The sequence below is a fragment of the Actinoplanes sp. HUAS TT8 genome (assembly GCF_051380535.1).
Taxonomy (GTDB): domain Bacteria; phylum Actinomycetota; class Actinomycetes; order Mycobacteriales; family Micromonosporaceae; genus Actinoplanes.
The window spans coordinates 7,294,164-7,409,506 of sequence record NZ_CP195646.1; the positions used below are offsets into that span (position 1 = coordinate 7,294,164).

General features: G+C 71.7%; 90 protein-coding genes, 2 pseudogenes and 1 riboswitch (2 of these 93 cut by a window edge). Of the genes and pseudogenes, 27 read left to right on the top strand and 65 right to left on the bottom strand.

Features of this window, described 5'->3' with window-relative positions; genetic code table 11:
* Together ACSHV8_RS32195 and gltB are read right to left on the bottom strand one after the other, a co-directional pair.
* A protein-coding gene (locus ACSHV8_RS32195; protein WP_436521871.1) for a glutamate synthase subunit beta crosses the window boundary here: on the bottom strand, window positions 1-947 show its 5' portion. Its footprint begins 523 nt before the window's first position; the window shows 947 of its 1,470 coding nt (coding positions 1-947); its start codon is at window positions 945-947; its stop codon lies beyond the left edge, outside the window.
* On the bottom strand, window positions 940-5,493 hold the full coding sequence (gene gltB, locus ACSHV8_RS32200; RefSeq protein WP_436521873.1) for a glutamate synthase large subunit: 4,554 nt from the start codon (window positions 5,491-5,493) through the stop codon (window positions 940-942). Before gltB ends, ACSHV8_RS32195 begins: the two co-directional genes overlap by 8 nt.
* Window positions 5,494-5,683: 190 nt before the next feature.
* On the opposite strand from gltB, the gene ACSHV8_RS32205 reads away from it, so the two are divergent.
* Complete coding sequence (locus tag ACSHV8_RS32205; protein ID WP_436521875.1) at window positions 5,684-6,562, top strand: GNAT family N-acetyltransferase; 879 nt, start codon at window positions 5,684-5,686, stop codon at window positions 6,560-6,562.
* A 476-nt stretch (window positions 6,563-7,038) separates the two neighbouring features.
* Here ACSHV8_RS32205 and ACSHV8_RS32210 read toward each other — a convergent pair whose 3' ends face one another.
* Genes ACSHV8_RS32210 through trpC form a run of 6 tightly spaced genes read right to left on the bottom strand, consistent with a single transcriptional unit; the run spans window position 7,039 to window position 12,954 of the window.
* On the bottom strand, window positions 7,039-8,229 hold the full coding sequence (locus ACSHV8_RS32210) for an FAD-dependent oxidoreductase (RefSeq protein WP_436521877.1): 1,191 nt from the start codon (window positions 8,227-8,229) through the stop codon (window positions 7,039-7,041).
* Between the two features lie 23 nt (window positions 8,230-8,252).
* The gene (lgt, locus tag ACSHV8_RS32215) at window positions 8,253-9,356 is read right to left on the bottom strand and encodes a prolipoprotein diacylglyceryl transferase (RefSeq protein WP_436521879.1); all 1,104 of its coding nucleotides are present in this window, start codon (window positions 9,354-9,356) and stop codon (window positions 8,253-8,255) included.
* Between the two features lie 55 nt (window positions 9,357-9,411).
* Complete coding sequence (locus ACSHV8_RS32220) at window positions 9,412-10,065, bottom strand: pyridoxine/pyridoxamine 5'-phosphate oxidase (protein ID WP_436521881.1); 654 nt, start codon at window positions 10,063-10,065, stop codon at window positions 9,412-9,414.
* The gene (gene trpA, locus ACSHV8_RS32225) at window positions 10,065-10,862 is read right to left on the bottom strand and encodes a tryptophan synthase subunit alpha (RefSeq protein ID WP_436521883.1); all 798 of its coding nucleotides are present in this window, start codon (window positions 10,860-10,862) and stop codon (window positions 10,065-10,067) included. The genes ACSHV8_RS32220 and trpA overlap by 1 nt, the downstream gene beginning before the upstream one ends.
* On the bottom strand, window positions 10,859-12,100 hold the full coding sequence (gene trpB / locus ACSHV8_RS32230) for a tryptophan synthase subunit beta (RefSeq protein WP_436521885.1): 1,242 nt from the start codon (window positions 12,098-12,100) through the stop codon (window positions 10,859-10,861). The genes trpA and trpB overlap by 4 nt, the downstream gene beginning before the upstream one ends.
* On the bottom strand, window positions 12,097-12,954 hold the full coding sequence (gene trpC / locus ACSHV8_RS32235; protein ID WP_436521887.1) for an indole-3-glycerol phosphate synthase TrpC: 858 nt from the start codon (window positions 12,952-12,954) through the stop codon (window positions 12,097-12,099). The genes trpB and trpC overlap by 4 nt, the downstream gene beginning before the upstream one ends.
* 319 nt (window positions 12,955-13,273) lie before the next feature.
* Between trpC and ACSHV8_RS32240 the strand changes: the two genes are divergently transcribed.
* Entirely contained in the window at window positions 13,274-13,561 is a 288-nt protein-coding gene (locus tag ACSHV8_RS32240; RefSeq protein ID WP_436521889.1) for a hypothetical protein, read from the top strand.
* A 216-nt stretch (window positions 13,562-13,777) separates the two neighbouring features.
* Here ACSHV8_RS32240 and ACSHV8_RS32245 read toward each other — a convergent pair whose 3' ends face one another.
* The 3 genes from ACSHV8_RS32245 to hisI are packed head-to-tail and all read right to left on the bottom strand — an operon-like array spanning window position 13,778 to window position 16,175.
* A complete protein-coding gene (locus ACSHV8_RS32245; RefSeq protein ID WP_436521891.1) occupies window positions 13,778-14,317 on the bottom strand; it encodes a Trp biosynthesis-associated membrane protein in 540 nt (179 codons plus the stop codon).
* Window positions 14,314-15,819 carry an anthranilate synthase component I gene (locus ACSHV8_RS32250; protein ID WP_436521893.1) on the bottom strand — a complete coding sequence of 502 codons (1,506 nt, stop codon included), beginning with the start codon at window positions 15,817-15,819 and terminating at the stop codon, window positions 14,314-14,316. Before ACSHV8_RS32250 ends, ACSHV8_RS32245 begins: the two co-directional genes overlap by 4 nt.
* Window positions 15,816-16,175 (bottom strand): phosphoribosyl-AMP cyclohydrolase, encoded by a 360-nt coding sequence (gene hisI / locus ACSHV8_RS32255; RefSeq protein WP_436521895.1) that lies wholly within the window; start codon window positions 16,173-16,175, stop codon window positions 15,816-15,818. Before hisI ends, ACSHV8_RS32250 begins: the two co-directional genes overlap by 4 nt.
* A 204-nt stretch (window positions 16,176-16,379) precedes the next feature.
* Between hisI and ACSHV8_RS32260 the strand changes: the two genes are divergently transcribed.
* Window positions 16,380-18,383, top strand: coding sequence for a hypothetical protein (locus ACSHV8_RS32260; RefSeq protein WP_436521897.1), 2,004 nt, complete (start codon window positions 16,380-16,382; stop codon window positions 18,381-18,383).
* 681 nt (window positions 18,384-19,064) lie between these two features.
* On the opposite strand, the gene ACSHV8_RS32265 is transcribed toward ACSHV8_RS32260, so the two are convergent.
* On the bottom strand, window positions 19,065-19,790 hold the full coding sequence (locus ACSHV8_RS32265) for a DUF2470 domain-containing protein (RefSeq protein ID WP_436521899.1): 726 nt from the start codon (window positions 19,788-19,790) through the stop codon (window positions 19,065-19,067).
* Window positions 19,791-19,860: 70 nt separating this feature from the next.
* Here ACSHV8_RS32265 and rpsD point away from each other — a divergent pair, with 70 nt between their 5' ends.
* A complete protein-coding gene (gene rpsD, locus ACSHV8_RS32270) occupies window positions 19,861-20,469 on the top strand; it encodes a 30S ribosomal protein S4 (RefSeq protein ID WP_436521901.1) in 609 nt (202 codons plus the stop codon).
* A gap of 105 nt (window positions 20,470-20,574) precedes the next feature.
* On the opposite strand, the gene ACSHV8_RS32275 is transcribed toward rpsD, so the two are convergent.
* A complete protein-coding gene (locus ACSHV8_RS32275) occupies window positions 20,575-22,335 on the bottom strand; it encodes an ABC transporter ATP-binding protein (RefSeq protein WP_436521903.1) in 1,761 nt (586 codons plus the stop codon).
* Window positions 22,336-22,408: 73 nt separating this feature from the next.
* Window positions 22,409-24,181 (bottom strand): ABC transporter ATP-binding protein, encoded by a 1,773-nt coding sequence (locus ACSHV8_RS32280; protein ID WP_436521905.1) that lies wholly within the window; start codon window positions 24,179-24,181, stop codon window positions 22,409-22,411.
* A 138-nt stretch (window positions 24,182-24,319) separates the two neighbouring features.
* On the opposite strand from ACSHV8_RS32280, the gene ACSHV8_RS32285 reads away from it, so the two are divergent.
* On the top strand, window positions 24,320-24,946 hold the full coding sequence (locus ACSHV8_RS32285; RefSeq protein ID WP_436521907.1) for a TIGR03085 family metal-binding protein: 627 nt from the start codon (window positions 24,320-24,322) through the stop codon (window positions 24,944-24,946).
* 66 nt (window positions 24,947-25,012) lie between these two features.
* Window positions 25,013-26,266, top strand: a complete 1,254-nt coding sequence (locus ACSHV8_RS32290; protein ID WP_436521909.1) for an APC family permease — start codon at window positions 25,013-25,015, stop codon at window positions 26,264-26,266.
* 913 nt (window positions 26,267-27,179) lie between these two features.
* On the opposite strand, the gene ACSHV8_RS32295 is transcribed toward ACSHV8_RS32290, so the two are convergent.
* Window positions 27,180-27,395: a hypothetical protein gene (locus tag ACSHV8_RS32295; protein WP_436521911.1), complete on the bottom strand. Its 216-nt coding sequence runs from the start codon at window positions 27,393-27,395 to the stop codon at window positions 27,180-27,182.
* Window positions 27,396-27,491: 96 nt separating this feature from the next.
* Between ACSHV8_RS32295 and ACSHV8_RS32300 the strand changes: the two genes are divergently transcribed.
* Window positions 27,492-28,892 (top strand): PLP-dependent aminotransferase family protein, encoded by a 1,401-nt coding sequence (locus ACSHV8_RS32300; RefSeq protein ID WP_436521913.1) that lies wholly within the window; start codon window positions 27,492-27,494, stop codon window positions 28,890-28,892.
* 61 nt (window positions 28,893-28,953) lie between these two features.
* On the opposite strand, the gene ACSHV8_RS32305 is transcribed toward ACSHV8_RS32300, so the two are convergent.
* Window positions 28,954-29,823, bottom strand: a complete 870-nt coding sequence (locus tag ACSHV8_RS32305; protein ID WP_436521915.1) for a carbohydrate kinase family protein — start codon at window positions 29,821-29,823, stop codon at window positions 28,954-28,956.
* 126 nt (window positions 29,824-29,949) lie between these two features.
* Here ACSHV8_RS32305 and ACSHV8_RS32310 point away from each other — a divergent pair, with 126 nt between their 5' ends.
* On the top strand, window positions 29,950-31,773 hold the full coding sequence (locus ACSHV8_RS32310; protein WP_436521917.1) for an AMP-dependent synthetase/ligase: 1,824 nt from the start codon (window positions 29,950-29,952) through the stop codon (window positions 31,771-31,773).
* Between the two features lie 306 nt (window positions 31,774-32,079).
* Window positions 32,080-32,418, top strand: a complete 339-nt coding sequence (locus tag ACSHV8_RS32315; protein ID WP_436521919.1) for a VOC family protein — start codon at window positions 32,080-32,082, stop codon at window positions 32,416-32,418.
* A 464-nt stretch (window positions 32,419-32,882) separates the two neighbouring features.
* Here the strand turns inward: ACSHV8_RS32315 and ACSHV8_RS32320 are convergent, their stop codons facing one another.
* Window positions 32,883-34,337, bottom strand: coding sequence for a PLP-dependent aminotransferase family protein (locus ACSHV8_RS32320; RefSeq protein WP_436521921.1), 1,455 nt, complete (start codon window positions 34,335-34,337; stop codon window positions 32,883-32,885).
* 58 nt (window positions 34,338-34,395) lie between these two features.
* Here ACSHV8_RS32320 and ACSHV8_RS32325 point away from each other — a divergent pair, with 58 nt between their 5' ends.
* On the top strand, window positions 34,396-35,019 hold the full coding sequence (locus tag ACSHV8_RS32325; RefSeq protein WP_436521923.1) for a YczE/YyaS/YitT family protein: 624 nt from the start codon (window positions 34,396-34,398) through the stop codon (window positions 35,017-35,019).
* 105 nt (window positions 35,020-35,124) lie between these two features.
* Entirely contained in the window at window positions 35,125-35,580 is a 456-nt protein-coding gene (locus tag ACSHV8_RS32330) for a hypothetical protein (RefSeq protein ID WP_436521925.1), read from the top strand.
* Window positions 35,581-36,081: 501 nt separating this feature from the next.
* Here ACSHV8_RS32330 and hisF read toward each other — a convergent pair.
* From hisF to hisH, 5 genes are all read right to left on the bottom strand, one after another.
* Window positions 36,082-36,843, bottom strand: coding sequence for an imidazole glycerol phosphate synthase subunit HisF (gene hisF / locus ACSHV8_RS32335; RefSeq protein WP_436521927.1), 762 nt, complete (start codon window positions 36,841-36,843; stop codon window positions 36,082-36,084).
* Window positions 36,840-37,715 carry an EamA family transporter gene (locus tag ACSHV8_RS32340; protein WP_436521929.1) on the bottom strand — a complete coding sequence of 292 codons (876 nt, stop codon included), beginning with the start codon at window positions 37,713-37,715 and terminating at the stop codon, window positions 36,840-36,842. The genes hisF and ACSHV8_RS32340 overlap by 4 nt, the downstream gene beginning before the upstream one ends.
* 68 nt (window positions 37,716-37,783) lie before the next feature.
* Entirely contained in the window at window positions 37,784-38,512 is a 729-nt protein-coding gene (priA, locus tag ACSHV8_RS32345; protein WP_436521931.1) for a bifunctional 1-(5-phosphoribosyl)-5-((5-phosphoribosylamino)methylideneamino)imidazole-4-carboxamide isomerase/phosphoribosylanthranilate isomerase PriA, read from the bottom strand.
* A gap of 10 nt (window positions 38,513-38,522) precedes the next feature.
* The gene (locus ACSHV8_RS32350) at window positions 38,523-38,843 is read right to left on the bottom strand and encodes a hypothetical protein (RefSeq protein WP_436521933.1); all 321 of its coding nucleotides are present in this window, start codon (window positions 38,841-38,843) and stop codon (window positions 38,523-38,525) included.
* Entirely contained in the window at window positions 38,840-39,457 is a 618-nt protein-coding gene (hisH, locus tag ACSHV8_RS32355; protein ID WP_436521935.1) for an imidazole glycerol phosphate synthase subunit HisH, read from the bottom strand. The genes ACSHV8_RS32350 and hisH overlap by 4 nt, the downstream gene beginning before the upstream one ends.
* Before the next feature lie 304 nt (window positions 39,458-39,761).
* Between hisH and ACSHV8_RS32360 the strand changes: the two genes are divergently transcribed.
* Together ACSHV8_RS32360 and ACSHV8_RS32365 are read left to right on the top strand one after the other, a co-directional pair.
* Window positions 39,762-40,157, top strand: coding sequence for a hypothetical protein (locus ACSHV8_RS32360; protein WP_436521937.1), 396 nt, complete (start codon window positions 39,762-39,764; stop codon window positions 40,155-40,157).
* Between the two features lie 18 nt (window positions 40,158-40,175).
* Window positions 40,176-43,133: a tetratricopeptide repeat protein gene (locus ACSHV8_RS32365; RefSeq protein ID WP_436521938.1), complete on the top strand. Its 2,958-nt coding sequence runs from the start codon at window positions 40,176-40,178 to the stop codon at window positions 43,131-43,133.
* Here ACSHV8_RS32365 and hisD (ACSHV8_RS32370) read toward each other — a convergent pair.
* From hisD (ACSHV8_RS32370) to hisD (ACSHV8_RS32385), 4 genes are all read right to left on the bottom strand, one after another.
* Window positions 43,120-44,457: a histidinol dehydrogenase gene (hisD, locus tag ACSHV8_RS32370; RefSeq protein ID WP_436521940.1), complete on the bottom strand. Its 1,338-nt coding sequence runs from the start codon at window positions 44,455-44,457 to the stop codon at window positions 43,120-43,122. The genes ACSHV8_RS32365 and hisD (ACSHV8_RS32370) overlap by 14 nt on opposite strands.
* A 10-nt stretch (window positions 44,458-44,467) precedes the next feature.
* The gene (locus ACSHV8_RS32375) at window positions 44,468-45,538 is read right to left on the bottom strand and encodes a pyridoxal phosphate-dependent aminotransferase (protein ID WP_436521942.1); all 1,071 of its coding nucleotides are present in this window, start codon (window positions 45,536-45,538) and stop codon (window positions 44,468-44,470) included.
* Window positions 45,535-47,451: an HAD-IA family hydrolase gene (locus ACSHV8_RS32380; RefSeq protein WP_436521944.1), complete on the bottom strand. Its 1,917-nt coding sequence runs from the start codon at window positions 47,449-47,451 to the stop codon at window positions 45,535-45,537. The genes ACSHV8_RS32375 and ACSHV8_RS32380 overlap by 4 nt, the downstream gene beginning before the upstream one ends.
* Window positions 47,452-47,539: 88 nt before the next feature.
* Window positions 47,540-48,868: a histidinol dehydrogenase gene (gene hisD / locus ACSHV8_RS32385; RefSeq protein WP_436521946.1), complete on the bottom strand. Its 1,329-nt coding sequence runs from the start codon at window positions 48,866-48,868 to the stop codon at window positions 47,540-47,542.
* Window positions 48,869-48,988: 120 nt separating this feature from the next.
* Between hisD (ACSHV8_RS32385) and ACSHV8_RS32390 the strand changes: the two genes are divergently transcribed.
* Window positions 48,989-49,696, top strand: coding sequence for an LON peptidase substrate-binding domain-containing protein (locus ACSHV8_RS32390; RefSeq protein WP_436521948.1), 708 nt, complete (start codon window positions 48,989-48,991; stop codon window positions 49,694-49,696).
* On the opposite strand, the gene ACSHV8_RS32395 is transcribed toward ACSHV8_RS32390, so the two are convergent.
* The 27 genes from ACSHV8_RS32395 to ACSHV8_RS32525 form a co-directional block, all read right to left on the bottom strand.
* Entirely contained in the window at window positions 49,611-50,357 is a 747-nt protein-coding gene (locus ACSHV8_RS32395; protein WP_436521950.1) for a hypothetical protein, read from the bottom strand. The genes ACSHV8_RS32390 and ACSHV8_RS32395 overlap by 86 nt on opposite strands.
* 30 nt (window positions 50,358-50,387) lie before the next feature.
* Complete coding sequence (gene dnaE, locus ACSHV8_RS32400) at window positions 50,388-53,921, bottom strand: DNA polymerase III subunit alpha (protein ID WP_436521952.1); 3,534 nt, start codon at window positions 53,919-53,921, stop codon at window positions 50,388-50,390.
* A gap of 36 nt (window positions 53,922-53,957) precedes the next feature.
* A complete protein-coding gene (locus tag ACSHV8_RS32405) occupies window positions 53,958-55,469 on the bottom strand; it encodes a MinD/ParA family ATP-binding protein (RefSeq protein WP_436521954.1) in 1,512 nt (503 codons plus the stop codon).
* Between the two features lie 185 nt (window positions 55,470-55,654).
* Entirely contained in the window at window positions 55,655-56,596 is a 942-nt protein-coding gene (locus tag ACSHV8_RS32410) for a hypothetical protein (RefSeq protein ID WP_436521956.1), read from the bottom strand.
* Window positions 56,597-56,688: 92 nt separating this feature from the next.
* The gene (locus ACSHV8_RS32415; RefSeq protein ID WP_436521958.1) at window positions 56,689-57,618 is read right to left on the bottom strand and encodes an RluA family pseudouridine synthase; all 930 of its coding nucleotides are present in this window, start codon (window positions 57,616-57,618) and stop codon (window positions 56,689-56,691) included.
* Window positions 57,615-58,220, bottom strand: a complete 606-nt coding sequence (lspA, locus tag ACSHV8_RS32420; RefSeq protein ID WP_436521960.1) for a signal peptidase II — start codon at window positions 58,218-58,220, stop codon at window positions 57,615-57,617. The genes ACSHV8_RS32415 and lspA overlap by 4 nt, the downstream gene beginning before the upstream one ends.
* Window positions 58,193-58,603: a TraR/DksA family transcriptional regulator gene (locus tag ACSHV8_RS32425; protein ID WP_436521962.1), complete on the bottom strand. Its 411-nt coding sequence runs from the start codon at window positions 58,601-58,603 to the stop codon at window positions 58,193-58,195. Before ACSHV8_RS32425 ends, lspA begins: the two co-directional genes overlap by 28 nt.
* A gap of 308 nt (window positions 58,604-58,911) precedes the next feature.
* Complete coding sequence (locus ACSHV8_RS32430; protein WP_436521964.1) at window positions 58,912-59,217, bottom strand: DUF167 domain-containing protein; 306 nt, start codon at window positions 59,215-59,217, stop codon at window positions 58,912-58,914.
* A gap of 156 nt (window positions 59,218-59,373) precedes the next feature.
* Entirely contained in the window at window positions 59,374-60,501 is a 1,128-nt protein-coding gene (locus tag ACSHV8_RS32435) for a hypothetical protein (protein WP_436521966.1), read from the bottom strand.
* Between the two features lie 33 nt (window positions 60,502-60,534).
* The gene (locus ACSHV8_RS32440; RefSeq protein ID WP_436521968.1) at window positions 60,535-61,347 is read right to left on the bottom strand and encodes a DivIVA domain-containing protein; all 813 of its coding nucleotides are present in this window, start codon (window positions 61,345-61,347) and stop codon (window positions 60,535-60,537) included.
* A gap of 50 nt (window positions 61,348-61,397) precedes the next feature.
* Window positions 61,398-61,697: a YggT family protein gene (locus tag ACSHV8_RS32445; RefSeq protein ID WP_436521970.1), complete on the bottom strand. Its 300-nt coding sequence runs from the start codon at window positions 61,695-61,697 to the stop codon at window positions 61,398-61,400.
* Window positions 61,698-61,720: 23 nt separating this feature from the next.
* Window positions 61,721-62,476, bottom strand: coding sequence for a cell division protein SepF (locus tag ACSHV8_RS32450; RefSeq protein WP_436521972.1), 756 nt, complete (start codon window positions 62,474-62,476; stop codon window positions 61,721-61,723).
* A gap of 190 nt (window positions 62,477-62,666) precedes the next feature.
* The gene (locus tag ACSHV8_RS32455; protein WP_436521974.1) at window positions 62,667-63,380 is read right to left on the bottom strand and encodes a YggS family pyridoxal phosphate-dependent enzyme; all 714 of its coding nucleotides are present in this window, start codon (window positions 63,378-63,380) and stop codon (window positions 62,667-62,669) included.
* Between the two features lie 9 nt (window positions 63,381-63,389).
* A complete protein-coding gene (gene ftsZ / locus ACSHV8_RS32460) occupies window positions 63,390-64,523 on the bottom strand; it encodes a cell division protein FtsZ (protein ID WP_436521976.1) in 1,134 nt (377 codons plus the stop codon).
* A 298-nt stretch (window positions 64,524-64,821) separates the two neighbouring features.
* Window positions 64,822-65,592 carry a cell division protein FtsQ/DivIB gene (locus tag ACSHV8_RS32465; RefSeq protein WP_436521978.1) on the bottom strand — a complete coding sequence of 257 codons (771 nt, stop codon included), beginning with the start codon at window positions 65,590-65,592 and terminating at the stop codon, window positions 64,822-64,824.
* Window positions 65,593-65,595: 3 nt separating this feature from the next.
* Window positions 65,596-67,032, bottom strand: coding sequence for a UDP-N-acetylmuramate--L-alanine ligase (gene murC, locus ACSHV8_RS32470; RefSeq protein ID WP_436521980.1), 1,437 nt, complete (start codon window positions 67,030-67,032; stop codon window positions 65,596-65,598).
* Between the two features lie 130 nt (window positions 67,033-67,162).
* Complete coding sequence (gene murG / locus ACSHV8_RS32475) at window positions 67,163-68,269, bottom strand: undecaprenyldiphospho-muramoylpentapeptide beta-N-acetylglucosaminyltransferase (protein WP_436521982.1); 1,107 nt, start codon at window positions 68,267-68,269, stop codon at window positions 67,163-67,165.
* Complete coding sequence (locus ACSHV8_RS32480) at window positions 68,269-69,645, bottom strand: FtsW/RodA/SpoVE family cell cycle protein (protein WP_436521984.1); 1,377 nt, start codon at window positions 69,643-69,645, stop codon at window positions 68,269-68,271. The genes murG and ACSHV8_RS32480 overlap by 1 nt, the downstream gene beginning before the upstream one ends.
* Before the next feature lie 101 nt (window positions 69,646-69,746).
* Complete coding sequence (locus ACSHV8_RS32485; protein WP_436521986.1) at window positions 69,747-70,448, bottom strand: collagen-like triple helix repeat-containing protein; 702 nt, start codon at window positions 70,446-70,448, stop codon at window positions 69,747-69,749.
* Between the two features lie 209 nt (window positions 70,449-70,657).
* On the bottom strand, window positions 70,658-71,773 hold the full coding sequence (gene mraY / locus ACSHV8_RS32490; protein WP_436521988.1) for a phospho-N-acetylmuramoyl-pentapeptide-transferase: 1,116 nt from the start codon (window positions 71,771-71,773) through the stop codon (window positions 70,658-70,660).
* Window positions 71,770-73,161 (bottom strand): UDP-N-acetylmuramoyl-tripeptide--D-alanyl-D-alanine ligase, encoded by a 1,392-nt coding sequence (locus tag ACSHV8_RS32495; protein ID WP_436521990.1) that lies wholly within the window; start codon window positions 73,159-73,161, stop codon window positions 71,770-71,772. The genes mraY and ACSHV8_RS32495 overlap by 4 nt, the downstream gene beginning before the upstream one ends.
* Window positions 73,158-74,663 carry a UDP-N-acetylmuramoyl-L-alanyl-D-glutamate--2,6-diaminopimelate ligase gene (locus tag ACSHV8_RS32500; protein ID WP_436521992.1) on the bottom strand — a complete coding sequence of 502 codons (1,506 nt, stop codon included), beginning with the start codon at window positions 74,661-74,663 and terminating at the stop codon, window positions 73,158-73,160. The genes ACSHV8_RS32495 and ACSHV8_RS32500 overlap by 4 nt, the downstream gene beginning before the upstream one ends.
* Before the next feature lie 57 nt (window positions 74,664-74,720).
* Window positions 74,721-76,961 carry a penicillin-binding transpeptidase domain-containing protein gene (locus ACSHV8_RS32505; protein ID WP_436536996.1) on the bottom strand — a complete coding sequence of 747 codons (2,241 nt, stop codon included), beginning with the start codon at window positions 76,959-76,961 and terminating at the stop codon, window positions 74,721-74,723.
* A 121-nt stretch (window positions 76,962-77,082) separates the two neighbouring features.
* Window positions 77,083-77,811 (bottom strand): hypothetical protein, encoded by a 729-nt coding sequence (locus tag ACSHV8_RS32510; protein WP_436521994.1) that lies wholly within the window; start codon window positions 77,809-77,811, stop codon window positions 77,083-77,085.
* 254 nt (window positions 77,812-78,065) lie between these two features.
* A complete protein-coding gene (rsmH, locus tag ACSHV8_RS32515) occupies window positions 78,066-79,148 on the bottom strand; it encodes a 16S rRNA (cytosine(1402)-N(4))-methyltransferase RsmH (RefSeq protein WP_436521996.1) in 1,083 nt (360 codons plus the stop codon).
* 238 nt (window positions 79,149-79,386) lie between these two features.
* Window positions 79,387-79,818: a division/cell wall cluster transcriptional repressor MraZ gene (mraZ, locus tag ACSHV8_RS32520; RefSeq protein WP_436521998.1), complete on the bottom strand. Its 432-nt coding sequence runs from the start codon at window positions 79,816-79,818 to the stop codon at window positions 79,387-79,389.
* 822 nt (window positions 79,819-80,640) lie between these two features.
* Complete coding sequence (locus ACSHV8_RS32525) at window positions 80,641-81,471, bottom strand: C40 family peptidase (RefSeq protein ID WP_436522000.1); 831 nt, start codon at window positions 81,469-81,471, stop codon at window positions 80,641-80,643.
* 6 nt (window positions 81,472-81,477) lie between these two features.
* Window positions 81,478-81,664: riboswitch (cyclic di-AMP (ydaO/yuaA leader) on the bottom strand.
* Between the two features lie 413 nt (window positions 81,665-82,077).
* Between ACSHV8_RS32525 and ACSHV8_RS32530 the strand changes: the two genes are divergently transcribed.
* The 3 genes from ACSHV8_RS32530 (at window position 82,078) to ACSHV8_RS32540 (ending at window position 85,037) form a co-directional block, all read left to right on the top strand.
* Complete coding sequence (locus tag ACSHV8_RS32530; RefSeq protein WP_436536998.1) at window positions 82,078-83,298, top strand: MurT ligase domain-containing protein; 1,221 nt, start codon at window positions 82,078-82,080, stop codon at window positions 83,296-83,298.
* A 33-nt stretch (window positions 83,299-83,331) separates the two neighbouring features.
* A complete protein-coding gene (locus ACSHV8_RS32535) occupies window positions 83,332-84,045 on the top strand; it encodes a type 1 glutamine amidotransferase (RefSeq protein ID WP_436522002.1) in 714 nt (237 codons plus the stop codon).
* A gap of 83 nt (window positions 84,046-84,128) precedes the next feature.
* Window positions 84,129-85,037, top strand: a complete 909-nt coding sequence (locus ACSHV8_RS32540) for a TVP38/TMEM64 family protein (RefSeq protein WP_436522004.1) — start codon at window positions 84,129-84,131, stop codon at window positions 85,035-85,037.
* Between the two features lie 213 nt (window positions 85,038-85,250).
* On the opposite strand, the gene ACSHV8_RS32545 is transcribed toward ACSHV8_RS32540, so the two are convergent.
* On the bottom strand, window positions 85,251-85,973 hold the full coding sequence (locus tag ACSHV8_RS32545) for a nucleotidyltransferase domain-containing protein (protein ID WP_436522006.1): 723 nt from the start codon (window positions 85,971-85,973) through the stop codon (window positions 85,251-85,253).
* A 78-nt stretch (window positions 85,974-86,051) separates the two neighbouring features.
* Window positions 86,052-88,844, bottom strand: coding sequence for a leucine--tRNA ligase (gene leuS, locus ACSHV8_RS32550; protein WP_436522008.1), 2,793 nt, complete (start codon window positions 88,842-88,844; stop codon window positions 86,052-86,054).
* 441 nt (window positions 88,845-89,285) lie between these two features.
* Between leuS and ACSHV8_RS32555 the strand changes: the two genes are divergently transcribed.
* From ACSHV8_RS32555 to ACSHV8_RS32565, 3 genes are read left to right on the top strand one after another with little or no spacing between them, the layout of a single operon-like run.
* The gene (locus ACSHV8_RS32555; RefSeq protein WP_436522010.1) at window positions 89,286-90,329 is read left to right on the top strand and encodes an AAA family ATPase; all 1,044 of its coding nucleotides are present in this window, start codon (window positions 89,286-89,288) and stop codon (window positions 90,327-90,329) included.
* A 2-nt stretch (window positions 90,330-90,331) separates the two neighbouring features.
* Window positions 90,332-91,630 carry a DUF58 domain-containing protein gene (locus ACSHV8_RS32560; RefSeq protein WP_436522012.1) on the top strand — a complete coding sequence of 433 codons (1,299 nt, stop codon included), beginning with the start codon at window positions 90,332-90,334 and terminating at the stop codon, window positions 91,628-91,630.
* On the top strand, window positions 91,627-94,089 hold the full coding sequence (locus tag ACSHV8_RS32565; RefSeq protein WP_436522014.1) for a transglutaminaseTgpA domain-containing protein: 2,463 nt from the start codon (window positions 91,627-91,629) through the stop codon (window positions 94,087-94,089). Before ACSHV8_RS32560 ends, ACSHV8_RS32565 begins: the two co-directional genes overlap by 4 nt.
* Before the next feature lie 761 nt (window positions 94,090-94,850).
* On the opposite strand, the gene ACSHV8_RS32570 is transcribed toward ACSHV8_RS32565, so the two are convergent.
* From ACSHV8_RS32570 to ACSHV8_RS32610, 9 genes and pseudogenes are all read right to left on the bottom strand, one after another.
* Complete coding sequence (locus tag ACSHV8_RS32570) at window positions 94,851-95,243, bottom strand: DUF3040 domain-containing protein (protein ID WP_436522016.1); 393 nt, start codon at window positions 95,241-95,243, stop codon at window positions 94,851-94,853.
* Window positions 95,244-95,470: 227 nt separating this feature from the next.
* The gene (locus ACSHV8_RS32575; protein ID WP_436522018.1) at window positions 95,471-96,670 is read right to left on the bottom strand and encodes an alkaline phosphatase family protein; all 1,200 of its coding nucleotides are present in this window, start codon (window positions 96,668-96,670) and stop codon (window positions 95,471-95,473) included.
* Window positions 96,667-97,434 carry a methyltransferase domain-containing protein gene (locus ACSHV8_RS32580; protein WP_436522020.1) on the bottom strand — a complete coding sequence of 256 codons (768 nt, stop codon included), beginning with the start codon at window positions 97,432-97,434 and terminating at the stop codon, window positions 96,667-96,669. The genes ACSHV8_RS32575 and ACSHV8_RS32580 overlap by 4 nt, the downstream gene beginning before the upstream one ends.
* 38 nt (window positions 97,435-97,472) lie before the next feature.
* The gene (locus ACSHV8_RS32585; RefSeq protein ID WP_436522022.1) at window positions 97,473-97,853 is read right to left on the bottom strand and encodes an SSI family serine proteinase inhibitor; all 381 of its coding nucleotides are present in this window, start codon (window positions 97,851-97,853) and stop codon (window positions 97,473-97,475) included.
* Window positions 97,854-97,963: 110 nt separating this feature from the next.
* A complete protein-coding gene (locus tag ACSHV8_RS32590) occupies window positions 97,964-101,326 on the bottom strand; it encodes an error-prone DNA polymerase (RefSeq protein WP_436522024.1) in 3,363 nt (1,120 codons plus the stop codon).
* A 15-nt stretch (window positions 101,327-101,341) separates the two neighbouring features.
* Window positions 101,342-103,405, bottom strand: coding sequence for a DNA polymerase Y family protein (locus ACSHV8_RS32595; RefSeq protein ID WP_436522026.1), 2,064 nt, complete (start codon window positions 103,403-103,405; stop codon window positions 101,342-101,344).
* Window positions 103,406-103,770: 365 nt separating this feature from the next.
* Window positions 103,771-104,499: pseudogene (locus ACSHV8_RS32600) on the bottom strand (hypothetical protein); the annotation flags it as partial.
* Window positions 104,500-104,870: 371 nt separating this feature from the next.
* Window positions 104,871-105,356, bottom strand: a complete 486-nt coding sequence (locus tag ACSHV8_RS32605) for an SAV_6107 family HEPN domain-containing protein (protein WP_436522028.1) — start codon at window positions 105,354-105,356, stop codon at window positions 104,871-104,873.
* Window positions 105,357-105,892: 536 nt separating this feature from the next.
* Entirely contained in the window at window positions 105,893-106,870 is a 978-nt protein-coding gene (locus ACSHV8_RS32610) for an ArsR/SmtB family transcription factor (protein WP_436522030.1), read from the bottom strand.
* Window positions 106,871-106,939: 69 nt separating this feature from the next.
* Between ACSHV8_RS32610 and ACSHV8_RS32615 the strand changes: the two genes are divergently transcribed.
* On the top strand, window positions 106,940-108,130 hold the full coding sequence (locus ACSHV8_RS32615) for an MFS transporter (protein ID WP_436522032.1): 1,191 nt from the start codon (window positions 106,940-106,942) through the stop codon (window positions 108,128-108,130).
* Between the two features lie 61 nt (window positions 108,131-108,191).
* Here ACSHV8_RS32615 and ACSHV8_RS32620 read toward each other — a convergent pair whose 3' ends face one another.
* Entirely contained in the window at window positions 108,192-110,141 is a 1,950-nt protein-coding gene (locus ACSHV8_RS32620) for an amino acid transporter (protein WP_436522034.1), read from the bottom strand.
* Between the two features lie 76 nt (window positions 110,142-110,217).
* Between ACSHV8_RS32620 and ACSHV8_RS32625 the strand changes: the two genes are divergently transcribed.
* The 6 genes and pseudogenes from ACSHV8_RS32625 to ACSHV8_RS32650 form a co-directional block, all read left to right on the top strand.
* The gene (locus tag ACSHV8_RS32625; protein WP_436522036.1) at window positions 110,218-111,024 is read left to right on the top strand and encodes an SDR family NAD(P)-dependent oxidoreductase; all 807 of its coding nucleotides are present in this window, start codon (window positions 110,218-110,220) and stop codon (window positions 111,022-111,024) included.
* Window positions 110,988-111,698, top strand: a complete 711-nt coding sequence (locus ACSHV8_RS32630) for a monooxygenase (RefSeq protein WP_436537000.1) — start codon at window positions 110,988-110,990, stop codon at window positions 111,696-111,698. Before ACSHV8_RS32625 ends, ACSHV8_RS32630 begins: the two co-directional genes overlap by 37 nt.
* Window positions 111,699-111,701: 3 nt before the next feature.
* Window positions 111,702-112,280: a GNAT family N-acetyltransferase gene (locus ACSHV8_RS32635; RefSeq protein ID WP_436522038.1), complete on the top strand. Its 579-nt coding sequence runs from the start codon at window positions 111,702-111,704 to the stop codon at window positions 112,278-112,280.
* A gap of 3 nt (window positions 112,281-112,283) precedes the next feature.
* Window positions 112,284-113,042, top strand: a complete 759-nt coding sequence (locus ACSHV8_RS32640) for a carotenoid biosynthesis protein (RefSeq protein WP_436522040.1) — start codon at window positions 112,284-112,286, stop codon at window positions 113,040-113,042.
* Window positions 113,039-114,115 (top strand): annotated as a pseudogene (locus tag ACSHV8_RS32645) (glycosyltransferase); the annotation flags it as partial. The gene ACSHV8_RS32640 and the pseudogene ACSHV8_RS32645, both read left to right, overlap by 4 nt.
* A 101-nt stretch (window positions 114,116-114,216) precedes the next feature.
* Window positions 114,217-115,343 carry the 5' portion of a phytoene desaturase family protein gene (locus ACSHV8_RS32650; protein ID WP_436522042.1) on the top strand. 370 nt of this gene lie beyond the right edge of the window, so 1,127 of the gene's 1,497 nt are visible here — the first part of the coding sequence; the start codon lies at window positions 114,217-114,219; the stop codon falls past the right edge of the window.

The window sequence follows — 115,343 nt, forward strand, 5'->3', positions numbered from 1 at the left end:
AGCGGGTACTGGTCGAGCTGGGTCACCGAGGCGGCGCCCTGGCGGTGGGCGACGCCGAGGCAGTCGGCCCCGGTGTCACCGCCGCCGATGATGATGACGTGCTTGCCCTTGGCGTCGATCGGCGTGGTGTCCTGCAGGCCGGCGACGATCCGGTTGGCCGGGACCAGGTGGTCCATGGCCAGGTGCACGCCGTTGAGCGCGCGGCCCGGGGTCTCCGCGGTGTCCCGGCCGGCCAGCGCGCCGGCCGCCAGCAGCACCGCGTCGAACCGCTCGCGCAGGTCGTCGGCGGTGATGTCGACGCCCACGTTCACCCCGGTCTGGAAGACGACGCCCTCGGCCGACATCTGCGCGAGCCGCTCGTCGATGACGTGCTTCTCGATCTTGAAGTCGGGGATGCCGTACCGGAGCAGGCCACCGATCCGGTCGTCACGCTCGTAGACCGTGACCGCGTGACCGGCCCGGGCCAGCTGCTGGGCGGCGGCCAGACCGGCCGGGCCGGAGCCGACCACCGCGACCGACTTGCCGGACGCCACCGGCGCCGGCTGCGGGACCAGGCCCCGCTCGAACGCGTGGTTGGCGATCTCCACCTCGACCTGCTTGATGGTCACCGGGTCGTCCCCGATGCCGAGCACGCAGGCCGCCTCGCAGGGGGCCGGGCACAGCCGCCCGGTGAACTCCGGGAAGTTGTTGGTGGCGTGCAGCGACTCGATGGCCGACTCCCACGCACCCGTACGGACCAGGTCGTTCCAGTCCGGGATGCGGTTGCCCAGCGGGCACCCGTCGTGACAGAACGGGATGCCGCAGTCCATGCAGCGGGTGGCCTGGTCGCGGATCAGCTCCTCGCCCGCGGGCGGGTAGACCTCACGCCAGTCCATCAGCCGCAGCGGGACCGGCCGCCGCTTGGGGAGCTGCCGCTCGTAGCGGAGGAAACCGTTCGGATCAGGCACTGGTGACCCCCATGACCGCCTCGTCGACGTTGCGACCGGCGGCTTCGGCGGTCCTGATCAGTTCCATCACACGCTTGTAGTCGCGCGGCACCACGGCGGTGAACTGCTCGACCGCGGCCGGCCAGTCCTTGAGCAGGCGCTCGGCGACGGCCGAGTCGGTCTCCGCGTGGTGCTTCTCGACGAGCGAGCGCAGCGTGTCGCGCTCCTCGTCGGTGAGCGGCGCCAGGTCGACCAGCTCGGGGTTGACCAGGTCCTGGTTCAGGTCCAGGACGAACGCCTTGCCGCCGCTCATGCCGGCCGCGAAGTTGCGCCCGGTCGGGCCGAGCACCACCACCGTGCCACCGGTCATGTACTCGCAGCCGTGGTCGCCCACACCCTCGACGACGGCCGCGCCGCCCGAGTTGCGGACCGCGAACCGCTCGCCGACCCGGCCCCGCAGGAACAGCTCGCCGGAGGTCGCCCCGTACAGGATGGTGTTGCCGGCGATCGTGTTCTCCTCGGCCGTGAACGGCGCGTCCTCGGCCGGGCGCACGATCACCCGGCCGCCGGAGAGACCCTTGGCCACGTAGTCGTTGGTGTCGCCGATCAGCCGCAGGGTGACGCCGCGGGGCAGGAACGCGCCGAACGACTGGCCACCGGTGCCCCGCAGGGTGAACTCGATGGTGTCGTCGGGCAGGCCGTTGCCGCCGTACCGCCGGCTGACCTCGCCGCCCAGCATCGCGCCGACGCTGCGCTGGTCGTTGCGGGTGACCACCTCGGCCCGCACCTTGTGACCCTTGATCAGGGCCGGCTGGGCCAGCGCGATCAGCTCGTTGTCCAGGGCCTTCTCCAGGCCGTGGTCCTGGGCCACGATGCCGCGGCGGGCCGCGCCCTCGGGCAGGTCGGGCACGTAGAGGATCGGCGCCAGGTCGAGGCCGCCGGCCTTCCAGTGCTCGATCGCGTCGGCCACGTTCAGGATCTCGGCGTGGCCGATGGCCTCCTCGATGGTCCGGAAACCGAGCTCGGCCAGGATCTCCCGGACCTCCTCGGCCAGGAACATGAAGAAGTTCTCGACGAACTCCGGCTTGCCGGTGAACCGCTCCCGCAGCACCGGGTTCTGCGTGGCGATGCCGACCGGGCAGGTGTCCAGGTGGCAGACGCGCATCATGACGCAGCCGGAGACGATCAGCGGCGCGGTCGCGAAACCGAACTCCTCGGCGCCCAGCAGGGCCGCGACGACCACGTCCCGGCCGGTCTTGAGCTGGCCGTCGACCTGCACGGTGACCCGGTCCCGCAGCTTGTTGAGCAGCAGCGTCTGCTGCGCCTCGGCCAGGCCGAGCTCCCACGGGGTGCCGGCGTGCTTGAGCGAGTTCAGCGGGGACGCGCCGGTGCCGCCGTCGTGGCCGGAGATCAGGATGACGTCGGCCTTCAGCTTGGCCACACCGGCCGCGACCGTGCCCACGCCGATCTCGGAGACCAGTTTGACGTGCACCCGGGACGCCGGGTTGACCATCTTCAGGTCGTGGACCAGCTGCGCCAGGTCCTCGATGGAGTAGATGTCGTGGTGCGGCGGCGGCGAGATCAGGCCGACACCGGGGGTGGCGTGCCGGGTCTTGCCGATCCACGGCCACACCTTGTTGCCGGGCAGCTGGCCGCCCTCGCCCGGCTTCGCGCCCTGCGCCATCTTGATCTGCAGGTCGTCGGCGTTGACCAGGTATTCGCTGGTCACGCCGAACCGGCCGGAGGCGATCTGCTTGATCGCGGACCGCCGCTCGGGGTCGTAGAGGCGCTCGACGTCCTCGCCGCCCTCACCGGTGTTCGACTTCGCGCCGAGCCGGTTCATGGCGATCGCCAGGGTCTCGTGCGACTCGGCCGAGATCGAGCCGTAGCTCATCGCGCCGGTCGAGAACCGCTTGACGATCTCGGTGGCCGGCTCGACCTCGCTGATGTCGATCGACGGGCGGTCGGCCTCGAAGCGGAACAGGCCGCGGAGGTGCCCGGCCTGCGCCGACAGCTCGTTGACCTTGTCGGTGTACTTCTGGAAGACGTCGTACTGCTTGCTGCGGGTCGCGTGCTGCAGCAGGAACACCGTCTCCGGGTTGAACAGGTGCAGCTCGCCCTCGCGGCGCCACTGGTACTCGCCGCCGACCTCCAGCCGGCGGTGCGCCCGCTCGGCCTGGTTGGCCGGGTACGCCTTCTCGTGGCGGGCCTTGACCTCGGCGTGGATGCCGGCCAGGCCGACACCGCCGATGCGGCCCGAGGTGCCCGCGAAGTACCGCTGGAGCAGCTTGTTGTCCAGGCCGACGGCCTCGAACACCTGCGCCCCGCAGTACGAGGAGACCGTCGAGATGCCCATCTTGGACATGATCTTCAGGACGCCCTTGCCGAGCGCCTTGACGTAGTTGCGGACCGCCTTGCGCGGATCGATACCGGACAGGGTGCCGGTGGCGATGAGGTCGTCGACGCTCTCGAACGCCAGGTACGGGTTCACCGCCGCCGCGCCGAAACCGATCAGCACGGCCGCGTGGTGCACCTCGCGGCAGTCACCGGACTCGACGACCAGCGCCACCTGGGTACGGGTCTGCTCGCGCACCAGGTGCTGGTGCACCGCGGCGGTGAGCAGCAGCGACGGGATCGGCGCCAGGTCCGCGTTGGAGTCGCGGTCGGAGAGCACGAGGATGCGCACGCCGTCCTCGATCGCCTCGGACACGTGCCGGCAGATCTGGGTGAGCCGCGCCTTGATGCCGGCCGCGCCGTCCCGCAGCGGGTACAGCCCGGAGACCCGGACCGCCTTGAAGCCGGGCAGGTCGCCGTCCTCGTCGATCGAGAGCAGCTTGGCCAGCTCGTCGTTGTCGATGATCGGGTACGGCATGGCGATCTGACGACAGCTCGCCGGCCCCGGGTCGAGCAGGTTGCCCTCCGGCCCGATCGTCATCGAGAGGCTGGTGACCAGCTCCTCCCGGATGGCGTCCAGCGGCGGGTTGGTGACCTGCGCGAACAGCTGGTGGAAGTAGTCGAAGAGCAGCCGCGGCCGGGTCGACAGCGGGGAGATCGGCGTGTCCGTCCCCATCGAGCCGAGCGGTTCCGCCCCGCTCCGCGCCATCGGCGCGACCAGGATCTTCAGCTCCTCCTCGGAGTAGCCGAACACCTGCTGGCGGCGCAGCACCGAGTCGTGCGTGTAGATCACGTGCTCGCGGGCCGGCAGGTCGGCCAGCTCGATCAGGCCGGCGTGCAGCCACTCCGCGTACGGCTGGGCGGCGGCCAGGTCGGCCTTGATCTCGGCGTCGTGGGCGATCCGCCCGGCCGCGGTGTCGACCAGGAACATCTTGCCGGGCTGGAGACGGCCCTTGGCCACCACCTCGGCCGGGTCCAGGTCGATCACGCCGGCCTCGGAGCCGAGCACGACCAGGCCGTCCCGGGTGTGCCACCAGCGGCCGGGGCGCAGGCCGTTGCGGTCCAGGACCGCGCCGATGACCGTGCCGTCGGTGAACGCGACCGCGGCCGGACCGTCCCACGGCTCCATCAGGCTGGCGTGGAAGCGGTAGAAGGCCCGACGCGCCGGGTCCATGCCCGGGTCGTTCTCCCACGCCTCCGGGATCATCATCAGCACCGCGTGCGGCAGGCTGCGGCCGGACAGGTGCAGCAGCTCCAGCACCTCGTCGAAGCTGGCCGAGTCGGACGCCTCGGGCGAGTTGATCGGGAACAGCCGCTTGATGTTGCCGGGCAGGTTCGGCGTGGACAGCAGCGCCTCGCGGGCGGCCATCCAGTTCTTGTTGCCGCGGATCGTGTTGATCTCGCCGTTGTGCGCGATCAACCGGTACGGGTGGGCCAGCGGCCACGACGGGAACGTGTTCGTCGAGAACCGGGAGTGCACCAGGGCGATCGCGCTGCTCACCCGCTCGTCGCTCAGCTCCGGGAAGAACTCCGGCAGCTGCTCGGGCGTGAGCATGCCCTTGTACGTGATGGTCCGCGCGGAGAGCGAGGGGAAGTAGGCCGGGACGCCGCGCTGCGACGTCTCCCGCTCCGCCTGCTTGCGGATGCAGAACGCGACCCGGTCCAGCTCGATGCCGGAGAGCGGCTCGCCGGCCTTACCGGCGGGCGAGTCGACCAGCCGGTGCGCGGCGATGAAGACCTGACGGATCGCCGGGCGCCCGTCCTCGGCGGTCGCGCCCAGGTCGGTCGGGTTCACCGGGACGTCCCGCCAGCCGAGCAGGTCGCCGCCCTCGACGAGCGCATACTTCTCGAAGACCTTGATGGCGCGGGCGGCCTCGTCGGGGTCGGTCGGCAGGAACGCCAGACCGGTCGCGTAGCGGCCCGCCTCGGGCAGGTCGAAATCGGTGACCGCGCGGTAGTACTCGTCCGGGATCTGGATCATGATCCCGGCGCCGTCGCCGGTGTTCTGCTCGGCGCCTCGCGCGCCCCGGTGGTCCAGGCGGATCAGCGCCGACAGGCCCTTGGCCACCACGTCGTGGCTTCGACGACCGTGAATGTCAGCAACAAAGGCCACGCCGCAGGCGTCACGCTCGAACGCCGGGTCGTACAACCCCTGGGGATGCGGATATGCCACCGGGCCTCCTGTCGTCTCTGGTGTTTCGGATCAAGGTCGGGACGACGTCGGCCCTGCAAAGTCTCTTGAGTCTACGTTAAGAGACACTGATCTCCGCCAGGTGCGGATTGATCACACCTAGCCCCGGATCCAGGCTTTGTGTGGACGAACTGAATAGCACAGCCGCACCGGGGACCGGTAGTCTCGCGCGATGGCGCGAGCGGATTCCGACCACTTCGACCGGCTCGAACAGTTCTACGACGCTTTGCCCCGGCCCTGGGCCCGGATCGAGGAGATCGGTTCCCTGGTGCTCTTCGTCCGCGAGGGCGAAGGGTGGCCCTACTATGCCCGGCCCCGCCGCGGTTCGCCCACCCCCTCGGCGGCCGACCTGATGACCTGCCGGGCCCGTCAGCGCGAGCTCGGTCTGCCGGAAGCGTTCGAATGGGTGCACGAGACCACCCCCGACCTGCTCGCCGTGGCCCGTTCGGCCGGCCTCGACGTGCTGCTGGCGCCGCTGCTCAGTCTCGATCCGCAGGCCCTCGTGCCGGACCTGCCGGTGCCCGGCGCGACGATCCGCGCCCTCGATCCGGACTCCCCCGGCTTCGCCGCCGACCTGGCCGCGTCCCGGGCCGTGGCCCGGCTCGCGTTCGCCGCCCCGGCCTATCGCTCGGCGCTCGAAATCGCCGAGAAAACGCTGGTCATCGAGGGTGCCGGGCCGTCCGAGCGGGATGCCGCGGCCGACGTCGCGATCACCGGCGAGGCGGTCGGCGGCATCCGCCGGATGCTGGCCGGCGGCGACTACCGGACCGTCGTCGTGGAGTCGCCCGAGGAGGGCATCCTGGCCACCGGGACCAGCCAGCGGGTCGGCGACGTGGCCGAGATCGCCGGCGTGGCCACGCTCCCGTCGGCCCGCGGGCGCGGCTTCGCCTCGCAGCTCACCGCGACCCTGGCCCGCCACCTGCTGGACAGCGGCACGCACCTGATCTTCCTGTCGGCCGGGGACGACGACGTGGCCCGGCTCTACACCAAGGTCGGATTCCGCCGGATCGGGACGGCCTGCGTCGCCGAACCGGCCGCCCTGCCGCTCTGACACGAGCCCCGCTCCGGGCCGGGCGCGATTCGCTCACACTTCCCATGATTTGGTACGGCGTAAGCACCGTGCACGTGATCACCACTTACCGTTCCGCGCGTGCGGCCGCCCCCGCCGAGCCCGCGGCCGCCCACCACGCACGAGTCACCATCGGGTGAACCCACCGTGAAGAGCCCCACCCATCCCAAGATCCGGACCTCACCCGCTCCCTGACCGCGCCCGGTCCTCCGGCTGGTGCTCAGGGCTGGAAAACGCCCGAAAGACAGCCGTGAGCACCAGCCGAGGGGCAGGGGCGCGGCTGGAGAGAAAGTGGCAGCGGCCTTGCGTGCCCCGGGAGGTGACGGCGGCGCGGTTACGGCCCGGTGCGGGCTGGGCGCTGCGCCCTGCACGGAGTGAAGTGGCTGGTGCCGGGGCGGGTTATGGCCGTACCGAAGGAATGGTTTGAGAAAGGGCGGAACGCGGAGCCGGCACCGGGGTTAATCCGGTGGGGACCAGTCCGAGACCGGGTCGAGGGTGCGGCCGAGGATGCGTGGGCGCATGTGGTTGAGCGCGGCGTCGCGGGCGCGGAGGGCGAGCCGGCCGCGGGCCTGGACGACAGCGGACATCCGGCGGTTCTGGCGGACCACGGTCGTGGTCCGGGGCTGACGCAGGCGGGTGTAGCCCTCGATGGCCCGGATCAGGTCGTCGCCCGGGGTGGCGTCGGCCAGCAGGGAACGCAGCGTCGCCGCGTCCTCGAAGGCGAGGCAGGCGCCCTGGCCGAGGTGGTGGGGCATGGCGTGGGCGGCGTCGCCGATCAGGAGGACGCCGCCGGGGCCGGAGGGGAACGCGTACGTCCGGGGCAGCGGCCGCAGTTCGCGGACGCCCTGCGGGACGAGTTCCTCCGGGCGGGTCAGGGAGAGCAGTTCGCCGACCGGCTCGTGCCAGCCGGAGAACCAGCGTTGCAGCAGCGCGAGCTGGGTGGCGGCGGGTTCCGGGCGGGGGGCGCCGACCGCGGTGGCGACCCAGTAGATGCCGCCCTTGCCGGCCGCGTGCGCGCCGAGCGGGATGGACACGAATCGATAGCCGGCGCCGAGCGTCTCGCCGCCCAGCGCCTGACCGTCGGAGAGTTTGGGGACGCGGTAGCCGGGGATCACGGCCTGCCACGCGGCGAAACCGGACCCGACGGCGACCGACTCGGGGGCCAGCGCGGCCCGGATCCGGCTGTCGATGCCGTCGGCGGCGACCAGCAGATCGGCCTCGACCATGGTGCGGCCGTCCCCGGCCGCGGGGCGTTGCCGGCGGCCGGTGCGGACGGTGGTCACCTCGAAGCCGGTCCGGATCTCGGTGTCGCCGAGGCCCGCGACGAGCGCGTCGTACAGATCTTCCAGGTGCGCGACGGCCGGGGCCGGGCCGGGAGCGCCGGCCCGGGAGCGCGGCGGGACCAGCCATTGCCCGTCCGGGCGGCGGACCCCGCCGTCCGGCAGCGGGGACGTGCTGGCCGACCAGGCGCCGTCCGGGTCGAGCGACTCCAGCGCGCGACGGCCGTTGGGCCAGAGGACGACGGCCGTGGGCGGGGCGGCGATCCGTTCGGCGCGTTCCAGGAGCGTGACCCGCCAACCGGTGCGCGACAGCGCGCCGGCCGTGGCCAGACCGGCCATTCCCGCGCCCACCACCACGGCCGTACGCATGTGTTGCCCGCCTCTCGCCGGGCTCAGCGGTCGCCGGCGGTTTTGTCGCCGGACTCGCTGGCGACCGGCTCGGCCTCGGCGTCCTCGGGCTCGGCGGCGGCGTCCTCGGTCCACGGCTCGGCCTCGGCCGGGATCCCCGGCAGCACGCCGGTCTCCTGGTAGGCCAGGAACTCGGCCTCGGTGACCAGCCGGTACGACGTCGGGGCCTTCTTGACGGCGGTCGTGTCGGCCTCGACGTCGACCGAGGAGACGTCCGAGCCCTCGGCGGGCCGGATGTCCGGTGCGTCGGCGGGCACGACGTAGCCCCGCGGGCCGCGCATCACGATGAAGTAGATCGCCGCGCCCAGGAACACCAGGATCGAGACGAACACGTTGAGCCGGATGCCGAAGAAGTGGTTGGCCTCGTCGGTGCGGAGGATCTCGATCCAGAAACGACCGGCGGTGTACGCCATCACGTACAGCGCGAACGCCCGGCCGCGGCCGAACTTGAACTTCCGGTCGAGCAGCCAGACCAGCGCGCCGACACCGAAGTCCCAGATCGCCTCGTACAGGAACGTGGGGTGGTACAGGTCGGGGCGGGTCACCGCCTGACCGTCGATCATGGTGGCGTGGCCGGGGTTGGCCGAGTCCATCTCGTGCACCTGCAGGCCCCACGGCAGGGTGGTGACCTTGCCGTACAGCTCGTTGTTGAACCAGTTGCCGAACCGGCCGATGCCCTGCGCGATCGGCAGCGCCGGGGCCAGCGAGTCGGCGAACACGCTCAGCGGGATGCCCATCTGGCGGGCCGCGATCCACGCGCCGAGCGCGCCACCGGCGACCGCGCCCCAGATGCCGAGGCCGCCCTCCCAGATGTAGAGCGCGCGGACCGGGTCACCGCCCGAGCCGAAGTAGTCCTGCGGGGAGGTGATCAAGTGATAGACCCGGGCGCCGATGATGCCGAACGGCACCGCCCAGACCACCATGTCCAGTGACGCCCAGGGCGCCACCCCACGGTGACGCAGCCGCTGCTCCATGAGCAGGGTGGCGACGACCATACCGGCGATGATGCAGAGCGCGTAGGCCCGGATCGGGAACGGGCCCAGGTGCCACACCGACGTGGTGGGACTGGGGATGAGGGCGTAGTTCACGGGTGCACACGCTACCGTCGCCGGGCCAGCACGCAATGCCCAGGGAGGTCCCGATTCAGGGCCAGAGTAGTTCTTTCACCCAGGATTCAGCCGCACGCCGGTACCGAAGCCGCGGATGCCGCCGCGAAGCCGGATCTCCCTGCCAGAACTCGACGGAGATCGGGACGACCGCGTAGACCGCGTGACTCTCCGGAACGAAGTCCGGGTCGGCCGCGAGCAGGCGCTCGGCCTCGTGCCGGGCCAGGGTGAGGTCCGACTCCCCGGGCAGCACGTCACTCTGCACACTGCTCAGCGCGGCCAGCCGGGCCGACGGCGAGCGGGACAGGAAATCGGCGGCCGAGGCCGCAAGACCCAGATCAAAGACTTTCCCGCGTACGCGTACCTGCCGGCCCTGCTCACGCCAGTAGAAGCCGAGCGCGGCGTCCGGCCGCGCGGCGAGCTGACGGCCCTTGGCGCTGCGGCGATCGCCGGCGAAGTGCCAGCCGCGCTCGTCGACCTCGCGGAGCAGCAGGACACGTACGTCCGGAAGCCCTTGATCGTCGACCGTGGCCAGGTTCATCGCGTGCGGCTCGGACACGCCGGCCCCGACCGCCTCGCCGAACCAGCGCAGGAACAGCTCGTGCGGCTCGTCCGGGGTCCGGTCCAGGTCGAACCGGGCCATCTCACCGGTCATCGCCGGGAGGGTGCGTAACAACCAGCTGATGCTCATCAGCGGCGGCGCACACCCTCCGCCAGCTCCGAGCTGAGCGAGCGCAGGTGGGTCAGGCCGGCCGCGCGGTCGGGCGCCTCCAGCACACAGCGGATCAGCGCGCTGCCGACGATCACACCGTCGGCGAACGCGGCCACCTCGGCCGCCTGGTCGCCGTTGCCGACACCGAGCCCGACGCCGATCGGCATGGCCGGGTCGGCCTTGCGGATCCGCTCGACCAGCTCGGGGGCCTGCGAGGAGACCGACTTGCGGGCGCCGGTGACGCCCATCAGCGCGGTGGCGTAGACGAAGCCCCGGCAGTTCTCCAGGGTCATCGCGATCCGTTCGTCGGTCGACGACGGCGCGACCAGGAACGTCCGGTCGATCCCGTGCTGGTCCGACGCGGCGATCCACTCGGCCGCCTCGTCCGGGATCAGGTCGGGCGTGATCAGCCCGGTGGCCCCGGCGGCGGCGAGGTCGCGGGCGAACGCGTCGACACCGTACTTCTCGACGGGGTTCCAGTAGGTCATCAGGACGACCGTGGCGCCGGCCGACGCCACCGCCTCGATGATCTTCAGGGTGTCCCTGGTCCGGACGCCGTTGGCCAGCGCGATGTCGCTGGCCTTCTGGATGACCGGGCCGTCCATCACCGGGTCCGAGTACGGCAGCTCGACCTCGATGACGTCGCAGCCGGCCTCGTGCATCGCGATCATCTGCTCGATGCTGTGGTCGACCGTGGGGAAGCCGGCCGGCATGCAGCCGACCAGCACCGCACGGTTGTCGCTCTTGGCCTTCGCGAAGGTTTCCGCGATGCTCACGTGTTCTCCCCCGGGACGACGGTCTCGACCGGGTCGAGGATGCCGAAGTAGGCGCCCGCGGTGTGCACGTCCTTGTCACCGCGGCCGGACAGGTTCACCACGATGGTCGGGGTGCGGCCCAGCTCCTCGCGCAGGCGCGGGGCGATCTTGGCGACGCCGGCCAGGGCGTGCGAGCTCTCGATCGCCGGGATGATCCCCTCGGTCCGGCACAGCAGCTGGAACGCGGCCATCGCCTCGGCGTCGGTGACCGGCTCGTAGCTCGCCCGCCCGGTGTCGTGCAGCCAGGCGTGCTCCGGGCCGACACCCGGGTAGTCCAGGCCGGCCGAGATCGAGTGCGACTCGATGGTCTGCCCGTCCTCGTCCTGCAGCAGGTACGTCCGGTTGCCGTGCAGCACACCGACCGAACCGCCGGTGATCGACGCCGCGTGCCGGCCGGTCTCGACGCCGTCGCCGCCCGCCTCGAAGCCGTACAGCCGCACGCCCTCGTCGGGGACGAACGCGTGGAAGATGCCGATCGCGTTGGAGCCGCCGCCGACACAGGCCGCGACCGCGTCCGGCAGCCGGCCGATCTGGTCCAGCGACTGCTGCCGGGCCTCGATGCCGATGCCGCCCACGAAGTCCCGGACGATCTCCGGGAACGGGTGCGGGCCGGCCGCCGTACCCAGCAGGTAGTGGGTCGAATCGACGGTGGAGACCCAGTCGCGCAGCGCCTCGTTCAGCGCGTCCTTCAGGGTGCGCGAACCGTTGGTGACCGGCACGACGGTGGCGCCGAGCATGCGCATCCGCGCCACGTTCAGTGCCTGCCGCTGGGTGTCCGTCTCGCCCATGTAGACCACGCATTCGAGGTCCAGCAGGGCGGCCGCGGTCGCGCTGGCCACACCGTGCTGGCCGGCGCCGGTCTCGGCGATCACCCGGGGCTTGCCCATCCGCTTGGCCAGCAGGGCCTGCCCGAGCACGTTGCGCACCTTGTGGGCGCCGGTGTGGTTCAGGTCCTCGCGCTTGAGCCAGATGTCGGCGCCGAGCTTGGCCGAGAGCCGGGTCGCCTTGTAGAGCAGCGACGGGGTGCCGGCGTAGTTCAGCAGCAGGTCCGTGAACTCCGCCTGGAACTCCGGATCCGTCTTCGCCGACCGGTAGGCCGCCTCCAGCTCGTCCAGCGCCTTGATGAGCGCTTCCGGGACGAACCGGCCACCGTACTTCCCGAAATGTCCGGCTAAATCGGGGAAGGTCGGGGCGGTCATCGCACCGGCCTCGGGGTCGCCGGGTGGTTACCGGCGTTGACCAGCTCGGCCACCGCGTCCCGGGGCGACTTCTGGGTCACCAGGCCCTCGCCGACCAGCACGGCGTCGGCACCGGCCGACGCGTAGCGGATCAGGTCGTGCGGGCCGCGGACACCGGACTCGGCGATCTTCACGACGTTGTTCGGCAGGCCGGGCGCGATCCGCTCGAAAACCGACCGGTCCACCTCAAGGGTGCGCAGGTCACGCGCGTTCACACCGATGACCTTGGCGTTCGCCTCCAGGGCGCGGTCCGCCTCTTCCTCGTTGTGCACCTCGACGAGGGCGGTCATGCCCAGCGACTCGATCCGCTCCAGCAGGCCGACGAGCGCGTTCTGCTCCAGCGCGGCGACGATCAGCAGCACCATGTCGGCACCGTGAGCACGCGCCTCGTGCACCTGGTAGCTGGAGATGACGAAGTCCTTGCGGAGCACCGGCACCTTCACCGCGGCCCGCACCGCCACCAGGTCGTCCAGCGAACCGCCGAACCACCGGCCCTCGGTGAGCACGCTGATGCACCGGGCGCCGCCGGCCGCATACTCCCCGGCCAGCTCGGCCGGATCCGGGATGTCGGCCAGCGCGCCCTTCGACGGCGACGACCGCTTCACCTCGGCGATCACCGCCACGCCGGGCTTGCGCAGGGCCGCGTAGGCGTCGATCGCCGGAGGAGCGGCCGCGGCGAGTTCCCGCACCTGCTCCAACGGCGTCGCCGCCTGACGGGCCGCCACGTCCTCGCGCACACCGGCGAGGATCTCCTCGAGTACGTTCTGCGGCCGTGCGGGGCCGCCACTGCCCGCTTCCGCCTGATCGGATGTCACGTAATGACTCCCCTCTCCGGGTGTCTTCGGCCCGATGCTAGGCGTCGAGGCCGGTCCCCGGGCTCCCGGGGTATGGCGCGCCTCACGAGTTGGACTGGGGCATAATGCCAGGCTGCCCGCCCCGCATGTCACTTCGCTCACATCGAGCTACAGCCTCGCGGAGCCCTGTACAGGGGGACCTCCCCCGAACGGCCGACACCACCTTGCGTTGACAGGGGCGTCACCGAGCGGAAATACGACTCCGGCATCGTGTCACTCGGGCAGACTTGTCTGCGGCGTCGACGGCGCCGCCACCCGGACGATGATGCGGAGTCGACCAATGGCCACTGATCAGACCCCTCAGACCGCCGGATTCGCCGAGGTCTCCCGGACCCTCGTCGCCATCGCGGCCGAGGTCGTGACCGGCGTGCAGCGCGCGGTGGTCGGGCCCGCCAACATGCGGACCGCGCGGGACAACGCGTGGTCGGCGATCGAGGCCGACCGGGCGCGGGCCGCGGCCCGGGCCGAGACCAGCCGGGCGGTGGCCGCGATCGTCGCCACCAGCCCGCGGCGGACGGTTGCGGCGGCTCGCCGGCGGGCGCGGGCCGTGGCGGCCACGGCTCGCTGAGCCGTCTTTCCCCGTCCCTGCTCCCGTTTGATCCCGCTGCCCTGATTCGCACATGGTGCGGGGCGGCCGTGGTGATTCGCGGATGGCGACAGGCCGTCGTCACGGTTTGCTGATCGCGCGAAAACACGCTCCGGTGATGACGGCCGGCGCTCTCCACGATCGATGCCCCGAACGGGTGACGTCTCGTGACCACCCGGCGCTCTCCAGAGCCGGCCGTCAGATCGTCGGGTCGTCGCCCCGGTCCAGGGCGTCCCAGGCCGCCCGGTTGTCCGCCGGCTCCAGCTCCGAGCTCTCCCGCCGGATGACCGCGGGCGCGGGCGTCCGCTCGTACCTCGAAGACATCGCCGACCACAGGTGACCGTGCCGCGCGGCCAGGAATCCGCCGACCGCGATCCCCACGCCGCCGAGCACGGCCGCCACCGGCCACAACGCCGCCCCGGCCCCGGCCTCCCCCGCGTCCAGCCCGGCCCGCGCCAGCACCGACCCGGCCGCGATGCCCACGCCCGCCAGCAGCAGCACGCCGCCCAGCACCCGCCGGGCGAGGCCCTTGGTCGCGAGCAGCGCCCCGGCCCCGGCCAGCGCGACCACGGCCAGCCCGACCAGCCAGGGCTGCCGGTCGGCGCCGGTCTGGGTGGTGGTCAGGTCGGAGAGCCCGGTCCGGTGTTCCACTGTCGACGACCACGTCCGGGTGACGGCGTACAGGGTCAGCCCGGCCCCGGCGAGGCATCCGGCCACGGCCGCGAAGTGCGATCTCATCGGGCGGCCCGCAGCGTCTCGGCGGCGGCGATCGCGGCCAGCACGGCCGCCGCCTTGTTCCGCGTCTCCTGTTCCTCGGCCGCCGGGTCGGAGTCGGCGACGATGCCGGCGCCCGCGCCCACGTAGGCCACCCCGTCCTTGAGCAGCGCCGTCCGGATCGCGATGGCCATGTCCATGTCGCCGGCGAACCCGAAGTAGCCGACCGTGCCGCCGTACAGCCCGCGCCGGGTCGGCTCCAGCTCCTCGATGATCTCCATGGCCCGGACCTTGGGCGCCCCGGAGAGCGTGCCGGCCGGGAACGTCGCGGCCAGCGCGTCGAACGCGGTCCGGTCCTCCCGGAGGCGGCCGACCACCGTGGACACGATGTGCATGACGTGGCTGTACCGCTCGATCCGGGCGAACTCCGGCACCTCGACGCTGCCCGGCGCGCACACCCGGCCCAGGTCGTTGCGGCCCAGGTCGACGAGCATGACGTGCTCGGAGCGTTCCTTCGGGTCGGCCAGCAGTTCGGCCGCGAGCGCCGCGTCCTGTTCCGGGGTGGCGCCACGCCAGCGGGTGCCGGCGATCGGGTGCAGCAGCGCCGTCCTGTTCGCGCTGACCTTGAGGTGTGCTTCCGGCGACGAGCCGACGATGTCGAAGTCGTCGAAGCGGAGCAGGTACATGTACGGGCTCGGGTTGGTCGCCCGCAGCACCCGGTAGATGTCGAGCGCGTTGGCGTCGGTCGGCCGTTCGAACCGCTGCGCGACCACGATCTGGAAGCACTCGCCGGCCCGGATCGCCTCCTTGGCCTGCTCCACGGCTTTCTGATAGTCCCCGGGGGCGGTCCGGCTGACCGGCTCGCCGGCCTTCGGCCGTTCCACCGTGGAGACCATCGGCGGGGTGGGCCGGGACAGCGCCGTGGTCATCGCGTCGAGCCGCCCGACCGCGTGGTGGTAGGCCGCCCGCCGCGCCGCCTCGTCGGCGTCCTCGGCCAGCACCGCGTTGGCCACCAGCAGCGCCGAGCCGTCGTGGTGGTCGAGCACGACCAGGTCGGTGGCGAGCATCATGCCCAGCTCGGGCAGCGGGACGTCGTCGGTCGTGGTGGACGGGAGCCGCTCGAAGCGCCGGACCAGGTCGTAGCTCAGATACCCGACCATGCCACCGGTCAGCGGGGGCAGGTCACCCTCGGTGGGGCCGTCGGCCAGCGCGGCCACGGTCTGCCGCAGTGCCTCGACCGGGTCGCCGCCCAGGGGCACGCCGGCCGGTGGGGTGCCCAGCCAGGTGGCCTCGCCGTCGCGCTCGATCAGGGTCGCCGCGCTGCGCACGCCGATGAACGAGTAGCGCGACCACGCGATGCCCTGCTCGGCCGACTCCAGCAGGAACGTGCCCGGGCCGCCGGCGAGTTTCGTGTAGACGCCGACCGGGGTCTCACCGTCGGCCAGGAGCTTCCGGGTGACCGGGATGACCCGACGATTCGTACGCACAAATCGGTTTTCATCGGGAAAAGTCGCTCCGCTGGTCACTGCCCCTCCAGGGAAAGTTCGTCGGTGAAGCAGGTGTGCGTCCCGGTGTGGCAGGCCGCCCCGGTCTGCTCGACGGTCAGCAGCAGAGCGTCCCCGTCGCAGTCCAGCGCCACCCGCTTGACGTGCTGGTGGTGGCCCGAGGTGGCACCCTTCACCCAGTACTCGTTCCGGGAGCGCGACCAGTACGTGGCCCGCCCGGTGGTCAGCGTCCGATGCAGCGCCTCCTCGTCCATCCAGGCCAGCATCAGCACGTCGCCGGTGCCGTGCTCCTGCACGATCGCGGCGACCAGGCCGTCGGGGGTGCGCTTGAGGCGGGCGGCGATCGCCCCGTCCAGGGAAGTCTCGGCATCTGACACGTCGACGATTCTCCCGCATCTCCGCGGGAACTCTGCACGGGCCGAGGGGGGCCCACGATCCGGTCACAGGGGATGTGCCCGGCCGATCGGGACGGTACCGTCGGCGGGGCGCCGTACCGCCTACGATGCCCCGGCGCTCGCCGCCGGTGTGTCTGCGCAGCTCCAAGCCCCGGTGGGCGCGCCTTACAAGGGAGTGGTTTACCGATGGAGCCGACGTCCAGCCCCGACAATCCCCGGCCCGCGCCCGGACTTGCCCGTTTTTGGCAGGTTCGCCCGGATGCCGATTCCGAGTCGACCTACCTGCCCTCCGCCTACCTGCCCCCGGCGGAGGAACCGGCCCGGGACGCGGAGTCGCGGCCGGAGCCGGAAATGGTGTCGCTCGGGTCCCGCCGGCTCGTCGACGCGGCCGACCTCACGCTCCCACCGCTCCCCACCGACCTGCTGACCGGCTCCTCCATGCCGTTCGGCCCGCCCCCGAGGTCCCCGTTCACCGCGGTCGCGTCGGTGCGCGGACCGCACGGCCCGGGCGACGCCAACGGTTTCTCCGGCAATCCGGGCGATCTGCCGGGAAGCGATCCGTTCGGCCTGAACCGCGCGGCCCGGAACGAGCGGGACACCCGCCCTCCGGCCCGTTCCCGGCACGGCGATTCTGATCACTCGGTCCCTTCGGACCGCGAGCCCGAGCCTGGCCAGGACGTAGAGTCCCAGGGGCCCGAGGCCGAGACACCGGGACGGGAGACCTCTTTCGGGGGATTCCGGCTCGGCGGCACCGGGCGCTTCCTCTTCGGTGACCGGGACCCGGACGCACATCCGGGCGTCAACGGGCACGGTCACGAGGTGGAGACTTCGGCCGCGGAGGAGCCCGGGGTCGCCGGGGACGGCGACGACCGGGTCACCGAGCCCGGCGACGCTCAAGTCGCCGAGCCACCGGCCGACGAGGAGTCCGCCGGCGTCACACCGGTGGACGAGCCGGCGGACGAGACGTCGCCGGAGGCCGGCCAGGACCCCGCCGAGGAGGCGGGGCCACGCGACGAGAACGGACGTGAGGACATGAACGGACGGGCAGGAGCCCCCGGGTACGCACAACCCGGAGACATGCCGGGCCCGGACGAGGTGCCCGTGGCCGCCGGTCCGGCCGACGAGGCGGCCGAGCCGCACCCGGCCACCGGCTGGGCCTCGGTCCCGGTGCCGCCGCCGACGTCGGGTGGTCCGGCCGGTTCGTCCGGTCCGGTCTCGGGCGCCCCGGTGTCGCCCGGTTACGCCCCGGCGCCGTACCTGGCGACCGACTTCACCCCGGATCATCCGGCCGTCACGCTGGACCTTCCGGGCCAGGTCTCGGGCCACGCCCCGGAGCACCCGGCCGCCGCCGCTCCGCCGGACCCGGCCGCCTCGGCCGCGCCGACGTCCCCGGCTCCGGCCCCGGTGAGCGGTTCGGCCTCCGTGCCGATGCCGCCCGCGCCCTCCCCGGAGCTGCAGTTCCCGATGATGCCGCCGGCCGCCCCGCAGATCCCGGCCACCCGGGCGCCGTCCGACCTGCCGGTCGCCCCGGAGACCGGGTTCGCGTTCGGTTCGCCGGCCACCACCGGTTACAGCCTGGGCCGCTCCGGCGGCGAGGCGTTCGGCGTCGCCTCGGTCACCCCGGCCGGCCCGACCGCGTCGCAGCTCAACTCGGTCACGCCCCCGCCGCTGGAGTTCCAGCCGTACCCGGAGTCCGGCCTGGCCGGCGTCTCGGTCAGCGGCCTGCGGCGCGACCAACTGGCCGAGGAGCCGCGGCCGTCCGCCCGCCGTTCGGCCAGCCTGGAGGACGCCGAGCCGGTCCGCCGCCCGACCGGCCTGGAGGACGCCGACCCGGTCCGCCGCTCGCAGGGCCGCCGTGCCGTGCCGGACGACGACGACCTCTCGTCCGACCCGACCGGCGCCGGCGACGAGGGCCCGATCATTCGTCCCACGGTCTGGGACGAGGACGCCGCCCGCCATTTCCGCGCCGCCTGGCACGAGGTCAAGGCCGAGTTCGTCGACGACCCGGTCAACGCCCTCACCCGCGCTCACGACCTGCTCACCGACGCGGTCAACGAGCTCACCGAGGTCCTCCTGGCCGAACGCGACGACCTCGACCCGCTGCGCGGCACCGGCACCCCGGACACCGAGAGCATGCGCATGGCCATGCGCGGATACCGGGAGTTCCTGGACCGCATCCTCTCCCTGTAACGACCGCACGCGAAACGGCGGGCAGCCCCCGGCACGGGGCTGCCCGCCGTTCTTGCTACCCCGCTCTCCGCGGCACCTTCGAGCGGGGTGAACGGGATCCCACCACCCGACGGCGGCAGAAGGTGGGCGACAGGATCCCGAGCTCTTCAAAAGATCAAATTCTTCATGTCCCAGGTCCGCCGTGGTCCGGACCGTCGCTCCCGCGGGGACCCTTCCGACCCTCGCAGGGCGCTGGCGCGCCCAGAACGCGAGGCCCGCAAGGGCGACATGGTCAGGTGGTCACGGTCAGAGCAACAAACCCGTCCACCCGGCTCACCATCCACCCAGGTCCCGACCGCAGGCCCACGCGAGGCCCCGGCCACGCCACCCCCAGCCGCGCCCCGGGTCTCAGCTGGTGCTGAGGGTTGTTTTCGGTACCGAAAACAACCCTCAGCACCAGCCGGGAGCCCGACCCGCGCCACCACACGGACCACCCGCGGACCTCGCGGCCCGGCCGGACCTCGCGGCCCGGCCGGACCTCGCGGCGCGGCCGGACCTCGCGGCGCGGCCGGCGGCGTGCCTTGGGGGCCGACGCGACGCCGCGGCCCGAAAGGCCCAGCCGCGGGTCCCGGCCCCGGCTGGTGCTGACGGCTGTATCCGACCACCCAAAACAGCCCTGAGCACCAGCCGCTGCGGGCGGGGTCAGGCGCTGCAGCGGCTGCAGAGGATCGGGTGGAGCAGGTGGGCCAGGTCGTGACGGTCGGTGACCGGGCGGGGGAAAGCGAGCCGCGCGCTGCGGGAGCCCATGCGCACCAGGAAGCCGTAGCGGTCGAGCCGGACGACCCGGGGCTCGTCGCCCGGGCGGGCGGCCTTGCCCAGCTGCCGGCGCACGTAGTCGCTCATCTCGGTCACGTGGTGATCGGCCAGGTCGGCGATCAGGTCGAACTCGACGGCCCGCAACGGGTCGGGCGACGCCTCGGCGTAGTCGTCCGGGTCGATCTCGACAAGTTTCTCGTGGCGTTCGAAGCGCACCTCGGCGACGTCCATCCGGTACAGCGCCTGCGATTCGCCGATGTCGAGCAGGTCCCCGCAGGCATCGGTGTCGGCGTAGTCGAGGGCGGCGGCCCGGGCCTCGTCCCCGCTGAGACGGACGGCCCAGCCGGAGACCCAGACCCGGCCGAGCGCCGGCGACGTGGACATCGGCGGCACGTCCCGGATGTCGAGGACGAGCGCGGTGTCGTCGTTGCCGGGTTGCGGGCGCAGCGCCGTGGTCAGCGTTCCGTCGGAGGGCACGAGCAGCAGCGGGCGGCCCTGGGCGTCGGTCACGTGCCGGACCGGGAGGGGTCCCGGGTGGCAGGCGATGTGGGCGACGGCGGGCAGGTGACCGGCGGCGAGAGTACGCGCGATCTCCGCGGGACTGGGTTGCATGAAGAGCACCTCCGGGCACCGGTTAGGCTTACCTAAGTTAGGCAAGGCTAACCGTAACAGGAGATCCGGAGTGAACAACTCGCGACCCAAAGCCAAGCTCTCCCGGGCGCTCGGCATCCCACTCACCCGCAAGTGCGTGAAGTACTTCGAGCGGCGGCCGTTCCCGCCGGGCGTGCACGGCCGTGGCCGGCGCAAGAGCTCGGACTACCAGGTCCGTCTGCTGGAGAAGCAGCGTCTGCGGCACCAGTACAACATCAGCGAGGTCCAGATGCGGGCCGCGTACGACGCCGCCCACCAGGCCGAGGGCAAGACCGGCGAGAACATGGTCACCCTGCTCGAACGCCGCCTCGACGCGACCGTGTTCCGGGCCGGGCTGGCCCGCACCATCTACCAGGCTCGCCAGCTGGTGGTGCACGGTCACTTCACGGTGGACGGCAAGAAGGTGGACCGGCCGGGCTACAAGCTCAAGCCGGGCCAGGTCATCGAGGTCCGGGAGACGAGCCGGCAGAAGCCGCCGTTCCAGATCGCGGCGACCGGCGCGCACATCGACGGGCCGACCGCGCCGTACCTGTCCACCGCGTTGGAGGAGCTGCGCGTCACCGTCATCCGGGTGCCGCTGCGTTCCGAGATCCAGGTGCTCTGCGACGAGCAGCTCGTCGTCGAGTACTACGCCCGATAAGCACCGAGCTCGTGCATCGCTGAGATGGCGGGCCTCTCGCCGCGGTCGCTCCGGAAGAAGCGGCCGCGGCGAGCGACACACCATCTCACCAGCTGAGAAAGCTGGTCAGCGGGTTTGTTCGAGCCAGCTGGCGTAGAGCTTCGCGTAGATCGAGTCCGGCTCCTCGACGAGCCGGGCGTGCGGGCCGCGTTGGACCACGCGGCCCGCGTCGACCACGATCACCTCGTCCGCGGCCTCCGCGGTGGACAGCCGGTGGGCGATGGCCACCGTCGTCCGGCCCCGGGTGACCAGGTCCAGCGCGTGTTGCAGGCGCACCTCGGTGGCCGGATCGACCGCACTGGTCGCCTCGTCCAGCACCAGCAGATCCGGATCGGCCACATAGGCCCGGACCAGCGCCACCAGCTGGCGTTCGCCGACGCTGAGGGCCTCACCGCGCTCGCCGACCGGGGTGTCCAGCCCCTCGGCCAGCCCGCCCAGCCAGTCGGCCAGCCCGAGCTCGGTGAACGCGACCGTCAGCTGCTCGTCGGTGAGCGACGGCTCGGCGAAGCGGATGTTCTCGGCGATCGTCGCGTCGAACAGGAAGCCGTCCTGCGGAACCATCACCACCCGCGAGCGCAGCGACGAGAACCGCACCGAGGTCAGCGGCGTGCCGGAGAGCAGCACCTCGCCCGCGGCCGGATCCATCAGCCGGGTCAGCAGTTTGGCGAACGTGGTCTTCCCGCTACCGGTCTCCCCGACCACGGCATACTTCCGCCGGGCAGCCAGATCAAGATCGACATCCGACAGTACGATCGGTCCGCCCGGATACCGGAACGAGACGTCGGCGAATCGCACCGAGAGCGGCCCCTCCGGCAGCGCCACGCCCGCGTCGTCCGGGTCGGCCACATCCGGCTCGACGTCGAGCACGTCGAGGATGCGGCGCCAGCCGGCGACCGCGTTCTGCGCCTCGTTCAGCATGTCGGTGGCGATCTGCACCGGCTGGATGAAGAGCGTGACCAGGAACAGGAACGCGGTCAGCTGCCCGACGGTCAGCCCACCATCCGCCCCGAGCAGGACGCCGACGACGACCACACCGGCCAGGGCCAGGCCGGCCCCGATCTCGCCGCTGGAAAAACTGGTCACGCTGGTCTTCAGCGCTTTCTGCTGGGCGACCCGCAGGTCCTCGATCGAGGTGTCCAGGCGCTGCTGGGTGCGGCCGGACACCCCGTACGCCCGGATGACCGTGGCGCCGACGACACTTTCCGCGATGGCGCCCAGCATGACCCCGGTCCGTTCCCGGGAGGCCTGGTAGACGGCGCGCAGCCGGGTCTGGAACAGCCGGATCACGCCGACCGCCGGGCCGAACGCGACCAGCACGACCAGCGCCAGCTGCCACGAGTAGACGAACATCACCACGGCCGAGACCAGCAGCTGCCCCGAGGCGAGCAGCAGCTGCACGCCGCCGAACTGCAGGAACTGCGAGATCTGGTCGACGTCGCTGGTCACCCGGGACACCATCGAGCCACGCCGCTCGGACTGCTGGTGCAGCATCGACAGGTCGTGGATGTGCCGGAACGCCCGCGACCGCAGCCCGGCCAGCGCGGTCTCGCTGACCGTGAACAGCCGGCGGGTCATCAGATAGCCGCAGAGCGTGGAGATCATCAGCGCGCAGAGCGTGAACAGGACGATCTCGGTGACCACACCCAGGTCGGGGCCGCCGGCCGCGCGGATGCCGTGGTCGATGCCCTGCTGCACGGCGATCGGCACGGCGACCCGGCCGGCCATCTGCAGCATGGCCAGCACGATCGTGCCGCCGATCCCGGTCCGCAGCTCCGGCGAGAGCGCCAGCCCCCGCTTGACCGTCGCAAGGGTTCCCTCGGAGCTCATGCCGCCACCTCCGCTTCGCTCCGGCGTCGACATGAGTTGACAACTGAGCCCAATGATTCGGTCGCGAGCTCCCTCATTGGTTTTCCGCCTTCTCGTACGCCGTGACCAGCTCCTGGTAGCCCTTGTGGAACGTCATCAGCTCGGCGTGCGTCCCGGTCGCCACGACCCGGCCGCGATGCAGGTAGACGACCTCGTCGGCCAGCGCGATGGTGGCCCGCCGGTACGCCACCACCAGGATCGACGCCCCGGCGTCGCCGCCGCGCAACGCGCCCAGGATGGCCGCCTCCACGCGCGGGTCGACCGCGCTGGTCGCGTCGTCGAGCACCAGCAGGCGGGGACCGCCGGCCAGCGCCCGGGCCAGGGTGAGCCGCTGCCGCTGGCCGCCGGAGAGCGAGGTGCCGCGCTCGCCGACCGCGGTGTCCAGCCCGTCCGGCAGGTTGCCGACGAACCGGTCGGCCTGGGCCAGGGCGATCGCCGCGCGCACGGCGTCGTCGTCCACCCCGGGCCGGTCCAGCGCGATGTTGCCGCGGACGGTGTCGTCGAAGACGAACGGGATCTGTGGGACCAGCGCGGTCGCGCCGGCCAGCGCCGGAAGCGCGAGGTCGGGCAGTTTCACCCCGTCCAGGGTGACGCCGCCGGACTCCGGGTCGACCAGGCGCACGGCGAGCGAGGCGATCGTCGACTTGCCCGAGCCGGTCGCGCCGACCAGGGCCACGGTCTTGCCGGCCGGGACGGTGAAGCTCACGTCGTGCAGGACGGGCGGGCCCTCCGCGTACCGGAAATTGACTCGATCGAACCGCAACTCGGCCGGGCCGCGACCGGTCAGCGAACCCTCGCCGTAGGCGAGGTCGCCCTCGGCGCCGAGCACCGCCTGCACCCGGTCCCACCCGGCGACGCTGCGCGGCAGCTCGGCCACCACCCAGCCGATCGCCCGGACCGGGAACGCCAGCACGGTGAACAGGAACGCGACGCTGACCAGCTCGGTCACGCCGATCGCGCCGGTCTGCAGCCGCCAGGCGCCGAGCAGCAGCACGGCCAGGGTGCCGAGGCTGGGCAGGCTGTCCATCAGCGGGTCGAACAGGCCGCGCAGCCGGCCGACCGAGATCAGCGAGTCGCGCAGCTCGTCGACGAAGACACCGAAGCGGCGGGACTCGTCGGCCTCCCGGCCCATCGTCTTGACCACCAGGGCGCCGTCGAAGCTCTCGTGCGCGACCGCGCTGACCTTGGCCCGGTTCTGCTGGACGCGGATCTGGCGGGGGGACATGCGCCGCGAGTAGACCAGGTTGAGGCCGAACAGCGCCGGGAACAGGGTGGCGCCGACCAGCGCCAGCACCCAGTCGGTGGCGAACAGCGAGATCAGCGCGCCGATCAGCATCACGATCGTGCCGACCGCGAACGGCAGCGGGGCGATCGGACCCCAGGCGGCCTCGACGTCGGAGTTCGCGTTCGACAACAGGGTGCCGGTGGCGTGCCGCTGATGCCAGGCCGGGGGCAGCGACAGGTAGCGCCGGGTCACCGCGCTGCGATAGCGCGCCTGGAGCCGGAACTGCATGTACCCCGCGCCCAGGCGGCGGCCGAAGATGCTGGCCACGCGCAGCGCGCTGATCCCGAGGAAGACGGCGGCGACCAGGGCGAGCTCGCCGGTGCCGGCCCGGTGGTCGGCGAAGGCCGGGACCACGATGCCGCCGATCACCCAGCCCACCACGTACGAGTTCGCGATGATGAGCAGCCCGAACAGGCTGCTGCCGATGGTCCCGACGGTGAACAGGCGCGGTTCCGTACGGATCGCGTGGCCGAGCACCCGCAGACCCCGTCCCAGCACGTCGCGGCTGGCTCTGCTGCTCATTTCCTACCTGACTGGTAAGTGTTGACCGGCGAATCCGGCCTTACCGATACCATCCTGCCGAACGAGCGGCCGCCACCCCCAGCGTTTACATTGTGGTGACGATTACACCGGGGCCGGCAACCCGCATACGATCGGTCGATGAACGACTACGCCCGCCAGGAACGCCGGCTGCTCGCCGACCTGCTGCTGCGCGAGGGCCCGGACGCACCGACGCTGTGCACCGGCTGGACCACCCGGGATCTGGCCGCTCATCTGGTGATCCGGGACCGCCGCCCGGACGCCTCGGCCGGGATGATCGTCCCGGCGCTCCGCTCGTACGGCGAGCGGGTCCGCCTGTCCAAGGCCGCCCTTCCCTACCCCGACCTGATCGCCGAGGTGCGCCAGCCCCCGGTCTGGAGTCCGGTCAGCAACCCGCTCACCGACGGGCTGGCCAACACCATGGAATTCTTCATCCACCACGAGGACGTGCGCCGGGCCGCGCCGGCCTGGGAGCCGCGCCCGCTGCCGGCCGGGCACCAGGCCGCGCTCTGGCGCAACGTCAAGCTGACCTCCCGGATGGCGCTGCGCCGGTTCGGCGTGGCGGCCGAGGTGATCGCCGACGGGTTCCCGCCGGTGCGCACCGGCCCGTCACCACTGGTCCGGATCACCGGCGACGCGGGTGAGCTGGCGCTGTTCTTCTCCGGCCGGCAGGGCGCCGCCCGCGTCCGGATCGACGGCGACCCGGCCGTGGCCGAGCGCCTGCGGACGGCCCGGCTGGGTTTCTGATCGGCCCATTCAAAAGACCAATAATTGGCCCAGACGTACGGGCCAATCGGCCTCTAGTTTCGAGACATGACCGCCCGACTCTCGGTGGCCCAGGGCACGGCGCTGTCGATCGGCGCCGTGCTGGGCACCGGCCTCATCTCCATGCCGGCCCTCGCCGCCGCCGCCGCGGGACCGGCCGCGCTGCTCGCGTGGCTCGCCCTGATCCTGCTCTCGGCCCCGCTGGCCTGGACGTTCGCGGCGCTCGGGGCGCGTTTCCCGGACGGTGGCGGGGTGTCGACGTACGCGGGAAGGGCCTTCGGACGACGCGCGTCGGCCGCCGTCGGCTGGTGCTTCTACTTCGCGGTGCCGCTCGGCGCGCCGGTCGCCGCGTCGTTCACCGGCGGGTACGTGGCGGGCGCGCTCGGCGGCGGCCGGACCACCGAGTTCCTGACGTTCCTGGGGGTGGTGCTCACCGCGTACGGGATGAATCTCTTCGGTCTTCGCATCTCCGGTCGTGTGCAACTGGTGCTGACCGGCACGCTGGCGCTGCTCCTGGTGGTGACCGTGCTGGCCGCGCTGCCGCATCTCGACCTGGCGAACCTGACACCGTTCGCGCCGCACGGCTGGGCCGGGGTCGGCGCCGCCGCGGCCATCCTGGTCTGGGGATTCGCCGGCTGGGAGGCGCTGTCGTCCCTCTCCGCCGAATACCGCAACCCGCGCCGGGACGTGCCGCGGGCCACCATGCTCGCGGTCGCCGTGGTCGGCGTGCTCTACCTGGCGGTGGCCGCGGTCAGCGTCCTCGCCCTCGGCCCCGGCCTGGCCGGCAGTCGCGCACCCCTCGCCGACCTGCTGGCCATCGGCCTGGGCGGACCGGTCCGGGAGATCACCGCGGTCGTCGCGGTCGTCCTCACCCTCGGCGCGGTCAACGCGTACTACGCGGGGGCGAGCAGGCTCGGAGTGGCGCTGGCCCGGGACGGCGCGCTGCCGCCCCGGGTGTTCGGGGGCCGGCGCCGCTCCCTCACCTTCATCTTCGCGACCAGCATCGGCTGCGCGCTGCTGCCGCTGTCCGTGGAGAAGTCGGCGCTGCTGGTGACCGGATGCTTCACCCTGGTCTACGTGATCGGCACGGCGGCGGCGCTGCGCCTGCTGCCGCCGGGATGGTCACGGGTGGTGGCCGGGGTGGCGTTCATCGCGGTCTGCGGGCTGCTGTGGCTCAACGGATGGCCGGCGTTGCTGAGCCTCGGATTCGCTCTGGGCGCCCTCATTTATCAGATCATTTCCGACAGGTACGGCCGTAGCCACCAGCCCCCGATCCACCACCCCACCCCCGTCCCCGCCTGACCACCACCCCCGCCGGGCCCGCCCGACCAGCACACCCGCCGGCGCCACCCGACCACACGCCCACCGTCACCGCCCAACCACACGCCCGCCGGCGCCGCCGCGACCACCACGCCCACCGGCGCCGCCGCGACCACCACGCCCGCCGGCGCCGCCGCGACACCGCACCCGACCGCGCATGCCCGGGCGTCCCGCAGTCAGACCCTCCCCAGCCGGCACTCACGGCTGCCATCCGGCCCGGTCGGCAACCCTGATCACGGGCCGAGCGGTTGCAGCTGGCACTCACGGTCCGCCCCACGCCCAACAACAGCCACCAGCACCAGCCGGACACCCACAGCTGGCACTCACGGTCGGTTTTGCGCCCGAACAACAGCCACCAGCACCAGCCGGACGCTCTCAGCTGGCACTCACGGTCGGTCCCACGCCGAACAACAGCCGCCAGCACCAGCCGGACGCTCTCAGCTGGCACTCACGGTCGGTCCCACGCCGAACAACAGCCGCCAGCACCAGCCGGACGCTCTCAGCTGGCACTCACGGTCGGTCCCACGCCGAACAACAGCCGCCAGCACCAGCTGGACGCTCTCAGCTGGTGCTGGCGGCTGGGTTGGGGGGTTGGGGACGACCGTCAGCGCCAGCTGAGCCGGCGACTCTCGCTGGGCGGTCTCGATCGACGCGCTCGCGACGCTGTCGGGCTGGCGGTCGCTGCCGGGGCGGGAGCGGGTGCCAGGCCGGCGGTCGCCGCCAAGGCGGGTGCCGGGCCGGGGCGGGTGTCGGGCCGGGGGTGTCGCGCCGGGGGCGGGGCGGGCGCCGTACGCGCGAATGGGTTTGGGCTTGAAAGGGTTTCGCCGCCGGCCTTCCGGGCGGGTGGGCCGGGGAAGGGCGGCGGCGAAGGTCAGGACTACGGGGGAAGGGCAGGTCAGAGCAGGGAGACGGCCGGGCTGTCGAGCAGCGACACGGCCGGGCTGCCGAGCAGGGAGACCGCCGGGTTGTCGAGCAGGGACACGTCGGTGCCCGGGCCGAGCAGGGACACGCCGGGAGTCGCCGCCGCGGCCGGACCGGACGTCAGCCCGATCGCACCCGCCACCACGAGCAGCACGACGGCCGCTCGGAATCTGCCACGTCGGATCTTCATGCCATCCCCCTCGAACTTCATCGAAATGCTCCGTGCCTGAGCGTAGGCGTCGGACTACGCCGGGCGGGCATCCTGGTTTGTCTATACCGTCGAGGCGTGGATCTGGTGATCGAGACCGGTCCGGGCGCGGGCGGGACGACCGCCGCGGTGTACCGGGCGTTGCGCACGGCCATCGCGGACGGACGACTTCCGGCCGGGCATCGACTGCCGGCCAGTCGTTCGCTCGCCGCCGACCTGGGCGTTTCCCGGGGCAGTGTGGCCGGCGCGTACGAACGACTGGTCGCCGAGGGGCATCTGACCGCGCGTGTCGGCGCCGGCACGTTCGTCGCACCGGCCCGGACGCCGCACCGGCCGCCGCGTTCGGTGCCGGACCCGTTGCGCCCGCGCGCCGGCTGGACCTTCGCCCCGGAGCCGACGAGCGGGAACGCGCCCGCACCGCGGTTCGACTTCCGGGTCGGCATCCCGGATGCCGGGCTCTTCCCGTTCGACACGTGGCGGCGGATGGTCGGCGCCGAGCTGCGGTTGCGGGCGAACGGGCCCGGGACGTACGCCGACCCGTACGGGCATCCGGCGTTGCGGGCGGCGATCGCGCGCTACCTCGGGTACGCCCGGTCGGTCCGGGCGAGCACCGACGAGGTGATCGTCACCAACGGCGCGCAGCACGCGTTCGACCTGATCGGACGGGTGCTGCTGCGCCCCGGCGACACGGTCGCGATGGAGGAGCCGGGCTATCCGCCGGCCCGCGCCCTGTTCGCGTCGCTCGGCGCGCGGATCGTCGGGGTTCCCGTGGACGGCGAGGGGCTCGTGGTGGACGAACTGCCGGCGCACGCGCGGATCGTCTACGTCACGCCGTCCCACCAGTTTCCGCTCGGGCCGGTGCTCAGCCTGCCCCGGCGCCGGCAACTCCTCGACTGGGCGCGACGCCGGCAGACGGCGATCGTGGAGGACGACTACGACAGCGAGTTCCGGTTCGGCAGCCGTCCGCTGGAGCCGTTGCGGGCGCTGGACCGGGGCGAACGGGTGCTCTACGTGGGGACGTTCTCGAAGAGCATGCTGCCGACGGTCCGGACCGGATTCGTCCTCAGCCCGCCCGGTCTGCGGTCCGCCCTCGCGGCGGCTCGGCAGCTGAGTGACGGGCACGGGCATGTGGCCATGCAGGCGGCGCTGGCCCGGTTCATCGACGAGGGCGAGTTGGCGCGGCATGTGCGGCGGGCCCGGCGGGAGTACGCCGCCCGGCATGATCGGATCGTTGCCGCGCTGGACCTGGTGCCGGGGTTGTCGGTGGTGCCGTCGGCGGCCGGCTTGCACGTGACCGCTTTGACCGACTCCGACCTTCCCGAAATGTCGCCCCTGTCGGTCGACGATCTGTCCCGCTACAGCGGCGGCCGGCGCGGCCTGGTCCTCGGCTTCGGCGCGATCAATCCCGCAGTGATCGACGAGGGCCTGGCTCTCCTGTCCTCATTCTTCCCGTCAAAACCATCCTCACGTACGGCGTGAGCCCCGCCCACCCGTCGCGACGAAGAGGCCGTCCAGCGAGCCGTTCCCGCACCCGCGACCGTCAGTGCCGGTTCAGCCCGGCCCGGCTGATGAACGCTCCCGCCCCGACCGTCCGGGTACACGCATACGCCCCGGCCACCACCCCGTCGTCCAAACACTCCCCGTCGCTCTTCCCCGCGGCCCGCCCGGCCAGAAAGGCAGCGGCGAACGCGTCCCCGGCCCCGTTCGTGTCCACGATCGGCTCCCCCGGGTCGGCCGCGTCCCGATGCGCAACCCCGTCCCGGGTGACCAGGTCGGCCCCGCCGCTCCCGCGCGTCACCACCACCCGATCGGCCACCCCGGTCCGCAGGATCCACTCGGCTGCGCCCGCCCGCAGCTGGACCCCGCTGACGAACACGACGTCCGCCCCGAGCGCGAAGTCCCGGTGATACGGGTCCTCCCCGTCCCAGTCGTGCAGATCGGTGGAGATCGTCACCCCGTCCGCCCGCAGCCCGGGCAGGAGATGCCGCGCCCAGTCCACGATCGTCACGTGCACGTGCCGGATCCCGGGCGGGAGCGGTCGCCAGTACTCCTCGGGCAGCCGATGCCCGGGGACGTCCCGGCCGTCGTACAGCGAAAGCCGTCCCCCGTCCGGGCTCATCAGGTTGACCGCCCTGCGGGTCCCCCGAGGAGCCGGCGCCACCCGCAGCGGTATCCCCCACTCCCGGAACGCCGCCACCACCCGCCGCCCCGGCTCGTCGTCCCCGACAGTGTCGATGACCTGCACCGATTCCCCCAGGGCGCGCAGTCCGAGGGCCACGCACGTGCCGGTGTGCGACACGTGGTCCTCGATCGGCCCGCGGGGCCGGGCCGAGTCCGCGCCGAGCACCGGAAGGCCGGCCACCGGGACCACCGTGTCGATACCGGTCCCGCCGATCACCAGGAAAGTCATGAACGCAAGGTAGCGATTAGGATTGGAGCAGTTTCCGGGGCGCTCTAGCCGTGTCACCGCCATCCCATTACCCTGCGGTAACAACGACGTTACGTCCCCCCCGTTGAGGTTTGAAGGCGGCGCTTGATGGCTCTCGAGGTTCCCTACCGGTCGATCCCGGACATGCTGTTCCAGCGCGTGGCCAAGACTCCGGACGCGCGGGCGTTCGCCGGGCCGAACGCCGACGACACCGGCATGAACTGGCTGACCTGGCGGCAGGTGGGCGAGCGGGCCAGGGCCATCGGGGCCGGCCTGCGTGAGCTCGGCATCGGGCTGGAGGACCGGGTCGCGATCCTGTCCAGCACCCGCCTGGAGTGGGTGCTGGCCGACCTCGGGATCAACGTGGCCGGCGCGGCCGCCACCACCGTCTATCCGACCACCGAGCCGGAGGACACCACGTTCATCGTGTCCGACTCCGGGTCGAAGGTGCTGATCGCCGAGAACCCGAAGCAGGCGCTGAAGATCGCCGGCGCGTCGACCAGCCTGACCAAGGTCGTGCTGATCGACGGCGCGGCCGACGCCGGCGCCACCCCGCCGCAGATCACCCTGGCCGAGCTGGAGGCGCTGGGCGCCGCGGCCCTGCAGCGTGACCCGGGCCTGATCGACGACGTGGTCGCCGGCCTGGGCCCGGAGAACATCGCCACCCTGATCTACACCTCCGGCACCACCGGCCGCCCCAAGGGCGTCGAGCTGCTGCACCGGGCCTGGACCTGGGAGGGCGTGGCCCAGGAGACCACCGGCCTGTTCTCCCCCACCGACCTGCACTACCTGTGGCTGCCGATGTCGCACGCGTTCGGCAAGACGCTGCTCTGCGGCATCGTGCACGTCGGCGTGCCGACCTACGTCGACGGCCGGGTCGACAAGCTGATCGACCTGCTCGCGGTGATCAAGCCGACGTTGATGTGCGCCCCGCCGCGCATCTTCGAGAAGGTCTACAACAAGACCGTGACCAGCGGTCTCGCCGGTTCCGGCCTGAAGCCGAAGATCTTCACCTGGGCGGTCGCCACCGGTAAGAAGAAGGTGGCGCTGGAGCAGGCCGGCAAGCCGGTCCCGGCCGGCCTCAAGGCGCAGTACACGATCGCCGAGAAGCTGGTCTTCTCCAAGCTGCAGGCCAAGCTCGGCGGCAACCTGCGGGTGCTGGTCAGCGGTTCGGCCGCGCTCAGCCGGGACATCGCCGAGTTCTTCGCCGCGGCCAACCTGCCGATCCTGGAGGGCTACGGCATGACCGAGGCCTCCGCGGCCAACTTCGTGAACCGGCACGGCCGTCTCAAGATCGGTTCGGTCGGTGAGGCGCTCGGTGACCTCGAGGTCCGCATCGACACCGACGGCGAGGTGCTGCTGCGCGGCGCCCCGGTCATGCGGGGCTACCACAACCTGCCCGAGGCCACCGCCGAGGCGTTCACCGAGGACGGCTTCCTGCGTACCGGCGACATCGGCGAGCTCGATGCGGACGGCTTCCTGAAGATCACCGACCGCAAGAAGGACCTGGTCAAGACGTCCGGTGGCAAGTTCATCGCGCCGTCCGCGATCGAGGGCGCGTTCAAGGCGGTCTGCCCGTACACGTCGCAGGCGATCGTCGTCGGCCAGTCCCGCAACTTCGTCACCATGCTGATCACCCTGGACGAGGACGCGATCGCCGGCTGGGCCGCCGACGGCCCTCTGGCCGGCAAGAGCTACGCCGAGATCGTCGCCGCGCCGGAGACCCACAAGCTGGTCGAGGGCTACCTGGCCGAGCTGAACGGCAAGCTCAACCGCTGGGAGACGGTCAAGAAGTTCACGATCCTCCCCCGCGACCTGAGCATCGAGGCCGGCGAGATCACCCCGTCCATGAAGATCAAGCGCCGCAGCGTCGAGACCAACTTCTCCGACCAGATCGAGAAAATGTACGAGGGCTCCCTCGCCCAGATCTGACCGCTTCCGCCGGAGAGGCCGCTTCCCGTTCCAGGGGGCGGCCTCTCCTGCTGTCCACCCAAAATCACATTCTTCATTGCCCCGGTCCGCCGGGGTACAGACCGTCGCTCCCGCGGGGACCCTTCCGGGCCTCGCAGGCCGCTGGCGCGGCCAGAACGCGAGGCCCGCAAGGGCGACGTGGTCTTCTGGTCGCGGTCAGGGCAACAAACCCGTCCACCGGGCGGCCGGTCCGGATTCGCTCATCGCCACACCCCTCCGCCCGGCCCGTCATACGGTTTGACGGTCCGACGCGACGAAGGGATAGCCATGCCGATCCGCACGATCACCGTCCCGGTCAAAAACCTGGACGCCGCCAAGGCCCTGTACACGAAGCTGCTCGGCACCGAGCCGTACGCCGACGCCCCGTACTACGTCGGCTTCCGCCCCGAATCCGGCCCCGAACTCGGCCTCGACCCCCACGGCGACGTAGCCGCCGGCCCGGTCGTCTTCTGGCACGTCGACGACATCAAAGCCGAAGTCGACTCCCTCCTGGCCGCCGGCGCCACCGAGGAACACGCCATCCGCGACGTGGGCGGCCCCCTGATCGCCACCCTCCGCGACCCCGACGGCAACCGCCTCGGCCTCTACCAGGCCCCCACCACCTGACCCACCCCGCACCCCGCCCGCAGCCTCGGCCAAAAACCCCGCCCCGCAGCCGGCCCGCCCCAAGCGTCACCCCGCGCCCCGACACGACCGCACCACAACCCCGACACGAGCCGCGCTCCCAGCCCACGAGCGCAAGCCGGGGTCCCAGCTGGTTGTCAGGGCTGTCTCAAACGAGGTGAGACAGCCCTGAGCACCAGCTCAACACCACCGACGGGGCTTGGGTGGCGACTGGCTCGCGGGCCGGGACGCGGGTGGAAGCCGGCCGGGCCGGCGGGCGGGCTGCGGGGTTTCGGGGCTTGTGCTGGTGTTTGGGGGTGGGTGGGGTTTTTGCCTTGAGCGTGACCACCCGACCACGTCGCCCTTGCGGGCCTCGCGTTCTGGGCGCGCCAGCGCCCTGCGAGGACCGGAAGGGTCCCCGCGGGAGCGACGGTCTGGACCACGGCGGAGATAGGCAATGAAAGGTTTTAAGCAATGACCGCAGGCGTCCGCCAGGCAGGTCGTGGGCCACGGTCGAGGTCGTGGCGGACGGAGGCGATGCGGCGGACGGCTTCGACGAGGTCGTCGGCGGGCAGGGTGAACGGCAGGCGCAGGAAGCGTTCGAGCGTGCCGTCGAGGCCGAAGCGCGGGCCGGGTGCGAGGCGCACGCCGACGTCTTCGGCGGCGCGGGAGAGGGCGCTGGAGATCGGCCCGTCGAGTTCGGCCCAGAGGGTGACGCCGCCGCCGGGGACGAAGAAGCGCCACTCCGGAAGTTGTTCGCGCAACGCCGTGACCAGGGCATCCCGCCGGAAGCGGAGTTGGGCGCGGCGGGCCGCGACGATCGACGGCGCGAGCTGGAGCAACTGGACGGCGACGAGCTGTTCCAGGACCGGGCTGGCCATGTCGACGCCGACGCGGATCGCGGCGAGGCGCTGGACGAGGGGCGCGGAGGCGCGGACCCAGCCGATGCGCAGGCCACCCCAGTACGGCTTGGACATCCCGCCGATCGACATCACGCGGGAGTGCCGGTCGAAGACGGCGACCGGCGGCGGCATGTCCGGTTCGTCGAGGGGCAGGTCCACGAAGGATTCGTCGACGACGAGTTCGGTGCCGCTGGAGTGGGCCGTGGCGACCATGCGTTCGCGCAGCTCGGCCGGCATCAGGTGGCCGGTCGGGTTCTGGAACTCGGTGATCATGTAGGCCAGGCGGGGCCGGGTCTGGCGCAGCGCGCTCAGGAGCAGTTCGGCGTCCCAGCCGGTGGCGGTGTCCATGCCGTGGGTGCTGATCCGGGCGCGGCGGGCGGAGAGCGCGGCCAGCGCGTTCGGGTAGGTCGGCGTCTCGACCAGGACGGGCGCGCCGGCCGGGACGGTGAGCCGCAGGACCAGGTCGAGGGCCTGCTGGGTGCCGCTGGTGACCAGGATCTGCTCGGTCGAGGTGGGCACGCCGCGGCTGGTGTAGATCTCGGCGACGGCCGAGCGCAGTTCGGGCAGGCCGGTCGGGTGGTAGCCGGCGCTGCCCAGGTAGCGGGGCAGTTCGTCGGCGGCGGCGCGGGCAGCCGGGACCAGCTCGACCGGGGCGGCCGACGCGGCCACCCCCATGTCGATCATGTCGAGGTCGTCGTCCGGGGTCCACAGGCCGGAGGTGGCGACGCGGTGCCCGTTGGGCAGGGTGGTCCAGCTGCCGGCGCCGCGACGGCTGGTCAGGTGACCACTCTCGCGGAGGGCCCGGTAGGCCGCCGACACCGTCGTCCGGCTCACGCCGAGCGACTCGGCCAGTTCCCGCTCGGCGGGCAGCCGCACGCCCAGGGCGAGGCGTCCGTCGGAGAGCAGCCCGCGCACGGCGGCGCCCAGCGCGGCGTAGTCCGGACTGCGGTGGCGACCCGGCAGTGCATGCCACCGGCCGAGCAGCCGGGCCAATTGGTCCCCTCGAACCGACGTTGTCATAGCCACCTCCCGAGAATTGGCACTTTAACACCATCGAATTGGCATCGAGAGTGGCAGCATGAGCCTGGTTCGTCGCATCACACAGCTCCTCGTCGGCCTGGTCCTGTACGGCGTCAGCATGGCCCTGATGATCGAGTCCGGGCTCGGCCTCAACCCGTGGGACGTCTTCCACCAGGGGCTCTCCGAGGTGACCGGGATCAGCTTCGGCTGGATCGTGCTGCTCGTCGGCATCCCGGTGCTGCTGTTGTGGATCCCGCTGCGCCAGCGGCCGGGCGTCGGCACGGTGGCCAATCTGGTGATCATCGGTTTCTCGGCCGACGCGGCGCTGGCCGTGCTCCCGGCCGGCCACACCATCGCGGCCCGGATCGGCCTGCTGGTCGGCGGCATTCTGCTGAACGGGTTCGCGACCGGGCTCTACATCGGCAGCCGGATGGGCCCGGGCCCGCGCGACGGCCTGATGACCGGGCTGGCCGGGCGCTTCCCCCGGCTGTCCATCCGGGTCATCCGGACCGGCATCGAGCTGCTCGTTCTCGGCGTCGGCGTCCTGCTCGGCGGCACGGTCGGGGTCGGCACGATCGCCTACGCGCTGGCCATCGGACCGCTCGTGCACCTGTTCCTGCCGAGGCTGACGGTCCGTGACTCCGGGCGCGTACCGAACACCGGTGCGGTGCCCGCACATTGAGACGAGCCGACCCCGATGTGCGGCCTATGCACTTATCAAGGGTGAACATCCTGTTTTACCCCCCGCCATGAGCCAGTGATCATCCGGACACATTCGCTTCCCGACATGACGACCACACGGCATCATTGCGGCATGGGGGCCGGCGGCTGGAACTGGAACGACGCGTGGATCTTCGTCTCCGCGGTCATCGCTGAGCGCCTGGAACGCGACCGGGCGCTGCACGCCGCCCTGCCCGTGTCCGGAGCGACGCTCGCCGATCTGCTCGCCGCGGCCGACTTCCTGCACCACAGCGTGCCCAGCCGCGCCGATCTCGAGGAGTCCGTCCGCCGCCTCGCCGGCGCCGGGCTGATCACCGTCGAGGACGACATCATCGAGGTCGCCCCGGCCGGCGAGCAGCTCTGGCGGACCCGGCCGTTCAGCGGCCTCTCCTCAGCCGTGATGACCTTGCAGGCGCAGCTCAACCGGGCCGCCGAGCCGGGGTATACGGACTGGGCGCTGGACGAGATCGCCTACAACGCGGCCGTCCGCGAGTACAGCCTGCGCCTGGCCGACGGCCGCTGAACCCACCCACGCCCGACCCACCGCACGCCGACCTGTCGCCCCCGGCCCGGCCCCGCGCCGACCTGCCGCCCCCGGCCCGGCCCCGCGCCGACCTGTCGCCGCCGGCCCACCTCACGCCGGGCCTGTTGCCGCCGGCCTGGCCCGCGCCCGGCCTCGCGGACAACAAAACCGACAAAACCGATTTTCCCGTACGTCCATGGCCGAGTCCCGTGGCACTCCCGCGCGAGGATGCAACCACTCACGGCCGCCCGGCGACTCCCGCCCCTCAGCTGGCGCTGAGGGCTGTTTCAAAGCCCAAAAACAGCCGTGAGCACCAGCCGACCGGCCGGGGACGCGCAGCCGAGCGGGACCCGCGCGTAGGTCGCGGGCGGGCGACGCGGGACGGGTCGGTGACAGGCTGGCGACGGCGGGGCGGGTCGGTGGCGGGCGACGGCGGGCGGTCGGGGCGGCGGGGCGGTGCTCAGGCCGTACCCAAGCGGGGGTTGTCCTTGAATGAAGCCGTCAGCGGACCGGATTGCCGGCGTCCCGCAGGGTTTGTTTGACCTCGCCGATCGTCAGGTCACCGAAGTGGAAGACGCTGGCTGCCAGCACCGCGTCGGCCCCGGCCTCGACCGCGGGCGGGAAGTGCTCGACCGCCCCGGCCCCACCGCTGGCGATGACCGGGATGTCCACGACGGCGCGGACGGCGCGGATCAGGTCGAGGTCGAAACCGGCTTTGGTCCCGTCGGCGTCCATGGAGTTGAGCAGGATCTCGCCGGCGCCGAGCTCGGCCACCCGGGCCGCCCACTCGACCGCGTCGAGGCCGGCGCTGCGGCGTCCGCCGTGGGTGGTGACCTCCCACCCGGACGGCTGGTCGGCCGAGCGGCGCACGTCGAGCGACAGCACCAGCACCTGATTGCCGAACCGGGAGGCGATCTCGCTGATGAGGGCGGGACGGTTGATCGCGGCGGTGTTGACGCCGACCTTGTCCGCGCCGGCCCGCAGGAGAACGTCCACGTTCTCCACCGAGCGGACACCACCACCGACGGTGAGCGGGATGAAGACGCTCTCGGCGGTGCGGCGGACCACGTCGAGCATGGTGCCGCGGTCGTCGGAGGAGGCGGTCACGTCGAGGAAGGTCAGCTCGTCGGCGCCGGCCGCGTCGTAGGCGGCGGCCAGTTCGACCGGGTCGCCGGCGTCGCGGAGGTCGACGAAGTTGACCCCTTTCACCACCCGTCCGGCGTCCACGTCCAGGCAGGGGATAACACGCACCGCGACCGTCATGCTTCCACCCTAACGAGCTGGGCCCTGGTGACCGAGACCAGTCCCAGGAGCACTCCGCCGACCACCAGGGCCCCGCCGGCGACGTCGATCGGGTGCACCGGTTCGCCGAGGATCAGCGCGGCCGATCCGATGCCGAAGAACGGGACCAGCATGGAGAACGGGGCGACGGTCGCGGCGCCGTGCTTGCGGATCAGGTAGCCCCACACCCCGAATCCGGCGAGGGTGGAGAGCAGCGCGATGTAGAGCAGGGCCAGGATCGCCTCGGTGTCGACCGCGCGCAGCGCCGCCAGGTCGGCCGACGGACCGTCGACCAGCAGGGACAGCACGAACAGGGGGCCGGTGGCGAGCGCACTGACCCAGACCATGAAGTTCAGCGTGTCCGGCGGGGACGCCTTGCGGGTGGCCACGTTCGACAGGCCCCAGGCCACGGCCGCGCCGATGACCAGCAGGAACGCCGGCAGCCCGGCGCCCGTGCGGGTCGCCACCAGGGCGACCCCGGCGGCGGCCAGGGCCAGGCCGGCGATCTGCACCGGGCGCGGACGTTCCCGCAGGAACAGGGTGGCGAAGACCATCGTGAAGATCGCCTGGCTCTGCAGGACGAGCGAACTCAGTCCGGCCGGCATTCCGGCCGCCATCCCGGCGAAGAGCAGGGAGAACTTGACGACGCCGAGGATCAGGGCGACGGCCGCGACCCAGCGCCACGGCACCTGCGGGCGGCCGACGAACAGGACGGCCGGGAACGCGGCCAGCCCGAAGCGCAGGGCGGAGAAGAGCAGGGGCGGGAAGTGGTCCAGCCCGGTCTCGATGATGACGAAGTTGACGCCCCAGACCGCCGCCACGGCGACGGCCAGGGCGATGTCGCGCGGCCTCATGGCTCCAGCCTGGCGGGCGGGAACCGTTAAGCACCAGCGACAATTACTTCATCGTTCGTGTAGCCGGACTACCGCGTCTCGCGCAGCGCCGCCAGCGCCTCGCGGACGGTGAACGCGCCCGCGTAGAGCGCCTTGCCCGCGATCACGCCCTCCACGCCGATCGGCTCCAGGGTGGCCAGCGCGCGCAGGTCGTCCAGGGTGGAGACGCCACCGCTGGCGATCACCGGACGGTCGGTGGCCGAGCACACCTCGCGGAGCAGCTCCAGGTTCGGGCCGCGCATGGTGCCGTCCTTGGTGATGTCGGTGACCACGTACCGCGTGGCGCCGGCCTTGTCCAGGCGGGCGAGCACGTCGTACAGGTCACCGCCGTCACGGGTCCAGCCGCGGGCGGCCAGGGTGCGGCCGCGGACGTCAAGGCCGATGGCGACACGGTCCCCGTACTCCGAGCAGATGCGGTCGCACCACTCCGGGTCCTCCAGCGCGGCGGTACCGATGTTGACCCGCTGGGCGCCGGTGGCCAGGGCGCGGGTCAGCGACTCGTCGTCGCGGATGCCGCCGGAGAGCTCGACCTTGACGTCGAGGCGGCCGACCACCTCGGCCAGCAGGTCGGCGTTCGACCCGCGGCCGAACGCGGCGTCCAGGTCGACCAGGTGAATCCAGTCGGCGCCGTCGTTCTGCCAGGCCAGGGCCGCGTCCAGCGGGTCGCCGTAGGCGGTCTCGGAACCGGCGGCGCCCTGGACCAGGCGGACCGCCTGGCCGTCGGCGACGTCGACGGCGGGCAGCAGGTGAAGCGTCACGATCTATCTCCTATGAACGGCGGCCGAGCACGACGACCACGAGGGCCGGGGCGGCCAGGACGAGCAGGACGGTGAGCAGGATGCGCAGCGCCGTATCCGGGATGAACAGCCAGACGGCGGCGATGGCGATCGCCGCGACGATCACGATGCCGATCCGCTGGCGGCGGCTGCGGTGGTAGAGACGGCCGTCGCGGCCCAGGCGCGGTGGCGCCAGCTTCCGGATCAGGGTGCGGCGACGCTGCCGCCGGGCGACCTTCCGGGCCCGGGCGGCCTTCTCTCGTTCTTCGACGACGAGCCGTTCGGCCCGCCGTCGCGCGCGCTCCTTGCTCATCGGAGCGTGTGGACCCAGTTGTTCAGCAGCGCGAAACCGGCATCGGCCGACTTCTCCGGGTGGAACTGGGCGGCGCTGAGCGCACCCGCCTCGACCACGGCGACGAACGGCTGGTCATGGGCCGCGGTGGTCACCACGGCACCCTTCAAAAGATCAAGATCTTGCGCGGCGTACGAGTGGACGAAGTAGAACCGCGTGCCCTCGGACGCCCCGGCCAGCAGCGTCGAGCCGGCCGGCACGGTCACGGTGTTCCACCCCATGTGCGGGATCCGCTCGGCCTGCAGCCGCGTGACCGAGCCCGGCAGCAGCCCGAGCCCCTTGGTCTCCACCCCGTGCTCGACGCCGGACTCGAACAGGATCTGCATGCCGACGCAGATGCCCAGCACCGGCCGCCCCTCGGCGACCCGCCGCGCGATCATCGGCCCGGCGCCCAGCTGCTCGATCCCGGCCATGCAGGCCGCGTAGGCCCCGACCCCGGGCACGACCAGACCGTCGGCGGCCGCCGCGGCGTCGAGGTCGCTGGTGACGACGACGTCCACCCCGGTCCGGGCCACGGCCCGCTCGGCGCTGCGCAGGTTCCCCGACCCGTAGTCGAGGATCACCACCGATGACATCAATCTTCTCCCGGCACTACACAGGCCACCTCATCAGCACTGACACAGCGGCGTTCAACCTAGGCGAAAGTTCGTGCACGCCCCCGCGCGGTGTTCGGGGACACGGTGGAGCCGGAGGTCGTCACGGCTCCGTCGAGGAATCCTATCGTGCCCGGTTTCGAGGAAGGATACGTGTTGATATTGCCGTCAGCGCGTCGTTCCGATCCCGTCACCCGATTGGCGGCTGCGGCGAGCTACTGTCGTCGGTATAGTTCGGCCCCTGCCCCACGCCCCGCGCCTCTACGACAGCCGAGGAGTGATCCGGTTGGTCGCATCGGACGACGTCTTCAACAGGTACATCGAAGATCCCGATCTCGCATTGAAGACCTGGTATGCCAGTTACGTTTCACCCGACGCCGATCCCGACCTGATTCTCACCTCCGGGGACGATCCCGACCCCAACAATCTTCGCGACTTCTTCGACCGGTGGTTTTCCAAGTTCGAGGGCCAGCTGCGCGTCGCGATCTGCCAGGGTCTGCGGTATGAGCGGCTCGGCTCGGGCTCCAAACAGCTCGGCGAGGTCGCCCTGGTCGCGGCCGTGGCGGCGCTGCTCGCGCACCAGTCCGGCACCATCCCGGTCGACCCGGTCGCGACCGCGGCGGTTCTGGTCACCCGGCGCAAACTCGACAAGCTCTGCGCCGTCAGCGGCGGCGACGAGTAACCCGGCGGTTTCGTCGCCATGACCCAGCAGGCCGCGCTCCTCGACGAATTCCTTGCGGCTCGCGTACGGGACTGCGTCGTCCGGCTCCGCGATCCGGTCCACGGCGGTGGCGTCTTCACCGGCTTCTTCGTTTCTCCCACCGGTCTGCTGATAACAGCATTCCACGCCGTCGCTCGTCGCGCTCTCGACATCCCGGCCGATTTCGCGCTGGAACTCAGCCGCGACAACCGGGACGAGATTCCCGAACCGTGGCGCACCGTCCGGGTCGTCTGGAAAGACGATTGGTACGACCAGGCGGGCGACTGGGCGGTGCTGCGAATCGTGCACGACGAGCCGCATTCCTATCTCCCCCTCCGCAAACATCCGGTGGCCCAGGACCCGCTGCCGGACTGCGCGCCGTTGCGCATCTACGGTTTCACCGCGAGCGACGGCGGGACGCCGGGGATCGGCTCGCTGAACGGCGAGTTCCTGCGCCTGGTGCCGGAGCGGCGGCGGCTCCGGGTGGCCATGTCGATCCGCGGCAAGGGCCAGAGCGGCGGCCCGGTCATCGACCTGCGATCGCACAGTGTGATCGGGTCGGCCATCGGTTTCCGCGACGACGAGCGGCTGACCGCGGACACCTCGGTGCTGGACAGTGCCCTGCTCTCCCGGCTCGACACCGGGGAGGACTTCGACGCGCTGGCGACCGCCTGGCGGCAGGAGGCGTTGCAGCACCTCGCGGCCAACAGCTCGGAGCTGATGCTGGCGTCGAAGAACTTCGCGCCGCCGCCGCTGCCCCGCCGGTTCCTGGCCGAGCGGGCCGTCGTCGAGCAGATCACCCGCTCGATGAAGGAGGCGCCGGGTGTCGTGCTGCACGGCGCCGCGGGCAGCGGCAAGTCCATGATCGCGGCCGAGGTCGCGCGTGGTCTGCCGGCCGGGGCCGACGGGCGCGTCTTCTGGTACGACCTGGAGGTTCTCGCGAACCGCAGCGTCGAGCGTTTTCTCCGTACCCTCGGGCTCTACCTGCTGGAGAAGCAGGGATCGGTCGAGCTGATCGAGGAGTGCGTCAGCGACGGCTTCGCCCAGGACACCCAGCCGGCCCGCGAGATCGCCGCCGGTCTTCTCCGGGCCCGGCCGCACGTCCTGGTCCTGGACAACATCCACAATCTGCGCCGGCTCGGGCAGGAGGATCTCCTCGACATCCTGACCCACCTCGCCTCGACCGCCGGGCGGGCCGGCTCCCGCGTGATGATCACGTCGTGGGACCAGGAGCCCGAGGAGTGGGGTTACCCGGTCCACGAGATCGAGGGCTTCAGCGGTCAGGAGACCGCCGGGCTGCTCGGGCTGCACGACATCACGGTCTCCGAGTCCGCGCTGCGGTTCATCGCCGACCTCGGCAAGGACATCACCTGTGTCGAGCAGTTCGTCCGGTCGCCCGGCTGGCGGCAGGCGGTCGAGCAGGGGGCGTACGACACCGCCGAGCCCGCGGAACTGCTGCGGCACTGGCTGAACCGGTACCTCGGCGAGATCCCGCAGAGCGCCCGGCGGATCCTGCTGTCCCTCGCCGTGCTGGGCGGCCCCGAGCCCACCGAGCTGGTCCGGGAGGTCGCCAAGGTCGGCGACTTCAACGCGATCGTGGAGACCCTGCGGCACAGCCCGCCCCTGATCAGGGAGTCCGAGAGCCGGCTGACCGTGCACTCCAACGTGAGCCGCGCCGTGCTGGCGACCTCCGACGCCGAGATGATCAGCGCCGCCCGCGGTGACGCCGCCGACGTCTACGTGGCCCACAAGCGCTTCCTGGGCGGCGCCCGGGTCCTCATGGAGATGAACAAGCCGCGCAGCACCAGCGCCGCCGTCGACCTGATGTTCGACAACCGGGACGCGATCATCGGCCAGGGCAACGCCCGCCCGATGCGCCACCTCATCGACGGGCTGCTGCTCAACCGGCAGGCGGTGCCCGAGTCGAAGATTCCCCGGCTGCACGTCATCATCGCCAGCACGCTGAACATCAACGGCGAGTTCACCCGGGCCGCCCGGCAGTGGGAGATGGCGCTGACCCTGCTCGACGACAAGACCGTCGAGGCCGCCGCCACCCGCAACCGCTACGCGAACACGCTGCGGATGGCGAGCCGGTACACCGAGGCCAAGGAGCAGTACGAACAGGCGTCGCGGATCGCCCGGGCCCTGCGCACGCACAACGCTCTCCGCGAGTCCGGCTGGGCCAACCTCGGCCTGGGCAAACTGCACCGGCTCAGCGCGGAGTACGCGACCTCGGTGGAGCGCTACGAGGCCGCCGGTCAGGACTTCGAGACGATCTTCGACCGGGACGGTGTCATCGAGGTCGAGTTCGGGCTGGGCGAGGTCCGGCGCCTGATGGGCGACTGGCCGGGCGCGCTGGAGGCCTACACCAACTCGCTGGAGCAGGCCCAGGCCACCGACAACCTGGAACGCCAGGGGTACGGGTTGTGGGGTGTCGCCGAGGTCCGCCGGCTCACCGGCGAACTCGAGGAGGCGCACCAGTCCCATCGCGAAGGACTCCGGCTGTGCCAGGAGGTCGGCGACACGCGGAGCGAGGGCTGGGCCTTCCTCGGGCTCGCCGAGACGGCCCGGCAGTCCGAGCGGTTCGACGAGGCCGAGGAGTTCTACGCCGGCGCCCTGAAGCGGTTCACGGAAACCGGAAGCGGCACCGAGATCGCCCACACCCGGATGGGCGTGGCCGACCTGCGCCGGGTCGCCCACGGTGAGCTCCCGGTCGGCGAGCTGGAGGAGATCCTGGCGGTGTACAGCGAGAAGCAGCTCGCCCACCCGCGGATCCAGTGCCAGATACTCCTCGCCATGGCCCGGCGGGCCGAGGGGAAGGAACGCAAGGCCAAGAAGCTGCTGACCAGGACCGCGAAGGAGGCGGCGGCGCTGCGTCTGGGAACCGAGGAGGCGCTGGCCCGGGCCCTCGCGGACAGTCCGGACCAGACGCCTCCGATCACACTCAACTTTCCTTAGCCGCCTGGCGGTCCCGCACCCGGTCCACCACGAACTGGGCGGCGGCGGCGTGCGCCGGGAACCCCTCGTACGTCGCCAGGGTCACGGCGGCCGGCCCGACCGCGGCGACGCCCTCGTCGGTGACGTAGGCGAACGACGACCGCTTGAGGAAGTCGAGCGTGCCCACACAGGACTGGCTCCGCGCGGTCCCGCCGGTCGGGAGGATCGCGTTCACCCCGATGGCGAAGTTCCCGAACGGGATCGACGTGTTCTCGCCGAGCATCAGCTCACCGGCGTGCACGAGCTTCGGCAGCAGCGCGAACGGGTCGTCGACGAGCACCCGGAGGTGCTCGGGGGCGTACTCGTTCACGAAGGCGATCGACGCGTCGAGGCTGTCGGTCAGCACGATGCCACCGAAGTTCGACAGCACGGTGGCGATGAACTCGCGGCGCTGCTCGGGCAGGTCGGCGGTCAGGCCGGGGATCAGCTTCTCGACCGCGTCGGCCAGCTCCCGCGAGTGGGTCACCAGGACCGCCGCCGAGTCCGGGCCGTGCTCGGCCTCGACGAGGAGCTCGCGCGCCGCGACCTCCGGGGTGGCGTTCTGGTCACAGAGGATCACGGACTCGCTCGGGCCGGCGGGCAGACCGGGGTCGACGTCGCCGTACACCACCCGCTTGGCGGTGGAGACGTACTGGTTGCCCGGGCCGATGATCTTCTCGACCGGCTTCACGGTCTCGGTGCCGTAGGCCAGCGCGGCCACCGCCTGGGCGCCACCGACCTTGTAGATCGTCTTGACCCCGCAGAGCGCGGCCGCGACCAGCGAGGCGGCGTCCACGGAACCGTCCGGGCCCGGGGGCGTGGCCACGGCGATCTCCGGCACCCCGGCGATCACGGCCGGAACGCAGAGCATGGTCATGACCGACGGGAACGAGCCCTTGCCGCGCGGCACGTACAGCGCCACCGACGCGATCGGGGACCAGCGCTCGCCGACGACGACGCCCGGCTGCACCTCCTCCATCCACGTCGACTGCGGCAGCTGGGAGGTGTGGTGGCGGCGGATGTTGCCGATGGCGACCTCCAGCGCGGCCCGCACCTCGGGGTCGACGGCCAGCTCGGCCGCGGCGAACTCCTCGTCGGTGACCTTGATCGCGTCCGGGCTCAGCGTGGCCCCGTCGAACTTGGCCGCGAAGTCGACGATCGCCTGGTCACCGCGCGACCGGACCTCGCCGATGATCTCCCGGACGACGCTCTCCTTGGAGGAGTAGTCGCCGCGGGCGCGCTGAAGCAGCTGACGACGCTGCTCGGCGGTCAGGTCACGAAGCACAAATCTATTCACATCAGTCATTTTTCCACCTCTAGGCGCTCGGCCGCGGCACGAGCTTCTGAAACACGTCGATGAAGGTGTTCATCTCGGCGCGAGTACCGAGGCTGGCGCGGAACGAGCCGGCCAGGAGCGGGCTCTTCTGGCGACGGACCAGGATCCCCGCGGACCGCAGGTCGTCGATGACCCGGTCGCAGTCCGGCGGACGGATCAGCACGAAGTTCGCGGCGCCCGGCCAGAACTCCACACCGTGCCCGCGCAGGAAATCGCAGACGGCCGGCTTGACGACGGTCATCTGCTCGGCCACGTACGCCCGCATCTCGTCCGGATGATCCAGCTGCGCCGTCGCCGCGACGGCCGCGAGCGTGTTGATGTCGAACGGCCCCCGCACCTTGACCAGCTGCTGGACCACCTCGGGGCGGGCGATCACGTAGCCGACCCGCAGGCCGGCCATCGCGAACGCCTTCGAGAACGTCCGCAGCACGATGAGATTGGGGTGTTCCGCGATGTCGGGGACGACGGTCACGCCGGCGAACTCGAAATACGCCTCGTCGACCACGACCGGGGTGTCCGGGTGCTCCCGGGCCACTTTCAGGATGAACTCGCGGTCCACCGCCGTACCCGTCGGATTGTTCGGGTTGATGAACGCGATCACCGTCGGGCGGGTCGCGAGCGCCGCCTCGAACGCCGTGTACGGGAACGACAGGTCGGGCCCGTAGGGGACACCGGTGACGCTCGCGCCCGCGATGCCCGCCACGTGACCGAAGATGACGAACTCGGGGCGGGCCACCAGCAGGGTCGAACCGGTGGTCAGGAACGCCCGGAGCGTCACGTCGATCGCCTGGTCGGAGCCGTTGGTCGGGAGCACCCAGTCGGCCGGGACACCGCAATACCCGGCGATCGCCGGGATCAGCTCCCGGTACTCCGGGTACTCGAAGACGCCGCGCGAGGTGACCCAGTCGGACAGGATCCGGGCGACGCGGGGCGACAGCGGGGCGGTGGACTCGTTCCGGTCGAGCCGGATCATCTTCCGCCGGTCGAGATCCGACCAGTCCGGCACGTACTCGGCGGCGTCGGCGACCGAGGAGAGGAACGGCAGCGTCATGCCAGCGTCGCCTTAACCCCAGGGGCCAGAGCCTTCCGGTACGGGTTGTGACTCAGCAGCTCCTCGACGGCGCGGCCCAGCCCGGCGAAGACCCGTGGCCAGCCGGCCGCCGGGTCGACACCCTCGCCCACGTGGACCATGACGCTGGCCTGCATGCCGCCGGCGAAGCCGTCGATGAAGTCGTCCAGGTCCTCGCTGAACAGGTCACCGGAGACCGTGTGCCCGATCAGGAACCCACGCCGGAACGCGGCGTAGGTGCCCCGCATCGGCACGTACTTCCAGAACTTCCGGCCCTCCATGCTCAGCCCGACGCGGACGCCCTGCTCCACGTCGTCGACGTCGTGCACGTTGGAGCCGGCGCCGTAGATGCCCAGCGCGCCCATCCGCGCGATCGCCATCGCCCGCAGGGCCCGGCCGATCACCATGCCGACGTCCTCGGTGATGACGTGGCTGGAGGAGAGCCGGGTCGCCTCGAACCGGACGGTCAGGCGGAGCCCGGCCGCGGCCGCGAAGTCCTCCAGCAGCCCGGTGAGTCCGTCCACCGACACGGAACCGTTGACCTGGATGGCCACGTCCGTCTGCGGGGTGCCGAGCGCGAGATCGACCGAGACGACGCTCTCGGCGGTGGCCCGGCTGACCCGGACGGCGGTCGGCGAGACCGCGTCCGTGGTCCAGCCGGCCTCGACCGCGCTGACCGGCGCGGCCGGGGCGACACCGGAGCCGGTGGTCTCCGGCAGCTCGACCGCGTCCGGGGTGGCGTTGTACATGCGGTCGAGCGCGATGCCGACCGCCCGGTACACACCCTCCCAGGTGTGGTGCGGGTCCTCGAAGCTGCCGACGGTGACGTCGATGTCGATGCCGATGGTCGCCGCGAACGACTCCAGCAGCTCGACCAGGGGCGTGCCGTGGGTGAGCTGCTCGCAGCGCACGGAGAGGAACCAGTCCAGGTCGACCTCCTCGGCCGACGCGAGACGGACGCGGCCGCCGTCGGCCGCCACGCGGATCGTCACCTCGGCGCTGCCGTCGTCGATCATGCCGAGAGCGGCGCTGGTGTCCCGCAGGCGCGGCATGGCGGCGATCTCGGCGCCCAGAGCCGCGCCCAGGGCACGCCAGTCGTCGTTCGTCCACTCCATGTCGATGGAGCAGCCGAGCCGCCAGGCGATGTGCTCGACCATGTGGCTGACGAAGTCGTTCGGCGTGTGCAGCGTCTTGTTCGTGATGCCCAGGCGGCCCAGGGTCACCCGGGGAGCGACGAGCCGCTGATAGGCCCGGTTGGCGAAGCCCGACTCGGCGAGCGCGCGGAACGTGTCGGCCCCGGTCGCGACGCCGATGGTCCAGCAGCCGGCGGTGTGGGCGGCCTGGAGGCCGAGCACCGAGTCCTCGACCGCGACGCAGGCGGCCGGGTCCTGACCGGCCCGGCGGGCGGCGGCCAGGTACATGTCCGGGGCCGGCTTGGAGGCGACGCCGGGCTCGTCGTTGCCGACGACCTCGTCGACGTGGTCGAGCAGCCCGCCCGACTTCAGCATGTGCCGGACCTCGTCCTGCGGGTTGTTGGAGACCACGACGACGCGCAGGCCGGCCGAGCGAGCACCCTTCACCAGGGCGGGAACACCGTCCAGAGTGACCGGCACGGTGGTGCGGCGCTCCTCGTCGTGGTCGGCCACGAGCTGGGCGATCTGCTCCTCGGTGAGCGTGGCACCGGCCGCCTCGCCGATCAGCTGCCAGAAGCGGGGAAGGGGATGCGGGAAGAAGCGCCGGATGTCCTCGACCGAGACCGCGACGTCGCCGACATGCTTCCGCAAGAGCCGTCCGACGACCTCGAAGTCCATAGAAAGGGTGTCGAACAGGACACCATCCATGTCGAGCAGTAGCGCTGACGTGCCGTCCGGCACCTCGATCTCTCCCAGCAACATCCTGGAATCATATCCAGCGCCCCATCGGGAGGACCGTTCCCACCAGGGTGTGGGACGGCCCGGCGGCCTCCCCCGGACAGCGTGTCCGTCAGGATGTGTACCGCACCCGGACCGCGTCGCCGTGCGCCGGGAGATCCTCGGCCTCGGCCAGCGCGACCACGTGTTCGAGGACGTCGCGCAGCGCCGACTCGTCGTACTCGATCACGTGGATGCCCCGCAGGAACGTCTGCACCGACAACCCGGACGAGTGCCGGGCGCAGCCGCCGGTCGGCAGCACGTGGTTGGAGCCCGCCTGGTAGTCGCCCAGCGACACCGGCGACCAGGCGCCCACGAAGACCGCGCCGGCGTTGTGGACCCGCATGGCCCACGTCCGCGCGTCCCGGGTCTGGATCTCCAGGTGCTCGGCGGCGTACGCGTCCACGACCGTCAGCCCGTGCTCCAGATCGTCCACGAGCACGACTCCGGACTGCTCACCGGTCAGCGCGGCCTGCACCCGCTCGCGGTGCTTGGTCGCCGCGACCTGGACGGCCAGTTCGGCCTCGACCGCGTCGAGCAGCGCCGGCGCGTCGGTCACCAGCACGCTGGCCGCGAGCGGGTCGTGCTCGGCCTGGCTGATCAGGTCGGCCGCGACGTGCCGGGGGTCGGCGGTCTCGTCGGCCAGGATGGCGATCTCGGTCGGTCCGGCCTCGGTGTCGGTGCCGACCACGCCGCGCAGCAGCCGCTTGGCCGCGGTCACCCACACGTTGCCGGGGCCGGTGATCATGTCGACCGGCTCGCAGTGCTCGAAGCCGGCCGGGTCGTCCGCGGCGGCCGTCCCGCGGGAGCCGTAGCCCATCATGGCGATCGCCTGGGCGCCGCCGACCGCGTAGACCTCGGTCACGCCGAGCAGCTGGCAGGCGGCCAGCACCCGGGAGTCCGGGAGGCCGTCGTTGTCCGGCTGCGGCGGGCTGACCACGACCAGGCCCTCGACCCCGGCTTCCTGGGCCGGGACCACGCTCATGACCACCGTCGACGGGTAGAGGGCGAGGCCGCCGGGCACGTACAGCCCGACCCGGCGCACCGGCACCCAGCGTTCGGTGACCGTGCCGCCGTCGACCACCTGGGTGGCGACGTCGGTGCGGCGCTGGGCCGCGTGCACCTTGCGGGTCCGCTTGATCGTCTCCAGCAGGGCCGCGCGAACCTTGGGGTCGAGCGTCTCGGCGGCGGCGGCGATCGCGGCGGCGGGCACCCGCAGGCGTTCCAGCCGCAGACCGTCGAATCGCTCGGTGGCCTCGCGGATCGCGCTGAAGCCGTGTTCCCTCACCGCCTCCACGACCGGGCGAATCCGTTCGACGGCCACGGACACGTCGAGCTGGGCACGGGGCAGCAGGCCGCGCGGGTCCCGGCGGGATCCGCGCAGGTCGATACGGTTCAGCACGGCGACAGTGTAGATTCGCGACGGCCGAACCTGAAAGACATTCGCCGAAGCCCGCCACGCTCGGGACAGGCTGATCACACAGCGGGTTGACCAAGGTCAGCGGAACGTTAGGCTGAACGCGTGAGCGATCGGCTGCCGGTCTTCCCGCTGAGCACGGTGCTCTTCCCCGGTCTGGTGCTGCCCCTGCACATCTTCGAGGAGCGTTATCGCGCTCTCGTGCGGGAACTGCAGGCCCGTCCGGCCGAGCCACCGGCCGAGTTCGGCGTGGTCACGCTCCGGCACGGCACCGAGGTGGCGCCCGAGCCGGGCGAGGGCCCGGTCCCGCCACCCGCGCCGGTCGGCACCGCCGAGCTGTACGAGGTGGGTTGCACCGCCGAGATGCGGCACGTCAGCGAGCTGCCGGACGGCCGGTTCGACATCATGACGGTGGGCCGCCGCCGGTTCCGGGTGGTCGGCGTCGCCCAGGGGGCCGAGCCTTACCTGACCGCCGAGGTCGAGTGGCTGCCCGACGACGAGGCCCCGGACGTGACGGCCGAGCTGCTCAAGCCCCGGGTGCTGGCCGCCTTCCAGACCTACCTTCAGTTGCTGCGGCCGGGCGCCGACATCCTCGACCAGATGCCGGAGGACGCGACCGTGCTCTCCCACCTGGTCGCCGCGACCGCCCAGCTCACCGTGGACGAACGGCACGCGCTGCTGGCCGCGCCCGACACCGCCGCCCGGCTGCGGGCCGAGCTGCGGCTGCTCAACCGCGAGGCTGGTCTGCTGGCCCGGGTGCGGGCGGTGCCGGTGCCGCTGTCGGATCTGGCCCGGCCGGCCAGCCCGAACTGATCATCGGCGACTCGAACGGCTCCTCGTACTGCCCGTGGTTGGGGCCGTAGCCGGGCTGCGCGCCCGGCTGTTCCAGATCCGGGTCGTTGGACCAGCCGGCCAGCAGGGTCAGCACGATCGCCGCGACGAACGCCGGGACCAGGGTCGGGCCGACCGAGTGCAGGGCCGGCGGCGCGAGATAGGTGGAGCCCTGGGCGGCCGTGGCCCGCCAGTGCTCGTACGCGTCCTTGCCGATCAGCTCACCCAGGGGGACGGCCACCCACTTCACCGCGGCGCCGGCCCCGGCGACCACGCCGAGCAGCAACGCGGGCCCCCGGTCACGGCGCAGGACGAGCCACGCGGCCAGCGCCACGATCAGGCCGAAGCCGATGCCGAGCAGGGTGAGCCAGCCGTCGGCGGCGATGTACTGCTCCGGGGACGGGTCGTTGACGACGATGCCGTTCGTCCCGGCGTCGATCACCGGCACGGTCGGCGCCAGCTGATGCCAGAGCAGCCCGAGCGGGGCACCGAGCACGGTGACCACCGCCGCGCTGCCGAACCCGACGGCGAGTGTCCGCCGCAGCGGCCGGCGACTCCGTTGCTGGAGCCGCCACCACGACGGGCCCACCGCCGGCTTGTCGAAAACAACCGGTGTCGGTGTCCCGGGATCCTCAGGTTGCACCCTCTGATCCTTCCAGATCCGGCCCGCGGGTCAGGCGACGGCCGCCGGACCGAGGATCATCTTCAGGTCGGCGCGCAGTGCCGGGGTGGCCGCCACCCGGGCCGCGACCAGCCGGACGACCGTGGTCCGCTTGCCGTTCTGCAGGTGGACGTGCACCTCGGTGTCGCCCGGATGACCGGAGAGGATGTCCTTGAGCTCGTCGACCAGCGGTGGGGTGACCCGGGTGATCGGCATGGTCAGGACCACCGGCTTGCTGTCCGGGTTGTGCGAGACGTCGGGGATGGACATGTCCATCGCCATGATCCGCGGGGTGTCGTCACGACGGTCCACCCGGCCCTTGACCACCACGATCGCGTCCTCGGCGATGTACTGGCCGATCACCTCGTACGTGTTCGGGAAGAACAACGTCTCGACGCCACCGGCCAGGTCCTCCACGGTGGCCGAGGCCCACGCCCGGCCCTGTTTGGTGATCCGGCGCTGGACGCCGGTCAGGATGCCGGCGATCGTGACGATCTGCCCGTCCTGGACCGAGCCCTCCTCGTTGAGCGCGGCGATGCTGACGTCGGCGTTGCTCTGCAGCACCTGCTCCAGACCGGCCAGCGGGTGGTCGGAGACGTAGAGCCCGAGCATCTCCCGCTCGAAGGTGAGCTTGTCGCGCTTGTCCCACTCGGCGTCGAGGATGGTGGGCATCGCCACCATGGAGGTGGACCCGCCGTTCTCGTCGCCGAACGCCCCGAAGAGGTCGAACTGGCCGGTCGCCTCCTTCCGCTTGACGTCGGTGAAGGCGTCGATCGCGTCGGCGTGCACGGCGAGCAGGCCCTTGCGGCTGTGCCCCATCGAGTCGAACGCCCCGGCCTTGATCAGCGACTCGATGGTCCGCTTGTTGCAGGCCACCGCGTCCACCTTGGACAGGAAGTCGTAGAAGTCGGTGTAGGCACTTTTCTCCTTACGGCACCGGGCGATCGCCTCGACCACGTTGCCGCCGACGTTGCGGACCGCGCCCAGACCGAACCGGATGTCCTTGCCGACCGGGGTGAACGGGCCGGCCGACTGGTTCACGTCCGGCGGCAGCACCTGGATGCCCATGCGACGACACTCGGCCAGGTAGACGGCCATCTTGTCCTTGTCGTCGCCGACGCTGGTGAGCAGACCGGCCATGTACTCGGCCGGGTAGTGCGCCTTCAGGTACGCCGTCCAGTAGGAGACCAGGCCGTAGGCCGCGGAGTGGGCCTTGTTGAACGCGTACCCCGCGAAGGGGACCAGCACGTCCCACACCGCCTGGATCGCCTCGTCGGAGTAACCGTGCTCGCGGCAGCCGTCGCGGAACGGGATGAACTCCTTGTCGAGGATCTCCTTCTTCTTCTTGCCCATCGCGCGGCGGAGCAGGTCGGCCTGGCCGAGGCTGTAGCCGGCCAGGATCTGCGCGGCGCGCTGCACCTGCTCCTGGTAGACGATCAGGCCGTACGTCGGCTCCAGGATCTCCCGCAGCGGCTCCTCCAGCTCCGGGTGGATCGGGGTGATCTCCTGGAGCTTGTTCTTGCGGAGCGCGTAGTTGGTGTGCGAGTCGACGCCCATCGGGCCCGGACGGTACAGCGCCAGGACGGCCGAGATGTCCTCGAAGTTGTCCGGCTTCATCAGGCGCAGCAGCGAGCGCATCGGCCCGCCGTCGAGCTGGAACACACCGAGCGTGTCGCCGCGGGCCAGCAGTTCGTAGGCCGGCTTGTCGTCCAGCGGCAGGGCCAGCAGGTCGAGCGGGGCGCCGTGGTTGAGCTCGATGTTCTTGTTGGCGTCGTCGATGATCGTCAGGTTGCGCAGGCCCAGGAAGTCCATCTTCAGCAGGCCGAGCCCCTCACAGGTGGGGTAGTCGAACTGCGTGATGATGACGCCGTCGGCGGCCCGCCGCATCAGCGGGATGTGATCGATGATCGGCTCGGCGCTCATGATGACGCCGGCGGCGTGCACACCGGTCTGCCGGATCAGGCCCTCGATGCCGCGGGCGGTGTCGATGACCTTCTTGACGTCCGGGTCGGTCTCGTACAGCGAGCGGATCTCACCGGCCTCGTTGTACCGCTTGTCGTCCTTGTTGAAGATGCCGCCCAGCGTGATGCCCTTGCCCATCACGTCCGGCGGCATGGCCTTGGTGATCCGGTCGCCGACCGCGAACGGGTAACCGAGCACACGGGCCGAGTCCTTGATCGCGGCCTTGGCCTTGATCGTGCCGAACGTGGCGATCTGCGCGACCTTGTCGTCGCCCCAGCGCTCGGTCACGTAACGGATGACCTCACCGCGCCGGCGCTCGTCGAAGTCGATGTCGACATCGGGCATCGAGACGCGCTCGGGGTTGAGGAACCGCTCGAAGATCAGCCCGTGCTGGATCGGGTCCAGGTCGGTGATGGCCATGGCGTACGCGATCAGCGAGCCCGCCGCGGAACCACGGCCCGGACCGACCGCGATGCCGTTGTCCTTGGCCCACTGGATGAAGTCGGCGACGACCAGGAAGTACGCCGGGAAGCCCATCTGGATGATGACGCCGAGCTCGTACTCGGCCTGGGCGACGTGCGTCTCCGGGATCCCGTCCGGGAAACGCTTGCGCAGGCCCTCGAACGCGACGTGCCGGAAGTACTCCTCCTCGGAATACCCGTCCGGGATGGGGAACCGGGGCATCAGGTTCTTGAACGTGAACATGCCGTCGATGTCGACCCGGGAGGCCACCAGCAGCGTGTTGCGGCAGCCCTCCTGCCAGGCCTCGGACGAGTCCACGGCACGCATCTGGTCGGCCGACTTCACGAAGTAGCCGTTGCCGTCGAAACGGAACCGGTTCGGGTCGGCGATGTTGCTGCCGGTCTGCACGCAGAGCAGCACGTCGTGCGCGGCCGACTGCTCCTCGTACGTGTAGTGGGAGTCGTTGGTGACCAACGGCGGGATGTCGAGCTTCTTGCTGATCTCCAGCAGGCCGTCGCGGACCCGCTTCTCGATCGACAGACCGTGGTCCATGATCTCGAGGAAGTAGTTCTCCTTGCCGAGCGCCTCCTGGTACAGGGCGGCCGACTTGAGGGCCTCGTCGAACTGGCCGAGCCGCAGGCGGGTCTGCACCGCGCCGGACGGGCAGCCGGTGGTGCCCATGATGCCCTCGGCGTGCTCCGCGATGATGTCGAAGTCCATCCGCGGGTACTTGCCGAGCTGCCCCTCGATCGAGGCCCGGGAGTTGAGGCGGAACAGGTTCTTCAGACCGACCGCGTTGCGGGCCCACATGGTCATGTGGGTATACGCACCGTTACCGGAGATGTCGTCCGACTTCTGCTCCGGGCGGCCCCACTTGATGCGGGTCTTGTTCAGCCGGGACTCGGGCGCGACATACGCCTCGACGCCGATCAGAGGGGTGATGCCGGCGTCCTTGGACTGCTTGTACATCTCATACGCGCCGTGCATGTTGCCGTGATCGGTGATCGCCGCGGCCGGCATGCCCAGCCGCTTCGCCTCCCCGATGAGCTCCTTGACCCGGGCCGCTCCGTCGAGCATCGAATACTCGGTGTGAACGTGCAGATGCACGAACGAGTCGGACACCCGGGTCCCCCTCTTCTGTTGGCGAGGTCGCTCAGCTTACTCCGCGAAGGGCTCGAGCATCAGTGATGCCGCTCGTAGCCAAGCCTGCCGGGTCTCCGGCTGAAGGTCCCCGTACTCGATCGAGGAACCCACCTCCAGCGCCGGGTCGTAGGGCACCACGGCCACCCCACGGGTCCGCGTCGCGAAGTGCTTCTTGAAGTCCTCCAGCAGCGGCAGCGCGCCCGGCGACGGACAGGAGATCAACGTCACGGCGTTGGCCACCATGTCGCCCATCCCGCTCTCCTCCAGGACGTCGAGCATCCAGTCGGCGGTGAAGGCGGCGTCCTCGCGGGGCACCGTGGTGATCACCAGCTGATCGGCCGATCGCATGACCGTCTGCCAGTTCACGCTCTCGACGTTGTTGCCGGTGTCGACGCAGATCACATCATGCGTACGACGGAGCAGGTCCATCACCCGGCGCACGGTGTTCTGGTCCAGCCGCTGGGCGAACCGCGGGTTCTCCTCACCGGCCAGCACGTCGTAGGAGCCGTCGGAGGCGTGCCGCAGATACGCGTCGAGCTCCTGCAGCAGCGCGTCGCCGTGCAGGCCCTCGATCCGCATCAGGTCGGCCAGCAGGTGCTTGATCGTCCGGGCGTGGCGGGCGCTGCCGGCCCGCAGGCCGAGCGTGCCCCGCAGCTCGTTGTCGTCCCAGGCGAGCACGCCGCGACCGCGGACGCTGCCGATGGTGGCCGCGGCCAGCACGGTCGCGGTGGTCTTGTGCACGCCGCCCTTGGGATTGGCGAACGCCAGCACGCGGGGCTTGCCCAGCTTGCGGCGCATCACCGCGACGGCCCGTTCCATCCCGTCGTCGGTGCGGGACTGCCGCCACTCGATCCGGGCGCCCGAGGTGGCCGGGTCGAGCCGGGGCGCGACCGCCGGGGAGCTGGGCGCGACCGGGATCGGCTGGGCCACCGGCGCGGGCGGCGGGGCGACCGGCGGAGCCACCGGGCGCGGGGCGACCGGCGGAGCCACCGGGGGCGCGGCCGGCGCATACGCCTGCGGGTAGGCCGGCGGCTGCTGTGGATAGCCGTTGGGCTGCGGGTATCCGTTCGGCTGGGGGGCCGACGGCGGGTAGGTCGGCGCGGGCGGATAACCGCCCCGGGCCGGTGGCTGAGGGGGCTGCGGCGGGGCGACCGGAGGCTGCGGGCTCCGCGGCGCCGGCTCGAAGTAGCTGCTCGGCTGCGCCTGCTCCGGGCGGCCCTGCCAGCGCGGGTCCAGCGGGTTCACCGGGCGCTGCGGCATCGCCCGTGGTGGCTCGGCCGGAGCCGGCGGGCGGGCATCCGGGCGTTGCCCGTCGAAGCCCCGGTTGTCCAGCGGGTTGACCGGCCGGGCCGACCCGCGGGTCGGCGGCGCCTGCTGGCCCCACTGCTGCGGAACCGCGGCCGGTTCCGCCTTCGGCTCCTCCGCGGGCTCCTCGGCACGGTGACCGTGCCGGGCACGGTCGAGCAGAGCCCGCCAGCGCGGGGCTGGTTCCGCAGGCCGGCCCCAGCCGGTCTCGGTCCCGTCCACGGCTTGTCCCTTCTGCGCCTTACCCGACGTCGTTCTCCGGCGAGGGGTTCTCGCCAAGACAGGCTACGGACGAGAACCCTATTCGGGCCACCGACCGACTGCCCATCCCCCTGTCGTTCTTGATCACATGGCGGCACGCCGGTCGTGCACGTGCATCCACCCGAACGTTTCTTCAGACGGAAGAACTAACGTTGCGGTTCAGCGACGGATGATCCGGAGGGCGCGCCGGTAGTGGCGTGAGCTGTGCTCATCTCCGCCTCCGAGGGTACGTCAACCGGCTCCGGCGACGAGCCGGAGGAGGACGCCGGCACCAGTGAGCTGCCGGTCGGTGAGGTGGAAGTCACAGTGATCCCGATCGACGACGGTAACCGGGACGGCGAGCCCGGGGCAACGTCCGGAACCGCGGTTGGCACAGGCGTCACGGACGGCTCGGCCGACACCGTGCCGTTCTCCTCCGGCAGCGGCGGGCGGAACTCCGTCCGGTCCAGGCTGCGCACCTCGGGCGCCGGATCCACGGCCCGCACGCCGGCCCGGGTCGCGATCGCGTCCAGAGCCGCCGGTGCGGCATGGATCACCGCCGCGAAAACACAGGAACACCCTTGCCGGTACGCCGCGGCCTCCCGCGCCGCGGTTCCGGCGGCGTTCGCGTACGTCTGCCGCAGTCGCCGCTCCCGCTGTCCCTCGCCGGCCAGCGAGCGTTCCAGGCGCGAGTAGTCGGCCTGCTCCTGATCACGGACCAGGGCGGCGTTGAGCATGCCGGCGGTCACGTCACCGGGCATCGAGTAGGCCGGGATGAGCGACACCTGGGTCCGTGCGTCCGGCAGCGGCACCCGGACGTACACCTGGGCCACCGCCGCCCCGGCGAGCAGGACCGGGAGCCGATCCGGGGCCGTGTAGTCGTGCAGGCTGACCAACGCCCACGTGTCCCCGGCGGCCGGGGCCGAAGGGTCGGTGAGCATGGCCAGCTCGCGGCGCGACGAATCCACGTACCCGCCGACGGTCTGGCCCTCGACGACCCCGACCCGTACGACGTCGCCCGGGTCCGGATCGTCCGGACCACCCGGACGGCCGGCCCAGGCGACGGCGAACACCAGCGTCGCGGTAGCGGCGAGCGCCACCCCGGTCATCAACTGCAACCGGAGCGAACCGCCCCCGAACCTGACGAGGACCGCTCGCAGACGATGCGCGCGTGTCACACGGGGTCTCCCGAATCAGCAGGTCAGCCGACGTCCTGCAGGACGTCCAGCGCGTATTTCAGGTCAGCAGGGTAGTCGCTGACGAACCGGACCTCATCGTGCGTCCGGGGGTGGACGAAAGCCAGCTCACGTGCGTGCAGCCACTGCCGTTCCAGCTTCAGCCGGGCCGCCAGCGTTGGATCCGCACCGTACGTGAGATCGCCGACGCAGGGGTGCCGCAGCGCCGAGAAGTGCACCCGGATCTGGTGGGTGCGCCCGGTCTCCAGTCTGACGTCGACCAGGCTGGCCGAGCGGAACGCCTCCAGCGTGTCGTAGTGGGTGACGCTCGGCTTGCCGCCGGACATCACCGCGAACCGGTAGTCGGCCGTCGGATGCCGGTCGATCGGGGCGTCGATCGTGCCCCGCAGCGGATCGAGGTGACCCTGCACCACCGCGTGGTAGCGCTTCTCCACCTCGCGCTCCTTGAACGCCCGCTTCAGCACGCTGTACGCCATCTCGGACTTGGCGACCACCATCAGACCGGTGGTGCCGACGTCGAGACGGTGCACGATGCCCTGACGTTCGGCGGCGCCGCTGGTGGCCACGTTCTGACCCATCGCGGCCAGGCCGCTGACCACCGTCGGACCGGTCCAGCCGGGGCTGGGGTGGGCCGCGACGCCGACCGGCTTGTCGACCACCACGATGTCGTCGTCGCTGTAGATCACCGACATCCCGTGCACCGGCTCGGCCACCAGGACCGGGGCGGTCACCGGCGGCGGCAGGGTCACTTCGAGCCACGAGCCCGCGGCGACCTTGTCCGATTTCGGCCGGGGAATGCCGTCGACCAGCGCGTTGCCGTCCTCGACCAGGGTGGCCGCGGCTGTCCGGGAGAGCCCGAACAACCGGGAGACCGCCTGGTCCAGCCGCATGCCGTCAAGCCCGTCGGGAACCGGGAGGGAACGTGTGTCGCTCATGCCGTTTCCTCCGTCCCGGTAGTCGTGTCCGATTCCGCCCCTACTTTGCCCTTACCCCGCAGGCGGCTGCCGTCACGCTGCCGCCCGGTCAGTTCCAGCAGCACCGCGAGGCAGACGCCGACGGTGAGGCAGCTGTCCGCGATATTGAAGACCGCAAACCTTTCGCCGTACGGCGCGAAAGCGCTGATCATGTCGACCACGTGACCCTGGAACGGGCCGGGAGCCCGGAACAGCCGGTCGGTCAGGTTACCCAGCGCGCCGCCGAGCACGAGCCCGAGCGCGAGCGCCCACGGCACCGACCGCAGCTTCGTGGCCATCCAGCCGATCCAGCCGATCACCACCAGCGTGATCAACGGGAAGATCCAGGTGTACGCGCTGCCGAAGCTGAACGCCGCGCCGCTGTTGCGCAGCAGCGACAGGTAGATCAGGCCGCCGAGGATCCGCTTCGGCTCGTTCGGGTCGAGATTCTCGGTGGAGAGGTACTTCACCCACTGGTCGACGGCCAGTGCGATGAGCGCGGTAGCGCCCAGCACCGCCACGGCGCGCGGGGCGAACCGCGAGGCCTTTTCGGCGTTCAGCGTCTTTCCTCCAACTGCTTGCAAGAGACACAGAGAGTCGCGGACGGGAACGCGGCCAGTCGTTCCACCGGAATCTGGTTACCGCACCGCTCGCACCAACCGTAGTTGCCCGTCCCGAGCCGATCGATGGCGCGTTCCACCTGTGTGATCCGCTCGAGCAGGTTGTTGGCCAGCGTGATCTCCTGCTCCCGCTCGAACGTCTTGGTGCCGGTGTCGGCCTGGTCGTCCCCGGCCGAGTCGGCGAGCCGCTCCCGCGAAAGCTCGGTGATCTCACTGAGCGCATGATCGTACTCGGCCTGCAGCTCGGTCAGCCGGGTCGTCAACGCCACCCGGATCTCCTCGGTCTCGGCCGCGGAGCGGGCCCGCTCGTCGCCCTGCGCGGACCGGATGTCGGTTGCCTTGGCCATCATCGCTCCCTCAGCCACGCCCGGCGCGGCGATCAGCGGTCCTCGAACCGGAACAGGAGGCCCGTCGCAGCCGTCCCGCCGATTCCCTGTCTTCCCCCATGCCCGGCGCGGGCGATCCCACCCACACCCACCGGGTCGATCCACCCGGACGATCGAGAATACACCCCGCGTAACTCAGGCATCACCAGTTGTCACCGCCCGCAAGCCCGCCGACACTCCACCCCCGAGCCCCACCCGACCAGCAATCCCCACCCTCCGGGCAACGCCCCTCACCCACCCAGCAAGCCTCTCCTCCCGAGCGACGAGCCTCATCCGCCGAGCAGCGGGGTGAGACGGACGGCGATCTCGTCGGGCGACGCGTCCACGGTGAAAACCTTGTCCCGGCTCGTGGCCCCGATGCGCAGGGCGACAGCGGCGGCTCGCACGCCGAGTGCGTCGGCCAAGGCCCGCCGAACCGCCTCGGTGGCCTTCCCGTCCACGGCGGGCGCCCCCACCGCGATGATCAGCGCCGGCCCGTGCGGCCCCGGATAGCTTCCCCCGACCTTGGTCCGCCCGGCCCCGGGCCGAACCCGCACCGCCACGGAAACCCCGGCCCCTTGACCGCGTTCGCCCATACCCACCATTCTCCCGCCGTCATCCCCCACCCCCGAAAGCCCGGCCCCAAACTCACGGTTCAAGCTGGCTCTCCGGGGTGCCTCAGGGGTGCCGAGGCAACCCGGCCGGGACCAGCGGCGGCCGTCGGCGTCCAGCAGGCGGGCGATGCGGTGGGATCAGCGGCGGGCGTTGGCGCCGAGGAGGCGGTCCACCGGGCGGCACAGGCCGCACGGGCTGAAGCCCAGCTCGACCGCCTCGGCCGCCGGCAGCGACTCGGTGAGCCGGCCGACCAGGTGCGGACAGTCGGCCATGTGGTACCTCGGCCGCCCGTCGACCACCAGCACCTCGGTGTCGAGCCGGGCCACCTGGACCGCGTCGGTGGGCTGGACCGCCTGCGGCAGCGGCTCGTCGTCGGGGTCGTCCGCGTCCGGTTCGCCGAACTCGTCCACCAGCGAGGGGTCGGTGGCCCCGGGACCGGAGCCCTGCACCGGGAAGCCCCCGGCCGAACCGGAGTAGGCACCCCCCGAGGGCGCCGCACTCGGCGAACCACCCGAGGCCGCGTAGGAGCCGGAGCCCGCAGGCCCGGCCACGTAATCCGAAGTCCCCGGACCAGCCGCGTAGCCCGAGGTCCCGGGCCCGGCCGGGGACTCGGCGGAAGCGGTGGGCCCGGCCGGGGAGTCCGCGGACGCGGTGGGTCCGGACGAGCCCGGCCGCCGCCACGCCTGGTCGTCCGCCTCGGTGCCGCGGGCCGCGCCGATCGTCGACGAGGCAGCCCGATAGTCCGGCGAAACGACGGATTCGTCCGTCAGGTGTGTTCCCGCGCCACGCGCGCCTTCCCCCGTACGCGGAAGATCGCCTTGTCGGCCTTGATCCGTAACCGGGTGTTCTTCGTATACCTCGTCAGCGGCCGGGAAACCGATCGGGTCGGTGTGCCCCGCCGCGGAGGACCGGTCGGTCGCGTAGGACTCGGAGGCATAGGAGCCGGCAGCGTAGGGAGAGTCGCCGGCGAACCCGGAATCGGCTGCGGACGCGGCGCCGGCCGGGGCAGAATCGTGGGCGTCGGGCGCCCCAGCGGTGCGGCGCGGAGCGGGACCGGGAGGGTCACCGTCGTCCAGCGCATCCGGCATGCCGGGCGCCTCGGGGCGGCGGGTCGCGGCGCTCTGCCGGAGGCCGATGACGAGCGCGACGGCGGCCAGCAGACTGGCCACGATCGAGGCTATGAGAAGGCTGCTCGACCCGCGGACCAGGCCGATCGCGAGGCACACCACCCCGACGAGGATGAGCGGGAGACTAGCAGAAATCATGGCTCATCCTCGTCGCGCGGTGCGGGGCTGCGGTCAGCGACCCGATTCGATGGCGTTGGAACGGCCGCCGTAGGACCCGGCCAGGCCGGCCGCGGCGAGACCACCGGAACCACCGACCGAGCGGCTCGCGTCGGCCCGCGCCATCTCGGCCTCCAGGCCCTGGCCACGACCGTCGAGGTCGCGCAGCTGGCTCTCGAGGTACGCCTTCAGTCGCGTGCGGTACTCCCGCTCGAACTGCTTGAGCTCCTCGATGTGCTTCTGCAGCGCGGTCCGCTTGGCGTCCAGGCCGCCCATGGCCTCCTGGTGCCGCTGACGCGCGTCGCGCTCGAGGGCGTCGGCCTTGGCCCGGGCCTCGCGGGTGACCTCCTCCGCCTTGGAACGGGCGTCGGAGAGCAGCTTGTCGGCCTCGCGCCGGGCGTCGGACACGTGGTCGTCGGCGGTGCGCTGGGCCATCATCAGCACCCGGAGAGCCTGCTGCTCACCGTCGGCGCCGGTCGGGCCGGCACCGGGGCCGGGGCCCTGCGTGCGCACCTGCTCCAGCTCGGCCTGCATCTGCCGGGCCGCCTGCTCGGCGGCCGACTTGTCCCGCTGGACACGGTCCAGCTGGGCCTTGAGGTCGTTGAGCTCGGCCGCGAGGCGAGGATCGGCGCCCGGGCCGGCTGGCGCGCCACCCCGACCGCCGCGCTCCACCTGGGCGCGCAGCTCGTTGTTCTCCTCGATCAGACGGGCGAGCTCGCGCTCGACCTCGTCCAGGAAGGCGTCGACCTCCTCCTCGTCATACCCCCGCTTGCCGATCGGGGGCTTCTTGAAGGCGACGTTATGCACGTCGGCCGGGGTCAGCGGCATCGAAACTCCTCGGGTCAGTCGCGGCCGCGGTTGGGGCTGCTGTCTAGCTGTTAAGGCGTGATGAGATTACGTAGCACTAACTCCATGAGCACGAACAGGATAACCAGCAGCACGATGGAAGCCAGGTCCAAACTCACGTTACCAATGCGCAGCGGTGGGATCACACGCCTCAACGCCTTCAGGGGTGGATCCGTGACGCTCCACACCAATTCGAGTGTGGCGGATGCACCCCGGCCGGGTTGCCAACGGCGCCCGTACTGCAGCACCGCTCCCAGGACGAACCTGCCCAGCAGCAGCAGGAAGAAGAAGTACACCAACAGATAGAGAATCTGGAACACGATCGACAGCACGTCCGGCGGATCCCTCGTTCGGGTCAACTCTGAGTGAAGAAGCCACCCTCAGCGATCTTGGCCTTGTCCTCCGCGGTGACCTGGACATTCGCCGGTGAGAGCAGGAAAACCCGGTTGGTCACGCGCTCGATCGTACCCCGCAGGCCGAACGCCAGTCCGGCCGCGAAGTCGACCAGACGGCGGGCGTCCGACTCATCCATCTCGGTGAGATTGATGATGACCGGCACGCCGTCGCGGAAATGCTCGCCGATGGTCCGCGCCTCGCGGTACGTCGTGGGGTGCAGCGTGGTGATCTGATACCGCTGCTCCTCCTCGTGCGGGCGGTGCTGGACCTGCGGCTGGTGCACCGGCTGCGGAGCGAGCGCCAGGTTCTCCCGGGTGGAGTAGGTCATCGCCGAGGACTGCTCGGGCGCCACCGACGGGCGGGTGATGGAGCGGACGCTGCTGCCCCGCTCGATCCGGTCGTCGTCCTCCCGGTCCAGTTCGGCGCGTACCGAGGAGACGCGCTCGCTGAGCCGGCTGGAACGCTCGGACCGGTCCCGCTCCGGACGGTCCCGCTCGGGGCGCGACCGAGGCACCGGCCGCTCCTCCTCGACCTCGTCGTCGTCGAAGCCGTCGGAGTATCGACCGCTGTCGGAGTAACGGTGGTCACGATCGTGATCCCGGCCGCCCCGGGGCGTCCGGTAGGAGCGCTCCTGGTAGCCACGCTCCTCGTACTCGCGGTCGTCCTCCTCCTCGGCGAGACCCAGCCAGACGGCCGCCTTCCGGAAAGTACTCATTGCCCCCACCTCCGTCCGCTCTGCGGCCCGCGCCCCCTCATGGCGTGCCGCGTCCCCCCTGGTGAGCCGGACATCGAGTCCGATCAGGACCCGTGACCCGCTGCGACGCTGCGTCGTCGGACGCAACGGCCGCCTGCTGGAGACGCGTCGCGTAAAACAACACCTGTGTAGTTTGCTGCCCGCCGCAAGGCTACCGCAGCGAGTTTCGCATCCCGAGTAAAGATGTACCGATCCGTACGTGTGTCGCCCCGTGCCGGACGGCGGCCTCCAGGTCGCCGCTCATGCCGGCCGAGACCGTCGTGGCACCGGGATGGGCCTTGACCAGCTGACCGGCCAATTCGGCCAGTCGCTCGAAGGCCCGGTCGGGCTCCCAGCCCAGCGGGGCGACGGCCATCAGCCCGCCCAGCCGCAGACCGTCCGAAGAGGCCGCCGCGTCGGATACCCGCCAGAGATCGTCACCGGACACGCCGCCGCGATCCGGCGCGCCGTCCAGACTGACCTGGACCAGCACCTCAAGCGGCTCGTCGCGCCCCGCGACGGCGGCCCGGGCCAGCGCCTCGACCAGGCGGAGCGAGTCCACGGACTCGACCACATCGGCGTACGCGGAAACCGATTTTGCCTTGTTGCGTTGCAACTGTCCGACGAAGTGCCAGCGCAGCCGCACGCCGGCCGCCCGCACCGCGGCCGCCTTGCCGGACGCGTCCTGGTCCCGGTTCTCCCCGACGTCGGTGACGCCGAGCCCGGCGAGCAACAGCACGTCGCTCGCCGGGTACGTCTTGGTCACCGCGGTCAGCGTGACCGATTCCGCCGGGCGCCCGGCCGCCTCGCAGGCGCGCGTGATCCGCTCGCGCACCCGCTGGAGATTGGCGGCGAGCTCGGCCCGCCGCGTCTCGTGATCAACCATCGGCCGCTGTCAGGAACCGTTCTTCAGGAAGTCCGGCACGTCCACGTCGTCGAAGAGCACGTGCTTGCGCGGCGACGGCGTGGGCGGAGTGGCCGGCGTCGTGATCGCGGGCAGCGAGGACGACGAGCTCGTGGTGGTCGTGGCCGGCGGGTTGTGCTGCTTGCGCACGGGCGCCTCGGACGGCTTGTACGAGGGCGAGCCCCCGTCGAACCCGGCCGCGATCACGGTGACCCGAACCTCGTCGCCCAGCGCGTCGTCGATGACCGCGCCGAAGATGATGTTCGCGTCCGGGTGGGCCGCGTCGGTGACCAGCTGCGCCGCGTCGTTGATCTCGAACAGGCCGAGGTCGGAACCGCCGGCGATGGAGAGCAGCACGCCGCGCGCGCCGTCCATGCTCTGCTCCAGCAGCGGGCTGGAGATGGCCCGCTCGGCCGCCTCGACCGCCCGGTTGTCGCCGCGCGCACTGCCGATGCCCATGAGCGCGCTGCCCGCGTTGCTCATCACGCTCTTGACGTCGGCGAAGTCCAGGTTGATCAGACCCGGGGTGGTGATCAGGTCGGTGATGCCCTGAACACCGGAGAGCAGCACCTGGTCGGCCTGGCGGAACGCGTCCATCATGCTGATGCCGCGGTCGCCGAGCGCCAGGAGCCGGTCGTTCGGGATCACGATCAGCGTGTCGCACTGGTTGCGCAGCTCTTCGATACCGGCCTCGGCCTGGACCTGACGCCGCTTGCCCTCGAACGAGAACGGGCGGGTCACCACGCCGATGGTCAGCGCGCCCAGCTTGCGGGCGATGTTGGCCACCACGGGGGCGCCGCCGGTGCCCGTGCCGCCGCCCTCGCCGCAGGTCACGAAGACCATGTCGGCCCCCTTGAGGACCTCCTCGATCTCGTCGCGGTGGTCCTCGGCGGCGCTCTTGCCGACCTCGGGCTGGGCGCCGGCGCCGAGGCCCCGGGTCAGTTCCCGGCCGACGTCGAGCTTGACGTCGGCGTCGCTCATCAGCAGGGCCTGGGCATCGGTGTTGATCGCGATGAACTCGACGCCCTTGAGCCCAACCTCGATCATGCGGTTCACAGCGTTCACGCCGCCGCCGCCGATGCCTACGACCTTGATGACCGCAAGGTAGTTGTGCGGAGGTGTCATCGGGCTCAGCCTTCCCTTCCGGGGTTGGCGGATGTCGAGGGCCCCTGCGGTTCCGGGTGGGATCCGCACTTCGACATCCACTGCCGTACAAGGGAGGGCGAGGAAACCCTCACCCTCTACTAGAGGTTCAGAGTTATGTCAACCACTCGAACCTCTCGACGCAACGTATGCGGACATCGCGCCGGGACCAAAGAACCGGTGCGGCGTGTCGCGTCCGCTTACGTGGCGAGTATGCGACTCACCCGTAACCTCGGACGAAATATTCCGTTCGTACGTTTTTGTCGCTTTGGCCAATTGGTTACCGAATGGTAACGATGGTCGGTGCGCTCACGTCGATCTCGGCCCCCTTGCGCTTGAGCAAGGCCGTGGCCACCTTGCTCTTCAACTCGCTGTCGCTGTCGTCGCCCCAGATGACCACCCGGTCGTCGCGCAGCTCGAGCCGGATCGCCACCGGCGACGTCACCGACACCGCCACCAGTTGCTCGCGCAGGTCGTCACTGAGCGCCTCCAGCACCTTCAGCGCCGACGCGGTGTTCGCGTCGGCCGGGCCGGGCGTGGCCAGGCGCGCCGTCGGCAGGCCGGACGGCACGGCGGCGACCTGCCGGAACGGCACACCGGCGTCGTCGATCAGCGTGAACTGCCCGTTCGCCGGCACCGCGGCCACCGCGACCCGCTCGACCACCTCGATCCGCAGGGTCGACGGCCAGCTCCGGACCACGGTCACCTTGTCGACCGGGGCCAGCCCGCGCACCCGCGCACCGACCTGGTCCAGGTCGACCCGGGCGAGCGGGCGCCGATCCGGCACCGCGGCCGCGGCCCGCACCTGAGCCGGGTCGATCGTCTGGGTGCCGACCACCTCGACCGTCCGCACACCCAGCACCGACGTGCCGTAGACCAGCCAGGTCAGGCCCCCGGCGACGAGCAGCGCGCCGGCACCGACCAGCCAGGGCAGGGCGGCCCGCAGCTTGCGCTGCCGGGCCCGAGCCATGAACCGGCGCGCCGACGGCGGCACCGCGTCGGTGTCGGCCCGCACCAGGCGCCAGTTGCGCGTGCCCCCGCCCGCCGCCACCGATCAGCCCGCGAGACCCGGCTGGAGGTCGGCCTCGGCCAGCGCGGCCAGCAGTTCGTCACCCATCAGCGAGATCGGCGGCGCGCCCATGGTCACCACCACGTCGCCCGGACGGCTGCGGCGGACCACCTCGGCCGGCACGTCCTCCCAGTCCGGGACGAAGACCTTGCGGTCGGCCGGCAGCTCGATCGCCGCGGTCAGGGCGAGACCGCCCTCGCCCGGCCCCCGGGTCTCCCCCGGGCCGAACACCTCCATGATGATCGCCTGGTCGGCCAGGGCCAGACCCTCGGCCAGCTCGGCCTGCAGGTCCCGGGTCCGGTACACCCGGTACGGCTGGAAGACCACGATCAGGCGGCCGTCGCCGGCCACCTCGCGCAGCGTGCGCAGGGCGGCCAGGACCGAGGTCGGGTGGTACGCATACTCGTCGTAGACCCGCACACCGGCCGCGATGCCCTTGCGCTCGAACCGGCGGCGCACGCCCGGGAACGACTCCATGGCCTCGACGATCTTGGCCAGCGGCAGGCCCAGCTTGATCGCCGTCAGCACCGTCGCGGCGCTGTTCAGGCCCATGTGCTTGCCCGGCAGGGCCAGTTTGAACTCGCCCAGATCCTCACCGTGCAGGGTGGCCCGGTAACGGACGCCGCTCACGGTGGAGACGATGTCGGTGACCCGCAGGTCGGCGTCCTCGGCTTCGCCGTACGTGAAAACGGTCTTGCCCTTGGCCTTGAGCCCCGCGATCAGCTCGTCCGTGCCGGGCCCGTCCGCGCAGGTGACCACGAAGCCGTCGGCCAGCGCGCCGAACTCCAGGAAGCCGGCCTTGAGCGTCTCCAGGTCACCCCAGTTGTTGAGGTGATCGCCCTCGATGTTCGTGATGATCGCCACGTGCGGGCGGTAGATCAGGAACGAGCGGTCGTGCTCGTCGGCCTCGGCCACGAAGTGCGGGCCGCTGCCGTGGTGGCCGTTGGAACCGGCCGCGGAGAGCTCCCCGCCGATCACGAACGACGGGTCCTGCCCGGCGTGCTGCAGGATCACCGTCATGATCGAGGTGGTGGTGGTCTTGCCGTGGGTGCCGGCCACCGCGATGGTCTGCCGGTTCGTCATCGCCGCGGCGAGCGCCTCGGACCGGTGCAGCACCCGCAGCCCGCGCCGGCGTGCCTCGACCATCTCCACGTGATCCCGCGGGATCGCGGTGGAGTAGACGACCGTGTCGACACCGTCCAGGTTCGAGGCCTCGTGAGCCATGTGCACCGTCCCGCCGAGCGCGCGCATCCCCGCCAGGGCGGGCCACTCGCGCAGCTCGCTGCCGGAGACCGGGATGCCCCGGGTCAGCAGGAGCCGGGCCAGGCCGGCCATGCCGACCCCGCCGATCCCGATCAGATGCACGCTGCCCAGATCCTCGGCGGTCATCTCACCGGCCGGCGTCAACTCCGCCGTGTTCACCACAAAACTCCCTCAGTCGCGTCGCGGCGGAGCCGCACCGGCCCACCACCTTCAAAGACGAAGCTTTCGGTACGGGCGAGCCCCATCGGTCCACCGCATTCAAGGACGAAGCCTTCGGTACGGGCGAGCCTCATCGGTCCACCGCCTCCAGAACGAAGCGGAGCAACTGTTCGTCACCGTCGCGCCGCCCGTACCCCGCCGCGGCGTGACCCATCGCGGCCAGGCGCTGCCGATCCCGGGCCAGCGGGATGATGTTGCGCTCGATCCACTCCGGGGTCAGCTCGCTGTTGTCGACGAGCAGGCCGCCGCCCGCGTCGACCACCGGGAGCGCGTTGCGCCGCTGCTCCTGGTTGCTGAACGGGTACGGCACGTAGATGGCGGGCATGCCGAGCGCGGTCGTCTCGGCCACCGTGATCGCGCCGCCGCGGCAGAGCATCAGGTCGGCGGCAGCGTAACCGAGCTGCATGTCCGACAGGTAGGGCACGACGACATAGGGCACCGGCAGGTCGTTCGGCACCTCGAACGGGTCGTTGCGCCCGCCCTGCACGTGCAGCACCTGGATGCCGGCGTGGGCCAGCCGCTTGGCCGCCGCGGCCACCGCCAGGTTGATCGTCCGCGCGCCGGAGGAACCGCCGGAGACGAAGAGCACCGGCAGGTCCGGCCGGAGCCCGAAGTGGTAGAGCGCCTGCGGGCGCAGGGCCGGCCGGTCCATCTGGGTGATGCCGGTGCGCAGCGGGACACCGACCAGGCGCGCGTTGCGCAGCGACTCGGCCTGCTCCAGCTGGTGCGGGAAGCCGACGGCGACCCGCTTGGTGAACTTCATGCCCATCCGGTTGGCGACCCCGGGCGGCACGTTCACCTCGTGGACCACGATCGGCATCTCCCGCCGCCAGGCCGCCAGGTAGGCCGGGACCGACACGTAGCCGCCGAAGCCGACGACCACCTCGGCGCCGACCTCGTCGATGATCTCGCCGGCCGCGTGGGTGGACTTGTACATCCGGTCCGGGGTGCGCAGCAGGTCCAGGTTCACCGAGCGGGGCAGCTGGAACGCCGGAATCACCCGCAGGTCGTAGCCGGCCGCGGGGATCAGCTGGTTCTCCATGCCCTTGGGGCTGCCCAGCGTGGTGATCCGGATGTGCGGGAAGTGCCGGCGTAAGGCATCGGCGAAAGCCAGCAGCGGATAGATGTGTCCACCGGTGCCTCCTCCGGCGAGCACGACCGACCGCAGCTGCACCATCACCTTCTCCTCTCGCCCCCCGCGCCCACCGGCGTTTCACGCGGTTGTCCCGGCCGCCGCGGCGGGGGAACCGGCGGCAGCGGGGCCCAGACTAGTCGCACCCATCGAGGGGTCGGACGGGCGTTCAGGGCACGCGCCGCGTCCGGCTCCGCGCGCGCGAACGAGGCCAGTATGCCGACCGCCGCCATGGCCACGATGAGGGCACTACCACCTGCGGAGATGAACGGTAGCGGAAGACCGGTGATGGGCAGCAGGCCGACCACCCCACCCATGTTGATCACGGCCTGGGCGACCAGCCAGGTGGTGATCGCGGCCGCCGCGAGACGGCGGAACGGGTCGGCCGAACGGCGGGCGATCCGGAAGCCGGTGAAGGCCAGCACCGAGAAGAGCGCCAGCACGACCGCACAACCGACCACCCCGAGCTCCTCGGCGACGATCGCGTAGATGAAGTCGTTCTCCGCCTCCGGGACCCAGCCCCACTTCAGCGCGCCCTTGCCCAGGCCGACACCGAACCAGCCACCCTCGAAGATCGCCGAGCGACCCTGGATCAGCTGATAACAGACGTCGACGTTGCACTTGTCGAGCGGGGTGAGGAACGCGGTGAGACGCTGCACGCGATAGTTCGCGGCGTCGGCCGAACCCGAACCGGCGCCCCGGGACGCGGCCGCGATCAGCAGGCCGACACCGGTCAGGCCGAGCACACCGAGCGCGCCGAACACCCGCAGCCGCACGCCGGCCGCCCAGAGCAGGCCGACGATCAGCGCCAGCAGGACCAGCATGGTGCCGACGTCGTTGTAGCCGACCAGGATGAAGAGCAGGCCGATGACCGGGAAGAGCGGCATCGCCAGCTCTTTCCAGTGGCCCAGGGACACGCCCTTGCGGGCGATGAGATCCGCGCCCCACAGCACCATACCGAGCTTGGCCAGTTCGGAGGGCTGGACGCTGACCCCGCCGACGGCCAGCGAGAGCAGGCTGACCGAGATCGGGCCGACCTTCTCGCTCTCCTGAGCGCCGATGTGCTTGATCACGACGATCAGGTTCTGGAAGGTGAGCAGCACCACGGCCGCGCCGAGCACGTACTTGCCCAGGGCGCGCAGGGTGATCGCGGGCAGCCGCTGGCAGATCCAGAAGGCGACCAGGCCGAGCAGGGCGTAGACGACCTGACTGGAGATCGCCGAGAACGCGTTGCCGTTGGCCGCGTACGCCTTCACGCTGGTCGCCGAGAAGACCATGGTCAGGCCGATCAGCAGGAGCAGGCCGGCGCTGGCGATCAGCAGGTAGTAGGACGAGAGGGGCCGGGCCAGCAGCCCGTGCACGGCGGGCAGGAACTGCCGGCTCAGTGACGGGCGGGCCTGTTGGGTACGGTCGTCCGCCATGCCCCCATCATCGTCCGGCGATCACGCCATCGACGGTCACGTCGATGGCGTGTCGCATCGGGGTTTGTCACGTGCGCCACGGCGCACGTGACAAGACGAACTCAGCCGCTGCAGATGACGGTCAGCGCCATGCCGCTGGCGTCGCTCACTCCACCGGCGAAGGTGTAGTTCCAGTAGCGGGTGCTTCCCGTGCCCCCCACCACCGAGGTTTCCCCGGCACGGATGCTGTAGAGACCGGCGATGGCGGTCTTCCCGACGCCGCAGTCCACCTGCTTGGTCGTGTCACCCATTGACGCCGAGGAGGTCACCGAGGTCATCGTCGGTGTGGGGCCGGTCGGACCGGTGGGACCGGTCGGACCGGTCGGGCCGGTGGGACCGGTCGGGCCGGTCGGGCCGGCGACACCGGTGGGCCCGCGGCTTCCGATCGGACCGATGTTGCCGTCCTGCCCGGTCGCCCCCTGCGGCCCCGGCATACCCGTCGGACCGGGCGATCCCGCCGGACCCGGCATACCGGGCGCCCCGGCCGGCCCCTTGGCGCCGGCAGCACCGGGCGCCCCCTTGGGCCCGGTCTGGTTCCACCAGTACAGGGTCTCCCCGGACTTACAGCTGGTCGTGGCCGACGAGACCCAGCGCACCGCGCCGGACCTCCGGGTCACGCACACCTTGTAGGGCGCCGGGGCCGCCTCGACGGCCGGAGCCGCACCCGGCGCGGCCGTCCGGCCCGCGCCGGAGGCCAGGGAGGCGCTGGCGGCCAGCACGAGCCCTACCGCGCCGACCGAGGTGATCAGGACACGTGTCCTCATAGATGTTCCATCCTCACAGGTCTCGAGTACCGGCCCGGGGGTGGCGGGCTCACGCCGGTCGTCACATCAGCGGAGCGGGCTCACCGCACGATTCGGAGCGGGCCGACCCCAGCCTATGGACAACTCGGACAATTGACCCGGAATATCGAGATATGCCGAAGGGGCGGTCGCCGATCGGCGACCGCCCCTTCGAACGGGAGGAACCGGGCTCAGCCCATGACCGCCAGGTGGTCGGAGTAGAACAACCCCAGCCCGATCGCGGCACAGATCCCCGCGATGATCCAGAACCGGACCACGATGTTGACCTCGGACCACCCCGCCAGTTCGAAGTGATGCTGGAGGGGTGACATCCGGAAGACCCGCTTCCCGGTCGTCTTGAACGAGATGATCTGGATCACCACCGACATCGTGATGATCACGAACAGACCACCGATGATCACCGAGAGGAGCGTGGTCCGGGTGGCCACGGCCAGGCCGCCGATCAGGCCGCCCAGGCCGAGCGCCCCGGTGTCGCCCATGAAGATCCGCGCCGGGTTGGTGTTCCACCACAGGAAGCCGACCAGCGCGGCCGCCGCGGCCGCCGCGATCAGCGCGATCTCCAGCGGGTCGCGCACCTGATAACAGTGGGCCTGGGTGAGCTCGTTGGTGGTCCGGTAGTTGTCGTCACCGCACCAGTGCCGGTACTGCCAGAAGCCGATCAGCGAGTAGGCCCCGAGGACCAGGATCGACGAGCCGGTGGCCAGGCCGTCCAGGCCGTCGGTGAGGTTCACGCCGTTCGACATCGCCATGATGACGAAGACGAAGACCATGACCGCGCCCACCTTGCCGACGTCGAGCCAGCTCACGTCCCGGATGAACGAGATCTTCTCGCTGGCCACGGTCTGGCCGTTGGTGCTCGGGAAGTAGAGGGCGGCGATACCGAAGGCGGTGCCGACGATCAGCTGGCCGAGGAGCTTGCCCTTGGCGCTGAGACCGTCCGAGTTGCGCTTGCGGACCTTCAGGAAGTCGTCCATGAAGCCGACCGCGCCACAGAACACGAGCAGCCCCAGCAGGACCAGGGCGGTCATGGTGGGGCGCTCCTGGGCGATCTGACGCTCCGGGAGGGTGGTCAGGGCGAGGTGCCCGGCCACGTAGGCGAAGACCGTGGCGAGGATGAACGCCACGCCGCCCATCGTGGGGGTGCCCCGCTTGCCCAGGTGGGACTGCGGGCCGATGGTCCGGATCGGCTGGCCGGCCTTCAGCGCCGAGAAGACCTTGATGGCGAGAGGGGTGCCGAAGAGCGAGATGAGAAAGGCGACCGCGGCCGCGACGATGACTGCCCTCACGTGGGCTGAACCTCCTCGGAACGTCGCAGCCAGTCGGCGACGTCCCATGTGCGGTACCGGGAACCCTTGACCAGCACGACGTCGTCGGCGCGCAGGTCGTCCTTGAGAATCTCGATCGCGGCGGCCTGGTCGGCGGCGAACTGGGCGGTGCCCCTCCACTCGCCCACCTCCTCGGCCCCGTCCAGGATCGGCCGGGCGTTCTCGGCCACCGCGATCAGCCGGTCCACGCCGAGCCGGGCGGCCAGCCGGCCCACCTCGGCGTGCCCGGACACCTCGTGCTCGCCCAGCTCGGCCATGTATCCGAGGACGGCGGTGGTGCGTTTTCCGGTGCCCATCGCGGCCAGCGCGTGCAGTGCCGCGGCGGTGGAGGACGGGTTGGCGTTGTAGGAGTCGTCGATGACGGTCACGCCGTCGGCCCGTTCGACCACGTCCATCCGGCGTCCCGAGACGATGCCGACCTCGCCGAGCGCGACGAGCAGCTCGTCGAAGGCCATGCCGGCGGTCAGCGCGACCGCGGCGGCGGCCAGGCTGTTGGCCACCTGGTGGCGTCCGGCCACCCCCAGACGGACATTTCCCGATTCAAGACCCGATTTCAGTACGTACGATGCCCGCCCCGTCGCGTCGACGACCACGTCGCTCGCCCGCAGCCCGGCCCCCTCGGCCTCGCCCACCTGGATCACCCGCGCCCCGGTCCGGCCCGCCATCGCCGAGACCAGTGCGTCGTCGGCGTTCAGCACGGCCACCCCGGTCGGCGGCAGCGCCTCGACCAGCTCGCCCTTGGCCAGCGCGGTCCCCTCGACCGACCCGAACTCGCCCAGGTGGGCCGCCCCGACGTTGAGGACGACGCCGATCGACGGCCGGGCGATGCCGGTCAGGTAGCGGATGTGCCCGATCCCGCGGGCGCCCATCTCCAGTACCAGGAAGCGGGTCTTCTCGTCGGCCTGCAGCACCGTGTACGGAAAACCGAGCTCGTTGTTGAGCGACCCGGCCGGGGCCACGGTCGGGCCGAGCCGGGACAGCAGCTGCCCGAGGTAGTCCTTGGTCGTGGTCTTGCCGGACGAGCCGGTCAGCCCGACCACGGTCAGCTCGGGCAGCCGGCCCACGACCTCGTGGGCCAGTTTCGCCAGGGCCTCCAGCTGGTCGTCGACGACCACGCCGGGCACGCCCGCGTCGCGGGTGCCGAGCACCCCGGCCGCTCCGGCCTGAACGACCTTGGGGCCGAAGTCGTGCCCGTCGGCCTTCTCGCCGGCGAACGCCACGAACAGCCCGCCCGGGCCGACCTTGCGGGAGTCGTACTCGACCCCGCCGGTCACGGTCTCCGAGCCGTCGCTGCCGACCAGGCGGCCACCGGTGATCGCGGCGATCTCGCCGAGCGTCAGGGGGATCACGCGGGACCCCCCAGCGCCGCGGCCAGCTCGATCCGGTCGTCGAACGGCAGCACCTGACCGTTCACCTCCTGCCCCTGTTCGTTGCCCTTGCCCAGGACGGCGATCACGTCGCCGGCGGCGGCCAGGCGGACCGCCTCGTCGATCGCGGCACGGCGGCCGGCGACCTCGACCACCTTGGCCCCGCCGCGGGCGGCCTCGGCGCCACGGCGCACGGCCTCCCGTACCGAAGCGGGGTCTTCGGTCCTGGGGTTGTCGTCCGTCACGATGACCAGGTCGGAGCCGTGCGCCGCGGCCTCGCCCATCAGCGGGCGCTTGCCGCGGTCGCGGTCGCCACCGGCACCGATGACGCAGATCAGCTGCCCGCCGCGGGCGGTCGCGAGCTCGCGCAGCGCGGCCAGGGCGGCGACGATCGCGTTCGGCTTGTGCGCGTAGTCGACGACACCCAGCACCTCGCTCGCGGCCTCGACCTGTTCGAGCCGGCCGGGCACGCCGCGGCACTCCAGGACGCCCCGCCCGGCCGTCGCCGGGTCGATCCCGACCGCGACCAGCAGGGCGAGCGCGAGCAGTGCGTTGGCCACGTTGTGCAGGCCGGGGAGCGCGACGCCGGTCTCGACGGTGACCCCGTCCGGGCCGTGCGCGGTGAACAGCTGCCCGAAGTCGGACGGCCGCACGTCGGAAGCCCACCAGGTGGCCGCCTGATCGCCCGCGGCCGAATAGGTCACCGTTTCGGGTTTCCGCAGCGCCATGACCGCGGGATCGTCATGGTTCAGCACCCCGACCGCGGTCCGGCCGTCGAACAGCCGGGCCTTGGCCGCGAAGTACTCCTCCGACGTCGGGTGGAAGTCGAGGTGGTCCTGGCCGAAGTTGGTGTAGCCGCTCGCGGCGAACCGGATCCCGTCGGCCCGGCCCATGACCAGGGCGTGACTGGACACCTCCATGACCACCGCGGTGACGCCGCGCTCGACCCCGGAGGCCAGGATCGCCTGCAGATCGGGCGCCTCGGGCGTGGTCCGGACGCTCTTCACGACGAAGTCGCCGAGGCGGGTCTCCACCGTGCCGACCAGCCCGGTCACCCTCCCGGCGGCACGCAGACCGGCCTCCACCAGGTACGACGTCGAGGTCTTGCCCGCCGTCCCGGTGATGCCGATCATGGTGAGCCGCCGCGACGGGTCGCCGTAGATCGCCGCCGCGGCCGCGCCGAGCACCGCCCGCGGGTCGTCGGCGACGAGCACCGGCAACCCGGCGGCGAGCGCGGCCTCGCGCCCGTCCGGATCGGTCAGCACCGCCACCGCGCCGGCCCGGGCCGCGCCGGGCACGAACTCGGCGCCGTGCCGGTTCGCGCCTGGCAGCGCCGCGTAAAGGTCTCCTGGGCGCACCGCGCCACTACTGTGAGTGACCCCGGTGACGTCAATGTCACCACCGTGCAGGGTTGCCGGGAGCAGCTCAGCGAGCCGCGTCAACGGGAACGACGCAACGGTCTCGGGTCGGGGAATGCCGGACACGGCGTCAGACCCTACCCGGTACTCCGGGCGTTCCCGTCAACGCCATGCGACCTGACTTCATCCATGGATCTTGAAGGTCGGCGGTTTCGACGCGGACGGTGGCACTAAGTAATGGGTGAGGGTGTAGGACATCATCTGCGAGAAGGCCGGGGCGGCCACCTCGCCGCCGGTGCCCTTGGCGACGTCCATCGCCACCGCGACGACGTAGCGCGGGTTCTCGGCCGGCGCCATGCCCACGAACGAGCTGGCGTTGTGGCTGGTGTACTCGCCGTCGACGACCATGGCACCGGTGCCGGTCTTGCCGGCCACCCGATACCCGGCGACCTGCGCCTTGACGCCGGTGCCCTCGTCCTCGACCACGGCCTCCATCAGCGTCCGCAACTCGGTGGCCACCTTGGCGTCGAGCACCCGATGGGTCTCCGGCGCGGCGGCCGGGATCTCCTGGCCGTCGGCCCCGGAGACGGTCGACTTGATCAGGTGCGGCTGGATGTAGACGCCGTCGTTGGCGATCGCGCCGTACCCGGCCGCCATCTGCACCAGGGTGGCCGAGACGCTGAGCCCGATCGGCACCGAACCGTAGGCCGAACCGCTCCAGTCCTGGGGCTTGAGCAGCAGCCCGTCGGCCTCACCGGGCATGCCCTCGCCGGTCGCCTTACCCAGCCCGAACTTCTGCTGGTACTCGTAGATCCGGTCCTTGCCCAGCATGTCGCCGATCCGGATGGTCCCCACGTTGGACGAGTAGGCCAGGATGCCGGCGATGCTCAGCTTGCTGCCCTTGTCCTGCGGGTGGCTGTCCTTGAACGGGGTGTCGCCCTTGACGATCGCCGGGGCGACCGTGATCAGGGAGTCCGGGGTGATCAGACCCTCCTGCAGCGCCGCGCCGATCATGAACGGCTTGTGGCTGGAACCGGGATCGGTGACGACCGCGGTCGGCACGTCCATCCGCGCCTTGGGGTCGTAGTCCTGCGCCTTGGCCGCGTTGTAGGCCGGGTAACTGGCCTGGGCGACCACCTCACCGGTCCGGGCGTCCAGGATCACCGCGCCGGCCACCGTGGCGTGGTTCTTCTCCGCCTCGGCGTTCAGCACGGACTGCGCCTTCCACTGCACCCACTGGTCGATGGTCAGCTTCAGCGAGTTCCCCGGCTTGGCCGCGGTCTCCTGCTCGTAGCCACCGGCGATCGGCACGTTCAGGCTGCCCGCGCCGGTCTCGAAGACCCGCCGGCCGTCGGTGCCGTGCAGCAGGTCGTCGTAGCGCGCCTCCAGGCCCTCCAGCCCGTGCTGGTTCTCCCCGGTGAAACCGATCAGGTTGGCCGCCAGATCCGGGTTGGGCACGTCACGCCGCTCGTCGATGTGCGTGTAGATGCCCGGGAGCCCCATCTTCTCGATCTGGGTGGCGACCGAGATGTCCACGCCCCGCTTGAGGTAGCTGAACTTCACCCACGTCCCGCCGACCAGCTGCTTGCGCTTCATGTCGGAGGCCAGCTCGGACGGGGCGACACCGAGCAGCGGGGCCAGTTTGGCCGCCGTCTCCGGGATGTTCTTCTGCAGCTTCGCGTTCTCCGGGTCGGCGTAGACGTACCGCGCCTCGACACTGTTGGCCAGGATCGCGCCGTCCCGGTCCATGATGCTGCCCCGCGGCGCCGGCAGCTCGACCGTGCTCAGCCGCTTCTCCCGCAGCTTGACCAGGCTCGCCACCTCGGACGGCGAGGTCGCCACCTGCAGCACGACCAGGCGGACGCCGATCATGACGAACAGCGACAGCGCCAGCACGGTGCCCAGTCGCAGGCGGCGCGTGCTGTTGGCCAGCTTGGGCGGCTCGGCCGGGACCGGCCGAGGCCGGCGAACCGGCTCCCGGCGCGGCCTGCTCTGGCTGCGTTCGCTTGCGGTCCGCCGTGGTCCGGGTTCCGGCTTGGAGGTACGGCGGGGAGGGGCGCCGCGGGAGGGAACGGTGCTACGCCGTACGCGCGAATCGTCCTTCTCCTCGGCGGGACGGGACCGTTTCTGCGGCTCGCGCCGCTGCGGCTCCCGCTTCTGGGGTTCGCGCTTCTCGGCGGTCTTCTCCGCGCGCTCGCGCTTCTCCGTGGTCCGCTCGGCGCGCTCGCGCTTCTCCGTGGTCCGTTCCGCGCGCTCGCGGGGTTCCGGAGGCCGGCCGCCGCGCTGCCGTGATCGGGGGCTCTCGCCGCCCTCGACCACCTGCAACGCGGGCCGGAACGGATCGGCGGTGCGCCCGGTCCGCGGGGAGCGGCCGCGCTCGGCCACCGTGCGGCCCCGCGGGGTGTAGGCCCGCGCCTCCCCGATGCCGGAGAAACCCCGGCGCTCGGGCTCGTCGTTCCCCTCGGCGGGGACGGCACGGGACGGATCGCGCCGGGGCGAATTGCCCCGGCGCGGTGTCTCGTCGTCGGCTCGCGGCGACACGGCTTTACTGCCCCGTTCCCACAGCGTTCTGGTCGGCGCTGTTCTGACCGGTGGTGCTCTGACCCGTGCTGTTCTGGCCCGTGGTCCCCTGGCCCGTCGTGCCCTGGCCCGTGGTGCCCTGGCCCGTGGTGCCGGTGGTGTTCGTTGCGGCTGGGGCACCGGTGCCGTCGGTGGTCAGCGCCTCCTGGGCGGTCACCGAGGTGGCACCCTTGCCCGGCGTCGGTGTCCGGATGATCTTGCCGTCGGGCAGCCGGATCATCGCCGGGTTCTCGGCCGGGACCAGGCCCAGCCGGCGCGCGGCGGCGGCCAGGTTGCCCGGGCTGCTCACCTGGTTCAGCTGCTGCTGCAACTCCTGCTGCTGCTCGTCCAGGCTCGCCTGGTTCTTGCGCAGCGCGTCGAGCTGGAACGACTGCTCCATGGTCTTCGTGTTGACCAGCAGGATGCCGACCACACCGACCAGGACCAGCACGATCAGGCCGGCCGCGAACGTCGGGCGCGGCGCCCGGATCGGCAGCGGCGGCGCGACCCGCAACCGGGGCAGAACCGGAGCCGGAGCCTCGGCGGTGTCCAGCCGCCGGGCCGCGGTGCCCTCGATCCGCACCTCGATGTCGCCCTCGACCCGCAGCCCGGCCGGCGCGCGTCCCTCGTCGCTCCGCATCCCGGACCGGCGCGTGTCGGCACCGCGTGCCCCGGCCGAGCGCTTCCCGTTGTCCCGCATGCCGGTCTCGCGCATGCCGAGCTCGCGCTTCTCGGAACCCCGCGTGCTTGCTTCGCGCTTTTCCGAACCCCGCAGGCTCGTCTCGCGCTTCTCGGAACCCCGCGTGCTTGCTTCGCGCTTCTCGGAACCGCGCGTGCCGGCCTGGCGCACCCCCCGGGTGCCAGTCCCCTCGGTTCCGGCATCGCGGCTCGCCCCGCGCCCCCGCGCCCCGGCAGTGGACCGCGGTTGCGCCGTGCGGCCCCCCGACCGCGGCGCTTCGGTTCGCTCGCTCATGCTTCCCCCTCCCCCTCCTTCGGCCCCGGGCGTCGCCGCCCCTGTCCCCCGCCGTTCCCCGCCGTCCGGGGCCGCTCGCGGCCGGTCCCGGTGGGCTGGGTCGCCCCTTGCTGCCTCTCGTCGATCCGTTCCACCGCGCGCAGCTTCACCGAAGCCGCCCGCGGGTTCTCCGCCACCTCCGCCTCGCTGGGCAGTTCCGACCCCCTGGTCAGCAGCCGCAGCGTCGGACCGGTTCCGGGCAGTTCGACCGGCAGGTCGATCGGCCCGGTGCTACGTGCCCGCTTGGTGAGCGCACGCTTCACGATTCGGTCCTCAAGTGATTGATAACTCATCACCACAAGTCGCCCGCCGGGCGACAACGCGTCCAAAGCAGCGGGAACCGCCGATTCGAGCACGTCGAGCTCGCCGTTGACCTCAATGCGTAGTGCCTGGAACGACCTTTTCGCGGGATTTCCACCCGTTCGCCGCGCGGCGGCCGGAATAGCGTCTTTAATGAGCTCCGCCAGCCGGGCGGTCGAGACGATCCGGGCCTTCGCCCGCTCCCGCACGATCAACGAGACGACCCGCGGGGCGAACTTCTCCTCGCCGTACTGCCGGAGGATGCGCACCAGCTCACCCGGCTCGTACGTGTTGACGACCTCTTCCGCGGTCATTCCGCGGGACTGGTCCATGCGCATGTCCAGCGGAGCGTCCTGCGCGTAGGCGAAACCGCGGTCGGCCTCGTCCAACTGCAACGAGGAGACGCCGAGGTCGAACAGGCCGCTGTCGATCGCCGGGATCTCCAGCTCGGCGAGCACCCGGGGCAGCTCGTGGTAGACCGCGTGCACCAGGTGGATCCGCCCGGCGAACCGCTCCAGGCGGTGCCGCGAGTGGGCGAGCGCCTCGGTGTCCCGGTCCAGTCCGATCAGGACGGCGTCCGGGAAGCGCTCCAGGACCGCCTCGGCGTGGCCGCCCAGGCCCAGCGTGAAGTCGACGTGCACCGCGCCGGGCCGGGCCAGAGCCGGGCCGAGCAGCTCGAGGCAGCGTTCCAGCAGCACCGGAACGTGCGTGCCGCGCGGCTCCCCCATGTCGACCCCCATTGACCCACCCGTTCGCGTATCACTCGGTTGTTACCTGAAAAGCTGTCCGTGCCGGCCCGGCGCCCGTCCGTACCGCCAGATCCCCATCCGCTCTGTCCCGCACGCCGGTGTGACCCGGCGCCGGACACGCGCCTGGCGCCGGGGAAGAGGCGCCAGGAGCGGGAGCGGCTGGAGATCTCGCAGTACGGCAGCAGTGGCGTCCGGACCGCACTCCCAGCGGCCCACCGAGTGCCACGCCCTACAGTCCGCCGGGCAGCACCCCCTCCTCGATGTCGGCGAACTCTTCCTCGCTCGCCGAGAGGTAGTCGTCCCAGGACTGCTTGTCCCAGATCTCGACCCTGGTGCTGGCCCCGATCACCACGAGATCCCGGCCGAGACTCGCGTACTCCCGCAGGTGTGCGGGGATGGTGACCCGGCCCTGTTTGTCGGGGACCTCGTCGTGCGCGCTGGCGAAGAACACCCGGCTGTAAGCCCGGGCGGCCTTGTTGGTCACCGGCGCCTCGCGCAACTGACCGGCGAGACGAGTGAACTCCGGCATCGGGAACACGTAAAGACAGCGCTCCTGCCCCTTCGTGATCACGACACCTCCCGCCAACTCGTCGCGGAATTTCGCCGGGAGGATCAGCCGGCCCTTCTCGTCCAGCCGAGGGGTGTGCGTGCCGAGGAACATCGGCCCCCACCCCTTTGCCGGGACAGCCGCTCCTTCGCGGAGGAAGCGGGCCGTCTGTCAACTCGGGCCGGCAGGCTCTCGGTCGGATTCCTCGGTCCTGCCACTGGGCCCCACTCTACTCCACTTCCCTCCACCTGCAACCCGAAAGCGGCTGCTCGCGAACTGTTTTCGCGGACGTAATCCCAGTTCACAGGGGGTGGGTCGAAGTGGAGGGGTTCAGCATGATCCACCAGGTCCGGTTTCCGACATCAGGCGCACGAGGGTCGATAAGTCCGGCGCAAAACGGTCAAAACCTCGTCGGTGGAGTGGTCGCCCGCGCCGCGGGGAGGAAAGTGGAGGCCCCCCGGGGAGGAAAGTGGAGCCTCCGGGCGGCCGAATGTGGACCGTCCCGAGCCTCCACAAGCACCTCCGGCCCCTGTGGCCCCTCTCACCGCGCGACCCCGGGCGCCGATCCGCGCGGCCCGCCCCGGCCACCGGGCGCCGATCCCCGCGGCTCCCCCGCCGCCCGCGGCCCGCCCACCGTCGCGACTCCCCCGCCCCCGCGGCTCTCTCGCCCCCGCGACTCCCTCGCCCCCGCGACTCCCCCGCCCCCGCGACTCCCCCGCCCCCGCGACTCCCCCGCCCCCGCGACTCCCCCGCCCCCGCGACTCTCCCGCCGCCGCGGACCACCTCCGGACAGCACGAACGCCAGTGGGGCGTGACCCGGATCGGGTCACGCCCCACTGGCGGTGCTTCCTTACTTACTTGGTGCTGTCCGCCGAGCACTCGCATCGACCGAGATCCCCAGCAGCCGGATCCCGCCGACGAGCCCGGCGGACGACGTCACGCCGTCAGACGACGTACGACGTAGTTACTGCCGTAGATCTTGTGCTTGCCGACCCGGGCCCCGGTGTGCGGGGAGTCGTACATGTAGCCGCCACCGGCGTAGATGCCGGCGTGGTACCCGTACGACCCGGACCGGAAGATGATCAGGTCGCCGACCTTCTTGCTCGACTTGCTGACCGCCTTGCCGTAGTCCTGCTGGCCGTCCGCCTTGTGCGGCAGCTTCTTCCCGGCCGCCTTCTTGTAGACGTACTGGGTGAAGCCCGAGCAGTCGAACCGGCTCGGCCCGGCCGCGGCGAACTTGTACAGCGCGCCGGTGTGCTTCTTCGCCTCGGCGAGGACCTTGGCACCGCTGGTCTTCACGGTGATCTTCGCCTGGTGGGACGTCGAGGTGTACCCGGCGCCGGTGAAGAGCGTCCGCAGCCAGATGGTCGTCTTCGGCGAGGTGGAGAAGGTGACCGTACCACTGCTGGGAACGGTCTTCTTCGCGTAGAGAACCCACTTGCCGTTGACGTAGGCCTGCAGCCGGATGGTGCCCTTGGCCGCCTTGCCGGTCCGCGGGTCGACGGCCTTGGCGGTGATCCTGGTGCTGTTGCCCCACGCGATGGTGCGAACGCTGACCCGGGTGGTCAGGGTGGGCTTCACCTTGGCGGCCGCCTTCGCCGCCGTGGTGGAGATGACCGGGGTCGTCGTGGTCGCTGCCAGGGCGGGTGCCGATGCCAGCAACTGGCCGGCACACAGGCAAAGACCCAGGGACAGCGCGGCGGTGGTGGCGCCGGTGAGGCGCCGATTGCGGACCGCGCGGTGGCGGCCCGAACTGTGCTCGTGCACGGTTAGGAAATCCCTCCGGCACGCCTGCGAGGTTAGCTGTCGGGTTCGGGCGGGAAGGCTTGCCCGGCCACCGCGGTGGCTTCACCCCAAGGTCCGGGACCTGATGCGCCGTCGGGTGGGACGACGCGGGTCCGGACCGGAAATCTGGGTTCCCCGTCCCTGCCCCCGAATGCCTGGTCAGCTTTCTGGTACTTCACATGGTCGCGTCCACCGGTCCGGGGCAGGGCTCGGCGTGAACCGGTTGAGCGCGACCGGCGAGCGGTTGCCGCCGGCGGAATCCTTGGTACCTGAATTCCCTCATGATCGTCAGGTGCGAAATCGTCACTCTAAGTAGTTGGCACATTGGCCTGTGTCCGGTTTGTTATCTCCGCGAGACAAATGCCGTGACTCTACGAACTCACCTGAACACGCAAAGTTGATCGTCCCCAGTGAACCAGAACACACAATTTCTCAGGTGGTAACCCATTGGTGGCCGCGAATCGTTAGGCAGCGGCGCAAACGGGGTAAGCCGTACGGCCCACCCGGACCGGTCCGGTGATCCAGGCCTTCCGGCAACTCGACGTAACCCCCGGGTCCGGTACCCTCGCTGGCGTGACGGACGGGAAGATGCCATTACGGGCCATAGTCGCGACCACCGCGTCGAAGACCGCGGCCGCGCTCTCCAGGGCCGCGGGTCGCGGCGACGGTTCGGTGATCGGCGGCTGGATCGGCCTCAAGATCGACCCCGACCTCCTGGCCCACCTCGCGTCCGGCCGCGCCGTCGCGCTGGTCTCCGGCACCAACGGCAAGACCACCACGACACGGCTCACCGCGGCCGCGCTCGGGGTGCTCGGCCGGGTCGCCACCAACGGGTACGGGGCGAACATGCCCACCGGCCACACCTCGGCGCTGGCCAAGGAGGGGCACACCCCGTTCGCGGTGCTGGAGACCGACGAGCACTACCTGCCGCAGGTGATCCAGGCCACCCGCCCCAAGGTGGTCGCGCTGCTCAACCTCTCCCGCGACCAGCTGGACCGGGCGAAGGAGGTGGCGATGATGGCGCAGCTGTGGAAGACCGCGCTGGCCGGCCACCCCGAGATCCGGGTGGTGGCCAACGCGGACGACCCGATGGTCGTCTGGGCCGCGAGCTCCAGCCCGCAGAGCACCTGGTTCAGCGCCGGCCAGCGCTGGCACGACGACTCGTTCGTCTGCCCGGAGAGCGGCCATCCGATCGAGCGGGCCAACGGCGACTGGTGGTGCACCGGCTGCCCGCTGCGCCGCCCCACCCCCCAGTGGGTGGTGGAGGAGGACGGCGTCATCGACCCGCGCGGCGACTGGCACCTGGTCAAGCTGCAGCTGCCGGGCAAGGTCAATCTGGGTAACGCGGCCACCGCGCTCGCGGTCGCCGGTGAGTTCGGCGTTCGTCCGATCGAGGCGCTGCCCCGGCTCTCCCGGGTGACGTCCATCGCCGGGCGGTATGCGCAGGTCGACCGCGACGGGCGCAACATCCGCCTGCTCCTGGCGAAGAACCCGGCGAGCTGGCTCGAAGCGTTCGACATGGCCGACCAGGCGCCGACCCTGCTCTCGATCAACGCGCGGGACCCCGACGGGCTGGACACGTCCTGGCTGTGGGATGTCGACTTCGCCCCGCTGCGGGACCGTCCGGTGCTGATCACCGGCGACCGGGCGTTCGACCTGGCCGTCCGCCTCCAGGTGAACCAGGTTCCGTTCCAGCACGTACACACCTTCGACGAGGCGCTGGCGCAGGTGCCGCCGGGCCGTCTCGAGGTGATCGCCAACTACACGGCGTTCCAGGACATCCGAGCGGGACTCGACCGTGTCAACTGAGCAGTTCCGCACCGGGAAACAGAGGTCTCGAGCATGAACGACAGCACGCTGCGGATCGTGTGGATCTACCCCGATCTGCTGTCGACCTACGGCGACCGGGGCAACATGCTGATCCTGGCGCACCGGGCGGCCGCTCGCGGCATCCCGGTGGAGACCTACGAGGTCCGCTCGGACATGCAGATGCCCACCACCGCCGACATCTACCTGATCGGCGGCGGTGAGGACGGCCCGCAGGCCCTCGCCGCCCAGCGGCTGATCACCGACGGCGGTCTGCACCGGGCGGTGGCCCAGGGCGCCTCGGTTCTGGCCATCTGTGCCGGTTACCAGCTTTTCGGTCACTCGTTCTTCGCCAAGGGGACGAAATGTTCGGGCCTGGGGCTGCTCGACATCACGTCCGACCGGGGTGAGACCCGGGCGGTCGGCGAACTGCGGGGCGACATCGACCCGCGGCTCGGCCTGCCCCCGCTGACCGGTTTCGAGAACCACGGCGGCCGCACCCACCTGGGCGCACACGCCGCACCGCTGGCCCGGGTGACCGGGGGCATCGGCAACGACGGCCAGACCGAGGGGGCGTGGGCCGGCAAGATCATCGGAACCTACAGTCACGGTCCGGCGTTGTCTCGCAACCCAGCGCTAGCCGATCTGCTACTCCGTTGGTCCACCGGCGCGGATAGGCTTGCGCCCCTCGACGACTCCTGGGCCGAACGGCTCCGGGGCGAACGGCTCTCCGCCGGGCTACCGGCCTGAGGGCCATACGACGACGAAGACGGGCGCGGAACAACCGGAACGACCTTGTCCTGAACCGACGACAGTTGGGGCGGTAGGCCTGCATGACCGACAAACCTGATCACTCCACGGGCACACGTCCCGGGGACTCTCAGGCTGCGCCGCTCAGCCGGCCCACCGCCACGGCCCTCCTCGACCAGGCCCCGTCCCCGGCCGGCCCGGCTCAGGCCTCGGCCACCGCGCTCGACCCGGCCGCGGTTCTCGACCCGGCCGCGGCAGCTGCTCAGCCGGCCGGTGCGGTTGCGGCCGGTGCCGTTGCCGCCGCCTCGGTGGCCGACCCGGCCGAGGTCGAGAAGACGCCGATGAGCCGCAAGCACCGGTTCATCCGGTTCGGGCTGCTCACGGCCGCGATCGGTGGTCTCGCCGCGGCGGCCGCCCTGCTCCCGATGCGGGAGATCGGCGACGCGGTCGTCGCCCTGGGCCCCGGCGCCGCCGTCGCGGTCGCCGTCCTCGGCGGTCTCCTGTTGTCGGTCCTGGTCCCGCGCACCGCGGTCACCGTCGCCTGCGGCGCCCTGCTGGGTGCCGCCACCGGCGCGATCGCCGCACTGGCGGCCGCCGTGATCGCCGCCACCGCCACCTACTACCTGGGCCGCTGGGCCGGCCGCGGCGTCCTGCAGGCCAAGGCCGGCGGTCGCCTGGCCCGCCTGGACGGCTGGCTGAACCGCCGCGGTCTCGCCGCCGTCCTCCTGGTCCGTTTCCTGCCGCTGGCCCCGTTCGGCCTGGTCGGCTACGCCTACGGCACCACCAGCGTCTGCCGCAAGCGTTACCTGCTGGGCACCACGATCGCCGCCATCCCGTCCACGGTCACCTACGCCGTGATCGGTGCCGCGGTCGTCGCCCCCGGAAAGATGAGCCCGATCACGGTCGCCCCGGCGATCATCAGCTTCATCCTCTCCACCGCGATCGTCATCCGCTGGCGCCAGAGCGCCCGCCGCGCCGTCACCCCCGCCTGACGCCGGCCCAGCCGGCCCACAAGCTCCACCCGCACTTCCGCCGGGCCCGCCCGCCGAGCCTGCCCGCAGCATTTCCCGCCGAGCCTCCCGCGGCACTTCCCGTAGAGCCCACCCGCGGCACCTCTCGTAGAGCCCACCCGTGCTCCAGCGCACGCCCAGTCTCTCCGCCAGCCTCAGCCCATTCCTGCCCGGCGCGCGGGCCGGGCGGTGTGGTCAGTGGGTGAGGGCTCGGGTCAGGAAAGCCAGCATCTCGGCCCGACGACGAAGCGGGTTACGGAAACGGGGTGAGCCGCCGCAGCGGATGCGCAGGGCCTCGCCGACGATGGGCTCCCAGCGGCTGCCGTAGGTGCGCACCGCGAACTCCCCGGCGTCCGTCTTGGCGGTCACCCGCCCGGCCTCCAAGGTGTTGCGCAGCCGGGCCACCCCGAGCACGCCCCACGAGACGGCCGCGGCGGTGAGCGCGGCCGGGTGGGTTCGCATCCGGCGGGTCCAGGGGCGCCAGTACGACTCCAGGTTGTCGCGGGTCCGCGCGGCCAGTGCCGGCCAGTCCGTGAAGATCTCCGGGTGTTGCGGGCCGCGCACGGCGACTCCGCCCTGGGCCAGGACGTGCCAGGTGACCAGGTTGCGTTCGAAGTCGGTGGCGGCGAGGACCCGGTTCTCGTGGATGGCCGGGCCGGGTGGCAGCGTGGCCGGGTCGCGGCGCAGGTCGTCCCGGGTCACGAAGATGCCGTCGAGGTGCGGGCGGCGCGGCAACGACCGGTGGAGGCGCCGGAGCAGGTCCGGGGCGGCGGGCGCCGACGTGACCGCCACGAAGTCGATGTCGCTGACGCCGGGGCGGTAGTCACCCAGCGCGATGGAGCCGTGCAGGTACAACCCTTCGACCAGTCCTGGCGCGAGCGTGTCGGCCCGCGCCAGGAACTCATCGATCACCTTCATCCCGAGCACGTTATCCGGGCGGCGCCACCGCTCGGCAGCGCGCTCGTGGACGTACCCAAGCAAGGGTTTGATCTTGATTTAGACCACGACGCTGACCAGGCGACCCTTCACGACGATGACCTTCTTCGGCTCCTTGCCGGCCAGCGCCTCGGCGACCGACGCCAGGGCCGCGGACCGGACCTCGTCCTCGGGGGTGTCCGGCGAGACCTCGACACGTCCGCGGACCTTGCCGTTGACCTGCACCGGGTAGGTGATCGAGTCGGCCACCAGCTGCGCCGGGTCGGCGACCGGGAAATCGGCGTAGGCCAGCGTGCCCTCGTGGCCCAGCCGGCCCCACAGCTCCTCGGCCAGGTGCGGCGCGAACGGCGACATCATCAGCACCAGCGGCTCGACCGCCTCACGCGAGACCGTCGGCAGCGGGGTCAGCGTGTTGGTCAGCTCGATCAGCTTGGCGATCGCGGTGTTGAACCGCAGCTCGTCCATGTCCTCGCGGACGCCGGCGATGACCTTGTGCAGCACCTTGCGGGACTTCGGGTCCAGCGGCTGGTCGGTGACCCGGTTGGCGCCGGTCTCCTCGTCGACGACCAGGCGCCAGGCGCGCTGCAGGAAGCGCTGCGAGCCGACGACAGCCCGGGTCTCCCAGGGGCGGGAGACGTCCAGCGGGCCCATCGCCATCTCGTAGACGCGGAACGTGTCGGCGCCGTACTGGTCACACATCTCGTCCGGGGTCACCACGTTCTTCAGCGACTTGCCCATCTTGCCGTACTCACGGTTGACCGGCTGGTCACCGTAGTACCACTTGCCGTCACGCTCGACGACCTCCTCGGCCGGCACGATCACGCCGCGGGCGTCCCGGAACGCGTACGCCTGGATGTAGCCCTGGTTGAACAGCTTGCGGAACGGCTCGAACGAGGAGACGTGACCCAGGTCGAACAGGACCTTGTGCCAGAAACGGGCGTACAGCAGGTGCAGCACCGCGTGCTCGACGCCGCCGACGTACAGGTCGACGCCGCCGCAGTCGCCGGCCGCCTTCGGGCCCATCCAGTAGGCCTCGTTGGCCGGGTCGACCAGCTTCTGCTCGTTGTGCGGGTCCAGGTAGCGCAGCTCGTACCAGCAGGAACCGGCCCACTGCGGCATGGTGTTGGTCTCGCGGGTGTACGTCTTCGGACCGTCGCCCAGGTCCAGTTCGACCTGCACCCAGTCCTTGATCCGGGACAGCGGGGTCTCCGGCTCGGTGTCGGCGTCGTCCGGGTCGAAGGTGCGCGGCGAGAAGTCGTCGGTGTCGGGCAGCACGACCGGCAGCATCGCGTCGGGCAGCGCGATCGGCAGGCCGGTCTCGTCGTAGACGATCGGGAACGGCTCGCCCCAGTACCGCTGGCGGCTGAACAGCCAGTCCCGCAGGCGGTAGGTGGTGGCGCCCTGCCCGAAGCCCTTCTCCTCCAGCCAGGCGATCATCGCGGCCTTGGCCTCGGCCTTGTTCAGCCCGTTCAGGAATCCTGAATTGATGGCGACACCGTCGCCGACCCAGGCGCCGCCGTCAAAATCCTCAGGAGCTTCGACGGTACGGACGATGGGCAGCTCGAAGACGGTGGCGAACTCGAAGTCGCGCTCGTCGTGGGCCGGCACCGCCATGATCGCGCCGGTGCCGTAGCCGGCCAGCACGTAGTCGGCGATGAAGACCGGGACGCTCTCGCCGTTGACCGGGTTGGTCGCGTAGGCGCCGGTGAAGACGCCGGTCTTGACCTTGCCGTCGGCGGTGCGCTCCTCCTCCGTCTTGGCGGCGGCGGTGGCTTTGTAGGCGGCGACGGCCTCGGCCGGGGTCGCCTTCCCACCGGTCCAGATCTCCTTCGTCCCGGTCGGCCAGGCGGCCGGAACGATCGTGGAAACCAGCTCGTGCTCCGGGGCCAGCACCATGTAGGTGGCGCCGAACAGCGTGTCCGGGCGGGTGGTGAAGACCGTGATCTTGTCCGATTCGACGGAGAAATCGACGTGCGCACCCTGCGAGCGGCCGATCCAGTTGCGCTGCATCAGCTTGACCGGCTCCGGCCAGTCCAGCGTGTCCAGGTCCTCGACCAGGCGGTCCCCGTACTGGGTGATCCGCATCATCCACTGCTTCAGGTTGCGCTTGAAGACCGGGAAGTTACCGCGCTCGGAGCGGCCGTCCGGGGTGACCTCCTCGTTCGACAGCACGGTGCCCAGGCCGGGGCACCAGTTGACCGGGGCCTCGGACATGTAGGCCAGCCGGTGGCCGTCGATCACCTTGCGCCGCTCGACCGGGGACAGCCCGGCCCACTCCGTACCCCGCTCGCCGGCCTCGAACGAGGCGATCAGCTCGCTGATCGGGCGGGCCTTGTTCACCGACGGGTCGAACCAGGAGTTGAAGACCTGCAGGAAGATCCACTGGGTCCAGCGGTAGTACTCCGGGTCGGTGGTGGAGAACGAGCGCCGCTCGTCGTAGGCCAGGCCCAGGCGGCGCAGCTGCTGCCGGTACCGCTCGACGTTGGCCGCGGTGGTGACCGCCGGGTGGGTGCCGGTCTGCACCGCGTACTGCTCGGCGGGCAGGCCGAAGGCGTCGAAGCCCATCGGGTGCAGCACGTTGTAGCCGGTCATCCGCTTGTAGCGGGTGTAGGAGTCGGTGCCGATGTAGCCCAGCGGGTGCCCGACGTGCAGGCCGGCACCGGACGGGTACGGGAACATGTCCTGTACGTGCAGCTTCGGCGCACCGGCGCGGGGATGATCCGGGTCGGCCAGCTCGCCGACCGGGTTGGGCGCGTGGAACGTCCCGTTCTCCGCCCAGTACCGCTGCCAGCGCAGCTCGATCTCGCCGGCCAGCGCGGCGGTGTAGCGGAACGGGTTCTCGGTCTCGCTCATCTTCAACACCATCTCGTCTACGTCAAAAGGGCTGGGGTTCGCGCGCTCCGGGCATAAAAAAGCCCCTCACGCAGGAGGGGGCGCCGTGCTGTCACCAATCCGGAATCAACACCGGGGGATCAGCACGGCCGGCTAAGGAGCAGAACACGCCAAGCCATGCGCGCCATGATACCCGCCTTCCGTCACGCACGGCGACCGGTATGCCGTCGGGGATGTTCGGTTCCGGAATCCGATCACTGTCGGTAGATGGACCATGTTCGTCCCGTTTTCCAGAAAACCCCGGTCGTTCCGGCCTTTCGAAGGGGTGTGCGGGCGGGGATAACCTGTCAGGAACGGGCGGCGAGCGCCGGAGGCCCACGGCCGCTGGGCGCCCGCAACCTTGGGGTGCCCTGACACTGGGTGATCCACTGCTCGGGGTACGTATCACTTGGAGGAAAGCCCGTGACAACGCCGACCTGGGGCGAGCCGACAGGACCGCTGACGAACGCCGAGTTCCGCGCCGCGACACAAGCCATCATGGCCAACATCGAGCAGGTCATCGAGGGCAAGAGCGCGACGGTGCGGCTGGCCCTCGCGGTGCTGCTGGCCGAGGGGCACCTGCTGATCGAGGACGTACCGGGCGTGGGCAAGACGAAACTCGCCAAGGCGCTCGCCCGATCCATCGACTGTTCGGTCCGCCGGATCCAGTTCACCCCGGATTTGTTGCCCAGCGATGTCACCGGGGTGAGCGTCTACAACCAGGAGACCCGGGACTTCGAGTTCAAGCCGGGCGCCGTCTTCGCCAACCTGGTGGTCGGCGACGAGATCAACCGGGCGTCGCCGAAGACCCAGTCCGCGCTCCTGGAGTGCATGGAGGAACGGCAGGTCACCGTCGACGGCACGACGTACGAGCTGCAGTCGCCGTTCATGGTGGTGGCCACGCAGAACCCGATCGAGATGGAGGGGACCTACCCGCTGCCCGAGGCGCAGCGGGACCGGTTCACCGCCCGGATCGCGATGGGGTACCCGGATCCCCGGGCCGAACTCGCCATGCTGACCGGCAACGCCGACCACGACCCGCTGAACGACCTGCGGGCGGTCGCCGACGCCACGATGATCCGCCGGCTGATCGAGACGGCCCGCGCGGTGCACGCCGCCGACGCCGTCCAGCAGTACGCGATCGCCCTGGTCACGGCCACCCGGGAGGCGCCCGAGATCCGTCTCGGGGCGTCCCCGCGGTCGACGCTGCAGCTGATCCGTACGGCCAAGGCGGTGGCCGCGCTCGAAGGGCGCGACTACGTGCTGCCCGACGATCTGCAGGCGCTGGCCGTCCCGGTCCTCGCGCACCGGCTCATCCCGACGCCGGACGCGCAGCTCAACCGGCGGACCACCGACACCATCGTCTCCGAGATCGTGCACCGGCTGCCGATCCCGCACTCGAACCGGAACCCGTACGACACCCGCGCCGGTGGCGGCGGCACCCAGTACGAGTCCCGGGGGCGGTGATCATGCGAGAGGCGCTGCGAGGTCTCACCACGCGCGGCCGCTCGTTCCTGGCCGCCGCGATCGCCGCCGGCATCTCGGCGCTCATCCTCGGTGAGCGCGACCTGCTGCGCGTCGCGGTTCTCCTGGCCGCCCTGCCGTTGCTGGCCGCGGCGTACGTCGGCCGGAGCCGCTACAAACTGGCGTGCACCCGTTCGCTGGAGCCGGGCCGAGCCCCGGTCGGCTCCAGCGCGCGGGTCATCCTGCGCCTGCAGAACCTGTCCCGGCTGCCCACCGGCACCATGCTCCTGGAGGACCGGCTGCCCTACGCGCTGGGCAGCCGTCCCCGGGTCGTGCTGGAACGGCTCGGGGCACACCAGGCCAGCTCGGTGGCGTACACGGTCCGCGCCGACGTGCGCGGGCGGTACCCGATCGGCCCGCTGGTGATCCGCCTGACCGACCCGTTCGGGCTCTGCGAGCTGACCCGCTCGTTCCCCAGCGTCGACCAGCTCACCGTGATCCCGCAGGTCGTGCCGCTCCCCCGGGTCCGCCTGGCCGGGGAGTACGCGGGTACCGGCGACAGCCGCGCCCGCTCGGTCGCGGTCCACGGCGAGGACGACGCCGCCACCCGGGAGTACCGGCGCGGCGACGATCTCCGCCGGGTGCACTGGCGGTCGACCGCCCGTACCGGCGAATTGATGGTCCGCCGGGAGGAGCAGCCCTGGGAGAGCCGGGCCACGGTGGTCCTGGACACCCGGGCCCAGGCGCACCGCGGCGAGGGTCCGACGGCCAGTTTCGAGTGGGCCGTCTCGGCCGCCGCCAGCATCGCGGTGCACCTGCGCGAGGCCGGCTACAAGGTGCGTCTGGTGACCGGCACCGGCATCGACATCGACGGCGCCGAGACCGGCGGCGAGGGTCTGATCATGGACGCCCTGGCCGACGTGAAGACGCTCTCCAACGGTGACGTGTCGGTCCTGGTCGAGACCGTCCGGCGGCGTTCCGACGGCGGCCTGGTGATCGGCCTGTTCGGCACGCTCACCACCGCCGAGGCGCACCTGCTGAGCCAGCTCCGGGGCAACGGCGCCACCTGCATCGGGTTCGCCATCGACAGCTCCACCTGGGTGTCGATGACGGCCGGCGACCGGCAGGAGTCGGACCGCGAGCACGCGGCCGCGACGGTGGCGCTGGTACGCAGCGGCTGGCGGTCGCTGCCGGTGTCGCACGGCGAGACGCTGCCCGGGCTGTGGCCCACCGTGGGCCGCGGCTCGCAGGGCTTCGCCTACCGCGCGGCGATGGCCGAGACGGTGAGCGGGGTGAACCGATGACCGGCCGCCGCCGTCTCGGACTGGTCGCGGCCGGGGCCACGCTGCTGTCCTCGGCCCCCCTCGCGACGATCTTCGACAAGTGGACCTGGCTGCTCCAGGTGATCCTCACCGTCGTCATGATCGCCGGGGCCGGGGTGCTCACCCGCACCCTGCGCTTCCCCAGCTGGGCCCAGGCCCTGGGGATGGTCGTGGCCATGCTCGTCACGCTCACCTGGATCTTCCCGAGCGGGCACGAGCTGCTGGTGCCGACGCCGGCCACGATCGCCCACTTCGGCGAGCTGATCCAGCAGGCCGGGCAGGACACCCGGTCGTACGCGGTGCCCGTCCCGGACCGCGACGGCCTGCTCTTCGTCGCGGCCCTCGGCATCGGCGTCGTCGCCATCGTGGTCGACCTGCTCACCGCCGTGTTCCGCCGACCGGCGCTGGCCGGCCTGCCGATGCTGGCGATCTACTCGATCCCGGTCGCGGTCTACCTGGACAGCGTGCCGGTCACCCCGTTCATCATCGGCGCCTGCGGGTACCTGTGGCTGCTGGTCGCCGACAACGTCGACCGGGTCCGCCGGTTCGGCCGCCGGTTCACCGGCGACGGGCGCGACGTGGACGTCTGGGAGCCGTCACCGCTGGCCGCCGCCGGGCGCCGGCTCGGCCTGGTCGGCGTGCTCGTCGCCGTGCTGCTGCCACTCATCGTGCCGACCGTCAGCGGCGGCCTGCTGTCCCAGCTCACCCAGAGCGGGACCGGGGCCGGCACCGGGGTGGGCCCGGGCGGCAGCGGGAAGATCGACCTGTTCGCCAAGCTCAGCGGCCAGCTCAGCCAGAACGCCACGGTCAACCTGCTCAAGGTGACGACGAACGAGAAAGACCCGTTCTACCTGCGGTTCGGCGTCGCCGACCAGCTCACCGCCGAGGGCTTCGGCAACCAGCAGCCGAACGGGAACACGCTCAACAAGGGCAGCCTGCCCGACCCGCGGCGCGACGGCGCGACCCTGCAGACGTCGTTCCAGCAGTACCACGCCGACATCGAGGTCACCGACGCGCTGCGGCAGAACATGGCGCCGCTGTACTCGTACCCGGTCGGGATCAGCGACCTCACCGGCAGCTGGGCGTACGACGGGAGCCAGCAGGTTCTCTACTCCAACCGGAACACGACCAGCAAGCAGAAGTACTCGATCGACTACCTGCGGGCGCAGTACACGCCGGCCGAACTGCGGACCGCGCTGTCACTGAACCAGAACGACCCGATCCGGCGGGCGTACACGGTCGTCCCGGTCAACGCCTACGTGAACCAGCAGGTCGCGAAGCTGACCAAGGGCAAGACCAACGACTACGACAAGGTCCGCTCGATCTACGACTCGTTCTCCAAGAAGTACGGGTTCTCGTACAGCCTGTCCACGCAGCCCGCCGGGAACGTCTCCGAGATCGAGGCGTTCCTGAAGAACAAGGTGGGCTACTGCCAGCAGTACGCGGCGGCGATGGCGTGGATGGTGCGGGCCGCCGGCATCCCGGCCCGGGTCGCGTTCGGCTTCACCCGGGGCACCCCGGAGGACGGTGACACGTACGTCATCACCAACCGCAACGCCCACGCCTGGACCGAGGTCTACCTGCAGGGCTTCGGCTGGGTTCCGTTCGACGCGACACCGTCGGCCGGAGTCGCCGGCTCCACCCGGTCCGACTGGGCACCGGACGTCGACCGGACCACCGCGCCGTCCGCCACCGGGACGACCGCCCCGGCCACCGGCGCCAGCGGATCCGCCTCGGCCGGCCCGAACCAGCGGCCCGACAAGGCGGCCGACGGCGACAACCCGTCCGGCACCGGCGTCGTCGCCCCCGACCAGAACAACTGGACCGGCCTGCTGATCTTCGGCCTGGTCGCCACGCTCATCGCGTTGCTGCTGGTCCCGGCGTTACGCCGGGTCCTGCTACGACGTCAGCGACACGCGGCGACCGCCGGTCCGCCACCCGCGGTGATCAACCCGCCGGAGCCCGGACCGGCCGGAGCGGTCACCGGGATCGTGGTCAGCGCCGAAACCACCCAGGCCCGGGCCGACGCCCACGCGGCCTGGGACGAGCTGATCGACACGATGGTCGACTACCAGATCACGGTCGACCCGACGGAGACACCACGGCTCACCGCGCAACGGCTGATCCGGGAAGCCGTCCTGACCGAGCAGCCGGCCGCCGCGGCCGAACTGCTCGGCACCGCCGAGGAACGCGCCCGGTACGCCCGGCAGCCCATGCAGGGCGCGGAACTGACCTCGGCACTACGCCAGGTCCGATCCGGGATGGCCCACTCGGTGAACACACGGGTCCGGCTGCGGGCGGTCCTCCTCCCGCCGTCGATCATGCTCAGCTGGCGGCTGGGGCTGGCCGAGGCCGGTACCCGGTCGATGGAGGTGTCGGGGCGGTTCGGGGAGTGGTTGACCCGCTTCAACCCCCGGCGGCTGCTCAACCGGGCCCGCTGACCCGGGCCGCCGCCTCGGTCCGTTCACCCCGGGGCCTGCTTATCCCGGGCCTAGTGCGAAAGGGCGCCGTCCTCCGGAGGACGGCGCCCTTTCGTTCGGCGCTCAGGGCTCTACCGCAAACCTTGAGACAGCCCTCACCACCAGCCGCACAAGCCCAGCTGGCACCCACGGCTGCAACGCGACCCTGAAACAGCCCTCACCACCAGCCGCACAGGCTCAGCTGGCACCCACGGCTGCAACGCGACCCTGAAACAGCCCTCACCACCAGCCACGCAAGCCCAGCTGGCGCTCACGGCTGCAACCCGGCCCTGAGGCAGCCCTGAGCACCAGCTGGCAGCTGGGGCGAGCTGCGGCCGGGAGCCGGCCGGGCCTTGAGCTGGGCGGGCGAGAGCGTGGCTGGACGCGGGCGGGGACACGCGCGGCGGGCGGGGCGCAAGCGGTGCAGCAACTGGGCGCGGGCGGGGCCGCGCAGGGAGCGGCTGGGCGCGGGCGGGAGCGGGAGCGGCGCGAGCAGGGATGGGGGCCGCAGAGGCGGGGCCGCGCGGGCAGAGGCGGGGCCGCGCGGGCAGAGGCGGGGCCGCGCGGGCAGAGGCGGGGCCGCGCGGGCAGAGGCGGGGCCGCGCGGGCAGAGGTGGGGCGGGGTTGTCGCCGTACGGCGGGAAATGGGCATGGAGAGGAAGCGGACCGCGAGTGGCGCAGCGGCCTCGAGATACGACGACGGCGGCCTTACGGCCGCCGTTCGTCGGTGCAGGCCGAAGCCGTCAGCGATGGCCTTCCGGCCGCTGCTTCCAGCGGTCCTCGAGCCGGTCGAGGAAGCCACCGTTCCCCTTGCGGCCCTGGCGGGTCCGCCGGGAGGCGGTGCCGCCCACGGATCTGAGGTCGGGGGCCTGGCCACGTTTACGCGACTGCATCGCGAACGCGGCGGACCCGAGCATCACGACGAAGCCGGCGACGCCGAGCAACACGGTGCCGGAAGCCGCCCCGTAGACGACGAGAGCCAGACCCAGCACGATGACGAACGCGGCGATGATGAGCCGGCGCCGTGCGTGGAAACGCGGGTCGCTGGCCCGCACAGCCGAGGCGAATTTGGGGTCCTCGGCAAGCGACCGCTCGATCTGATCGAACAGCCGCTGCTCGTGCTCCGAGAGCGGCACGGCTTTCCTCCCCGGGCGCATGTCCGGCCCAAGTGGGGCCGGGGCAGCCGTCGGCTGCCTTACCACGCAAGTCTACGAGGGGGTTGCCGGGTCGGAAAGCGGGACGACGGCCGAGTGCGGGTGATTTTCCCGGCCCTAAAGATCGTTTCGTCCCAAAAGCCCGTCTTACCAGGCCAGTTACCGCTGGTGAAACATCCGCGACATCGAGTGATACGGATGCCTTTTGTTCATCTGGCGATCAGCAGGGGCACGGTCATCTCGGCCGCGGTGGCCGAACCGTGGTACGCCACGAGCTGTCCCGCCTTGACCGGTTCCCATCCGGAGGCGACCGCGACCGCCCGGCCCCAGCAGATCACCACGACCTCCCCGATCCGGTCGGCGTGCCCGGCCGGCACCGGCCCGAACCAGCCCTCGTCGATCGCCTCCTCGCGGGTCACCACGGTGGCGTCCGCCCCGAAGACTCCGCGCCAGTTGGCCAGGACGTCGTCGCGGGCGCCGGGCTCCGCATACAGGTAGCGGACCCGCGGCTCGCCGGCCACCCCGGTCACGCCGTCGCGCAGCTCGGCGATCTCGGCCATGTCCCGCCGGCCCTCCAGCGGCACGTTCAGCTGGCCGTGATCGGCGACCACGAGCAGCGCGGACCGCGGCGGCAGGCCGTGGACGAGCCGGTCGAGCAGTGTGTCGACCCCGCGGGCGGCCTCCCGCCAGGTGTCCGAGCCGACCCCGTCCTCGTGGCCGAAGTGGTCGAGATCCGGGTGGTAGCCGTAGACCAGCGCCGGGCCGTCGGAGTTCCGCAGCGCGGCCAGCATCCCGTCGGCGACCGCCAGGCCGTCGGCGGCGCCCCGGTACTCCGCGCCCCGGTTCGCGGCCACGCTCAGGCCGCTGCCCTCGAACTGCGGCTTGCTGACCACGGTGACCCGGACCCCGGCGGCGGCGGCCAGTTCCATGCGGGTGGGGACCGGCTGCCACGTACGCGGATCGGGGTCGTCGCCCCACAGGATGTGCGTGAGCGGGCGGCCGTCGGGCCGGCGGACCGTGAAGCCGAGCACCCCGTGCGCGCCCGGCGGCACGCCGGCCCCGAGCGTGACCAGGCTGACCGGGGTCGTGGACGGGAACCCGGCGGTGAGCGTGCCGGCGTGCCCGCGACCACCGGAGGCCAGGTCGGCCAGGACCGGGGCGTGCGGCGCGGCGAGCGGCAACTGGTACGCCCCCAGGCCGTCGACCAGCAGCACCGCGACCCGGTCGACCCCGTCCAGCCGGGCGCCCAGGCCGAGCACGTCGGCCGCGCCGGGGACGCCGAGCACCGCGCTGACGCTGGGCAGCAGGTCGGCCAGGCTGCCGGTGCCGTAGGCGGGCCGGACGAGCCGCAGCGCGTCGGGGTGCAGCCCGTCCTCCGGGAAGCTCCGGGCGGCCGGCTGCTCGCTCACGGCCGGCGGGCGAACAGGTGCAGCTGGGAGGCGATGTCCCGGAACGGCGGCTGCGCGCTCAGCGCCAGCTCCAGGTCGAGCACCGCCTGCGGGTCCTCCTCGATCACGGTGGCCGGGAGGAGATCGGCGACCACCCGGACGCCATGGGTCTGCTCGACCTCGAGGCCGGCCGACCGCAACAGCTCGGCGGCGGTCTCGGCGTCGTAGCGCCGGCGCAGCGTGTCCCGCGGGCCGGACCGGCCCTCCGGGTCCGTGACCAGCGCGGACGCCGCCCGCAGATGTCCGTTGATCGCCCGGCCGAGGATCGCCGCGGCGCGCCCGGCGACCAGCAGGCTGACCGCGCCGCCCGGCCGCAGCGCCCCGGCGATCGCGGCGACGACCCGGGTCGGATCGTCGACGACCTCGAGCACGGCGTGGCACAGGATCAGGTCGACGCTGCCCGGCTCGACCAGCCCGGCCAGCGCGTCGCCGTCACCCTGCACGGCCCGCACCCGCCCGGCGACCCCGGCGTCGGCGGCGCGACGGGTCAGGGCGGCCAGCGCGTCCGGGCTGGCGTCGACGACGGTGACGGTGTGCCCGGCCTCGGCCAGGGGGACGGCGAATCCGCCGGTGCCGCCGCCGACGTCGAGGACGGTCAGCTCACGGCCGGCGTGCCGGTCCAGCTCACGGCGCAGAACAGCCCAGACCGCCGCGGTGCGCGCGGTGACGAGCGGCCGGCCGTTACGTGCGATTGCGGTGTCCACGCACGGCAGCCTAGTCGCCATGACAAGCTCTTTCCCGCCACCACTCACCTCGTGCGGGGTCAGAAGGCGAACAGGATCCCGGTGGCCCGGCTCATCTCGCAACTGTTGCCGTAGGTGTGCGACCACCGGACCGCGCGCCCCCGCCACACCCCGCTGAGCCGCGCGGTGACCGGCTTGTAGAGCAGGAAGCAGTACCGGTCGGCCGGTGTGATCCGCGCCGGGTCGGCGCCGACCCGGGACAGTTGCGCGCAGGCCTGGGGCGGGTCGGGGTGCCCGCCGCCGTCCGGGTCGCAGGTCAGTTTGACCGCGGCGGCACCCCCGCCCGCGTCGGCGACCCGGGTCAGGGTGAGTCGTGAGCCGGCGACCGGCCCGGGCGCGGGTGCGGGCCCGGCCAGGACCGCCGCCACGGCGACGAAGCTCATGCAGATTCCGAACGACATGGCGCACTCCCCGATGGTTCCTGGAAGCGCACCTTATGCCAACAAAACCCTAAAATCCGGCAAATCACAAAACCCGACTCTTCCCGTACGGCGGTGAGCCGCCCCGAAAATCAGCGGAAGTCCCGCGAGGCCGGGGTCACCGGCGGGTTGAGCGTCTCCAGCCGATCCGCCACCAGGTTCAGCACCCCCTCCGCCTTCTCCAGTTTCCCGCGCACCAGCAGCGCCGCACTGCTGCGCGCCACCCGGCGGTACCGCAGCCACAACCCTGGGGAGCAGGTCACGTTCAGCATCCCCGTCTCGTCCTCCAGGTTCACGAACGTCACCCCGCCCGCCGTCGCCGGCCGCTGCCGGTGGGTGACGATCCCGCCGACCAGGACCCGGGTCCCGGCGTCGACCGCGGGCAGTCCGGAGATCGGCACCGCCCCGGCCTGATCGAGCCGGGGGCGCAGGAACCGGGCCGGATGCGTCTCCGGGGACAGCCCGGTCGCCCAGACGTCGGCGACGAGCACGTCGACCTCGCTCATCCCGGGCAGCATGGGCGCCTCGGTGCCGGTCACCGTCCCGGGCAGACGGTCCGGTCTGTCCTGAGCGGCCGCGCCCGCCGCCCACAGCGCCTCGCGCCGGGACAGTCCGAAGCTCGCGAACGCGTCGGCGGTGGCGAGGGCCTCCAGGTGGGCGGTCGAGCAGCCGGTCCGCCGGGCAAGATCGGTCATCGACCGGTACGGCCCGTGCTCGCGGCGTTCGTTCTCGATCAGTTCGGCGAGTTCCGGACCGATCGTCCGGACGGCCTTCAGCCCCTGCCGGACGGCCGGCCCCCCGAGCCCCCAGGCGTGCGGCGGCTCGCCCGCCTCGGCGACGCGCCGGCTCTGCGGGGTGGTCTCCAGGGTGGCCATCGCGTCGCTGCGGTTGATGTCCGGGCGGCGCACCTCGACCCCGTGCCGGCGGGCGTCGTCGACCAGGGTCTGCGGCGAGTAGAAGCCCATGGGCTGGGCGTTCAGCAGCGCGGCGCAGAACGCGGCCGGGTGGTAGCGCTTGAGCCAGGCGCTCGCGTAGACCAGGTACGCGAAGCTCATGGCGTGGCTCTCCGGGAAGCCGTAACTGGCGAACGCGGAGAGCTTGTGGAACAGGTCGTCGGCGAGTTCGCCGGTGATGCCGTTGGCGGCCATCCCTCCGTACAGCCGAATCTTGATCTTCTCCATCTTCTCGACGGATCTCTTCGAACCCATCGCGCGCCGCAACTGATCGGCCTCGGACGGATCAAAACCGGCCACGTCGATGGCCAGTTGCATCAGCTGCTCCTGGAAGAGCGGCACCCCGAGGGTTTTCCGCAACGCGTTCTCCATGCGAGGGTGCGGCACGTCCGGCGGCTCCAGGCCGTTCTTCCGGCGGATGTACGGGTGGACGGACCCGCCCTGGATCGGGCCGGGCCGGATCAGCGCGACCTCGATCACCAGGTCGTAGAAGTTGTCCGGTTTGAGGCGCGGCAGCGTCGCCATCTGCGCCCGGCTCTCCACCTGGAACACCCCGACCGAGTCGGCCCGGCAGAGCATCGCGTAGACCTCGGGGTCGTCGAGCCGCATCGTGCCGATGTCCAGCTCGCTCTCGATCATGTCGTACGCGTAGTGCAGCGCCGACAGCATGCCGAGCCCGAGCAGGTCGAACTTGACCAGGTCGACGGCGGCGCAGTCGTCCTTGTCCCACTGCAGCACGGTGCGGCCCGGCATCCGTCCCCACTCGACCGGGCAGACCTCGATGATCGGGCGGTCGCAGATGACCATGCCGCCGGAGTGGATGCCCAGGTGGCGGGGGAAGTCCTGGACCGCGTTGGCGAACTCCACGACGTGATCGGGCATGTCGCTGCCGGCGGTCGCGACGTCACCCCAGCGGTCGATCTGTTTGCTCCAGGCGTCCTGCTGGCCGGCCGAGAAGCCGAACGCGCGGGCCATGTCCCGCACGGCCGACCGGGGGCGGTAGGAGATCACGTTGGCGACCTGGGCGGTGTGCTCACGTCCGTACTTCCGGTAGACGTGCTGGATGACCTCCTCGCGCCGGTCCGACTCGATGTCGACGTCGATGTCCGGCGGCCCGTCGCGCTCGGGGGCGAGGAAGCGCTCGAAGAGCAGGTTGTACTCGACCGCGTCGACGTTGGTGATCCACAGGGCGTAGCAGACCGCCGAGTTCGCCGCCGAGCCCCGCCCCTGGCAGTAGATCTTCTCCTTCCGGCAGAAGTCGACGATGTCGTAGACGACCAGGAAGTACCCCGGGAAGCCGAGGTCCTCGATCATCCGCAGTTCCTTCTCCAGCTGCGCGTACGCCCTCGGGTGGTGCTCCCCGTAGCGTGCTTTCGCTCCGCGCATGGTCAGCTCGCGCAGCCAGCTCATCTCGGTGTGCCCGGCCGGCACGTCGTAGTCCGGCAGCCGGGGCGCGACCAGCTCCAGGTCGAAGGCGAGGTCGCCGCCGTACATCGCGGCGTTCTCCACCGCGCCCGGATAGCCGGCGAACCGGCGCGCCATCTCGGCGCCGCTGCGCAGGTGAGCGGTGCCGGCCGCGGGCAGCCAGCCGTCCATCTCGTCCAGGCTGCGCCGCGCCCGGACCGCCGCGAGCGCGGTGGCCAGACGACGGCGGGACGGGGTCGCGTAGTGAACGTTCCCGGTCGCCACCACCTCCAGCCGCCGGCTCTTGGCCAGCGCGAAGAGGGCGTCGTTGTAGTCACCGTCGTACGGATGACCATGATCGGTCAGCTCGACCGCCACGTTCGGCGCCCCGAACAGATCGACCAGACGGTCCAGCTCCCACGCGGCCGCGTCCATCCCCTCGGTGGCCAGGGCCAGCGGGACCGGGCCCTTGCGGCAGCCGGTCAGCACGAGCACGTGGTCCTTCAGGACCTCGGCGATCTCTTCCGGACTGCCGTACTCGGGTTTGCCCTTCTCCCCACCCCGCATCTGGGCCTGCGAGATGACCCGGGCCAGCCGGGCGTAACCCTCGTGCCCGTGCGCCAGGGCCAGCAGATGGGCGCCCTCCGGATCCGCCTCGCCGTTCTGCGGCCTGGTCAGGCCCAGCGACAGCTCGGCCCCGAAGATCGTCGGAAGCCTCAGCTCACGGGCCGCCTGGGAGAAGCGGACCACGCCGTAGAAACCGTCGTGATCGGTCACGGCCAGCCCGGTCAGCCCGAGCCGGGCCGCTTCCTCGGCCAGTTCCTCGGGGTGGCTGGCGCCGTCCAGGAAGCTGAAGTTGGTGTGACAGTGCAGCTCGGCGTAGTCGACGCTGCCCTCGGAACGGATCAGGCCGGGGGCGGCCCGGTAGGGCTCGCGCTTACGCGTGAAAGCCGGGGAGTCCCCGCCGTCCGCCTCCGCGACGATCGGATCGACCACCGGCGCCAGGCCGGGATCCGTCCACAGCCCACGCTTCCCCGGTGTCCCGGACAGGACGCGTTCCATCTCGGCCCAGGACCGCTCGGGATTGTGAAAACTCATCGCGCCACCCGGCCGTCAGTCATAGATCGCCTCCACCGTCCACCGCCCCGCCGCCAGCGAGATCAGCACCGCCCGCCCATCAGCCAGCACCATCTGGAACCGCGCCCGCCGCCGCGCCTCCTCCCCCGCCCACCAGCGCTCCTCGATCGGCCACGGCCCGGCCCAGGCCGTGATGGCCATCGGCGCCGATCGATCGACGGTCAGCGTCGTCGGAACCCCGGTCAACTCCAGCCGCGCGGAAACCCCGACCGGCATCCCGGTCTCGTCATGAACAACCGCCCCGATCGGTTCCCCCAGCACCACGGCGGGTGACGGTCGCGGCAACCGACCGGGCCAGGGGGGCATTCGCGGAGGGCGGGCCTTACGGCCCAACTGCTTTGCGCGTACGGCCGCAGCACCCCCCGATCCCCCGATCCCGCCCGCCGTGCCCTCCCCCATCCCCGCAGTCCCCGATCCACCCACGTCCCCCTTCCCCGGCTCTGCCGCACCCGCGGCGTCCCCCTTCGCGCCCGCGTCGCCCTCACGGAGACCCGCAGCTCCGCGCCCTTCCGCGTGGTCCTCTCCCTTCCGCGCAGCGGTCGGCTCATCACTCATGGCCGTCCCGGCTTCCCCCGCCTCGGGGACCAGCGTCAGGTGCGAGCGAGGGGCCGCCCGTTCCTCTGCGGTCCCGCTCTCGCCTTCCGGAGTCCGACTTTTCGCTTTTTTGGACTTTTTTTCGGTGACGATCGGCGCCGCGGCGAGGGGGATCGGGAAGCGACGCCGACCAGGATCGGCCGGGCGACGGGGCAGGTCAGGAGCGATGGCGCGATCCAGCACGGGCACGGTGACCACGCCCGGGATCGGATCCTCGTGCACCCCGGCCGCCCGGCTCGGCGACCGCTCGTCACCCCACGGCACCAGACGCACCTGGTCGTCCCCGGAACGCCCGCCCCCGACCACCGGCGTCACCACCGATTCCGGCCCGAGTAGGCCCTGCACCCGGCTGAACGCCCGGTGCGCGCGATCCCGTTCGGCCCCGGCGTCACCCCACAGGCCGGGTTGCAGGCCGGCGTGCGCGAGGATCCCGCCCGGGATCAGGCTCAGCCGGACCAGGCCCGCGGTCGGCCGGGCCGGGGCGTTGCGGCGGGCCCCGGTCAGCCAGCCGTCGAGCTGCCAGCGCACCCGTTCGGCGATGGCGGCCGAGGTGAGCAGGCCGTCGTGCCGCCACACCCGGTGCAGTTCCTGGCCGTCCGCGGTGACCGCTTCGACGCCGAGCCGGGTGCAGGCCAGCCCGTACCCGGCCAGCCGGTCGTGCAGGCGCTCGGCCAGCACCCGCCCGGCGAAGGCGGCCGTGTCCACCCGGTCCAGCGGCTCGTCGTACGTCTCGGAGACCACCAGATCGTGGGGCGGCTGCCGGACCGCGAGCGGCCGGTGATCACCCCCGCCGGCCAGCCGATGTGCCAGCGCCCCGTCGAACCCGAACCGGCTCAGCACGTCCCCGGCCGGCAGCGCCGCGAACTCGCCCAGCGTCTTAGCCCCGAGCCGGCGCAGCAGATCGGCCAGCTCCGGCCGGTTCAGCGTCTCGACCGGGAAACCGGCCAGGAAGTCCCCGGTCCGCCCGGGCTCGACGATCTTCCCGTCGCGGGCCGCGATCCCGGCCGCGAACACCCCGTCGGCGATCCCGATCTGGCTCTCCACCGCGCAGGTCTGCGCGATGTGCTCGATGATCCGCTCGGCCGCGGCCTCCTCACCGCCGTAGTACCGCGACGGCCCGCGCGCCGCGAGCGCGCACGCCCCCGGCCGGACCACCTCGACCCCGGCCGCGACCTCCTCCACGGCGGCCACCACCGGCTCGAACGCCCGCGCGTCCCGCCCCGGGTCGTGCTCGACCACGATCAGTTGCGGACACCGCCCCTGCGCGTCCCGCCGCCGCAGCCCCCGCCGCACGCTCTCCCGCCGGGCCGCCTCGGAGCAGGCCAGCACCCGGTTGTCCGCGAACACCGCCATCGGTTCCGCCGCCGGCACCCCGAGCACGATCTCGGCCGCCACCACCGGCCAGTCCGGACACCAGACCAGCAGCGTCCGCCCCGCCGCCCCCATCACTCCCCCACCGAAAACCCCGACGTCACCCCGCCGCGCTCCCCGGCCACCCCCACCCGCCCGATGTCCCCGGCCGAGCCCACCCCACCCTTCCCCGAGCCCACACCCCGCCCACCCCGATCCACAGCCGGGCCGGAGCCCCGCCGATCCGCGGCCGAGCCCCGGCCGCCCCGGTCCGCGACCGCACCCGCCCCGAGCCGATCCCACAGAGGCACGGCCGAGTCCGTTCCCCGCCGCTTCCCTCTGCCCTTTTGCCGCCGCGTGTTCTCCCCGCCCGGCGACGGGACGGGACGAAGTTGACAGCCCTCCGAGATCGGCGAAGCAGCGCCCTCGGCGGCAGCAGGCACGGCGTGGAGCGACCGGTCGTCCGTGCGCGGCGGGATCGCGGGGATGTCGGGCCGCGATTCGGGACCGTCGTCCCAGGCCGCGACCGTGTCCGGGCGGGACGTCAGGCCCGGCATCCAGAGCGTGAGCTCACGGGGACGCGCCGCCGCACCCCGCCCGTTGGCGGTCACGGTGACCTCGCGGCGCCGCAGGCGACCCCAGCCGTCCCCGAGACCTTCCCACTGACCGCGGCTGACCTGCAGGGTCACGTCCGCGCCGGACCAGGCGCCGAACGGCATCAGTACGCTGCCCCGCTGCCGGGCCCGGGCCGCGAGCCGGCTCACGACCGTTCCGGAGATCGATCCGGGAACGGCCGTGACCACCACGTCCACGCCGTCGATCAGGGCCGCGACCACGGTCGGCCATTCCGGTCCCGGTTCGGGAACCAGCGCCAGCCGTTCCAGCGCGATACCGGTCTCCGCCGCGGCGAGCGCGCCCAGCGTGGGCAGTCCGACGACCGCGCACCACGAACCGGCCCGGGACGCGGCCGCGAGCAACGCCAGCATCAGGGACGTCCCGCCGCCGGCGGACGCGGCCCGGCCACCGGTCACCGCCACCGTGCTTCCTCGCCGCAGCCCGCCGCCGGGCAGAAGGTTGCCCAGTTCGGCCACGACCGGAAGCATCCGGTGCGCGCCCGGCTCATCCGTCTCGCTCGCGGGGCGAACCAGCCCCGCGAGGGCCGCCGTCCCGCTGATCATGCGCCCTGCCATCGTCGTGCCCCGCTCTGTTCCCCGTGTGTTCCTCAAACCGCGGCGACCCCGCAGCAGACCCACCAGGCGAGGGAAGACCGGCTCACCGACCCGGCCGCGGGAGGGCCGGACCGCACACCCGGCCGCAGGAGGGCCGGGCCGCACACTCCGGCCGGATCACCGGCCCGGTTGCGGGAAGACCGAGCCGCACACCCCGGCCGCGGGAGGGCCGGCGGATGATGCGGCGGACCGGCAGTGTCTGGCCAGGCGCTACCGGCCCGCGGCACCACCCGCCGACCACCGAACTCGACGACTCAACCCCGACGGCTCCAACCGGCAGGCCAGGCTTGCGATTCAGGGGCGGGCGGGTCCACGAGCGATGCTCCGGCTGCTCAGGCGGCCAGCGGCGGCTGGTAGGAGACCCCGAGCGAGGACTCCACCACCGTCACGAACTGTTCCGCCGCCCGCAGCAGGTCATCCGCCTCTCGGGCGCTGACCACGTGCGGGATGCCGGCCTCGGCCGCCGCCCGTTTGCCGGCGCCGAGCGCGAAATATCCCGCCCACTCGCCGAACTCGGGCGCGACCATGACCAGCAGGGACCAGACACTTGTGGCTCGGGTGCGCCGCCCGGGTGCGGCCGGGCGGGCCCGGGCGGCGAGCAGCGCGGCGGCCGCGCGCAGGGCGGCCAGATGCGCCGCCGCATACCGCAGACCGTCGGGGGTCGTGTGTGCTGCCTCGGACAGGCCTTGCCGGGCGATCGCCAGCAGCTGGGCCGGTGTCCGATGGGGCAGCATGTGCGCCGGGACCGTGGGCGCGTCAGCCCGGGCCGAAGCGGGCCCGGGAACCGGCGTCAGGCCGGTGGCCGCGGTGCTAGCCATGGTCTTCTCTCCTCGCCTGTTCCGCATCCGACGTACTGGCCGAACCGGACCGCTGCGGAGGAAGACGCAACGGACCACAACCCTGAGGCCGGGGTGCCGGGGCTCCACGGGCAGTGGGAGCCCCGGCGGCAGACCGGCCGGATGTGAAGCTTCCCCACACCACACCCGGCCGGCCACACCGGCGGGTCCGCCGCCCGCCACCGGGGGTCGGGGGCAGCGAGCGGCGGCCTGCCTTGTCGCACGGCCCGAACCCGCGAATGCTCGGACCACGCACACGACGCTTCGCGGCGCCGCTCCCGGGAGACGCGCCGCGAAACACGCTCCCGAGGGCCAGAACGAACACCCTTTCGAACATCCGTTCTAACTACAGCAGAGACTAACACCCACCCCCGACAAAAACAGCGCCGCACCGCCCCCTTTTCGAACAGATGATCGACTGCGGCGGAAGCCTCATCTCCAAGAATCACCAAAAGCCACAAAAACCAATAAAAAACCATCAAGACGTACGGGAAAAGGCGCGAAGGCGCAGGAAGAAGTCAGCCGGCCGCGGCTCGGACAACCGCCTCACCCGCGGAGGTGCGCAGGTAGAGCACGCTGCGCCCGGCCCGCCGCCGGGTCACCAGGCCCGCTTCCAGGAGCACTCGCAGATGTCCTCCGACCGACCCCAGCGCCAGCCCGGTGATCGCCACCAGCTGGCTGGTGCTCTTCGGCTGCGCGAGCTCGGTCAGGACCCGGGCCCGGCCCGCCCCGAGCAGCCGCCCGAGCGCCCCGGGCACCGTGCCGGCCACCGGCCCGGGATCGGCCAGGATTCCGGCGGCCCGGTACATCAGCGCGTACCGCGACGGCGCCGGCTCCAGCCAGGACACCCAGCCGCGGCCCAGCGTGTTCGGCACGAAGAGCAGTTGCGCCCCGGAGATGTCCCGCGGCGGGTAGTCGAGCGCGTTGATCTGCAGCCGGCCCTCGCCCAGCCAGCGCATCCCGTCGCGCATCCGGTCCAGCGCGGCCCGCCAGCCGCCCAGGCTCAGCTGCCGGGTCCGGGCCAGCACGTCGGCCTCCAGGAGGCGGCGGCGCCGGGGCCAGTCCGGTGCGATCCCGGTACGCCAGATCCAGGTCAGCAGCTCGGCCATCCGCGCGCCGAGGTCGTCCCGGTCGAGCGTGTCCGGCAGGCGTCCGCCCAGTCCGTCCGCGAGGTTGCGCCGGGCCTGGCCGGGCGGTGTGTTCCGGACCACCGCCACCTCGTCCTCGAACGGCTGCTCGACCTCCTCGGGTGGCGGCGCGACGAAGTCGGCGATCCAGTGCGGCCGCAGCGCCGCCTCGACCAGTTCCGCGGTGACCGGGTCGGCGGCGAGCCGTTCCAGGTAGCCGGGCCGGTGGGCGCGCAGCCATTCCCGGTCGGTCGGGAACTCGGCCGTGTCCCAGCGCAGCCGCATCAGCCCGGCGGTCGTCTCGGCCAGCGGGGAGAGCACGAAACGGCTGGTCGCGAGCGTGTCGGCATTGATCTGCCACCAGCCCACGGGCCACCACCTTTCGCCGCTGCCCGAAACATTAACCGTCGCCGGAGGGCGGCCCGAAGACTGACGGCCATGCGCACCTACGGCCAGTTGTTCCGCACGCCCGAGTTCACCCCGATCTTCGCCGCCACCTGCTTGCAGAGTGCCGCGGCCACGGTGATCGGCCTGGCCCTGGCCACCGGCGTGTACGCCCGCACCGGTTCGCCGTTCCTCGCGGCGATCAGCATGTTCGGCCCGTCCCTGGCCCAGATGGCCGGCGCGACCCTGTTCCTCTCCGCGGCCGACCGCTGGCCTCCGCGGGGTGCGGCGACCGGGCTGGCCCTGCTCACGGCCGCCCTGACCGCGCTGCTGGCGCTGCCCGGGCTGCCGCTCGGCGGGATGTTCGCGGTGCTGGCGGCGATGGGTCTGGCCGCCTCGATCAGCGGCGGGGTGCGGGCCGGGCTGCTCACCGATGTGGTCGCCGACGCGTACCTGCTGGGGCGTTCGGCCCTGAACATCTCCAACGGGGTCATGCAGATCGCCGGGTTCGCGGCCGGGAGCGCCCTGGTGACGGTGCTGTCGCCGGCCGGGACGCTGCTCACCGGCGCCGGGTTCCACCTGGTCGCGGCCGTGGTGATCCGGTTCGGCCTGGCCCGGCGGGCTCCGCGGGCCACGGGCCGGCCCTCGGTCGCGGCGACCTGGCTGGTCAACCGGAAGTTGTGGACGATTCCCGGCGTACGGCCGGTCTACGCCGGACTGTGGATCCCGAACGGCCTGATCGTCGGCTGCGAGGCGTTGTTCGTGCCGTTCGCCCCGTCCGGGGCCGGCCTGCTGCTGGCCGGTTCCGCCCTGGGCATGCTCGCCGGGGACGTGCTGGCCGGGCGGTTCCTGCCGCCGGTCTGGCGCCGCCGGCTGGCCCCCTACCTGCGGCTGCTGCTGGCCGTCCCGTATCTGCCGTTCGCCCTGCGGCCGCCGCTCGCCGTCGCCGGGGCGCTCGCCGTGCTCGCCGCGGTCGGCTACTGCTCCACGCTGCTGCTGCAGGAACGCCTGGTCGAGTTGACTCCGGACGAGAACCGCGGCCAGGCGCTCGGCCTGCACAGTTCCGGGATGCTGACCGTGCAGGCGGTGTGCGCGGCGCTGGCCGGCGGGCTGGCCGAACTGACCTCCCCGGCGACCACGATCACCCTGCTGGCCGCCGGCTCGGTCGCGGTCACCCTGCTGCTGGCCCCGGCACTCCGCGAGCCGGCACCCCACGAACCCACGACCAGGGCCGCCGCACACTGACGCCGGCGCCGGTCCCGGCCGATCGCGGGGCGGAGCTCACTCCGTACCAAATAATTGGCTTTTATCCGACATGGACCCCAGGCCGCCGAGCTGGATCGGGCTCGGTCTGGCGAAGGATCTCCCGCACCACGGGGGCGGTGTCGCCGCGCCCGAACAGCAGATAGCGGAACAGGTGCCCGAGCGGGCTCCCCTCGGCCCACTCGAAGTAGCAGTGCGGCCGCACGCCGGTTGCGTCGCGGAGCGCGAACAGGACGGCGGCGATCGCGTTCGGCGCGGCCGGGCTCTCCACCCGCAGGATCCGATGCCGGCCGACCTCGACCCCGCGCACCTCGAGAACGTCGCTGAACTCGGACGGGTCGACGACGTCGACCTCCAGGAACAGGATGTCGGCGCGGCCGGGCACCGGGTTCATGCCGCGCTGCTCGCCCTCCTTGGCGTTGTACTCCTCCTCGTCGCCGGACTGCCGCTGGTTGGCCACGACGTTGAGCTCGCCGTCGTGCTCGATCGAGTCGGCGATGAAGCGGCGGGCCGCCTCGTCGAACTCGATCCGGTCGGCGCGCAGCTCGGTGGTCCGGGTGATCCGGGAGATCAGCGAGACCAGGATGATGCCGGCGATGAAGACCGCGGAGATCGCGATGCCGTCCGGTTTCTCGATGATGTTGTCGCCGAGGGCGTAGAGCAGCACCAGCGTGAGCGCGGTGAAGCCGATACCGGCGCCGCGCTGCCGGGCCCGCCAGGCCGAGATGGTCACCGCGACCGAGCCGGACACCATCATCGCCAGGATGCCTGTCGCATACGCCCCGGCCTGCGCGTTCACGTCGGCGCCGAAGGCGATCGTGATGCCGACGCTGATCACCGTGTAGACCAGCACGACCGGGCGGACCGCGCGGCCCCACTCCGGCGCCATGCCGTAACCGGGCAGGTAGCGCGGCACGATGTTGATCAGGCCGGCCATCGCCGACGCCCCGGCGAACCACAGGATCAGGATGCTGCTGATGTCGTAGACCGTGCCGAAGCCCTCGCCGAGTTTCGCGTGGGCCAGGTAGGCCAGCGCCCGCCCGTTGGCCTCGCCGCCCGGCTCGAACGCCTCCGGCGGGATGAGGACGGTGGTCACGAAGCTGGTCGCGATCAGGTAGACGCTCATGATCGCCGCGGCCGTGGTCAGCAGTCTCCGCGTGTTGTGGACCCGCTCCTCCATGTTCCCGGCCTTGATCAGCGGCATCATGCTGACCCCGGTCTCGAAGCCGGAGAGCCCCAGGACCAGCGCCGGGAAGGCGAGGATGGACGGGCCGACGATGTCCGAGAAGCCGCTGCCGCCCTCGGTCAGCCGGTCGGTCCAGGCCGACAGCGCGCCCGCGGTGCCGAAGACGTCGACCAGGCCGACGATCGTGACCACGGCGTTGAGCAGCAGGAAGATCGCGACCAGGGGGATCGCGACGCCGACGGCCTCGCTGAAGCCGAGCAGGAAGACGAAGCCGAGGATCAGCAGCAGCACGACGGTGATCAGCACCTCGTGGCCGTGCATGAACCCGGGCAGATACGGATTCTCCGACATGTGGACGGTGGCGTCGGCCGCGGACAGCGTGATCGTGATGATCCACGAGGTGCAGACGAAACCGAGCAGCACCAGCACGAAGATCTTGCCGCGCCAGAACGGCAGCAGTTTCTCCAGCATGGCCACCGAGCCCTGCCCGTGCGGCGACTCGTGCGCGACCCGCCGGTACATCGGCAGCATCCCGAGCAGGGTGAGCGCCACGATCAGCAGCGTGGCCAGCGGGGACAGCGCCCCGGCGGCCAGGGCGGCGATCGCCGGCAGGTAGGACAGCGTGGAGAAGTAGTCCACGCCGGTCAGGCACATCACCTTCCACCAGGCCTGCTCGTGCTCGGCGTGCTCGGACTCCGGCCCGACCGGCTGCACCCGGTTGGCCAGCAACCATCGGGACAGGGGGCGCTGCGACACCCGCTCGCGAACCGGCTCCACCGAAGCCGGAACGTTGATCTCGGTGCTCATCGACCCTCTCCCTCGCGACTCAAGCAGATGTCAGGATGCACTAGAGGTGCGACAGTCCGGAGCCCAGGAGGCGTTCATGGCGCGAACGATCGTGATCACCGGGGGCAGCTCCGGCATCGGCCTGGCCGCCGGCGAGCAGCTGGCCGCCGCCGGTGACGAGGTCGTATTGATCGGTCGCGATCCCGACCGCCTGTCGGCGGCGGTCGAGCGGGTCACGGTGGCCGGAAACGGTCACGGTCCGCGTCACTTCCAGGCCGATTTCGAAAACCTGGCCGACGTACGTCGTCTGGCCGCCCAGCTGCTCGACGAGCTCCCGCAGATCGACGTCCTGGCCAACAACGCCGGCGGCATCCTCGCCCGCCCGCGGGAGACCGTGGACGGTTTCGAGGCCACCGTCCAGTCCAACCATCTGGGCCCGTTCCTGCTCACCCACCTGCTGAAGGAGCGGCTGACCGGCGGCCGGGTGGTGAACACGGCGTCTCGCGCGCACATGCGCGGCCAGCCGGGGACGAACTTCACCGACGAGTACAAATCGTATGATCAATGGCGGTCCTACGGGGCCGCCAAATCGGCCAACATCCTGTTCGCGTCCGAGGCCGCCCGCCGCTGGCCGGATGTGGTGAGCGTCTCGTTCCACCCCGGGGTGGTCCGCACCAACTTCGGCTCCGGCCGGTTGACCCGGTTCTTCTACCGGTACGCGCCCGGCCTGGTCACCCCCGAGGCCGCCGGTGCGCTGCTGGTCTGGCTCGCCACCAGCCCCGACGTGACGAACGGCGCCTACTACGTCGACCGCACCGTGGCCCGCCCGGCCGCGCACGCCCGTGACCCGGAGCTCGCCGCCGCGCTCTGGGAGGCGAGCCTGGACGCGACCGGGCTAACCTGATCGGGATGCCTGATCACGTCACCCTCCACGTCTGGCGGGTGCCACGGCGTGCCGTCGGCTCGGCCATGCTGCGCATGGCCTTCGCGCGCCGCCACCGGCCGGGCGTCCGGTTCGGCAAGTTCCTCGGCACCGGCACCGGCACGACCTTCGGGCCCGGCGATGCGGACCTGTCCCGCTGGGCGGCGATCACGGTGAGCGATTTTCCCGTACGGTTTCCGGCCTGGGACCGGATCGCCACCGCGCACGCCGGCGTCGACCTGGAGCCGCTGATCAGCCGGGGCACCTGGTCCGGCCGCAGTCCGTTCCGGCCCACCGGCCGCCGCCACGACGGCATGGTGCTGGCGCTGACCCGCGCCCGCCTGCGCCCGGCCCGCGCCCTGCGGTTCTGGCGGGCCGTCCCGGCCGTCGCCCGGGAGGTCGCCGAGGCACCCGGCCTGCTCGCCCGGTTCGGGGTCGGCGAGGCGCCGATCGGCTGGCAGGGCACCGTCAGCGTGTGGCGCGGCGCGGCGGATCTGACCGCGTTCGCGTACCGTCAGCCGGAGCATCGTGCGGCGATCGCCCGGACCCCGGCCGACCGCTGGTACGCCGAGGAGTTGTTCGCCCGGTTCGCGGTGCACGGGATCAGCGGTGACCGGTCCGTTCTGGGCTGGGCCGAGGGACGGGAGCGGACGTAAGCGATGAGGCTCGTAGCGTGGCAGCCGGACGACCTGCTGCGTCGGCTCGACGACGTGGTCGGCGTCTACGGCGAGGCGATGGGCTACCGCCAGGAGCTGCTGCAGACCCGCCGGGGTTACATCGGTTCGCACGTGCGCCGGCCCGGTTTCCGGGCGGTGGCGACGCTGACCACCGAGGGCCGGCTGATGGGCTTCGGGTACGGGTATGCCTCCCAGTCCGGCCAGTGGTGGCACGACCAGGTCAAGTCCGCCCTCGGCGAGGACTCGCGCCGGCAGTGGCTGGCCGACTGTTTCGAGGTGGTCGAGCTGCACGTGCGCCCGGCCGCCCAGGGGCACGGGGTCGGTGCCCGCCAGCTGCGCGCGCTGCTGGCCATGGCCAAGGGCCGGACCGTGCTGCTCTCCACGCCGGAGGCCGACGAGCAGGCGTCCCGCGCCTGGCGGCTGTACCGGCGGTACGGCTTCTCCGACGTGCTGCGCCACTTCTACTTCCCCGGGGACGAGCGGGCGTTCGCCGTGCTCGGCCGGGAGCTTCCGCTGGTGGAGCGCCCGGTCGAGGACGCGTCCGGCCTGGCCGGCGCCTGACCGGTGCGTGCGGCCCGATGGCTGCCCTGGGCGCTGCTCGGGGCCCTGGTTCTCGTCCAGATCTGCTATCCGCTGACCGAGGGTGACACCCGCGCTCACCTGACCGTCGCCACGGTGCTGCTCGGCGTCGTCTTCTCACTGGTCCACGCCCTGCTGGCCCGGGGCCCGCGGGCGGTCGGCGCGCTCGTGCTGACCGCCACGCTCGGTGGTTTCGCGGTCGAGGCGATCGGGGTGGCCACCGGTTTCCCGTTCGGCGTCTACGAGTACTCCGGCCGGCTCGGCCCGCGCCTGCTCGACGTGCCGCTGATCATCCCGCTGGCCTGGACGTGGATGGCCTGGCCGGCCTGGCTCGCCGCGGTCCGCGTCACCCGCCGGCCCCTGGCCCGGATCGCGGTCGCCGCCGCCGGCCTGGCCGCCTGGGACGTCTTCCTCGACCCGCAGATGGTCGCCGAGCACTACTGGCGCTGGGCCGATCCGACGCCCGCCCTGCCCGGCGTCGACGGCATCCCGCTCGGCAACTATCTCGGCTGGCTCGGTTTCGCCCTGCTCCTGATGGCCGCCCTGGCCACGGTCGCCGGGCGCACGGCGTCGGGCCCGCTCCCGTCGGACGCGCCGGCGCTCGCGCTGTGGCTCTGGACCTACGCTTCGTCGGTGCTCGCCCACGCGGTCTTCCTGTCCCTCCCGGCCTCCGCGGCCTGGGGTGCCGTCCTCATGGGCGCGGCCGTCCTCCCCCTGATCCCCCGTCTGCGCACCCCGGCATGACCGTCACCTGGGCTCTTCTCGTGCCGTTGCTGCTGCTCACCGTGCACACCGCGGTCAACGCCGGGCTCCTGCGCCGCCCGCGCCGCGACGCCGGCACCGGTGAACACGTGGCGGTCCTGCTCCCGCTGCGCGACGAGGCCGGCCGGGTCACCCCGTGCCTGCGGTCGCTGCTCGCCCAGGAGGGCGTGCCGAACCTGACGATCCACGTCCTGGACGACGGCTCCACCGACGGCACCGCCGACGTGGTCCGCGCGGTCGCCGGCGACCGGGTCCACCTGCACACCGGCACACCCCCGCCGCCCGGATGGCTCGGCAAGCCGCACGCCTGCCACCGGCTCGCCGAGCACGCCGCCGACGCCGACGTGCTGGTCTTCGTGGACGCGGACGTGGTGCTGGCGCCGGACGCCGTGGCCGGCGCGGTCGAGCTGTTGCGCCGGACCGGGGTGACGCTGCTCAGCCCGTACCCGAAGATCGTCGGTTCCGGCCGCCTCGTCCAGCCTCTGCTGCAGTGGTCCTGGCTCACCTTCCTCCCGTTGCGCGCGATGGAACGCTCCCCGCGCCCGTCCCTGGCCGCGGCCGGCGGTCAGTGGCTGGTCCTGGACCGCGCCGGATACCAGCGCGCCGGCGGGCACGCCGCGGTCGCCGGCGAGATCCTCGAAGACGTCGCCCTGGCCCGCGCGGTCAAGCGCTCCGGCGGCCGGATCGCCCTGGCCGACGGCTCCCACCTGGCCACCTGCCGGATGTACGACTCCTGGCGCGAGCTCACCGACGGCTACGCCAAATCACTCTGGTCCTCCTTCGGCTCCAGCACCGGCGCCGGCGCCGTCGTGGTCCTTCTCCTTCTTCTGTACGTCGTTCCGCCCGTCCTCGCCCCGATCCACCTCCTGCCGGCGCTGCTCGCCTACCTCCTGGGCGTCACCGGCCGCACGATCACCGCCCGGGCCACCGGCGGCCGCGCGTTCCCGGACGCCCTGGCCCACCCGCTCTCGATCCTCCTCTTCGGATACTTGATCGTTCTCTCCGTCCACAGGCGGCGCACCGGCCGTCTGTCCTGGCGCGGCCGTTCGCTCGCGGTTGTCCACAGGCCGGCCGATCCGCCGGGCGGCGCCGCCGGAAATCAGGCACCATCGCCGCAGGACTGAGCGGTCCGACCGAACGGAAGCGGGGGAACGGCATGAGCGAGATCGTGGTGATCGGCGCCGGCGTCGGTGGGCTGGCCACGGCGATCCGGCTGGCCGAGGCCGGGCATCGGGTCACCGTCCACGAGCGCTCGGGCGCGGTCGGCGGCAAACTGGCCGCCTTCGAGCGGGACGGTTTCCGTTTCGACACCGGCCCGAGCCTGCTCACCCTCCCGCAGGTCTTCGACGACCTGGGCCTGGGTCTGCGCCCCGAGCCGCTGGATCCGCTGGTCCGGCACTTCTTCCCGGGCGGCACGGTCCTCGACTCGTCCTCCGACCACGAGGTCTTCCTGGACCGGATCGGCGCCGCCCTGGGCCCGGAGGCCGCACGGGACTGGGCCCGTTTCTGGCGTCGCGCCGAGCGGATCTGGCACGCGTCCTGGGAGTCGGTGCTGCAGCGCCCGGTCACCGCCGCGTCGCTCGTCCGGCTCTCCTGGCGGGTCCGTGACCTGGCCGCGATCGCGCCCGGGCGGTCGCTGCGCGCGCTGGGCCGTCGCTACCTGCGGGACCCGCGGCTGCGGATGCTGCTGGACCGTTACGCCACCTATGCCGGCGCCGACCCCCGCCGGGCGCCGGCCGCGCTGGCCGCTGTGCCGTACGCGGAAATGGCCTTCGGCGGTTGGTATCTGCCCGGTGGCCTGATCACGCTGGGTGAGGCGCTGCGGGCCCGGGGCGAGAGCCTGGGCGTGCGGATCGAGCTGCACTCCCCGGTCGCCGGGATCATCGCCGACGGCGACGGGCGTGGCGACCCGCGCGACGGGAAGGCGCCCGGGCGCCGCGGCCTCAGGGTGCGCGGTCTCCGGCTGGGCGACGGCCGCGAGGTCCGCGCCGACGTCGTCGTCTCCAACGTGGACGCGATCACGCTCTACCGCGATCTGCTGCCCACGCCGCGCCGGCTGGCCGCGCTCTCCGACCGCAGCCTGGCCGGCTTCGTCCTGCTGCTCGGTGTGCGCGGCGAGTCCCCGGAGCTGGCCCACCACAACGTCTTCTTCCCGTGGGACTACGACGCCGAGTTCGACGCGGTCTTCGGCGGCCCCGGGCGGCGGGCCCGGCCGGCCGGCGACCCGACGGTCTTCGTCACCCGGGCCGACGATCCGGCGGTCCGGCCGGACCGCCACGAGGC

Bases quoted from the DNA above. Each gene is read 5' to 3' on its own strand.
- ACSHV8_RS32620 (WP_436522034.1), bottom strand. From the start codon at position 110,141: ATGAGCACCGAGATCAACGTTCCGGCTTCGGTGGAGCCGGTTCGCGAG.
- ACSHV8_RS32440 (WP_436521968.1), bottom strand. From the start codon at position 61,347: ATGCCGCTGACCCCGGCCGACGTGCATAACGTCGCCTTCAAGAAGCCC.
- ACSHV8_RS32580 (WP_436522020.1), bottom strand. From the start codon at position 97,434: ATGGCGACTAGGCTGCCGTGCGTGGACACCGCAATCGCACGTAACGGC.
- ACSHV8_RS32545 (WP_436522006.1), bottom strand. From the start codon at position 85,973: ATGAAGGTGATCGATGAGTTCCTGGCGCGGGCCGACACGCTCGCGCCA.
- ACSHV8_RS32585 (WP_436522022.1), bottom strand. From the start codon at position 97,853: ATGTCGTTCGGAATCTGCATGAGCTTCGTCGCCGTGGCGGCGGTCCTG.
- ACSHV8_RS32265 (WP_436521899.1), bottom strand. From the start codon at position 19,790: ATGCAACCCAGTCCCGCGGAGATCGCGCGTACTCTCGCCGCCGGTCAC.
- hisH (WP_436521935.1), bottom strand. From the start codon at position 39,457: ATGTCATCGGTGGTGATCCTCGACTACGGGTCGGGGAACCTGCGCAGC.
- trpB (WP_436521885.1), bottom strand. From the start codon at position 12,100: ATGACCGCCCCGACCTTCCCCGATTTAGCCGGACATTTCGGGAAGTAC.
- ACSHV8_RS32320 (WP_436521921.1), bottom strand. From the start codon at position 34,337: ATGACAACGTCGGTTCGAGGGGACCAATTGGCCCGGCTGCTCGGCCGG.
- ACSHV8_RS32565 (WP_436522014.1), top strand. From the start codon at position 91,627: ATGACCGGCCGCCGCCGTCTCGGACTGGTCGCGGCCGGGGCCACGCTG.
- ACSHV8_RS32375 (WP_436521942.1), bottom strand. From the start codon at position 45,538: ATGACGCTGCCGTTCCTCTCCTCGGTCGCCGACGCCGCCGAGTACGTG.
- ACSHV8_RS32435 (WP_436521966.1), bottom strand. From the start codon at position 60,501: ATGATTTCTGCTAGTCTCCCGCTCATCCTCGTCGGGGTGGTGTGCCTC.
- ACSHV8_RS32485 (WP_436521986.1), bottom strand. From the start codon at position 70,448: ATGAGGACACGTGTCCTGATCACCTCGGTCGGCGCGGTAGGGCTCGTG.
- ACSHV8_RS32535 (WP_436522002.1), top strand. From the start codon at position 83,332: ATGAACGACAGCACGCTGCGGATCGTGTGGATCTACCCCGATCTGCTG.
- ACSHV8_RS32210 (WP_436521877.1), bottom strand. From the start codon at position 8,229: ATGCGTACGGCCGTGGTGGTGGGCGCGGGAATGGCCGGTCTGGCCACG.
- ACSHV8_RS32325 (WP_436521923.1), top strand. From the start codon at position 34,396: ATGAGCCTGGTTCGTCGCATCACACAGCTCCTCGTCGGCCTGGTCCTG.
- ACSHV8_RS32245 (WP_436521891.1), bottom strand. From the start codon at position 14,317: ATGAGATCGCACTTCGCGGCCGTGGCCGGATGCCTCGCCGGGGCCGGG.
- ACSHV8_RS32260 (WP_436521897.1), top strand. From the start codon at position 16,380: ATGGAGCCGACGTCCAGCCCCGACAATCCCCGGCCCGCGCCCGGACTT.
- ACSHV8_RS32595 (WP_436522026.1), bottom strand. From the start codon at position 103,405: ATGGGGGCGGCGGGGCGGACGCTGCTGGTCTGGTGTCCGGACTGGCCG.
- ACSHV8_RS32290 (WP_436521909.1), top strand. From the start codon at position 25,013: ATGACCGCCCGACTCTCGGTGGCCCAGGGCACGGCGCTGTCGATCGGC.
- ACSHV8_RS32410 (WP_436521956.1), bottom strand. From the start codon at position 56,596: ATGACCGGGGTGGCGCTCGCCGCTACCGCGACGCTGGTGTTCGCCGTC.
- ftsZ (WP_436521976.1), bottom strand. From the start codon at position 64,523: ATGACACCTCCGCACAACTACCTTGCGGTCATCAAGGTCGTAGGCATC.
- hisF (WP_436521927.1), bottom strand. From the start codon at position 36,843: ATGACGGTCGCGGTGCGTGTTATCCCCTGCCTGGACGTGGACGCCGGA.
- ACSHV8_RS32560 (WP_436522012.1), top strand. From the start codon at position 90,332: ATGCGAGAGGCGCTGCGAGGTCTCACCACGCGCGGCCGCTCGTTCCTG.
- ACSHV8_RS32425 (WP_436521962.1), bottom strand. From the start codon at position 58,603: ATGGCCAAGGCAACCGACATCCGGTCCGCGCAGGGCGACGAGCGGGCC.
- ACSHV8_RS32340 (WP_436521929.1), bottom strand. From the start codon at position 37,715: ATGAGGCCGCGCGACATCGCCCTGGCCGTCGCCGTGGCGGCGGTCTGG.
- ACSHV8_RS32305 (WP_436521915.1), bottom strand. From the start codon at position 29,823: ATGACTTTCCTGGTGATCGGCGGGACCGGTATCGACACGGTGGTCCCG.
- ACSHV8_RS32450 (WP_436521972.1), bottom strand. From the start codon at position 62,476: ATGAGTACTTTCCGGAAGGCGGCCGTCTGGCTGGGTCTCGCCGAGGAG.
- ACSHV8_RS32365 (WP_436521938.1), top strand. From the start codon at position 40,176: ATGACCCAGCAGGCCGCGCTCCTCGACGAATTCCTTGCGGCTCGCGTA.
- ACSHV8_RS32480 (WP_436521984.1), bottom strand. From the start codon at position 69,645: ATGGCGGACGACCGTACCCAACAGGCCCGCCCGTCACTGAGCCGGCAG.
- leuS (WP_436522008.1), bottom strand. From the start codon at position 88,844: ATGAGCGAGACCGAGAACCCGTTCCGCTACACCGCCGCGCTGGCCGGC.
- mraZ (WP_436521998.1), bottom strand. From the start codon at position 79,818: ATGTTCCTCGGCACGCACACCCCTCGGCTGGACGAGAAGGGCCGGCTG.
- ACSHV8_RS32615 (WP_436522032.1), top strand. From the start codon at position 106,940: ATGCGCACCTACGGCCAGTTGTTCCGCACGCCCGAGTTCACCCCGATC.
- ACSHV8_RS32455 (WP_436521974.1), bottom strand. From the start codon at position 63,380: ATGGTTGATCACGAGACGCGGCGGGCCGAGCTCGCCGCCAATCTCCAG.
- ACSHV8_RS32205 (WP_436521875.1), top strand. From the start codon at position 5,684: ATGGCGCGAGCGGATTCCGACCACTTCGACCGGCTCGAACAGTTCTAC.
- ACSHV8_RS32330 (WP_436521925.1), top strand. From the start codon at position 35,125: ATGACGACCACACGGCATCATTGCGGCATGGGGGCCGGCGGCTGGAAC.
- ACSHV8_RS32240 (WP_436521889.1), top strand. From the start codon at position 13,274: ATGGCCACTGATCAGACCCCTCAGACCGCCGGATTCGCCGAGGTCTCC.
- rsmH (WP_436521996.1), bottom strand. From the start codon at position 79,148: ATGGGGGTCGACATGGGGGAGCCGCGCGGCACGCACGTTCCGGTGCTG.
- ACSHV8_RS32350 (WP_436521933.1), bottom strand. From the start codon at position 38,843: ATGAGCAAGGAGCGCGCGCGACGGCGGGCCGAACGGCTCGTCGTCGAA.
- ACSHV8_RS32415 (WP_436521958.1), bottom strand. From the start codon at position 57,618: ATGAGCGACACACGTTCCCTCCCGGTTCCCGACGGGCTTGACGGCATG.
- hisD (WP_436521940.1), bottom strand. From the start codon at position 44,457: ATGACTGATGTGAATAGATTTGTGCTTCGTGACCTGACCGCCGAGCAG.
- ACSHV8_RS32310 (WP_436521917.1), top strand. From the start codon at position 29,950: ATGGCTCTCGAGGTTCCCTACCGGTCGATCCCGGACATGCTGTTCCAG.
- ACSHV8_RS32285 (WP_436521907.1), top strand. From the start codon at position 24,320: ATGAACGACTACGCCCGCCAGGAACGCCGGCTGCTCGCCGACCTGCTG.
- ACSHV8_RS32275 (WP_436521903.1), bottom strand. From the start codon at position 22,335: ATGAGCTCCGAGGGAACCCTTGCGACGGTCAAGCGGGGGCTGGCGCTC.
- ACSHV8_RS32220 (WP_436521881.1), bottom strand. From the start codon at position 10,065: ATGAGCATCAGCTGGTTGTTACGCACCCTCCCGGCGATGACCGGTGAG.
- ACSHV8_RS32635 (WP_436522038.1), top strand. From the start codon at position 111,702: ATGAGGCTCGTAGCGTGGCAGCCGGACGACCTGCTGCGTCGGCTCGAC.
- ACSHV8_RS32430 (WP_436521964.1), bottom strand. From the start codon at position 59,217: ATGGGCGAACGCGGTCAAGGGGCCGGGGTTTCCGTGGCGGTGCGGGTT.
- ACSHV8_RS32530 (WP_436536998.1), top strand. From the start codon at position 82,078: ATGCCATTACGGGCCATAGTCGCGACCACCGCGTCGAAGACCGCGGCC.
- ACSHV8_RS32280 (WP_436521905.1), bottom strand. From the start codon at position 24,181: ATGAGCAGCAGAGCCAGCCGCGACGTGCTGGGACGGGGTCTGCGGGTG.
- ACSHV8_RS32590 (WP_436522024.1), bottom strand. From the start codon at position 101,326: ATGAGTTTTCACAATCCCGAGCGGTCCTGGGCCGAGATGGAACGCGTC.
- ACSHV8_RS32540 (WP_436522004.1), top strand. From the start codon at position 84,129: ATGACCGACAAACCTGATCACTCCACGGGCACACGTCCCGGGGACTCT.
- ACSHV8_RS32380 (WP_436521944.1), bottom strand. From the start codon at position 47,451: ATGTTGCTGGGAGAGATCGAGGTGCCGGACGGCACGTCAGCGCTACTG.
- murG (WP_436521982.1), bottom strand. From the start codon at position 68,269: ATGGTGCAGCTGCGGTCGGTCGTGCTCGCCGGAGGAGGCACCGGTGGA.
- ACSHV8_RS32295 (WP_436521911.1), bottom strand. From the start codon at position 27,395: ATGAAGATCCGACGTGGCAGATTCCGAGCGGCCGTCGTGCTGCTCGTG.
- ACSHV8_RS32605 (WP_436522028.1), bottom strand. From the start codon at position 105,356: ATGGCTAGCACCGCGGCCACCGGCCTGACGCCGGTTCCCGGGCCCGCT.
- ACSHV8_RS32315 (WP_436521919.1), top strand. From the start codon at position 32,080: ATGCCGATCCGCACGATCACCGTCCCGGTCAAAAACCTGGACGCCGCC.
- ACSHV8_RS32625 (WP_436522036.1), top strand. From the start codon at position 110,218: ATGGCGCGAACGATCGTGATCACCGGGGGCAGCTCCGGCATCGGCCTG.
- ACSHV8_RS32510 (WP_436521994.1), bottom strand. From the start codon at position 77,811: ATGCGCGAGACCGGCATGCGGGACAACGGGAAGCGCTCGGCCGGGGCA.